Source organism: Bacteroidota bacterium, assembly GCA_016720935.1.
In the GTDB taxonomy this organism is placed as follows: domain Bacteria; phylum Bacteroidota; class Bacteroidia; order AKYH767-A; family 2013-40CM-41-45; genus JADKJP01.
In genome coordinates this window covers 346,028-440,774 of record JADKJP010000003.1, presented here as the reverse complement: position 1 = coordinate 440,774, position 94,747 = coordinate 346,028, and the positions used below count along the sequence as shown (strand labels likewise).

65 protein-coding genes, 3 pseudogenes and 2 CRISPR repeat arrays (1 of these 70 only partly in view) are annotated in these 94,747 nt (G+C 40.5%); of the genes and pseudogenes, 36 read left to right on the top strand and 32 right to left on the bottom strand.

Annotated features, from left to right (window positions below; translation table 11 throughout):
• Positions 1-576: 576 nt before the first annotated feature.
• A complete protein-coding gene (locus tag IPP86_04255; GenBank protein MBL0137727.1) occupies positions 577-747 on the bottom strand; it encodes a hypothetical protein in 171 nt (56 codons plus the stop codon).
• Positions 748-903: 156 nt separating this feature from the next.
• On the opposite strand from IPP86_04255, the gene IPP86_04250 reads away from it, so the two are divergent.
• Complete coding sequence (locus tag IPP86_04250) at positions 904-1,065, top strand: hypothetical protein (protein ID MBL0137726.1); 162 nt, start codon at positions 904-906, stop codon at positions 1,063-1,065.
• A gap of 373 nt (positions 1,066-1,438) precedes the next feature.
• Here the strand turns inward: IPP86_04250 and IPP86_04245 are convergent, their stop codons facing one another.
• Both IPP86_04245 and IPP86_04240 read right to left on the bottom strand, forming a co-directional pair.
• Positions 1,439-1,651: a hypothetical protein gene (locus tag IPP86_04245; GenBank protein ID MBL0137725.1), complete on the bottom strand. Its 213-nt coding sequence runs from the start codon at positions 1,649-1,651 to the stop codon at positions 1,439-1,441.
• 743 nt (positions 1,652-2,394) lie between these two features.
• Positions 2,395-2,862, bottom strand: a complete 468-nt coding sequence (locus IPP86_04240; GenBank protein ID MBL0137724.1) for an FAD-binding protein — start codon at positions 2,860-2,862, stop codon at positions 2,395-2,397.
• Positions 2,863-3,175: 313 nt separating this feature from the next.
• Here IPP86_04240 and IPP86_04235 point away from each other — a divergent pair, with 313 nt between their 5' ends.
• Complete coding sequence (locus IPP86_04235; GenBank protein MBL0137723.1) at positions 3,176-3,526, top strand: NifU N-terminal domain-containing protein; 351 nt, start codon at positions 3,176-3,178, stop codon at positions 3,524-3,526.
• 1,063 nt (positions 3,527-4,589) lie between these two features.
• Here the strand turns inward: IPP86_04235 and IPP86_04230 are convergent.
• The 5 genes and pseudogenes from IPP86_04230 to IPP86_04210 all read right to left on the bottom strand — a co-directional run bounded on the left by IPP86_04230 (position 4,590) and on the right by IPP86_04210 (position 11,656).
• A pseudogene (locus IPP86_04230) lies at positions 4,590-5,114 on the bottom strand (hypothetical protein).
• 316 nt (positions 5,115-5,430) lie between these two features.
• Positions 5,431-6,677, bottom strand: a pseudogene (gene odhB, locus IPP86_04225) (2-oxoglutarate dehydrogenase complex dihydrolipoyllysine-residue succinyltransferase).
• Between the two features lie 81 nt (positions 6,678-6,758).
• Positions 6,759-9,507, bottom strand: a pseudogene (locus tag IPP86_04220) (2-oxoglutarate dehydrogenase E1 component).
• Positions 9,508-9,689: 182 nt separating this feature from the next.
• The gene (locus IPP86_04215) at positions 9,690-10,385 is read right to left on the bottom strand and encodes a hypothetical protein (protein ID MBL0137722.1); all 696 of its coding nucleotides are present in this window, start codon (positions 10,383-10,385) and stop codon (positions 9,690-9,692) included.
• A gap of 401 nt (positions 10,386-10,786) precedes the next feature.
• On the bottom strand, positions 10,787-11,656 hold the full coding sequence (locus IPP86_04210; GenBank protein ID MBL0137721.1) for a LytTR family transcriptional regulator: 870 nt from the start codon (positions 11,654-11,656) through the stop codon (positions 10,787-10,789).
• Positions 11,657-11,974: 318 nt separating this feature from the next.
• On the opposite strand from IPP86_04210, the gene IPP86_04205 reads away from it, so the two are divergent.
• The 5 genes from IPP86_04205 to IPP86_04185 all read left to right on the top strand — a co-directional run bounded on the left by IPP86_04205 (position 11,975) and on the right by IPP86_04185 (position 19,953).
• The gene (locus IPP86_04205) at positions 11,975-14,380 is read left to right on the top strand and encodes a fibronectin type III domain-containing protein (protein ID MBL0137720.1); all 2,406 of its coding nucleotides are present in this window, start codon (positions 11,975-11,977) and stop codon (positions 14,378-14,380) included.
• A 221-nt stretch (positions 14,381-14,601) separates the two neighbouring features.
• Positions 14,602-15,048, top strand: coding sequence for a DinB family protein (locus IPP86_04200; protein ID MBL0137719.1), 447 nt, complete (start codon positions 14,602-14,604; stop codon positions 15,046-15,048).
• Positions 15,049-15,154: 106 nt separating this feature from the next.
• Positions 15,155-15,610 carry a hypothetical protein gene (locus IPP86_04195; GenBank protein MBL0137718.1) on the top strand — a complete coding sequence of 152 codons (456 nt, stop codon included), beginning with the start codon at positions 15,155-15,157 and terminating at the stop codon, positions 15,608-15,610.
• A gap of 128 nt (positions 15,611-15,738) precedes the next feature.
• A complete protein-coding gene (locus tag IPP86_04190) occupies positions 15,739-17,526 on the top strand; it encodes a T9SS type A sorting domain-containing protein (protein ID MBL0137717.1) in 1,788 nt (595 codons plus the stop codon).
• Between the two features lie 54 nt (positions 17,527-17,580).
• Positions 17,581-19,953: a DUF2339 domain-containing protein gene (locus IPP86_04185; GenBank protein ID MBL0137716.1), complete on the top strand. Its 2,373-nt coding sequence runs from the start codon at positions 17,581-17,583 to the stop codon at positions 19,951-19,953.
• A gap of 31 nt (positions 19,954-19,984) precedes the next feature.
• On the opposite strand, the gene IPP86_04180 is transcribed toward IPP86_04185, so the two are convergent.
• Positions 19,985-20,704 (bottom strand): DUF2807 domain-containing protein, encoded by a 720-nt coding sequence (locus IPP86_04180; protein ID MBL0137715.1) that lies wholly within the window; start codon positions 20,702-20,704, stop codon positions 19,985-19,987.
• A 274-nt stretch (positions 20,705-20,978) separates the two neighbouring features.
• On the opposite strand from IPP86_04180, the gene IPP86_04175 reads away from it, so the two are divergent.
• A complete protein-coding gene (locus IPP86_04175) occupies positions 20,979-22,187 on the top strand; it encodes a hypothetical protein (protein MBL0137714.1) in 1,209 nt (402 codons plus the stop codon).
• 122 nt (positions 22,188-22,309) lie between these two features.
• On the top strand, positions 22,310-23,773 hold the full coding sequence (locus IPP86_04170; protein MBL0137713.1) for an aminoacyl-histidine dipeptidase: 1,464 nt from the start codon (positions 22,310-22,312) through the stop codon (positions 23,771-23,773).
• Between the two features lie 18 nt (positions 23,774-23,791).
• On the opposite strand, the gene IPP86_04165 is transcribed toward IPP86_04170, so the two are convergent.
• The 4 genes from IPP86_04165 to IPP86_04150 form a co-directional block, all read right to left on the bottom strand.
• Positions 23,792-26,194, bottom strand: a complete 2,403-nt coding sequence (locus IPP86_04165) for a T9SS type A sorting domain-containing protein (protein MBL0137712.1) — start codon at positions 26,192-26,194, stop codon at positions 23,792-23,794.
• Positions 26,195-26,518: 324 nt separating this feature from the next.
• Positions 26,519-27,505, bottom strand: a complete 987-nt coding sequence (locus IPP86_04160; GenBank protein MBL0137711.1) for a hypothetical protein — start codon at positions 27,503-27,505, stop codon at positions 26,519-26,521.
• 350 nt (positions 27,506-27,855) lie between these two features.
• The gene (locus tag IPP86_04155; GenBank protein MBL0137710.1) at positions 27,856-28,920 is read right to left on the bottom strand and encodes a T9SS type A sorting domain-containing protein; all 1,065 of its coding nucleotides are present in this window, start codon (positions 28,918-28,920) and stop codon (positions 27,856-27,858) included.
• Between the two features lie 4 nt (positions 28,921-28,924).
• Positions 28,925-30,544 (bottom strand): hypothetical protein, encoded by a 1,620-nt coding sequence (locus IPP86_04150; protein MBL0137709.1) that lies wholly within the window; start codon positions 30,542-30,544, stop codon positions 28,925-28,927.
• Positions 30,545-30,744: 200 nt separating this feature from the next.
• Between IPP86_04150 and IPP86_04145 the strand changes: the two genes are divergently transcribed.
• Entirely contained in the window at positions 30,745-31,119 is a 375-nt protein-coding gene (locus IPP86_04145; GenBank protein MBL0137708.1) for a DUF1801 domain-containing protein, read from the top strand.
• Positions 31,120-31,160: 41 nt separating this feature from the next.
• On the opposite strand, the gene IPP86_04140 is transcribed toward IPP86_04145, so the two are convergent.
• Positions 31,161-31,577 (bottom strand): hypothetical protein, encoded by a 417-nt coding sequence (locus tag IPP86_04140; GenBank protein ID MBL0137707.1) that lies wholly within the window; start codon positions 31,575-31,577, stop codon positions 31,161-31,163.
• Positions 31,578-31,816: 239 nt separating this feature from the next.
• On the opposite strand from IPP86_04140, the gene IPP86_04135 reads away from it, so the two are divergent.
• Positions 31,817-32,263: a heavy-metal-associated domain-containing protein gene (locus IPP86_04135; GenBank protein MBL0137706.1), complete on the top strand. Its 447-nt coding sequence runs from the start codon at positions 31,817-31,819 to the stop codon at positions 32,261-32,263.
• Complete coding sequence (locus IPP86_04130) at positions 32,260-33,216, top strand: hypothetical protein (GenBank protein MBL0137705.1); 957 nt, start codon at positions 32,260-32,262, stop codon at positions 33,214-33,216. The genes IPP86_04135 and IPP86_04130 overlap by 4 nt, the downstream gene beginning before the upstream one ends.
• 261 nt (positions 33,217-33,477) lie before the next feature.
• Here the strand turns inward: IPP86_04130 and IPP86_04125 are convergent, their stop codons facing one another.
• From IPP86_04125 to IPP86_04105, 5 genes are all read right to left on the bottom strand, one after another.
• Positions 33,478-33,774 (bottom strand): YHS domain-containing protein, encoded by a 297-nt coding sequence (locus tag IPP86_04125; protein ID MBL0137704.1) that lies wholly within the window; start codon positions 33,772-33,774, stop codon positions 33,478-33,480.
• Between the two features lie 122 nt (positions 33,775-33,896).
• Positions 33,897-34,787 carry a T9SS type A sorting domain-containing protein gene (locus IPP86_04120; protein MBL0137703.1) on the bottom strand — a complete coding sequence of 297 codons (891 nt, stop codon included), beginning with the start codon at positions 34,785-34,787 and terminating at the stop codon, positions 33,897-33,899.
• Positions 34,788-35,243: 456 nt separating this feature from the next.
• A complete protein-coding gene (locus IPP86_04115; GenBank protein MBL0137702.1) occupies positions 35,244-35,657 on the bottom strand; it encodes a hypothetical protein in 414 nt (137 codons plus the stop codon).
• A gap of 12 nt (positions 35,658-35,669) precedes the next feature.
• The gene (locus IPP86_04110; protein MBL0137701.1) at positions 35,670-36,449 is read right to left on the bottom strand and encodes a hypothetical protein; all 780 of its coding nucleotides are present in this window, start codon (positions 36,447-36,449) and stop codon (positions 35,670-35,672) included.
• 45 nt (positions 36,450-36,494) lie between these two features.
• Positions 36,495-37,526: a transporter gene (locus tag IPP86_04105; protein ID MBL0137700.1), complete on the bottom strand. Its 1,032-nt coding sequence runs from the start codon at positions 37,524-37,526 to the stop codon at positions 36,495-36,497.
• Between the two features lie 19 nt (positions 37,527-37,545).
• Between IPP86_04105 and IPP86_04100 the strand changes: the two genes are divergently transcribed.
• On the top strand, positions 37,546-37,959 hold the full coding sequence (locus tag IPP86_04100) for a hypothetical protein (protein ID MBL0137699.1): 414 nt from the start codon (positions 37,546-37,548) through the stop codon (positions 37,957-37,959).
• Between the two features lie 369 nt (positions 37,960-38,328).
• On the top strand, positions 38,329-40,515 hold the full coding sequence (locus IPP86_04095; protein MBL0137698.1) for a T9SS type A sorting domain-containing protein: 2,187 nt from the start codon (positions 38,329-38,331) through the stop codon (positions 40,513-40,515).
• A 141-nt stretch (positions 40,516-40,656) separates the two neighbouring features.
• Here IPP86_04095 and IPP86_04090 read toward each other — a convergent pair whose 3' ends face one another.
• A complete protein-coding gene (locus tag IPP86_04090; GenBank protein ID MBL0137697.1) occupies positions 40,657-41,892 on the bottom strand; it encodes a T9SS type A sorting domain-containing protein in 1,236 nt (411 codons plus the stop codon).
• 281 nt (positions 41,893-42,173) lie between these two features.
• Here IPP86_04090 and IPP86_04085 point away from each other — a divergent pair, with 281 nt between their 5' ends.
• The 4 genes from IPP86_04085 to IPP86_04070 all read left to right on the top strand — a co-directional run bounded on the left by IPP86_04085 (position 42,174) and on the right by IPP86_04070 (position 54,564).
• The gene (locus IPP86_04085) at positions 42,174-46,526 is read left to right on the top strand and encodes a type II CRISPR RNA-guided endonuclease Cas9 (GenBank protein ID MBL0137696.1); all 4,353 of its coding nucleotides are present in this window, start codon (positions 42,174-42,176) and stop codon (positions 46,524-46,526) included.
• A 16-nt stretch (positions 46,527-46,542) separates the two neighbouring features.
• Entirely contained in the window at positions 46,543-47,439 is an 897-nt protein-coding gene (cas1, locus tag IPP86_04080; protein ID MBL0137695.1) for a type II CRISPR-associated endonuclease Cas1, read from the top strand.
• Complete coding sequence (gene cas2 / locus IPP86_04075; GenBank protein ID MBL0137694.1) at positions 47,439-47,777, top strand: CRISPR-associated endonuclease Cas2; 339 nt, start codon at positions 47,439-47,441, stop codon at positions 47,775-47,777. Before cas1 ends, cas2 begins: the two co-directional genes overlap by 1 nt.
• 342 nt (positions 47,778-48,119) lie before the next feature.
• Positions 48,120-50,169: direct repeats of the CRISPR family, unit length 47 nt; unit sequence GTTGTTTATCACTCTGTCAAAGATACAATCTGAAAGCGAATCACAAC.
• Positions 50,170-50,276: 107 nt separating this feature from the next.
• Positions 50,277-52,405: a CRISPR direct-repeat array (repeat unit 47 nt; unit sequence GTTGTTTATCACTCTGTCAAAGATACAATCTGAAAGCGAATCACAAC).
• A gap of 941 nt (positions 52,406-53,346) precedes the next feature.
• Complete coding sequence (locus IPP86_04070) at positions 53,347-54,564, top strand: PQQ-binding-like beta-propeller repeat protein (protein MBL0137693.1); 1,218 nt, start codon at positions 53,347-53,349, stop codon at positions 54,562-54,564.
• A 424-nt stretch (positions 54,565-54,988) separates the two neighbouring features.
• Here the strand turns inward: IPP86_04070 and IPP86_04065 are convergent, their stop codons facing one another.
• Positions 54,989-56,953 carry a hypothetical protein gene (locus IPP86_04065; GenBank protein ID MBL0137692.1) on the bottom strand — a complete coding sequence of 655 codons (1,965 nt, stop codon included), beginning with the start codon at positions 56,951-56,953 and terminating at the stop codon, positions 54,989-54,991.
• An 81-nt stretch (positions 56,954-57,034) separates the two neighbouring features.
• On the opposite strand from IPP86_04065, the gene IPP86_04060 reads away from it, so the two are divergent.
• Positions 57,035-57,940: an alpha/beta hydrolase gene (locus IPP86_04060; protein MBL0137691.1), complete on the top strand. Its 906-nt coding sequence runs from the start codon at positions 57,035-57,037 to the stop codon at positions 57,938-57,940.
• A gap of 83 nt (positions 57,941-58,023) precedes the next feature.
• On the opposite strand, the gene IPP86_04055 is transcribed toward IPP86_04060, so the two are convergent.
• On the bottom strand, positions 58,024-58,998 hold the full coding sequence (locus IPP86_04055) for a deoxyhypusine synthase family protein (GenBank protein MBL0137690.1): 975 nt from the start codon (positions 58,996-58,998) through the stop codon (positions 58,024-58,026).
• A gap of 828 nt (positions 58,999-59,826) precedes the next feature.
• On the opposite strand from IPP86_04055, the gene tnpA reads away from it, so the two are divergent.
• On the top strand, positions 59,827-60,288 hold the full coding sequence (gene tnpA / locus IPP86_04050) for an IS200/IS605 family transposase (protein ID MBL0137689.1): 462 nt from the start codon (positions 59,827-59,829) through the stop codon (positions 60,286-60,288).
• A 223-nt stretch (positions 60,289-60,511) separates the two neighbouring features.
• On the opposite strand, the gene IPP86_04045 is transcribed toward tnpA, so the two are convergent.
• On the bottom strand, positions 60,512-61,558 hold the full coding sequence (locus IPP86_04045) for an endonuclease/exonuclease/phosphatase family protein (GenBank protein MBL0137688.1): 1,047 nt from the start codon (positions 61,556-61,558) through the stop codon (positions 60,512-60,514).
• A gap of 308 nt (positions 61,559-61,866) precedes the next feature.
• Here IPP86_04045 and IPP86_04040 point away from each other — a divergent pair, with 308 nt between their 5' ends.
• The gene (locus IPP86_04040) at positions 61,867-64,644 is read left to right on the top strand and encodes a TonB-dependent receptor (protein ID MBL0137687.1); all 2,778 of its coding nucleotides are present in this window, start codon (positions 61,867-61,869) and stop codon (positions 64,642-64,644) included.
• 42 nt (positions 64,645-64,686) lie between these two features.
• Complete coding sequence (locus tag IPP86_04035) at positions 64,687-66,108, top strand: hypothetical protein (protein MBL0137686.1); 1,422 nt, start codon at positions 64,687-64,689, stop codon at positions 66,106-66,108.
• A 70-nt stretch (positions 66,109-66,178) separates the two neighbouring features.
• Here the strand turns inward: IPP86_04035 and IPP86_04030 are convergent, their stop codons facing one another.
• Both IPP86_04030 and IPP86_04025 read right to left on the bottom strand, forming a co-directional pair.
• Positions 66,179-66,943: an alpha/beta fold hydrolase gene (locus IPP86_04030; GenBank protein MBL0137685.1), complete on the bottom strand. Its 765-nt coding sequence runs from the start codon at positions 66,941-66,943 to the stop codon at positions 66,179-66,181.
• A gap of 22 nt (positions 66,944-66,965) precedes the next feature.
• The gene (locus IPP86_04025) at positions 66,966-67,682 is read right to left on the bottom strand and encodes a pyridoxine 5'-phosphate synthase (protein ID MBL0137684.1); all 717 of its coding nucleotides are present in this window, start codon (positions 67,680-67,682) and stop codon (positions 66,966-66,968) included.
• Between the two features lie 215 nt (positions 67,683-67,897).
• Between IPP86_04025 and IPP86_04020 the strand changes: the two genes are divergently transcribed.
• From IPP86_04020 to IPP86_03980, 9 genes are all read left to right on the top strand, one after another.
• Entirely contained in the window at positions 67,898-68,560 is a 663-nt protein-coding gene (locus IPP86_04020; GenBank protein MBL0137683.1) for a CBS domain-containing protein, read from the top strand.
• A gap of 9 nt (positions 68,561-68,569) precedes the next feature.
• A complete protein-coding gene (locus IPP86_04015) occupies positions 68,570-70,009 on the top strand; it encodes a hypothetical protein (GenBank protein MBL0137682.1) in 1,440 nt (479 codons plus the stop codon).
• 42 nt (positions 70,010-70,051) lie between these two features.
• Positions 70,052-70,930 carry an NAD kinase gene (locus IPP86_04010; protein MBL0137681.1) on the top strand — a complete coding sequence of 293 codons (879 nt, stop codon included), beginning with the start codon at positions 70,052-70,054 and terminating at the stop codon, positions 70,928-70,930.
• A gap of 118 nt (positions 70,931-71,048) precedes the next feature.
• Positions 71,049-71,945: a hypothetical protein gene (locus IPP86_04005; protein ID MBL0137680.1), complete on the top strand. Its 897-nt coding sequence runs from the start codon at positions 71,049-71,051 to the stop codon at positions 71,943-71,945.
• Positions 71,946-72,011: 66 nt separating this feature from the next.
• Positions 72,012-72,866, top strand: a complete 855-nt coding sequence (locus IPP86_04000) for an outer membrane beta-barrel protein (GenBank protein MBL0137679.1) — start codon at positions 72,012-72,014, stop codon at positions 72,864-72,866.
• A 153-nt stretch (positions 72,867-73,019) separates the two neighbouring features.
• Positions 73,020-73,766 (top strand): isoprenyl transferase, encoded by a 747-nt coding sequence (locus tag IPP86_03995; protein ID MBL0137678.1) that lies wholly within the window; start codon positions 73,020-73,022, stop codon positions 73,764-73,766.
• A gap of 2 nt (positions 73,767-73,768) precedes the next feature.
• Positions 73,769-76,261 (top strand): outer membrane protein assembly factor BamA, encoded by a 2,493-nt coding sequence (bamA, locus tag IPP86_03990; protein MBL0137677.1) that lies wholly within the window; start codon positions 73,769-73,771, stop codon positions 76,259-76,261.
• 40 nt (positions 76,262-76,301) lie between these two features.
• Entirely contained in the window at positions 76,302-76,940 is a 639-nt protein-coding gene (locus IPP86_03985; protein MBL0137676.1) for an OmpH family outer membrane protein, read from the top strand.
• 26 nt (positions 76,941-76,966) lie between these two features.
• On the top strand, positions 76,967-77,479 hold the full coding sequence (locus IPP86_03980; GenBank protein ID MBL0137675.1) for an OmpH family outer membrane protein: 513 nt from the start codon (positions 76,967-76,969) through the stop codon (positions 77,477-77,479).
• 93 nt (positions 77,480-77,572) lie between these two features.
• On the opposite strand, the gene xth is transcribed toward IPP86_03980, so the two are convergent.
• Positions 77,573-78,340 (bottom strand): exodeoxyribonuclease III, encoded by a 768-nt coding sequence (gene xth / locus IPP86_03975; GenBank protein ID MBL0137674.1) that lies wholly within the window; start codon positions 78,338-78,340, stop codon positions 77,573-77,575.
• Positions 78,341-78,491: 151 nt separating this feature from the next.
• Between xth and IPP86_03970 the strand changes: the two genes are divergently transcribed.
• Positions 78,492-81,989 carry a hypothetical protein gene (locus tag IPP86_03970; protein MBL0137673.1) on the top strand — a complete coding sequence of 1,166 codons (3,498 nt, stop codon included), beginning with the start codon at positions 78,492-78,494 and terminating at the stop codon, positions 81,987-81,989.
• A gap of 51 nt (positions 81,990-82,040) precedes the next feature.
• On the opposite strand, the gene IPP86_03965 is transcribed toward IPP86_03970, so the two are convergent.
• Together IPP86_03965 and IPP86_03960 are read right to left on the bottom strand one after the other, a co-directional pair.
• Positions 82,041-82,970, bottom strand: a complete 930-nt coding sequence (locus IPP86_03965) for a hypothetical protein (GenBank protein MBL0137672.1) — start codon at positions 82,968-82,970, stop codon at positions 82,041-82,043.
• 25 nt (positions 82,971-82,995) lie between these two features.
• The gene (locus IPP86_03960) at positions 82,996-83,265 is read right to left on the bottom strand and encodes a DUF1844 domain-containing protein (GenBank protein MBL0137671.1); all 270 of its coding nucleotides are present in this window, start codon (positions 83,263-83,265) and stop codon (positions 82,996-82,998) included.
• Between the two features lie 174 nt (positions 83,266-83,439).
• Here IPP86_03960 and IPP86_03955 point away from each other — a divergent pair, with 174 nt between their 5' ends.
• Positions 83,440-84,630 (top strand): hypothetical protein, encoded by a 1,191-nt coding sequence (locus tag IPP86_03955; GenBank protein MBL0137670.1) that lies wholly within the window; start codon positions 83,440-83,442, stop codon positions 84,628-84,630.
• A gap of 14 nt (positions 84,631-84,644) precedes the next feature.
• On the opposite strand, the gene IPP86_03950 is transcribed toward IPP86_03955, so the two are convergent.
• On the bottom strand, positions 84,645-85,463 hold the full coding sequence (locus tag IPP86_03950) for a hypothetical protein (protein MBL0137669.1): 819 nt from the start codon (positions 85,461-85,463) through the stop codon (positions 84,645-84,647).
• A 57-nt stretch (positions 85,464-85,520) separates the two neighbouring features.
• On the opposite strand from IPP86_03950, the gene IPP86_03945 reads away from it, so the two are divergent.
• On the top strand, positions 85,521-86,552 hold the full coding sequence (locus tag IPP86_03945; protein MBL0137668.1) for an OmpA family protein: 1,032 nt from the start codon (positions 85,521-85,523) through the stop codon (positions 86,550-86,552).
• Positions 86,553-86,687: 135 nt separating this feature from the next.
• On the opposite strand, the gene IPP86_03940 is transcribed toward IPP86_03945, so the two are convergent.
• Positions 86,688-87,695, bottom strand: a complete 1,008-nt coding sequence (locus tag IPP86_03940; GenBank protein ID MBL0137667.1) for a hypothetical protein — start codon at positions 87,693-87,695, stop codon at positions 86,688-86,690.
• Between the two features lie 301 nt (positions 87,696-87,996).
• On the bottom strand, positions 87,997-91,503 hold the full coding sequence (locus IPP86_03935) for a T9SS type A sorting domain-containing protein (GenBank protein MBL0137666.1): 3,507 nt from the start codon (positions 91,501-91,503) through the stop codon (positions 87,997-87,999).
• A gap of 336 nt (positions 91,504-91,839) precedes the next feature.
• Here IPP86_03935 and IPP86_03930 point away from each other — a divergent pair, with 336 nt between their 5' ends.
• Together IPP86_03930 and IPP86_03925 are read left to right on the top strand one after the other, a co-directional pair.
• Entirely contained in the window at positions 91,840-92,013 is a 174-nt protein-coding gene (locus IPP86_03930) for a hypothetical protein (GenBank protein ID MBL0137665.1), read from the top strand.
• Between the two features lie 672 nt (positions 92,014-92,685).
• Positions 92,686-93,966, top strand: coding sequence for a citrate synthase (locus tag IPP86_03925; protein MBL0137664.1), 1,281 nt, complete (start codon positions 92,686-92,688; stop codon positions 93,964-93,966).
• A 44-nt stretch (positions 93,967-94,010) separates the two neighbouring features.
• Here the strand turns inward: IPP86_03925 and moaA are convergent, their stop codons facing one another.
• Positions 94,011-94,747 carry the 3' portion of a GTP 3',8-cyclase MoaA gene (gene moaA / locus IPP86_03920; protein MBL0137663.1) on the bottom strand. 232 nt of this gene lie beyond the right edge of the window, so only the last 737 of its 969 coding nucleotides appear in the window; the start codon falls outside the window, past its right edge; the stop codon is at positions 94,011-94,013.

The following is a 94,747-nucleotide window of genomic DNA, read 5'->3' as shown; positions in this document are numbered from 1 at the left end:
AACATTTATTCCGGTCCGTTAGATTTCTTTTTGTTCATGGTTTAGAAGCATTGCGATTCCGACTACAACAGCGATCGCGAAAAAGAAATTGAATCAAGCTGGATGTAATCTTCCGTTTTAATTTCGAGACGGTTTACGATGTACAGGAAACAAGACTTCCAGTCCTACTGAAACAACAATAATAATTAGGCGGCGCCTGTCTTTCATTTGATAGATGTATTGATTCAGATGGCAAAAGTAATCATTGATTTGAATGCAGCCTGAGAATTTCAAGAGTAAAACCGGGAATTTCCTTTGTAAATTGCTTTCAGATCAGATAACCAATAGATTACAACCTCTCCAGTCACTATAGTCTAGCGACCGATCACTTCAAAGTTGCCATCGGTTGTGCATTTTCCAAATCCTGGGTCGCGATGAAAGCACAGGAACCAAACTTGCAAGATTCACGGACATTGATGCCACCCAGTACCGGGGCTCAACACCGCAGTGGTCATTGGTGTCTCTCAGGAAAATTTTCATCCAGGGTGGAGTAAAACAAAACCGTCTCCTTTGAATATGCCTGAGACAGTAATTCCGTCATTCCATATTCTGAATGTATTGCAGGTACATCAAATCCTTTGCAAACATCATGTATTTCTTCTTCTGACCATTTCCTTTTCTCCCTTCTATCCCTCCTGTTTCCATCACAATGAGTTCCTGAAAACTATGGAAATGTTTTTCCGCGAAATCAAGCAATGCAAAAGTCACTCCCAGGAGAATTGTTTTTGTCTCTTAGCTTTTTAGCGATTTCCCAGAAGATCGGATAATTCAGCAGAATGTTTCAGATAAAACCACTATGAGGATTCTTGCTTTGACGGATCAGATCATCGGTCATCAAGATTAGCGGGATGAACCTTCCTGCCCATGCACAATAATAAGCGAACAATACCTTCAGCAAGTGGACCGCAAAACAATTCGAATCCTTTCAAGAAGTACGAGATTTCTGCAGATCAGGGAACAAAATGCCTGCTTACTTCCATTCCGGGTTGTTCCGCTGCTGCTGAAAACAGTATCGGAAATTCGTAAAGCCGGTGAGATCTCAAAGTTTTTGAAACGCAACAGAGAAATTTAAATTCTGCCGGATTTCCATACGTCTTTTCCAACGGGTCTCAGGGACGGGACGTACTTTCCATACACCGGATTAAATTCCACCTGGTGATGAAATCATTTATGAGCGAATGCAATTCATCGGTCTAAGTGAAAATATTTTTCGGATCAGTTGCCCTGCTGTTCCTTTCCACCTACAGCTTAATTGCTTTTTGTTGTTTCTGTGACGTGGATTATCTGTCGAATAATGTAAGCTAACATTTTGCTTTTGCCTTAATGCGAATTTTAATGAGATAAGCAAACAGTAATGAGATTCTGAGTTCGGCATAGTTTTGGAGAAAGTACCGTGCGTTCATACAGCTTCGGTTTCTCCATAAATGATCTTCAGATGATCCAAAGCATCACCAATCGCTGATTCAATCTCACAACGTTTAACATAGTTGCTCAACACATCCCGCAACTCGTGCAGGTTATGGGTGATGAGAACCATTTCATTGGGCTGGGTGGTTCCTTCTGCATCCCAAACCGGAACTTCTTTACTACTGAACGGAATTATATGTTGCAATCGCGTTCATTGCAGCGCGGGTGAGAAAACACAAGGCTTCCAACAGTGAATTAGACGCCAGCTTATCTGGTGTTCATGCACTGGTATAGTGGCACATTCTCCCCGCCGCATATAAATTTCAATGTTGCTGCGGCCGAATTCATCGACAACTATTCCTCCACAGATAGAGAGTTGGCGGTGTCAACAGGAACTGGCAAGTCTTTGAGAACGTCAATGCCAATGCTTTGGTACTTTTACTGATGTTTGGCATGCTCTACAAATTTACCGAAGGGAATGTGGCGGGCAATCCAGAAAAACAAATTCATCTCTGCCAATTTTCATTTCGTTATCAATCTCCGCGCGTGCGACAATATCGCGAGGCGCAAGAGATTTCCGTTCCCATATCGTACTTCTGCATGAACCGACACCATCTTGTGTTTTCAAACAGCCCGAAACCCCTTACAGCTTCGGTGATCAGGAATGATGATGTTCGCCGATTGTACAAAGCCGTTGGATGGAATTGAATAAACCCGCGTCCTTCACCTGCTCTTTGCCCGATAAACCATCGCGATACCATCACCGCAGCAATAACCGGATTGCGAGGCTTTGTAAACTTGTCCTGGCCCCGCCCGTAGCTACCAATGTCACTTTGCTAAGAATCGTTTCAAGGCTTTAGTCTGCAAGTTGAGGACATATGCTCCATAACATTCTATCCCTGCGTGCTGCGCATCACTTCTTTTCCAAGATGATGCTGCGTAATTATATCAACGGCAAAATAATGTGTAAATAGAAATATTGGGATGCTGATGGATCTGTTCCAGCAATGCACGTTCAATTTCATTTCCGTGCATCTTTGAAATGCAATACGCGATGCTCACTGTGTCCGCCTTCTTTTGCAAGATCGAACTTCCGGTTTCATTTTTATCAAACCTGGTTCCCCATTCGATAATCCCACGAATGCGCGGCCCTTCGGTAACGACCATTCTTACAATTCGTTCATCGCATAATCCGGCACCACATTCCAGAGTATCCTGAACATGTTTTTCAAAAGTATCCGACCGTGCATCACACCTGCAATCCCGCCCTGAGCATATTTGTATTGAATCTTCAGAGTTTGCTTTGGTGATAATGATAACCTTGCCATGTTTCGCCACTTTCAGAGCAAACGGTGGGTCCGGCAATCCCGCTTCCGATAACCAAAAATCTACTTTGTTTTGTGTAAAGGTAGTCATGTGGGATGGACGGGGTAAGGGGAGGAAAAACGGGAGACGAGGGACGGGGGGACGGGAGACAAGGGACTGCAATCCTTCTGAGGTTCTAGGTTGGAAGTCGGGAATCAGGAGTCGGGAGATTAAAACAATTTAACAACATTAACTAAGAAATCGGAACCCAATCGTCCTCGCCCCCGTCCTCGTCCCCAAAATAAATCGTATCTTTGCATTAGCTATGGAAATCAAAAAGTAATCACTGTTTATGCCGAGGCGACGCCGAATCCGGCGAGATGAAATTTGTAGTGAACCGCTACCTCCTTGAGGAAGGCAGTGCTTGAGTACACGTGTAGGATCAGGCAAAGAACTGCCCTTTTGGCCATGCAGCCTTTTGGGTTTTTACATTTCCGGCGTTTTTATCACGACAAATTTTGTAACGCTGACCAAAAACTCAGATGTGGACTGGTATGAAACCATGGGAATCTTCAGAGAGTTCATCAAAAGGTATCTGAAACCGGACAACCTTGTGTTTATCGGTCCGGTTGAACAAATTGCTGATCCGAAATCGACAGGACAAAAACTGCCTCTGCAATTGAAACCAAGATCATTGAAAACCTCGACGAATATGTTAAACCTGTCGAACAAGACGGCGGTGCGATTCGTTTCAAATCTTTTTCAGATGGTGTAGTTACATTAGTGATGGAAGGTTCATGCAGTGGCTGCCCATCTTCTTCACAAACATTAAAAGGCGGAATTGAAAAATTATTAAAAGCCTTGTACCGGAAGTGAATGAAGTTGTTGCTGAAGAAGGCTGATTATCTTAAAATCTTTTTTTCTATTTTTTCCAAAATCAAACTTGTCCAGCGAAAGGTATTTACGCCGGAAGGTGTGAACAGTTTGCCATAATTCCACGTAATCAATTTCCGGCAATTCAATTTTCGCGAAAGACTCAGGAGAAATAGTATCAACATCTGATTCCCTTTAATCGCGCAATCGTTATATGTGGAATCGATCCTGGTGTTGAATCTTTTATTGTCATGTATTGCTGTACTTCTGAAGCAACCTTTAGCTGATAAAACAGAAAAATTTTCTGATTTTTAAAAACGCCCAGAACATTGATGGCTTCTGCTGTGTCCGCGAAATTCTAATTGCTCAAATTCGAGATGAAAGGATGAATGTTGGACTGAGGACTCCCCGTATTTTTCTCTGATGAGAGGAATCTTCTTCTTCTACTTCACCTATAAAAATATTGTGATGTGCAGATTCTCTTCCGGTGCCCAGCGAAACCCTGCAGCATTTGCTGTATCTGGAAAACATTTGCTGCAATTGTTTCCGCAAATTCAATGGAAGAGGAAACTGCCAGAAATATTCGAACCATTTGTCAAAACATTAACTAAATCTGAAGATTTGCCATAATAAAAAGCGAGCAAAAAATTTATAACCTGGCATAGTGCTTATTAAAAAGAATATTAGTCATTACCTGATTAGCTCTTTACGGAAAAATCCAAATTATGATATTACAAAACCAAAGCAGACCAAAATAATACATCAGTTCATGGTTCTGGTAAATGAAAATTAAATTGAAACTTTGGTCCTTTTCGAAAACTATCTTCTTATTTGAAGAACGAGAAAGCTTTGATTTGTTTTTTCTTTTATTGAAGTATTCGGCAATTAATCTTCTTCCTCTTTAGTCAATTTATCCTGGCCACCGATACAATCAATATCCAAGTCAATTTTTATCGTCTTCATTTTTATTGATTTTGGAAATATTTGTCAATTAATATTTGCGCTGCTTTGGATTCAATAACTAATACCCTACCACCAATATGAACTGCACCAAGTGTCTTCACATAGTGACCAATTAACTGAGTCTTTGAAACGAAAGCAATATTTCCCTGATGTCCTCTTGAAAAGATAACTTACAGGCAAATGCTACCAAATTCCCAGCAACACCGGAATACATCTTGGATTTTCCTTTATTGAAAGGTGCACTCTCAACCAAAATGCATAAAAAACATGATCCACCTTAACTTCCAAACTGATTAATCCTGAATGATTGTGGAATTATTGATAATTGTCAATTTGTAAACTTCTCTGGCAGGATCACTAATTTCAGATTTCCAATTAAATGTCCAGCCATTTCCTTTGGTGATTGATTTCAAATCTAGTTTTGTTAATAGAGACACCTCTGTTTGAAAGATATCGCCAGTAACGACATTTTCAATTGAGTTTGTTAGCTTGTCGATAATAAAATCAAGCCCTTTTATCTTTTTCACCTAGCTAATTTACAAAAACAGACGATCATTTCCAAAGCAAATATTAGACATACATCTGATTTCTAGCATTTATTTGCAGTTTTATTTGTATTCGTGAAATCTACAATTCAAGTTTATTTAGAGATGACCCCTACCAATCTTATGCAGGGTTCCGAGGATAATGGAAGAGAACCTACATTAGAATTAGTTATGCCGCCACAATAATTTAACAAATTGAAGTTTAAGCGGCATTAATTACTTGCATGAAAAGATCTGAACCCCATTTGGGCTGGTTCAAATCCATTAACCATTGAAAATTTGATACAGATTAAACACTTTAAAGCCCCAGCAAAGTCTGCACCGGATCTTTGCCATGAAACAGCATCTTTGTTGGATCCTCCAGCATTTGTTTCACTTTAACCAGGAACCCGACAGACTCGCGACCGTCGATGATGCGGTGATCATAAGAGCGCGACATACGTGATCGGACGGATTTCCACCTTTCCATCGATAGCGACAGGACGCTCAACGATATTGTGCATTCCAAGAATCGCGCTTTGAGGAGGATTGATAATCGGAGTTGATAACATGGACCCGAAAACGCCACCGTTGGTAATCGTAAATGTTCCACCGGTCATTTCATCGATGGAAATCTTTCCATCACGAGCTCTTCCGCAAGCTCCATCACGTTGGCTTCGATCTGAGCCAGACTCAAAGTTTCTGCATTGCGAATCACAGGTACCATCAATCCTTTCGAGCGCTCACCGCGATTCCAATATCACAGTAATCATGATAAACCAGGTCTGTACCATCAATGCGTGCATTCACCGCAGGGAAAGCATACAATGCTTCACACACCGCCTTTGTAAAAAACGACATGAAACCCAGATTTACACCATGAGCTTCTTTGAATTTATCTTTATACTGTTTACGAATATCCATAATCGGACGCATGTCAACCTCGTTAAACGTGGTCAGCATTGCGGTTTCCTGCTTCACCGCAACGAGTCGTTCCGCAACTTTTTTACGGAGCATACTCATCTTCTCCCTGCGCTCATTGCGTTCACCACCCGGATTGAGAGGCGCGACCGCTGAAGCATTTGCCGGAACATTACCGGCATTGAGTACATCTCCCTTAGTAATTCTTCCACCTTTACCGGATGCACTTACCTGCGCCGGAGCGATGCCTTTTTCTTTCATCAGCTTTTCGGCAGCAGGAGAAGGAATGCCGGCAGCATAAGAAGCCGGTGCTACTTCTTTCGCAGCCACAGCAGGTGTCGCGACAGGAGCTGCAGTTTCATTTTTTGCTTTTGGCTTTTCCTCCTTTTTAATCTCAGGCGCTACTCCATCTGTATCGATAGAACAAACAACCGCGCCTACAGCGACAGTTTCTCCTTCTTTCGCAAGAATTTTTATTGTCCCTGAGGCTTCAGCATTCAGTGTCAACGTTGCTTTGTCGGAATCAATCTCACAGATCTCATCATCCTTTTCAACGTATGCGCCATCTTTGCAAATCCATCTTGCTATCTGAACTTCAGTGATGGATTCACCGGGGCTGGGGACTTTCATTTCGACTTTTGACATAGGAATAATTTTTTTCATTGCGTCTTTTGGGCTTTTGCCGAAAATATTTCGCGCAAAGACGCAAAGAGACGCAGAGGGATATTATTGAGAGATGGCTACTTTTTCGAAGACTCTGTTGAGGAGTTCCTTTTGTTCGCGTTCATGAGTTTTGTGAGATCCTGTGGCAGGACTGGCGCTTTCTGATCTGGCGATGACTTTGAAAGAAATATCCTGACAAGTCCTCAACAAATATGACCAGGCACCCATGTTGATCGGCTCTTCCTGCAACCAGATCCACTCTGTCGCTTTTGAATATTTTTTCTTCAAGGCGATCAATTGTCCGGCAGGGAAAGGATACAATTGCTCCAGTCTTACCAATGCGATATCATTTGCCTGATCTTTTTCTTTTTGTTCCAATAATTCATAGTACACTTTGCCGGAGCAAACCACAACTTTTTTAACCTGTTTTGCATCCGCGCTTACATCATCAATCACTTCGCGGAATCCACCTTTTGACAAATCATCAAAAGAAGAAACACAACGTGGATGACGCAACAAACTCTTTGGAGAAAAACAACCAAAGGTTTTCTGAACGGACGTTTTAACTGACGACGCAATGCATGAAAGAAGTTCGCTGGCGTAGTGCAATTCACAATCTGCATATTGTGTTCAGCACATAGGTTGAGGAAACGTTCCAGACGCGCGCTCGAATGCTCCGCTCCCTGGCCTTCATAACCGTGAGGCAATAACATGACGATGCCATTCATCCGGTTCCATTTGTCTTCGGCGCTGCTGATGTACTGGTCAATCACAATCTGCGCACCATTCATGAAATCACCAAACTGCGCTTCCCAGATTACAAGAGCGTTTGGTGTCGACATGGCATAACCATATTCAAATCCAAGAACCGCATATTCCGAGAGCAGAGAATTGTAAATAGAAAATGACGCCTGCTTTGGATCTACATTAGCAAGAGGTGTATACTGTTCTTCAGAATCCTCCACACGAACAACTGCGTGACGGTGAGAAAAAGTTCCACGTTCTACATCTTGTCCACTGAACCGGATAGGGAAACCGTCTTTCAGCAGTGTTCCATAAGCCAGTAATTCCGCCATGGCCCAATCTGCTTTTTCATCCGTGACAAGTTTTTTTCTGTCTTCGAATAAGCGGACTGTCTTACTGAAGAATTTTTTATCGGAAGGAAGTGTCGAGATTTTATTTCCGATATCGATTAAGATTTTTTTCTCTACTCCCGTTTCAGGAGAAGTTTCGAAATCGGATTCATTTGAAATGCGTAAACCTTTCCAGCTTCCTTCGAGGTGTGGAGAAACTTTCTTTTTACTTTTTGATTGTCGGGCTGTATCCAGACTAATCTGGAGCATGGCTTTGAATTCTTTTTCGAGCTCACGCGCCAGGCTTGCCTCCACTTCTCCCTGAGAGAGAAGTTTCGCATTGTACACTTCACGAGCATTCGGATGTTCCGCGATTGCTTTGTAGAGCAAAGGTTGTGTGAACCGGGGCTCATCGCCTTCGTTGTGACCATATTTCCGGTATCCGAGAATATCAATGAATACATCACGGTGAAATTTCTGTCTGAACTCCATTGCGAGTTCGATGGTGTAGACCAATGCTTCAACATCATCTCCATTTACGTGGAAGACAGGAGAGAGCGTGACTTTGGCAACATCCGTACAGTATGTACTTGAACGACCGTCGATATAATTTGTAGTGAATCCGATTTGATTATTCGTTACCAGGTGAATGGTTCCGCCTGTCCGATATCCTCTCAGCAAAGACATTTGAATTACTTCATACACGACACCCTGACCGGCGATTGCGGCGTCACCATGAATCAGAATGGGCGCGATCTGATCTTCATTACCACCGGGAGTGTTGTCAATTTTGGAACGCACAACACCCTGTACAATCGGATCAACCGTTTCGAGGTGAGAAGGATTTGGAGCGACACTGAGGTGGATTTTCTTTCCAGAAGTTGTGACAACATCACTGGAAAAACCAAGATGATATTTCACATCACCCGCGAATTCCATGTCATCGTATTCTGTCCCTTCAAACTCGCCAAATATTTCTTCATAGGTTTTACCAAGGACATTCGCCAGAACATTCAGTCGTCCGCGATGAGCCATACCGATGACAAATTCTTTAATCCCCTGCTCTGCTCCTTTTCAATAACAGCATCGAGGGCGGGAATCAGGGTTTCGCAACCTTCGAGAGAAAATCTTTTTTGCCCCACAAATTTTGTATGAATGAAATTTTCGAAAGCGACAGCTTCGTTCAGCTTTGTCAAAATCTTTCTCTTCTTTTCAATGGGAAAAGCAACAGCATTTTTTTTGCTTTCCATTTTTTGTTCGAGCCAGTCGACAATTTCCGGAGTACGGATGTATTTGTATTCTGCACCAATGGAAGCGCAGTATGTCTCCTCGAGATGGTTGACGATGTCTTTTAATTTTGAAGGACCAATACCGATGAGTGATCCTGCCTGGAAAACTGTTTCCGCATCAGCAGCACTCAATCCAAAATTTTCCAGTTCCAGTGTGGGAGTATACTTCCTCCGTTCGCGCACCGGATTGGTTTTCGTAAACAAGTGTCCGCGGTTACGATAGCCGTTGATCAGGTTTACGACATTGAATTCCTTCTGAAAATTTTCAGGAACAGCATTTTGCTTTGATGTTGTTGAGCCGGGAACATCATAGGAAGTCCGTGCAAACTCAAAACCTTCAAAAAATTTCCTCCAGCTTTCCGGAACAGATTCCGGATTTGTCAAAAACTGCTGATATTGAGCTTCAATCTGCGAAACATCCGCATTACCGAGATAAGAAAATTTGTCCATTTTAAAATGAGGGTGAGAGCGGACAAAGGTACGGATACTTTTTTAATGGATAGTTGAAGGTTTTTCGTTGTTGGTTGTTCGTTTTTCGTTATTGGTTTTTAGATTTTCTTTGTTCAGAACAGGAAATTCTTTTCAGAAAATGTTGTATCAATTTTCTGATTATGATCCATAAAAACTCATATTCACGCTTCCGGTTGAATCCTCACCTCCACTTCCTCGCGGATCGCTTTGCCTTTGGAGAATTTCCTGCGGTACTGTTTCATCCAGATCATCATGGCAGGCACTCCGATGATGGTTGGCCAGAGCCACTGAATACTCACCGGGAGCCATTCAAAATTAAAATTCACAGCAGAAAAGGCGGAAACGGCCGCGATGTAAGCTCCAATCATTCCACCCATGTGGCTGAAAAACCATTTTCCTTTTGTTTGCGCAGGTCTGACGAATGAAACAAGATCCCTGAGACTGTTGAGGGATCCGATTGTTCCGAAAACAATTGAAATTACCCCGAAAGAATCAGGAAGTTTTCCGATTCCGATAATCAACAAAGTCAGACAAAACAACGCGTTCAGAATTACAACGAACCAATCGATAAATGCCACGTCTTTCCAGCTTTTGATATTTTTCCGGTACAAGGAACGATACCCTGAAAAAGCCAGATAAAATGAAAACACCGCGACGAGTGTCAGGAATAAATTGTTGTGCATCGGTGCCATTACCAGGGCAGCTCCGCACACTCCTGCCATTGCCCAGAAAAATACTTTTCCCCATTTACGGTGGGAATCGCCGCCTTTTTTAACAGCCATAGCAACAGGTGCAACAAAAAATGCGGTAAAGCCGCAGACGATGTGGATGGTGAGGAAGAGGTTGAAGAGGGACATGAGAATGAGTTGTTGAGTTATTTGGTTATTGGGTTATTGGGTTATTGAGTTGTTGAGTTGTTGAGCTATTGGGTTATTGAGTTATTGAGTTATTGAGTTTTGAGTTAGAGTTGGTTGGTTATTTAGTTATTGGTAGTTATTGGCTGGGTTATTGAGTTTCGAGTTCGAGGCTTGGGGTTTGAGGTTTTTTGTTTTGTGAGGGCAAATTTAGGGGGCGAAAACAGGGGTGGCGGGGAATTGGGGGGAATGGTTGGGAATTGGGACAAAAAGGGAGCTTTGGGACGAATGGCTTAAAAATTCAGGCGAAATGGGAAGGTGGAAATATTAGAAAGACAAAAATTTGCCTTCATTTTCAGTCAGACCAATAAGTTGTTTTGAGAAATTTTTCTTTCCGGATGAAATCAAACCGACTTCTCCAGGCTATGCAATCGTTCATGCAACTCTTGTCCGGTTCGTCGGGCAACAGGAATAGTCTCATCAGTACCTGAAAAATGCAAACGATAGCCCTGTGAATTTCCTGAAACCGAGTCGACTTTGGTCAGGTTCACGAGAAATGAACGATGACAGCGAAAAACAAAAGGATGATTTAGCTGACTTTCTGTTCTTTTCAGACTGGATCGCAACAAAACGGATTTAACCTGTCCGTCTTTTCTGAAAATAATTTTAGAATAATTATCCGCTGATTCGATAAACAAAAGCGAAGATGAATCTACTTTCAAGGGCTCGTCCTTCTCATTTTCTGAAAGTAAAGTCCACTCTACCTGCTCGGGACGCTTTTCAATTTTGGATACTTCTTTTTCAATCTGTTTGGCCTCTTCCACATTGAGAGTAACGAAGCGACTGTAGTTCAACATCGTGGTGGAGCCCGCGACGACCACAGCGACTGCAACAGTTACAAATTGGAAAAACAGAAAACTTCTCCAGACCAATGGCAAACCGGTCATGATATGGGTGTACAACCAGTTACCGATTCCAATGCAGAAAAAAATAAAAACGAAATAGGCGATGTTTTTCCCTACCGTCCACTTCTCCTCCCTGAAAAAATTCTTAAAAATCAAGGGCAAAGGAATAATGAGCAGCACAACCAAAGTCGTTACGGCTCCATAACCAAGAATAAAAAGGTGAGTGTTATAAACCTCCACACCGGAAATGCCAAAGGGCTCAAAAACCCAGAGAAATGCAAAAACAATCAACCCGCTCACAAACGCCGCCCGGATTCCCTTCTGAATCTTCCATTCTTTTGGGTAGGGTTGGTTGAGGAGTTTAAACATTTTTAAGGTAGGGGATAATTGTTCGAGGTTCGAGGTTTAAATTATGAAAATTGACGATTTAAAGATAGTATTTGACTCTGAGTGGGCAAAAAGGTTCCGGGTTTCGGGTTCAGGGTTCCGGGTTATGTAGAACGCATCCTTTTCCTCTTATTGAATTAAACTTACAAGACAAATTAACAAATATCAATCTCTTTAGAATAAACATAAAACCCGGAACTCTGAACCCGGAACCAAAAACCCTGTTAAAAACAAATCCTCCCCCCTAAAAAAGTCTTTGAAATTTCCATATATCTTCGTAAGAACCAAAATCATATTCCCATGAGACGTCTTTTACTCTTAATGAGTTTTTATTTCCTTGCTGCGAACCTTACTGCACAGGTTTCAACGATCAGCCCTGACTTTGCTTTCCAGGGAACAACATTAACTACAACCATTACACTTGCGAACGGAATATTATCCTCGGTATCACCACCGATGAGTTCGACAGATATTTATCTCGAACAGAACGGAGTTCAGATCTTCACTGACCTTTTTGATCCGAGCCAGATCTATTCCGATGGTTTTGGTGGGTATTCAGATTCATTGTATACAGATTTCACAATTTCCGCGATCGCACAACCGGGTTGGTATGATGTCCATGTTATTACTTATACAATGGATCCATTCCCTCCATTCAATTTGAATCCACTGGATAACGTCCTGACAAGTGGTTTCCTTGTGCGACTTCAGGGAAGTTGCGCTGTTCCAACAGGTGTGAATGCAGGCAATATCACCAATGTCTCTGCAGACATTACATGGGATGTTCAAACCGCGGATACGTTCCGGATTCGTTATGCGATCAACGGAACAACTAATTATTTGTATAAAGATGTGGATGGTGCCGGTGGCCCGGTGAGTACTACTCTCACTGGTTTATTGCCGGGAACTGATTACAGTATTGAAATGGCAACACGCTGTTCAGGTATCCCAAGTACGTATACAATTCCGATTACTTTCACGACAGACTTTACTCCGGTAAATTGTCTTGTTCCGGGGCAACTTGATGTTACAAATATCACCAATACAACTGCTGATTTCAGCTGGACTCCATTCATCTTAGCCGATACTTTCCGTACACGTTACGCGGAAGATGGTACGAGCAATTACATCTATATTGATTCAGATGGAGGAAATGGAAGTTTGGTTTCACTTGCCAACCTGAATCCGGGAATGACTTACCAGATCCAGGTAAGTTCTATCTGTAGCGGTGTGAGCAGCGGTTATAGTCAGCCTTATATTTTCACTACGGATGTAACTCCTGTTCCTTGTATCAGACCATATGGAATTACCGCTCCTGTAGTAACAAATACAACAGCTCAAATCGACTGGACACCTTATGTAACAGCTGATACTTTCCGTTTACGATATGCTGTATTTGGAACAAGCAATTATCGTTATGTTGATGTTGATGGAGGACTCGGAAATTCACACACATTAACCGGTCTGGATCCTGCAACCACTTACAGCATCCAGGTTGGAGCGATTTGTACCGGAACAAGAATCGGGTATAGTCGTGCCACAACATTCACCACTGCAAGCACTCCTGTTAACTGTGTGAAACCATTCGGACTTTCACAATCAAATACCACGAATACAACGGTTACTGTGAGCTGGTCGCCGTATGTTGTCGCTGACACTTTCCGAATTCGTTATCACGAATTCCTTTCTGCTGTTTACCAATACAAGGATGTTGATGGTGCCGGTGGTACAGTAAGCGCGAATCTTTCGAACCTGAATCCGAATACGCTTTATGCTTACCAGGTTGCATCGGTTTGTAATGGAGTAAGTTCAGGTTATAGCAGCAATTCAACATTTACCACACTTGGAAATATTGCCGCTTGTATTCGTCCGTACGGATTGTCCACTACCAACATCACAAATTCAACCGCATTGGTGAGTTGGGATAACTTTGTTTCCGCTGATACTTTCCGTATTCGTTATGCAGTCAATGGAACCACGAATTATCTTTATGTTGATCAACCGGGTTCTTCAGGCAATTCGGTAATTCTTTCCAATCTCTTACCAAACACTACTTATCAATACAGAGTCAGCGCGATCTGTACAGGTTCCAGCAGTGGATATAGTCAACCGTCAACCTTTACTACATCAAGCGGTGCCGTTGCCTGCGCGATTCCTTATGGTTTGTCGAATACTCCGTTGAACAATACCAGTGCTACTGTCAGCTGGACACCATTGGTTACCGCGGATAGTTTCCTTGTTCGTTACTCGATATTTGGAACCACTAACTACATCTGGAAAAAGATCCTGGGTACAGGAGGTGTAACAAGCACTACTCTCACCGGACTTATTCCTAATTCACAATACCAGTGGCAGGTACGTCCGATTTGTAACGGGGTTCCTGCAGGACCATATTCCGTATCGGACGTCATTAATGTTCCTCCTTCTCCTGCACGTTTGAGCACACCGCTTGCTGACGACCGTTTTGTTGTTTACCCTAATCCTGCTACAGAACTCGTGAACATTCAATTTGAATCAGCGACAAATGAAAAAGCGATAGTTCAGTTGATCGATCTGACAGGCCGGATTTTGAAAAATAATGAATTCAGCGCTGTTAGTGGCAACAACATGATTACATTGCCACTGCATGGTATTTCAAGAGGTGTTTATACATTGATTATTCAAACCGGTGACGTGAGAAGACAATCCCGGATCAGTGTAGAATAAAAACCATTCAATTTTAATTAAAAAAGGGGTGGCCAAAAGGTTACCCCTTTTTTTGTAAACGAATTGAAAATTTAATTTCTCAGATTCACAGGATATTGGCTGTTAAATAATTTTAACATTGCATATGATGTCGGCATTTTCTCTAATCTTGTATTGAGAATTTCAACATCAGAATTTAACTCAGATAACAATTAATTATTTTCAAATAAATATTTCAAGCTATGCTAAAAGATACCCTCCTCGAATTCTACGAACGTGATCTGCAAAAATTATCTGAAGAAATTAATGCTTACGAAAACGAACAGGTTATTTGGATGACGAAAGACGGGATTAATAATTCTGCAGGAAATCTTTGTTTACATCTCATCGGTAATCTGAAACATTTTATTGGCGCTACACTTGGTAATACCGGCTATATCCGTGAAAGAGACAAGGAATTCTCCTTGAAAAATATCCCTAAGTCTGATTTGATTAGTTCAGTTCACGAGACAAAATCAATCGTATTAAAAACCTTGCAGAAGCTGAGTGCGGAAGATCTGGAAAAAGACTTCCCTCTGGAAAAGCACAACAAGATCGTGACCACTGAAAATATGCTGATCCACTTACTGATCCATCTCGGATACCACCTTGGACAAATTAATTATCACAGAAGAATTTTAGCCCAATAAATTTAATTCCTGAAGTCATCATTGGCCTGATCAGGAAGAGACAAAATTGATTTCTTGTAAGTTCGCCTAATAACATGCCTGCCGCTTTGATAATTTCATTTGGCAAATGAAAAAGAAAAAAACATTTCCACTGTATTTGCTTTGCTTGTTGCATCTGCTACTATCAGTCAGCGCGCTTGCAGCAGGATATTCGTTCATTACTGATCCGGACGGAAGCGGCTTAGGCATCAACCTTTCTTATCTAAACCGAACACCCTTTAACAGCTTCTTTCTTCCCGGACTGATCCTGCTTATCTTCAATGGGCTGTTTCCTCTTTTCATTTTTATTGGATTATTTTTTCAACCGAAATGGAAATTTGCAGTTATACTGAACATCTATCCTGAAAAACACTGGTCGTGGACCTACTCGCTGTATTCAGGAATCATTCTTATCTCCTGGATCGCTGTCCAAATTACCATGGTGGAGTATTTTATTTTACAACCTGTTTGTATAGGAATAGGATTAATGATTTTGATACTGACGCTGCTTCCTTCGATACAAAAGTATTTTTCGCTGAAATAATTTTAATTATCCCTGACACAGGCAATTCATGCCGGAATCCAAGGAATCTATTCCGGATTTTTTCCTATTTTAGTGAACTTGAGTCTGTCTGAATATTTTCGAAACCATTACCAACTGTAAATAATCTTATGAAAAAGAATTCTCCCCTGTTCTTTCTGATTTTTGTTCTCGCAATTTGCTTTCAACAAAAAGAATCCAATGCACAGGCGACGCCTGAATGGACAAGAACAATCAATGCATTCCCGGATTCCTTCCCGGTTTATCCTGTTCGCATTCTGCATGACATGAACAGCAATTATTATGTGCTCAGCACCTATCAGCACAGTATTACCGTCACGAATTCAATTGTGAAAATTGTTTTGACACAATACGATTATACCGGAAATGAAAATTGGCGATTGGTCTATGATCACAATGGAAGCGGTGAGCCACGTGGATTTGACATGACGCTTGACAATGCCGGTAATTGTTATATCGCCGGAGCATTTATGGGAACAATCAACATGGAACCCATTTTACTAAAGGTAACATCGACTGGTACTGTAGCCTGGCAGCATACCGGAACCACCGCTTTCAATACAGGACATTTCACCAAAATCATTTTCAAAAACAACAAACTGTTTCTGAATTGCAGTAGCGGGGTAGCGGTTTTCGATACTGGCGGCAATGAGGTCTGGTCAGTTGCGCTTAGCACATTTGATATGGCAGTAGACGATTCGAGCAGAGTCATTGTTTCCGCGTTCTCTTCTGGATCACAGACATTATTCAGGTATAATGCCAATGGAACTTTAGACTTTTCAGATTCTACTATTTATGGCTCAAGGGTAATCTGTGATGCTCCCGGAAATATCTACATTCTTGGTCAAGAGAATGGTTACTCCTTTGTAAAATATGATAACAACGGACAATTCGTATGGTCAAGAGATCATCTTGCTACTCCTCAGCCATTCCTGGACGCAGGTCTTGAAATGATTATGGATTATGCCGGAGATATTTACCTCATTGGATTGCAGGATAGCATTTTCAAATTCTCTTCTTCCGGAAATATCATCTGGGCAAAATCAATGAACGGGCTTGACGGAAGTAAATTAAGCGCTCAAATCCTCTCTTCCAATTCGCTGGTAGTTACAGGCAGCTTAAACGGTTTCGCAGGTTATGATCTGGTTGTATCCGCTTTTGATTTGAACGGACAGGTTAACTGGTTGGGATATTACAGTGGAAATACAGGCGGTCGTGAATTTTCTCAGGATATTTCAGTTGATGGAACCGGAATTTATGTAATTGAAGACAATGACAACTACACGACGCTGGTAAAATTTAAAAATCCAACGATGGATACGGTTGTTGATTACAACCTTATTTGTGTGGATAGTGTCTGGTATGATCCAATTTATCCGAATTTAATTCATGTGAATGTTTTTAACGGCGGACAAACACAGATCAATTATCCTTCGATACAAATCGTTTCACCTTTGGGTGACACGATTGGCAATCCGAATAATTATGTAAACTTTTTCGCACAGCTCGGGAATACTTACCAGGAATATGTGGATACCATTGTTGAAGCAGGCATCACCGATTTCAGCAACTACACTTTTCTGTTAAGCGAACTATTTGGAGCAACTACCAACCAAATCTCCTGGTGCATTTCAACCTCAGTTCCGGAACTGAACAGTAGTGATTTTGCATTGTATCCAAATCCTGTCGGATCAATGTTGCATATTCATTTTAAAACTAATGCTGATTCAGAGATGCGTATTTCAATTTATTCGATGACCGGAGCACTTGTTTTTCGCGAGAAATACAATTCGAAAAACGAATTAACATTGGATCTTAATTTACTCTCAAGCGGAATTTACAACATCGTTTGCGAAAACTCTACCGGAATCTCCGCAAAGAAATTCATGAAACAATAAAAACACAAGAGAACTAACAACTAACCACTAACCACTAACCACTAACCACTATCAATGCTTGGACTTCTTGGATTACTTCTCTTTGCATGGTTTGGTGGCTCCATCTATGCTTTTCTTGCAGCAATAAATTTACGTGACAAAGTCAAAAGACAGGATGCAACCATCCAGCAAATCCAGGAAGAGCTCAGAAGAGTTAGGGAAGGCGACCAGAAAAAAGAAACAAGTGAAAAATCCAGTCCAAATGAACCGGTAATCGTCCCGCAATCTGAACCACCAACCTATATTCCAACACCCTCGGTTGAACAGGAGCGAATTCCGGTTGTACCTGTCGTGCTTCATGAAACCATTCTCGAACCGGAAATACGAAAACCTCAGCCACCGCCTCCACCGCGTAAACCCAGCAGGACACAGGAAGAATGGGAAGCATTGATTGGTGGAAAAATCCTAAACAGAATTGGCGCTCTTGCGTTGATCATTGGGGTTGGATTCTTTTTAAAATACGCTTTTGACAACAACTGGATCACTGAAACCATGCGTGTTGTTATTGGCGTGGTGACGGGTTTTGCATTGCTCTTTGGCGGGGATCATTTTCAGAAAAAGAATTACAAAATCTTTTCCCAGGGACTTTCAGGTTCCGGAATAGCGATCCTTTACCTGTCGGTTTATTCAGCGTTCAACTTTTATCATCTCGTACCACAAATTGTTGCGATGTTGATGATGTCAGCAGTTACAGTGATTACATTCTGGCAGGCATTCAAATACGATTCTCAGGTGATTGCACTTTTCGGCTGGTTGGGTGGTTTTCTTACTCCGTTTTTATTGAGTACCGGGCAAGCCAATGAAATTGGTTTATTCTCCTATATCGCATTGCTTGATTTGGGTTTGCTATTGGTTGCTTCAAAAAAAGAAAAATGGTTTTTACTGGAGCCCTTGAGTTTACTTTCTACTATTCTAGTCTTTTCACTTTGGTTCGGCGAATTCTATTCAGATGATGATTTGTTTATCACCATTGGTTTCAGCATTGTATTCTGGCTGCTCTTTGCCGGTGTCGAATTCATCAGAATAAATTCTACCTCCATTGCGATCAAATTGCATCATCAGTTTATATCTCTTGCCAATGGTGCATTTTTGTATCTGTCTCTCTTCAGCGCCATCAATCCGCATCATCATCAGTGGATGGGTCTGGTGACAACTGTGCTTAGTGTTATTTATTTTCTTATTTTTTTATGGATCCGCAAGAAAAGATCCGGAGAAGAAATTATCCAGGTGCGTTATCTGCTCTCCGCGCTTCTTTTATCGGTCATTGCATCAGGAACCCAGTTTGACGAACTCGAAATAACCATTGCCTGGGCAATAGAATCCTTCCTGGTTATCCTATTAGCGATGCGTTACAAACACGCCATTGCTTTATTCAGCGGAGTAGGAATTTTAGTTTTTGCTTCAATCTCTTTTGTTGTTGCGAAAGATGGTTTCGAAATCCCATTTACACGTTATCATTTTCTCGCTAATATCCGTGCATTGGCATTACTGACTATGGCTTGCTCCGCGTTTTTATCTTATAAAATCACCACAAATTTTCAACATAAATTTTCATCGAAAATACGAGATGTATTGTGTTACGCCTGGATACTGTTTCTTACCGCTTTAATGACCATTGAAACCGGAAATTACAGCGGTCAATTGATGTACATTTCTGAGCCTACATTTGCAACATGGATTCAAAGGATGTCGGTTTATATTTTATCCATGGAATGGAACTTGTTTTCACTCTTACTTTGGTATTTCTCCAGAAGATATGGAAATGAAGCGATGTTCAAAGGAGCACTCGTGCTTTTGTCACTTGCCTTATTCAGCGCGATTCCCGCTTCACTTGATCAATTCCGTCCCATAGAGTTTTATCACAGCATTTTCAACTATCGTTCCGGAGCACTAGCGTTCCTGGCCCTTGGATTATTTCTTCAATCAAGATGGACCGACATTTACACTCTGAAATTTTCATTTCACCGTCTGAGTGATTTGCTCAGGTTAGGTATTGTTGTAACATTATTTATCTTTCTTACTGTAGAGGTACGTGATTATTTTTTCCTAAAAATCGCGAAAAACGCAAGTGGATATGATACTGTAAGCACGATGTACAGAAACACCTGGAAGAACCAGCAACAATTGTCAATTTCAATTGCCTGGCTTGCATATTCTATGCTCTTGATGGTGATCGGAATCTACAGGAAAAGATTAAACATTCGCATAGTTTCCATCCTGTTGTTCGGATTGACTATCGCAAAAGTATTTTTCTATGATCTTTCTTATCTGGATTCCCTGAACAGGATCATCTCCTTCATTGGACTTGGAGTAATACTCATTCTGGTATCCTTTCTTTATCAGAAATACAAACACATCATTGGCCTTACTGGAAAGAAATCAGAATAAAATTAAAAGGAAGAAAAATATTGTTCCGGTTTTAGTGGTTGTCGTCTACGACCTTTCCGGAACCGATGACTTTCGATGTAAGGTCCGGTTTCCCACGGTATCTTACAGTTCCGCTACCGGTAACTTTTACTTCAAGCTCTTTTATAGCATATACTGTTGCGTTACCGCTACCGGCCATTTTTACGGTTGCTTCATTACAGGGCATTTTATCAGCAAGAATATCACCCGATCCGGCAATTACAATTTTCTGAACATTGGCCGATCCGGCAAGCATTATACTTCCAGATCCAACAACATCCGATTCGATACTGGCCGCAATAAATTTACCATCGATTTTTCCGGAACCGGAAATCCTCAATTTGATTTCGTCCACAACAAATGTATCCGGAATATAGATCCTTCCACTTCCCGCGAGATCCAGACGATTCAAATCAGGAAGAGTGACGACAACTTTTATGGGTTCATGAATTCCAAAACATCCTTTGCTTGTAATCTTTAAAAGACCACCATCCACCTCCGTCTTAATTTTTTCAAGAATATTTTGCTGAGCAACAATATTAATCACTTTGCTCTTGCCGTTGATGACCGAAACATCAGCGTCGATGTCGACGGAGATACCGTTTGCTCCATCTACAGGGCGTTTATCCGAAACAAGTTCTCCCTCTCCATCAATGCAATTAAGACTGCAGGAACTGATCCCCAATAATACCGAGAGACACAATAATGAAATCAAATATATTTTCCTGTTCATTTGGATTGATTTAGAAGCATCAAACGTAACTTATTCTCCTTTGAATAACAAGAAAATACTCCCGGGTCCGGATTGCATAAGCGGAGTTTCCGGTTCATAATCGAATTTCCAAAAAGCTAATTGGACACGAGATTCATTTCTTTTAGATAAATTCTCCGGAATTTGACAGAATCGTGTTGAAAATCTATCTTCGTAATGAATCCAAATCCTAAAGTACATCCAACACTTTCTTCTATCCTGAACACTTTTAATAATTCAACCAACTATTCATTCAATGAAATATCGCTATTTAAGTCTGCTAGTCTTTCTTTCCTTTTTTTTAATTTCTGCAGATAAGAAACAGGACTTATCCAAAGAGTCTTTGATAAAAGACATTGATGATTATGCAAACAAAATAATCCGTAATCATGCGCATCCGTTTAATTATATAAAAAAGGAACAGTTTCTGGATTCAATAAAGGCTTTTAAGGAAAAAGCACCCGGAATGAATGTTGACGAATTGCAGGTCGGATATACCCGTATCAATGCACTACTATTAGACCCACACACTTCCCTGGATTTCCCTAGAGAGAAAAGCATTCCAATTATTGTTAGTTTGTTTGATGATGGAACATTTGTAACTGCAGCTTCCATAAAACATGTTCGCCATCTGGGATCAAGAGTTCTCGCGATGAACGATATTCCGATGGATACAGTCTTGAAAAAAATGAAAAGCCTCATTGGTGCATTGAACCCAAGCTGGATTAAACACAGCTTACCAATCTTGCTTTCCAATGCATCATTACTGTACGGAATGCATTTGATCGACAACAAAGATTCCGTACCGATTACATTTGTCAATGAAACAGATACCACCAGGCAAATGGTGTCAACAGAAAATGAATACAGTTTCGAACTGCAAGGCTATAAGCCAGCCGCGCATATGTTACGCATGGGGAATACGCAAAATTACTGGTATCAGTACCTGGAAGACAAAAAGTCATTGTACATTCAATACAGAAGTTGTTTTGAAATTACGGACAAACCTTTCGCAAAATTCCAGGAAAATGTAATGGCTGAAATTCAGAAGCAAAAGCCTGAAAGAATCATTATTGATGTTCGGGCTAATTCCGGAGGAAGAGTAAACGTATTCAATCCACTCATCAAAGTGCTTGCACGAGACAGCATTAGCAAGCTTGCAAAATCAAGCGTATTGATTAGTCGAAAAACCTTTTCAGCTGCTATCTGGAACACCTTTGAATTAAAAAATCAGCTCCAGGCAACATTGATAGGAGAAGAAACCGGTGGCGATCTTAACCACCCCGGAGCAGTGGTCAATTTCACGTTGAAACATTCAAAACTGAAAGTCTACTATTCCAAATACGATTTTTATATGGATGCCAGAGTAAAAGGCGGAATCCTGCCCGACATTACCGTGCCTCACACATTCGCTGATTACAAAAATGGAATTGACCCGGATCTGGAAAAAGCCCTGACCTACTGATTATTATTGAATCATCAGATAATGAATTCCTTAGCAGGTTTGTCTCTTGATGTGGCAAACCTGATTTTTTTTGGAAGGATTATCACTACCTTTATTCTCCTAAATTTAATCTCCTTCATCCTATGTCATCGAACGTTCGTGCCCTGTCTCCGGCTCCACTCTGGAATAATTTTGCCGACCTCAACGCAATTCCACGTGCTTCTAAAAAAGAACAACGTGTCATCGAATTCGCGAAAAACTTTGGAGAAAAATTAGGTCTGCCTACTCATGTTGACGGGATCGGCAATGTGATTATTAAAAAACCGGCCAGTCCTGGAATGGAAAAAAAGATGACCATCGCTTTGCAAGGCCATCTCGACATGGTTCATCAAAAAAACTCTACAACACAATTCGATTTTGATACACAGGGAATCGACATGATAGTAGACGGAGATTGGGTTAAAGCCAATGGCACAACTCTTGGCGCCGACAATGGAATCGGAGTAGCATCCATCATGACCTTACTCGCTTCAAAAGATATTCCGCATCCACCACTCGAAGCCCTGTTCACGATCGATGAAGAAACCGGAATGACCGGAGCACTCGGACTTAAAGGAGGATTGCTCAATGCTAAAATCATGCTCAACCTTGATACAGAGGATGACCGTGAACTCACGATTGGTTGCGCCGGAGGTGTTGATGTGACTGCAAATGGTACTTATAAAGAAATCGCAGTAAATGCCGGTAGCAAAGGACTTCGTATCCAGGTAAAAGGACTTACCGGAGGCCATTCGGGGATGGACATTCACAAAGGAAGAGGAAATGCAAACAAAATCATGAATCGCATCCTCGCATCTGCACTTCAGAAATTCTCATTTCAGTTGAACTCGGTTGACGGCGGTAGTTTAAGAAACGCGATTCCACGCGAATCGGTTGCTGAACTTGCAATCTCTTCTGATCAGTTGGCAGGATTCACTTCCTTGATTGGAGAATTGGCTCAGATATTGAAAAAAGAAAATCACACCACTGATCCAAACCTGATCATTGACATTCAGCTCATCGATGCACCTGTGAAAGCAATGGATGCTGATTTCCAGAATAAATTTTTAAGAGCAGTGTATGCTTGTCCAAACGGAATTTACAGAATGAGTCCGGATATTAAAGATCTGGTTCAAACTTCCAATAACCTGGCGCGGATCTTAATCAAAGACGGAACATATACGATTCAATGTCTTACAAGGAGTGCTGTTGATACCGAGAAAATGGATCTTGCGCAATCCATTCAATCAGGCTTTGAGCTGATGGGTGCTAAGGTAAGCTTCGCCGGCTCTTATCCGGGCTGGGCTCCGGCTCCTGATGCAGGCATTGTGAAATTAATGAGTAACCTTTATACAGAGCGCTACAAAGAATCGGCACTCGTGAACGCCTGTCATGCCGGACTGGAATGCGGGATCATCGGAGCTAATTATCCGGAAACAGAAATGATTTCCTTCGGGCCGAACATTCACGGCGCTCATTCTCCCGATGAAAAAGTGCAAATCAGTTCCGTACAGAAATTCTGGAGTTTCCTTTTGGAAACCTTGAAAAGGATTCCTGATGCCAATTGATCCCGTACCTGATCAATTTTATTTTTCAATACTGAGTCGCTTGTCGAATGAATCTCCTTCATCGGAGATGAAACGCATGTAATAGATTCCCGCGCTGAAATCAGACAAATCCAGACGTGTGTCAACTCCGTGCCTGAGTTCTGTTTGCAAAACTTCTTTTCCATACTGATCCCTCACGAGTACCTGTGCTGACGTATATTGTTTGTTCCGTATAAAAAGTTCATTGCTTGCAGGATTTGGAAACATGCTGATTTCATTTTCATGATTCGAATATGGTTCCGTCCAACATAAATCGGAGCAGACCGATTTTCCATCGTAATCGGTTTGTCGGAGTCGATAATAAGTTGTTCCTGCAATCGGATGAATATCGGTGAAAGCATACCTTCTCACCTGCTGACTATTCCCTGAACCCGGAACCACAGCAACAACCTTAAAATGTATTCCATCTTCTGATCGCTCAATAGAGAAATAATCATTATTGATCTCTGTCGCGGTTGCCCAACCAAGCTGGACCTGGTTCGACTCCAAAATTTTGCAGTTAAAACTAAGCAAGTGGACAGGCAATGTAGTTGAATTCACATTCGCGAGTGTTATCGGCCCGAATGACGAAAGTGCCGCTGCGGATACGATTGTCCCGGCTGAAATTGTTCCGGTAACTCCTCCGTTACCGTGGTCCTTCCACTTCGATTCCGTAACATCCCACCTTGCAATTCGCATATCGGTTGGTGATGTGATATTACAACTGTTCGCGGTCCATCCGGGAGTCACAGTAACAGAAGATGAACCGGCTGTCCTGCTCATGCTCCAATATTCACACCTGCTAATGTTTGTGATTGTTGCGTCCTTTTGAGTCACATCAAATGCAATGTTCGGATCCTGGTAATAGTATCCAACAGAAAATTTATCTGTTACGACAGATGGAGCAGAAATGACAAGAGGTGAATACACTCCTGATCCACCAACAGGAAAGCTGAAAGCAGTATTTCCTGTTTTCGTAACCATTCCGTCTACATAGGATGCGTCACTCGCTCCACTCACACTAGCACCAGCAAGAATTTCGAGGGTAGCCATTTGATTGACTATACCATTCGTCAAGGTGAGAACAGAAGAAACCTGCTGAGTCCCGCCTGAAATAGAAACTCCACCGGGATTATTAATCACAAGATTATAAAAAGTCTCAGTGCCAGAACTATTAATATCCGAATAGCCTAAACCCGAAAAAGTCACGGTACCTGAACGTGCAGTGAAAGGAGGAGTTTTGGAAGAAGTAACTGTCCAATCCTGGTTCGCCGTGATTGAGTAGTTTGATGCACTTACATCCAGACCTGCAGAACCGGCGATGGTGAGATCCCCATTCACGACTATACTTCCCGCAAGAGTTTTTGTACCACCTCCCTGGATAGTCAGATGTCCATAGCTTGTGGGCGTTGAAGAAACTGTTTGAGCTCCGGTAGATTGATAAATCACAGTGCTGCTGCTATTCAAGGATATATTGGCGCTGGTATACGAAGTAGGAAATGAAACATTCGTGGCACTACCGGCATTTCCCAGTGACAATGTTGTTCCTGAAGAAAGACTCAAAATACCGCTGCCGTTTCCGGTAATTTGGTAAGTACTGCATGCCAGCGTTGCCGAACCGGATACAGTTAAATTTGAATTCACGGTTACATTACCCGACAAGGTTTTAGTTCCGCTACCTGATACACTAAGGTGATGATAGGTTGTAGAAAATATATTTTGTGTTCCGGATGCACAGAAATTTACCGTGTTTGCAGACGCTGAAGCATTGAATGTATTTCCACTTCCTGAATAAGAAATGTTTCCTGAAATATTCAAGGTGGAACCGTTGTTATTGTTCCAGGTACTTCCTCCAAGTAAATTCGTAAGCACAAGATTACCGGTGTTGTTGACTGTACCTGTATTGGTGAAGGATGATAAAATTAGTGTCATGGAAGTCACACTCATGGTTCCTGAATTGGTCATTGTGCAATTGAATGTAGAGTAAGTCCCTACCGCTAATGTTCCGGTATTTGCAAAAGTACCCCCGAATAAAGGATTCAGGTTAAATGTTCCGGTACCGCTTATCGTTCCGGCATTGCTTGAAGTGGATGACCCAAGCAATCCAATAACACGGAAAGAGCTGTTGACAGTCATAATTCCGCCAGATTGCACAACAATTGAATTTACACTGAATAAGCCTGATGTGGTTATGGTGTAACCATTCCCGATCACCACATCATCCAGACCATTTGGCGCGGATGCTGCGGCAGCTCCCCCTAAACCTGCTGTACTCCAGGAAGAACTTGCATTTGACAATCCATTCTGTCTTGAATAATACGTCGCTGCCTGCAAAGACATATTCGCAAGAATCAAAATGAGTCCTGTGAATAAAATGCACGTAAGATTTAAGCGAAATTTCATATCAATTCAAGTTCTGCAGCTGTAGTTGGTCCCGATCTTTGTGGAATTGGAAGATTATTTTTGCTTACTCCCCCAAATTGATTCGGAATTCACCACATTCTAAAAGATAATCTATTTTAAAGATGAAATGATAAAAAATAGGCAAAGCCTTGCAGAAAAATATATAACCGACTGTAAGATTTTGGTGAAGATCGTTCTGTAAAATAAAAAAGGGCGCACCAGGATAGATCCCAATGCGCCCTCGCAGAAAACAGGCTATGCACCTGTAATTTTATTTTGACTATTTAATTGAAGCTTTTAATGAACAACGGATTCTCGAAGAAATCAATAACTAAGAATTACACTATTGGAATTTCCATTAATGGTCCATGCTACTTTGTAACCATATGCACAGGCATAAGGAGTCGGATTACCATTCTGATCCAGACCTAAAGTCAGTGTGAAGGAAGCGTTGTTTAATCTGTGTACCAATTCCCCTGAATTAAATCTCCACAAGCCACAGTACGTATTTGATATAACCGGACTGGTATAATTAGTAGTGAAATTTTCACCAAATCTGTTTACACCCCAGCTGTCGATGTTGGCGAGTCCATTCAGACTGGTATCACCCTGCGCAGTGAAGACGATGTGTGCATAAGGAATATCCGGATTGGTTGTGGCCTGTACATAATTCCATTCTGTAGTCCGTGCTACGTTCCAGGTCGCGCTTAGGTTGTTATCAAAAGTCACTGCGATATTGAGTGCTCTTTCCTGATATTTAAGTGTCGTGGTACTCAGGAGAAATCCTATCCAGTCATTTCCATTAATGTTCGTGAGTGTTTTTACTCCATTAAACATGATGGACTTATTATCACTTAATCTGGTAACTTTAAAATTAATATAGGTGAGTGTCAATACAGATCCCGGATCGCTCCAATGTGCACCTGAAGTTAACTGCACTTTAATCTGACCGGAACGAGTTCGTGAAGGGGAAAAACAAGGCGTTTGTCCATCGAAATTGTAGAACAAAATCTTGTTCGCGATCTGTGATGAGTCAATCACAACTCCACACAATGGGCTTGAAAGTACCGCGGCACCTTGTGCAACACGTCCAAACGCAGGAATGCTGCTTAAGGAATTGTTGATGTCGTTGTCGACCTGATCCGATTCAGATTTGTAATTGTTCGCGTCTGAATTGAACTGAGAAACTTTCGAATCCAATTGCACATTGTTATTTGAATTGGATTGAGCATTCTCATCTTTTTTGCATGCAGCAACAAGAATTACTACAGCCACAAACATGGTAAGGATTGCAATTAAGCGGGTTTTCATTGGTTTTCTGTTTTTGTGTTTAAAAACTGATAAGAGAATAAAAGTAAAGATTGTATCAGTATAAAGTTGATCTTGAGTCGTTAATTATTCACATTTGAGGAAGAATCAAAGGTTGATGCAAACCCTGTTAAATCAACCTATATGAGAATAACGGTAAGCTTGAAAAAAGATTGTATGATTTATCCGGAACCGGGATTCTTCACCGGGAATTCAGAAAAAAAAGGAAATTGAACTATGCTCTATTAAGAATTAATCCAAATAAGGCATATTCTCCGGAAGAACATTTCCGCAAATAAATCAGATCGTTCACACTACACGTTTGATTTATTCACAGGATCAATCCGAAATTTTCATTCGACAATAAAGTTTTTGACAAGAACACCTTGTTCACAAGTAAGCCGGGCAAAATATTTTCCGGGTTTCACATCAAGCTTTTGGATTGAATCATTATTTCCGGAAAGAGTAGAACATGAAACCAATCTTCCCGTGATATCAATAACTTCCAAACGTATCTTTCCATTTGAATTATGAGGTGATGAAAAATGGATAGTGAAAGTTCCATTGTTTACAGAAGGATACAAGTCAGCTTTAAACTTTGCTTCGTTGCCAGCAGAGACATGCAGCAAGGTACCAAGATCCGTTTCCCAAATTCCTCTGCCAAAAGTGCTGACATAAATTTTATTCAATACCTCATTAAATTCAATATCTGTCACAATCACATTTGGCAAACCTGTTCCATACAAACTCCAATTAGAGGATGCACTGTCAAGCAGATAAACCCCAATATCTGTACCGGCAAGAAGCATATTTGTACCGGGAATATTTTTTATGCAATTGACAGGAAGATTGGGAAGGTTAAATGAAATATTTTGCCAGCTCATTCCTCCGTCTGTGGTCCTGAACACTTTATTTCCGACACTAAATCCGGCCATGCTGATATAGGCAATCATCGGATCTGATGAGTGTACATCCATACTCGTATAATACAATGAGTCCGGCACACCGGCAGTAATATCATTCCAGTTCTGCCCTCCGTCGCTGGTCATATACACGGATCCCGGAATTGAATATTCATATCGAACTCTCTTTGCAACATACAATACATTCGGATCGGAATTACTTAATGCAATTGCAGTAATTTCATTATCTGAAATTCCCGGAACCGGAAAAGAAGAAATCATGGACCAACTCATACCATTGTCTGTACTTTTACTCACATTGGAATATCCTATGTAAAATGTACCATGATTATTATAGTCAGCAACAATGGGCGTTGTCCATTCGCCGTTTTCATTATTAATGTTTGCAAAAATTCCATTCCCGGAAAATCCTCCATCAAAACTCTGATTAAAATTTCCATACTGACTTGAACCAATAATGGAATTATCATCGATTGGATCCAGATAATTATCCATTCCATCACCCCCCGAAAATTGTACTCCAGGTAGCACCATCAAAATAAAATGAACCATTATCCTGAGCTCCTGCCATTAATCGGCCGGTCAGATTTCTGGAACTCGACAAGCGGTAAAATGAAGTCACCTGCATACCACTGCTGAGATTGGTCCATACTGTTGGCCACGGAATTCCATTGTTCGCGTCATTCCAGTTATGGATGTACATATATGGCGTCCTGTACAACCCGCCATCATTGCAAACAAACATGTTCCCTGTCATGGGTTGTTGCTGCATGAAATGAATATCACCATGCAAAGTTGGCCCATAGCTGAGTGTCCAGTGACTAACGGGATTAAAAGTCAGTGCTCCGTCAGAAGACCCCCAAATATTGACTCCCCCAACGTACACCAGATCTTTATCAGAAGCATCCACAACCAATCCAAGATCATAATTCCCCTGCCCGCCGGTTCCCATACCATCTCCTCCTTCAAGAATATTCACACCCGGATTATTGTATTGCCATGAATTTCCTGCGTCATTTGAAATATAAATTCCATCCAAACCAAAATCGAGATTTACGGTTACCGCATAAATCCTGTTCGGATCAGACGGCGCGACAGCAAGTTTCACTCTTTGCACCACTCCGGTGGGAGGAATATTTGTATTCAACAAAGTCCAAGTGTTACCAAAATCTGTTGATTTATAGATTCCGGCTGATCCGTCGTCAGCATTGTAAACCCATCCTGTTGCGGCATACAAAATATCAGGGTTTGCTGGATCCTGCACAAGATCCCAAAACAATGAATCCATTCTTTGTGTCCAGCTCGCTCCTGCATCAGTACTGGTGTACATTCCACTTGCTCCACATGCAACAAGATTATTACTGTTTCCCGGACTTACCAGTACTTTTCGAATTAATGATGCATCACCATTGGTGAGTTGGAAACTCAATCCCGTCGGTTGCCAATTCAGACCACCGTCACTTGTTTTGTAAACGCCAAGACCATAATGCGTATTTCGTTTTCTTCCATTCAGATTTAATCCAAATCCGATGTATTCAAAATCACAAACAGAAATATACATCACATCCGGATTATTCGGATCAATAGAAATATCACTGATGCGAAGGATCGGTAAGTTTTCTGTAATCGGTGTCCAGGATTGTCCGTTATTAGTCGTTTTCCAGACTCCACCCTGAGCAACACCAATGAAATAGGTAGCAGGATCATTCGGATGAAAAGCGATACAATTGATTCTTCCAATTCCATTCTCCATATAACCCGTGAGGTTATTCGGTACTGCATTCGGGCCGGAAGGCGTCCAGCCGGACGACATCAGCCGTGAACTTCCGTCTCTGTCCTTCTCAGCAGCGGCTTTTGTAATCGCATCGATATACACAGCCGGATCGCCGGGCTTACCACTGGCATCTGTATGCATTTGCATATCCATTTCCCAGCGTTTGTAATATTTCCAGTTCTTTTCAGATTTCAGATCCACACGATTTTTCCATGCTTCGAATTGTCTTTGCATTTCCAAATATGACAAAGGGCGAGGTGCTTCTTTCGAAAAGAATTTCTGCGCGAATCCTTGTCCGAAAGACAATAGAAATGCGACTACAAGAATTAACCTGGTTAATTTCATTTGATATAAATCAAGGAATGTATATGATTTCCCGCAGTGGAAAGAGTGTTCTCCGGTAAGGAACCGACAGAACAAAGGTAATGAATAAGGTTCAAATCAGAAACCAGCCAGAAACGCACCAAAACCAAATTTACAAGAAATGCCGGCTTGTATTTGACCAATTTCAAAATTCAACAGGCATTTTTTAACTTTGTTCATAAATGAAAACACTCGAAGAATTTTACGAATGCATTACTTCTGAAGAAAGAGAAATGGTCGACCTGCTTCGTGAGATTATTCTCAGCACATCACCTCAATTCAGGGAAAAAATCTCTTACCAGGTTCCCTACTTTTTTATTCATTCAAGAGTTTGTTATATCTGGCCGGCTTCAGTCAAACCGGGTCCAAAAGCAGGTGTTGTACTTGGATTTTGCAAAGGACAGATGATTGTTGATGAAGAATCCATACTTGAAAAAGAAGGCAGAAAAGAAATCGCGACCATTACCTTTTATTCGATAAATGATATAAAATCGAGAAAAATTAAGGAGTTACTTTATCAGGCAATTTTGATTGATGAGGAAATATCCGCCAAATGAAGATTTGAGATCAATTCTCCAATTTTTCTATTTTTTTTCGATTATTCTGTTACCGGCACTGTCACCAATTTTTCCCCGGAGGATTCTGAAAAATTCAAAGGTATTCCGCCAACCACCCGAATATTCCATTGAGCACTTGTATCAAAACCAGATACCATTATATAATACTGACCACATTTTAATCCCGATACCTTTACAAAATTTTCATTGGCATTACCCCACATGATCAAATCAAAATTTGATCGGTCGGGCCCCGGAAAATCTGTCGCATTGAATTTAACATACACTGTGTCACGATAATTTTGACTATTGTAAATAGGTACACCATGATGTTCCGGCATAATCTTCAGCGTAACTTCACCTCCGGTTCCTGCCTCACAACCCTCCTTTCTGCAACTGAAAATGCTTAAAAAAGAAATAACAAGGGTAGCACTCAGGGTTATTTTCAATAATTCCATTGACGAATGTTTACATTCAAAGTTATACAATAGGATTCAAGAATCGTTCGTTTCAGTAAGAAAATTATGTTTTTTATTAACTTTATCGTGTAATCTTCCGTATAATTCAACGGGCTGATTTTGCTCTTCAGTCCATTATAAAAATCAGGCTATCAATAATGAAGAATCGAATACATATTCTATCAACAGCAATCGTTTTTTTTATTTTCTGTTTCGCTTGGAAACAATCTGAGGCACAGGTGAAAACTGCAATGCTCGGAGTGAATGGACTTACCTGCTCAGCATGTAGCCGAACGGTTGAAATGAGTTTGCGTAAATTATCCTTCATCAAAGATGTAGACATGAACCTGGAACACACAGAGGGCAAATTGACATTTACTCCGGGCTCGGATATTGATTTTTCAAAAATCACCAAAGCGGTTACAGATGCCGGATTTTCGGTACGCTATCTTTCTGCATTTTATGAATTCAATAAAATCACTATCAACACCGGATTCTGTCTTCAAAACAATAAATACAATCTGCAATTTGTCAACAGCACGAATCAAACGCTGAACGGAGAAAAGGAAATCATATTTCTGGGTCAGGAATTCTTACCGAAAAGTGAATTCAATAAAATCAGGCCGTCCCTGATCAACACCTGTTCCAATAAAAATCAAAAGGTGTATTACGTTACACTCAAATGAGAGCTATTTGCTTCCTGATAATTCTCTGTTCCTTTGGAGCCACTGCTCAGGAATTATTCCCCCACAATGAACCTGCGAGCAGCATTCCTAAAAAGGTTTTGGGAGTCAGAATATTTGGAGATTCATACAATGAATATGGTGAGCAAAGAAATTTAGGTGCCTTACGTTTAATGTATGGGCTGACGCCACGACTTTCGCTCATGGCTACAGGTACTCTTTCCAATCACCACTCAAAATATCTTCCCGCCAGTCTTATCACACACACGCATACAGCTTCCGGAAATACCAACTATCAAACAGGCACCTTTCCGCGTGGCTTAAAATATCCATACCGTTTCAATGGAGTTTATCTATATGGGAAGTTTCGTTTCCTCACAAATGACGGACAAAACACCCATTTCCGAATGGCAGGATTTGCCGAATGTTCCTTCATCTCCGCTGCGCACGATGAAACTGAACCGAATCTTCTCGACGACACAAAAGGATGCGGCATGGGACTCATTGCCACTTATCTGAAAAAACACTTAGCAGTCTCATTAACTTCCGGACTCATACTACCGGGGAAATATTCTGAAACAACTCCCGATTTTTTCGGTGGTGAATTACATACCATTTTAAATTATGGCAGGGCAATTAAATATAATTTGTCATTTGGCTACCTTGTTTATCCTTCCAAATACAGCAGATATTCGGAAACAAATATCAATGTATATCTGGAATTTTTGGGCAAGTCATATCAGGCAGCAAAGGTTACACAAAATGATGTTGATATTCAGCCACGGACAGAACTGTTGCAGGCGGGACATTACGTGGAATTTCACCCCTCTATTCAGGCTATTCTAAATTCGAACATGCGAATCGATTTTTCCGTGGGTGTTCCTATGATTAAGAAATCTTATGCCCGTTTTTACCCTGTCTATATGATCGGCATACAGCGCTATTTCTTTTTGTAAGTCTCTGCCAAAAAAGGCGGGAGAACCTTTCCCCCGCCTTAACCCCGAACCGCAAAATATAAAGGGCACCTCTAAAAACCTCTTTCTGCTGCTGTTAATATATTCCAGGTTTCAATCAAGAACTTTCAATGCTTGATCTTTTTTTGCAATACTTCGTTGTTCGTCAGTCTGATACTTAGTTTCAGTATCATCCTTCCTCACGCCTCATATTGCAAAAAAATCTCAGCGCACATCACCCAAAATAGGTTTTTAGAGGTGCCCTTAATTCAATTTTCTCGTGTATTTTATCGGATGCAGTTCAAATTCATGCTTGCAGCCATGACAACAAAATCCATATATCCCATCTCGATAAACTGCTGTATCACAACAATAATCGTCAACAGGATATCCACAAACGACATCAGTATCCGAAATCAGACGAAAATTTCTTTTACTGTTTTTACGATCCTGTCCTCCTTCATTATTTGTTGCATTTTGCGAATGATGTTCGCAGGATGCACAACAAACAATTGTGAACAATAAGAGGAATAATCGTTTTATTCGCCTCAAGTTTTTCATGTGTTCATAAGATCCAGATGAACCGAAAGCCATCCGTAAATAATACAGCATATTTCATCTTGTTGTGAAACAATTGCTATAATTTTCGGTCACTGCCGGATTCTTTTCAGAATATAACTGATCTATTGAACAAGAAACCTTGCACCATAAGATTTTCCATCCGCAACAAGGTTCAGAAAGTAAAGTCCCTCCGCTAAGGATGAAACATCTATCCCGGAATTCAAATCATCACCGGATCCTTCCGCCTCTTTCACAATTTCTCCCAGGGCGTCGTAAACACAGATATGTGTATTCCTCACATTTATTTCAGAAATCTCAATTTTCACTATTGATTTGACTGGATTTGGATATAGGCGTATAAAACCCCCTGCTGAAATTTCCCTTATTCCACTTACAGATCCAACGAAACTCAGATCATCCACATACAAGAAATCATTGTTCATCGGATTGTTCCCGCTGGCTGAAAGTGTAATAATGCAGCTATCCGGGAAATTAAAATCTACATAATTAAGAGGAATTGAAAACGTCTCCCAGCTCATTGCCATCCCTGTGAGTACTTCATGCGCTGAAGCGACCGGCATACGCATTTGCATCATATTGTCCCACCTTGTCAGAACTATATCGACATAACCCTGGCTGCTGCCCATACCCATCACCATGTGTTGCCAGCTTCCGTCCAGACTGGCAGGACGCTGATTAAACGGAAAGCCGCCGGTTGCCTGCATTGTCATTTCATCAATGGTTCCACACACAGCAATTCCGGGTACAACTCCCATTCCTGAAACGGTCTTGCTATCTAACTTAAGGTAAGATGCACCGGGATGCCCTGGTGTACCGCGTGAACAGGTGTAAACAGACAATGGCGATGTCATTGTATTCAAACAGGACCAGGAATCCGGGATATTGTAACTTCCCATTGATGTCCAGTTTTCAAAGCCTGCATTAGGAATTTGTGCAAGCGACATTGAACTTGTAATAAATAATGCAATAATAGCAATGTAGGTGTTTTTCATTTTTGATTTTATTTTCAGATTAATGTATCACTTAAGTCAAATCACAACTTAAATATTTTCGATATGTTAAATGAAACAATTCACCCAAATGAAGGTGGATGAAAAACTGAAAAAATATAACCGGAGTTTATCTTATTCAAATAAAATGGTTCTCTAATAAATCTTTCAGAAGGCAATAAAAAAAAGTCTGCCGGAAATTTATTGGGTAGTCCAATGCAGTCCTGCCACTCCTTTCCCTGTGAACCCGGATCTTGTTGCTTTTTTTCCTGTTCCTTAAATATCTTTTTTAGATGACACATCCCCATGCAATGCATGGAGGGCTTATTTTTATTGATACAATATTTTTCGGTGATGTATGCTCTTCGGGAAATAAATTCTCCGAAAATAACCAGCTGAATGCAGGAGTTCAGCACTAAACAAAAAATCAGAAATATAGAAATGAGCTGCTTCAACATGCTAATTATTCAACGCTCCCTGTTGAATCCATCGTAAAATCATTTCAATCGTACAATCATCCAGTTTTCCATTCGGCGGCATTGGTTGTGATACAGAAATCAACTGGCTATAGAATAAACTATGAGTTGGATTACCTGTATTGATGTAACCGCTCCCGGCATGACTAAGTTCTCCATATGCAAGAGAATCTTCCAGATTCAGGTGGCCAGTTGGATTTCCTCCTGAATGGCAACCAGCAGTGCTGCAATTTCCCCGAAGCACCGGAAGAATATCCGTATGGAATGAAACCTTCTCCGGAATTTTTAATTGACAAGGTTCATTTTCCAACGTATCATATTTACAGGCATGAAAAGTAATCCCGACGATGATGATGATAATCGCCGTTATTACTTTTCGATACCTGTATTTTTTCATTCAGAAGGAAGCTTATTCGTATTCAAATAAATCTGAAATGTTTGCTTTGATTTGAGTTGCAAGAGCACTTGAATTCTGAGCAGGAGTAGTGATGCTTAAATTCCCAGCACCACTCAACTGAATTCCGGTGAACAATTTAGCGTAATCAACAGACATGTGTATTGCAGATTGTTGATCCGGTGAAATAGAATAATTTTCATCCGGCATGGTGATGGTTACACGGTTTGAAACGGTCCCGATTTTATAGGAGAAAGGAATCAGATCAGTGCCTGTCGCCGCGGCAGTTGTATCAATTGTCCCTTCGAAATTTATAAATACAAAACCATCCGGCTGAGCAGAGGCACCAAACCACATGGATGGCTGGTATAATACCGCATCTGAAGATGCCGGCGTAGATGCATTGCTTGCATCACTCAGGCCAACATCAAAACGAACTGCCTTGTAATTTCCAACCGGAGCACTGCCCAGATCATACTCTTCTACACCTTGTTTCATGATAATTGTCGCGGAAGGTCCGTCAACCACCGTACCATCGGTTTTAATCAATTTGATGTTTGAAATGTACAACTGCGAAGTACCTACAGTAATTTGTCTTCCGTCTGACATGATCAATGTATCTCCATAAGCTTCCACTTCATTGGTATCAGCCATGGTGTGCAAATGAAACATGAGAGAACCTGTTGTTGAAACCGGAGTCGGATCTTCGTCCTTGTCTTTTTTGCAGGAACTGAATACAACAAGTAACAGGAATGAACATCCTGCGAGAAATTTGATTGCGTTTGTTTTTTTCATTTGAATTTAGAGTTAATAGTTCTATTTTATTTTAGTTTGATTTTTTCAGAATGATTTGGTAACTCCTGCACTCCATAAATACGAAGTTGCCAATTGTATTCCATTTACATTCTGGAATAATGGCGCACCGAATTCGACTCCAATTTTCGTTTCTTTAAAGACACCTTTGTCCAGATAAAAATTCAGCCCCGCATGCACATTCAACTTTGTCCCGCCATAATTCCGGGGATCTGCATCCGGTTCCATCGCGTAATAAATTTTTTTATCACTACCGCTTACAGATCCGCAACCAAAACCTTCTGCGCGTAAAGACGCACTTAGGACAGGACGAATCTGGTATGACGCCCATGCATTTAAATTCAGTTCATTACCATAATGATATCCATACTGATTATCCATCGTGCGCAGGATTGACAATGCCTGAACACTCCAGGTTATTTTTTTACTCTTCTTCAGATAAGTTAATCCCGGCATAAAATCGACTGTCCCACTTCCCAATTGCATCATGTAGGGAAGCCGCTGCCCGGCAAACATCGGATCATTTCCTCCATCCACGGAAATTGAACCGGTGGGAATGCTTACTCCCAAACTGGCCACCAGCGAAGAGGATTCACCATTGAACAATTTGTAAATCGACCATAGTTTCGTATCACTGAAACCGGAAGAAGACATGCTCATATTTGTTGAATTGGCAGACATTTCCATTGACCCGCCATGCATGTGCATCACACCCGACAACATGTTCATGTCCATAGTAGAATTTGTGTAAGTTCCCATAGCCATCAGGCTAAGTCGCCCTGTCAATCCATACATCAACATAATCATGTGCATATCCATTCGCATGGATTGAGGAGCCATGAGGTAATCCACAAAAATTTTCTCATCCGGAATTTTTGTGGATGCACTCAGATTACCCTTCATCTTCATTTGCATAAATGAATAGGAAAGCATCCATCCACCTTTGGGATGGCTATGACTAATCATTACACCAGCAGGACTATTGTCCTGTCCCTGACATTTAAAAATCAGTGGTTCAATGAAAGTCAGTAGCATTATTAAATAACACTTCGACTTCATGTGAAGTTTTTTTAAATAAATGAAAGCTTCAGAATTCGTCTCTGCTGAAAATAAAGCAATACACTTTGCTTTTAAAATTCTCGGAGCTGAATCATTAATGAATTGCCCGATTGTTCAGAACAGCGGTAACGAAATTCCGGAAATTTTGAGGAGGGTGAAAAACCTCAGGAAATCGGAGGGTGAAAAACAGAAAAAGATATTTCCGGAAGGGATAAAAGAATATATTCAGAGAACTGATGATCTGAAGCGGATTGATTTACAAAAGCAAAAATTTCAGACACTTGAAAAAATTGAACAGATTCCTGCCTCTCCTTCGAAGAAGAATTTTGGGATTGCTCCTTCTTTTCCTGGGCTTTTAGTTCTTTCTGAAGATGACACATACCGTTACAATGCAACATCGGCTTTGTTTTATTTACACAGTATGTTTTCGTGATATACTCTTTGTTCAGTTCGTATCCTGCAATAACAAAAAGACTGCTGAACGATTGCAGCAGGATACCTGAAATAAGTAAAAATTGTAAAACCCGTTTCACGAATAAATTTATTCTGGTTCAAATATAGAAATAAAACTCAAATCTTCTTTTTCCTTAAAAATCACACCGGAAACCCGTAAATTATAAAGAAAAGTGCTTTTCTGCTGTGTTTGAAAACAATAAACTCCCAAAATGAATGTTCCTTCCAAAGCAGGGTACACTCGGGCTTATTAATTTTATCAAATTCACCCAATTCCATTTTTCTAAGAAGAAAAAATCGGTATTTTCGTTCATTATCAAATAATTCAACGATGATTTGCAATCCGGGAATGAAATCAATCTTCTTCATTTTACTATTTTTTTTAGTAAATGGTCTGAACACCTTGGCACAGAACAATATTGTAACCTATGCAGGAAACAGTGGCAAAGACAACTTCTATGACGTCATGCAAATTTCCGACGGGACATTTCTCGTTTGCGGCTATTCGGATGATCTGTCCTGGATCAATCCTTCTGTTCCGCAGACAACTCTCGGAGTGCACGGCATTCACAACGGACTTGGATCTAATCGCTATGGTTACATTTTACAGATCTCTTCCGATTTGCAATCAATTTTGCATGTCGTAAAATTTCCACAAGGTGCCGTGGAAGATGTCCGCTTTATCAAGACCAATACTCCTCCCGGTGTGCCTACCGGAGATCTTTACATTAGCGGGAATACCAGCGACACCTACGCGAATGACGGAGGATATTACCTGGCAAAACTCAACAACAATTTTGTAAATGGAATTCCAACAGATTTGGTCTGGGCAAGAAATGTCTGGGCTGAAACCGGACCAAAAGATTACCAGCCCTGGGATGTCACCAATGACGGACATGTCTTTTATATATCCGGACAAGCTCATGCATACGACTGGGCAGCGATATACAGTCTCGACAACAATGGTAACAGGAGAATTGTAAACAACTGGAGAACTCATTGGCTCATTCATGGCGGAGAATGGAAAGGCACACCCGCTTCTTCTTATCCAAATGGTGGTCTCGATTCTGTTTCTTACAGTGGTATTGTTTTGAAAATCTGGGGACGATGCGACTTACGTTCCTGGACACAAAATGAATATGATCAAATGTTCCCCGACGGAAATGGCGGGTTAAAAAAAGGAAAGTGGCCCGTCGATATTCTTTTTGATGGCCCCTGTGATCCTGCCAATCCTACTGCGAACAGTCCCGGTTACACAGGATACTCCGCGGCTGCCTGTTGTCCGGTTTATGGTGGATCAAACATCGCGATTGATAAAAGAACCAATGATGTTTACATTGGTATGAATATGAAAAGCGTTGCACCGGGTGGCAGTCCTGATTTTGAACCTGCTGTCATCGCTATGGATTCTTCAGGAACACTAAAATGGTGGAGCAGGTTGTATCACGAAATCACTCCGACAGGAGATACGATGGTTTCTATTCCCGATCAGTATGTTGACGCGCTCGCTATCGATTATTCTCAACCTGCTGATGCCGGAACTTTGGTAGTTGGAGGAAGAACACATGGAAACAACGTAGAAAATTTCTGGGAAGGAAATACTGTCAGCGCGAATCCTTCCGCTTATGGCTTCAGGAATCAGTTCACCGGAACCAACGGAAACATTCACGAAAGCTGGTTAGGAAAACTAAAGCTTCTTGATGGAACACTTTTGCATTGCACCTATGTAGCAGAATATGCGGAAGGAACAGGTGGTCTTGGAACTCCTCATCCGGATCCAAATCTCGACGGTTGGCCTGATCCGAATACCGGTTGGCCGGATGTAAACACAACCCGGCTCGCGAAGAACAACATGAAAGTAACAGCCGCAGGTTGGGTTTGTATCGGTGCAGTTGGCAGAAGAACAATCACAACAGCAAATGCTTACCAGAAAATGGTGAAACCGGATTTTGGCGGACAAAGTTGCTGGAATAGTTTCGTGCGTGTCTACAATGCCGATCTGACTCTCCCTTACTACAGTTCTCTTGTAGTCGGTCAATGGGACACACTTACACAACAAGGAGGATCGAACACAGATATTTTTGGTTTGTTTAAAACAGCGAATGGTATTGTCGCTGTTGGACGTCAGACTGCCGACACTCTTGGAAACGCGATCGGCAACGATCTTCCGGTAATTAATGTTCCGGGCTGGGGAAACTCTGCTCCTTCAAATGAAACCGCGGTGCTTGTGTATTATACTGCAGCAAACATCGTGAACCCAGATGATTCTCCAGTAATTAGCGGCATCACCAATTCAGAACTTCGCGAAAAAGATTTTTTCATCTCTCCTAACCCGACAAAAAATTATCTGACGATTTGGTTTAAAGGAAATAGTTCAAAAAATAATATTGAAGTGAGAGACGTTCTTGGAAGATTGGTTATTGAAAAAGAAATTGCAAATAACTATTCTTCATTTTCTCTTGATGTTTCAAAACTTGAACCGGATTTGTATTTTATCTGGGTGAATGGGCAATCATTGACATTTGTAAAACAATGAACACTTATAAAAATCAGGTTTAACAAGAAATTAATGGATGAAAGAAGTGGTTCAAGTCTGTTGTAATAATGGTTGTGTTAACAATTTCATACCTTATTCGAACATTCTTTCAAATATATTTTTTTCCATTTAATTTCAAACTTAGTTTGAGCTAAAAACAAACTTCCTCTTGTAATGCTCCTTTCCATCAAAGATAGAAAGTAAATAAATTCCGGATGCGATCGAACCAGGTTGCACTTCAATCAAATTTGAATTTTGAATTTTAGATTGACATATAAGCGACCCGTTTAAATTATAAATCATAACACTTCCGGTTTTAATCAAATTATTCAGAGTAACACTGATTTTATTTTTCTCAGGAAATGAAATCGAAGAAATGAAATTCCCATTGTTAATTTCAAAAGAACCTGACAAAGTCGGATCATATTCCCAGAAATCATTTAAGTAACCGAAATCTCCAAATCCAGTTCCGATATAACCTTTGGATCCGATTGAAAAACAAATTGAATTTTCCCTTTCTAAACCCGGGAAATCAGGAAGCACAGTCCATATATTATTCGAAGGATCATATTTTAAAAATTCTCGATGTGGATTAGAGCCCCAATCCCTCCCTGTACCTACATACCCATAATTGCCAACTGCAAATCCGATGCAATTTGAAAGAGCCAAAAAAGGTGATGACTTTTGAATCCAGCTGTTAGTTGCAGGATTATATTCCCAAAAATCACTGCATAAATTAATTGGCCCGGAAGTATCGGCTCCGAGTCCAATATATCCTAAATTGCCAATAGAAAATCCGACTGCTGCAACTCGAACTGTTCCGCCAAAATCAGATTTCCGGGTCCACAGATCAAACGCAGGATCGTATTCCCAAAAATCATTATAAATTGAATCAACACTGCTATTCCATCCTGTTCCTAAAAAACCTTTTGAACCAATTGAAAAGCCAACTGAGTAAATTCTCCCTCCACCAGCAAAATCCGCTTTCTGTATCCAAATATTTGTCGTGGGATCAAACTCAAAAAAATCACTATAAAAGGCCGATAACCCCGACCCATTCCATCCGGTTCCCACATAACCTTTTTGCGCAATTGAAAATCCAACCGCTTCTTTCCTGCCTGCTCCGGCAAAATCTGCCTTTTGTGTCCACGTATTCGTTGATGGATCGTATTCCCAGAAATCATTCAAAACTGCTCCTGTATTATCGGAGCCCGTACCGAAATATCCTTTAGTACCAATTGAAAATCCGACAGCTCCCGCTCTTCCGCTTGAAATAATATCTGCTTTTTGAGTCCAACCCCCTTGAGCATTAACTTTTGATGAGAAAGAAACTGTAAGCCAAAAAAATGCCAGGAATAAACTGTATTTTATTTTCATAAAACGAATATTTGAGTTATTAATCGAAGAAGAAAATAAGGCCTGAATAATGGATGTAAATTTTAACATTTCAGGACAATTACATTATACAAATCAAGAAATATTTAATTAATCTTGCTATATTTGAAATTATACTTGATATTCGATCCTAATATTTCATCTTTTACAAATTTCAAAAATAAAAAAAGCGACTTGCGCCGCTTTAAATGTTTTCACAACGGAATAATCCTTATTGTGATTCGCTTTTAGATTGTAGATCAAAACTATTAATAAATATTGATATGACAAAAAATATTTTAGGTCTTGATTTAGGAACAAATTCAATTGGTTGGGCATTAGTACAAAGTGATTTTACTAAAAAAGAAGGGAAAATTCTCGGATTAGGGTCAAGAATAATACCAATGGATCAAGGAATTATCGGTGATTTCGAGACCGGGAATTCAGTTTCACAAACAGCTGAAAGAACCAAACAGCGTAGTGCAAGAAGATTACGAGAAAGACATTTATTACGAAGACAACGGCTATTTAGAGTATTAAATATCTTAGATTTTCTGCCCAAGCACTTTTCAACTCAAATCGACTTTGAATCAAATTTTGGGCAATTTTTTGATAATTCTGAGCCGAAAATTGCATATGAAGGTAAAGAATTCATTTTCAAAGCTTCCTTTGAAGAAATGCTTACCGACTTTAAAAAATACCAACCGGTTTTAACAGACAAGGGAAAGAAAGTCCCACATGATTGGACATTGTATTATTTACGTAAAAAAGCTCTGACTCATAAAATTCAAAAAGAAGAATTAGCCTGGATCATTCTAAATTTCAATCAAAAAAGGGGGTATTATCAATTACGTGATGAAATTGAAGAAAACAAACCAAATGAACTGGTAGAGTATTATTCACTGAAAGTGGTAGATGCAAACACCGAGGAAGTAAAAAAAGGGAAAGATGAAATTTGGTATTCATTTACGTTGGAAAATGGATGGGTTTATAGAAGATCAAGCAAAACACCTCTGACTGATTGGATCGGGAAAACAAAAGATTTTATAGTGACCACATCTTTGAATGAAGATGGTACAATTAAAAAGGATAAGGAAGGAAATGAAAAAAGAAGTTTCAGGGCACCCAATGAAAATGACTGGACCCTTATAAAAAAGAGAACAGAAGTAGATATCCAAAAAAGTCACAAATCTATTGGATGTTATATATATGATACGCTTCTTCAAAACCCTAATCAAAAAATCAAAGGCGGTTTGATTCGTACAATTGAGCGCGATTATTATAAAAACGAATTTAAAACTATTCTTAGCAAGCAAATTGAATTTCATCCTGAACTTCAAAATACTGACTTATTAAACGATTGCATCAGAGAATTATATAAAAATAATGAGAATCATCAAAACTCATTGTTTGGCAAGAATTTTCTTCACCTTTTCATGGATGATATCATTTTCTATCAACGACCATTAAGGAGTAAAAAATCCTTAATCTCAAATTGCACTCTTGAATCAAGGAAATACAAAGATAAAAAAGGCACTCCCCAAACGGCTAACTTGAAAGCTTGTCAAAAATCACATCCATTGTTTCAGGAATTCAGGATTTGGAAATGGATTTTTGATCTCAAGATTTTTGATCGAGAAAATGAGAGAAATGTCACACAACAATTTATTAGCTCTGTCAAATCATTCGAAGATCTCTTTGATTTCTTAAATACCAAAAAAGAAATCAAACAAGATGTGCTCTTAAAATATTTTTTGGAAAATCACGGTTTCAAAGGAAAAGCAGCATCAGCAGAAGTTAAAAAATATAGGTGGAATTATGTTGAAGACAAAACCTACCCATGTAATGAAACAGGTGTATTGATCAGTTCAAGGATGGAGAAAGTAAGCAATATCCCTATCGCTTTCCTTAACGAAAGTAAAGTGACTGAACTTTGGCATATTATTTATTCAGTAACCGATAAAAAAGATTTCGAAAAAACCTTGAAATCATATGCTGTTAAAAATCACTTGGATGAAGAATCTTTCATAGCTGCCTTTTCAAAAACACCACCGTTCAAACCCGAATATTGCTCATATTCGTTAAAAGCATTGAAAAAATTATTGCCGTTAATGCGATGCGGTAAGCATTGGAATTGGGATGCAATTGACAAAAACACACAAACGAGAATTGAAAATTTGGTAAATGGAGAAGTTGATCTAACTCTAAGTGAGAGGGTACGAGAAAAAACAAAAGAATTGACCGAGTTAAATCACTTTCAAGCGTTGCAAGATTGGATTGCCAAATATATTGTGTATGGACGGCATTCTGAAGCGACAGATTTAAAGAAATGGAAAAGTCCTGACCAAATTGATATTTTTTTAGATGACTTCAGACAACACAGCTTAAGAAATCCAATTGTTGAACAAATTGTTTTGGAAACGCTTAGAGTTGTTCGTGACATTTGGGTGCATTTCGGAAAAGGTCAAGAGAATTTTTTCAACGAAATTCATATTGAACTAGGTCGAGAAATGAAAAAAACTAAGGAAGAAAGAGTTAGCCTCTCAAATCAAATGACAGAAAATGAAAACACAAATGTTCGACTCAAATCTTTATTATCCGAATTGCTCAATCAAGGTGGAATTGAAAATGTAAGACCATACTCTCCTTCACATTTAGAAATTTTGAAAATTTACGAAGAGGGTGCTTTAAGTAGTACAAAAGACATTCCTGAAGATATTATAAAAATAAGTAAGGCTGGTCAACCTGGAAGCAATGAATTACTGAAATATAAATTATGGCTGGAACAAAAATATCGTTCACCATACACCGGAAATCCGATTCCCTTGGCAAAATTATTTACATCTGATTACGAAATTGAACACGTCATACCACAGAGTAGATATTTTGATGACAGTCTTAGCAATAAAGTTATTTGCGAAGCAGCAGTAAATCGTCTAAAAGACAATGATTTGGGATTCCAGTTTATTAAAAATCATCATGGGGAAAAAGTTGATACAGGCTTCGGCAAAGATGTGAGAATCATGGATATTGAAGAATACCAACATTTCATTCAGGAACATTACTCAAAAAACCGAAGTAAAAAAACAAAACTTCTGCTTGAGGAAATCCCTGAAAAAATGATCGAACGTCAACTTAATGATACCCGGTATATAAGTAAATTTATTAGTACCGTGTTGTCAAATATTGTACGAGAGGAAAAGGATGACGATGGCGTTAACTCTAAAAATCTATTGCCAGGTAATGGAAAAATCACAACCAAACTCAGGCAAGACTGGGGTTTGAATGATGTATGGAATGAGCTTATTATACAAAGATTTGAAAGGATGAATGAAATTACAAACAGTTCAGCTTTTACATCCTATTCTAAACAACACCAAAAGCTAATTCCTACCGTACCAATTGAATTCTCAAAAGGTTTCCAAAAGAAACGCATTGATCATCGGCATCATGCTATGGACGCACTTATTATCGCATGTGCAACAAGAGACCACATTAATTTGCTAAACAATCAGGAATCCAAATCCGAAGTAAAGCGATATGATCTTCAACGTAAGTTAAGGCGATTTGAACAGGTCAATTATGTGGATTCACACACAAAGCGTAATATTACCAGAGATGTTCCGCGAGAATTTCTCAAACCATGGAATACCTTCACAAGCGATTCAAAAGCAAGTTTTGAAAAAATTGTAATCAGTTTTAAACAAAACCTAAGAATAATCAATAAGGCAACCAATCATTATTTTAAAATAATTGAAAAGGATGGTTTAAAATACAAAGAATTAGTTACGCAAAAAGGAATAAATTGGGCAATACGGAAATCAATGCACAAAGATACTGTATCAGGTAAAGTTCAACTGAAAGGTTTAAAGGTTCAAAAAGATAAGATCCTAACTGCATCAAGGAAGCCAATTGATATTTCATTTGACCTCAATACTATTAATGCAATTACTGATACCGGTATTCAGAAAATATTAAAAAATTATCTTAAAAGTAAAAATGAAAATCCCTTGATCGCATTTTCTCCGGAAGGCTTGGAAGAAATGAATCTTAATATTGAAAAATATAATGATGGAATTTCTCACAAACCAATATTCAAAGTTCGAATTTTTGAAGCCGGAAGTAAATTCCAGGTTGGCCAAACTGGCAATAAAATGTCAAAATATGTTGAGGCTGATAAAGGAACAAACTTATTCTTTGCAATCTATTGGGATGAAAAAAAATCAAAGCGAGTATTCGAAACAATTCCGTTGAATGAAGTAATTGAACATCAAAAATGGAGAGCTACACTGCCAAAAGAAAAACAGTTGCTCACTCCAAACATCCCAATTTCAGTTGAGAAAGGGAAATTTCTATTCAGCCTATCACCAAATGACTTAGTGTATGTTCCTCAAGAAAATGAATTGTTTGATATAAATAATTATTCCATTTCAAATATCTATAAATGTGTAAGTTTCACAGGTAATGATTGCTTCTTTATAAAACATGAAGTCGCAAGTACAATCGTCAATAAAAAAGAATTCAGTCCATTAAATAAAATGGAAAAAAGTGTTGACGGCACTATGATTAAATCAAATTGTATCAAACTTCTAACGAATAGACTAGGAGATATCGTAGGGACATTAGGTGTAAATTAATCACTTCGAATTAACCATGATAAAACGAACACTTTATTTTGGGAATCCCGCTTCACTCAATAAAAAAGAGTCACAATTAATTATCCGTATTGCTGATGATACTCTACCGGAAACAAGCGTCCCAATTGAAGACATTGGAATGATTATTCTTGATTCACACAGCATCAATCTAACCAGTGGATTGATTCAGGCCTTACAGGAAAATAATGTGGCGATCATTTCATGTGATCAAAGACATATGCCCCAAAGCCTTACATTACCTTTGGAAGGAAATACAATTCAACAGGAGCGATACGATGAACAAATCAATGCAAGTTCTCCGCTTAAAAAGCAATTATGGATGCAGACCATTGTCCGTAAAATAAAAAATCAGGCAGGTGTACTTAGATCATTGGAAATTTCATCTGATTACCTTACTCCATTACACCAAAATGTTAAAAGTGGAGACAGTACCAATTGCGAAGCAACAGCTGCTACTTATTACTGGAAAAAATTATTTGCGCATATCGAAGAATTTAACAGATATAGAGAAGGCCCTCCACCCAATAATTTTTTAAACTATGGATATGCCATTCTCCGTGCCACTATGGCTAGAAGTATTGTGGCAGCAGGTTTGTTACCAACTCTTGGCATATTTCACCGGAACAGATACAATGCATTTTGCCTTGCAGACGATCTGATGGAACCCTATCGCCCAATCGTTGATCGAACTGTACATCAAATGGTAGTGGATCATGGAATTTCAGACGTACTTGAAAAAAAACACAAATCTGTATTGCTCAGTATTCCCGCAATGGATGTCAATATTGAAGGGGAATCAAGTCCGCTGATGTTAGCTACCCATCGTACTGCCATTAGCTTGGTAAAATGTTATAACGGTGAACTTAAGAAACTAATATTTCCGGAAATATGATTTCTCAAGACCGGCTCAACTCATACCGTGTAATGTGGACACTAGTGATGTATGATTTACCAACTGAAACAAAAAAGGAAAGAAGAATTGCCGCTCTGTTCCGGAAAGAACTTATAAAAGATGGTTTCAATATGTTTCAATTCAGTATGTATGTCCGACATTCTTCAAGCAGTGAAAATGCAGAAGTACATAAGAAACGTGTAAAAAGGATTTTGCCTGAAAAAGGATTGATCGGTATTTTACAGATAACAGACAGGCAATTTGGACAAATGGAATTATTTTATGGAAAAAAAATGAAAGAACTTCCTCAAATTCCTATGCAATTAGAACTTTTTTAGAGATTTAGTTCAAATAAGTACGCTACTTTCATAAAAGCGGAATTTTCCATTAATATTGGAAACTAAAAAAGCCGGTGTTACACCAGCTTTTTAATAATAATTGACATTTTTCTCTTCACAGAAATTAACATAACAACCTGATTATCACATACAAAAGTGCCATATGTTGTTTATCACTCTGTCAAAGATACAATCTGAAAGCGAATCACAACAGATTCAGATTATCTATAAGGTTGTTACACTCTGTCAAAGCAATCTAAAGCACCTTGTTTATCACTCTGTCAAAGATACAATCTGAAAGCGAATCACAACCGAGTTGTAGGTGAACTGAACACCCTGTTTGTTGTTTATCACTCTGTCAAAGATACAATCTGAAAGCGAATCACAACGCTGTTACACTGGTACAAAATAATAACCCCGTTGTTTATCACTCTGTCAAAGATACAATCTGAAAGCGAATCACAACAGGTTTTAATTGATTAACTAATACCTAATAGTTGTTTATCACTCTGTCAAAGATACAATCTGAAAGCGAATCACAACCCGTTTCCTTTCCTTCTTCAATGAATAACAGTTGTTTATCACTCTGTCAAAGATACAATCTGAAAGCGAATCACAACTAACAATGACTGGCTATTAAAGAAAGCAGGGTTGTTTATCACTCTGTCAAAGATACAATCTGAAAGCGAATCACAACTATGTTTACCTATTTTATAAATCCAGTCTTGTTGTTTATCACTCTGTCAAAGATACAATCTGAAAGCGAATCACAACGATTTCCCTGTAAAGGCTACAGATTTACCGGTTGTTTATCACTCTGTCAAAGATACAATCTGAAAGCGAATCACAACTTGCTTCGCAGGGATGCAATCAATCACGGCGTTGTTTATCACTCTGTCAAAGATACAATCTGAAAGCGAATCACAACTATGGGTGTCTTCAATACTTTTTAAAGTCTGTTGTTTATCACTCTGTCAAAGATACAATCTGAAAGCGAATCACAACCTCTCTCTGTTTCATTCTTCGATGAGTTTGGTTGTTTATCACTCTGTCAAAGATACAATCTGAAAGCGAATCACAACTGTGGATCCCTTCATCCAATGCGGAGAAGAGTTGTTTATCACTCTGTCAAAGATACAATCTGAAAGCGAATCACAACTGCTCCGTAGTAATATCCGAGAATGAATGTGTTGTTTATCACTCTGTCAAAGATACAATCTGAAAGCGAATCACAACGAAGAGGCCAAAGAGTTGGCCAAATCTCACGTTGTTTATCACTCTGTCAAAGATACAATCTGAAAGCGAATCACAACTGATAGCCAATATTCGTTCTCGTTCGGTTCGTTGTTTATCACTCTGTCAAAGATACAATCTGAAAGCGAATCACAACGAACCTGACTTGTTCGTCACCTTTGCAGCGGTTGTTTATCACTCTGTCAAAGATACAATCTGAAAGCGAATCACAACGATATACCCCTCCACCAATATTAGAAAAAGTTGTTTATCACTCTGTCAAAGATACAATCTGAAAGCGAATCACAACGATATCGCAGAAACACAAAATGAACTGATAGTTGTTTATCACTCTGTCAAAGATACAATCTGAAAGCGAATCACAACCAGCTCGAGCGCATAACCTGAAAATTAAAAAGTTGTTTATCACTCTGTCAAAGATACAATCTGAAAGCGAATCACAACCCGCTGCACTATATGTTGAAATAACAGCTTGTTGTTTATCACTCTGTCAAAGATACAATCTGAAAGCGAATCACAACGAGGCTTTAATTGTGAATTAATATGCACGTGTTGTTTATCACTCTGTCAAAGATACAATCTGAAAGCGAATCACAACTATGGTTCACGTTCAAAGAATAATGTTGATGTTGTTTATCACTCTGTCAAAGATACAATCTGAAAGCGAATCACAACAGGTCTAATGTACCCTTGAAATAAGAAGGAGTTGTTTATCACTCTGTCAAAGATACAATCTGAAAGCGAATCACAACATGGTGGATTAAATACTGATATTAGAACAGGTTGTTTATCACTCTGTCAAAGATACAATCTGAAAGCGAATCACAACCTACTTTTATAAATTCCCTTGCTGCTGTTGTGTTGTTTATCACTCTGTCAAAGATACAATCTGAAAGCGAATCACAACCGTTTATCTGTTCATATCTGTCTGTTGAATGTTGTTTATCACTCTGTCAAAGATACAATCTGAAAGCGAATCACAACGGGTTGCTCAATCGGATTAATCGAAGCAGGGTTGTTTATCACTCTGTCAAAGATACAATCTGAAAGCGAATCACAACAAAATCCAATTTCACTATCACCACTAACAGGTTGTTTATCACTCTGTCAAAGATACAATCTGAAAGCGAATCACAACCGGTACCACGACCGGCAACTTCCACATAGAGTTGTTTATCACTCTGTCAAAGATACAATCTGAAAGCGAATCACAACTTGCAATTGTTTCCATATCGCTAAGACGATGTTGTTTATCACTCTGTCAAAGATACAATCTGAAAGCGAATCACAACAAAAGGAAATGCGAATTGAAGATTTAAATTGTTGTTTATCACTCTGTCAAAGATACAATCTGAAAGCGAATCACAACTATTTCTTTTGTTTCCCTGATTTTAATAAAGTTGTTTATCACTCTGTCAAAGATACAATCTGAAAGCGAATCACAACCCTTAACGATAACACTATACCGTTGTTCTGGTTGTTTATCACTCTGTCAAAGATACAATCTGAAAGCGAATCACAACTTCGTCGAATTTCTTATCCAAAAATGTTTTGTTGTTTATCACTCTGTCAAAGATACAATCTGAAAGCGAATCACAACTGACTTCGATTGTGCTACCGGTAGCGTGGCATCGTTGTTTATCACTCTGTCAAAGATACAATCTGAAAGCGAATCACAACTGTCTTTGTCAAACATTAAAATATTGAAGCGTTGTTTATCACTCTGTCAAAGATACAATCTGAAAGCGAATCACAACTGTCCTTGTTTTTTGTTTCAGCACCGTCAAGTTGTTTATCACTCTGTCAAAGATACAATCTGAAAGCGAATCACAACTGTAAATTCATTGGTGACATAATTTTTATAGTTGTTTATCACTCTGTCAAAGATACAATCTGAAAGCGAATCACAACGATACCTCTCTCGGTTAACTCTCCGTTGAGTTGTTTATCACTCTGTCAAAGATACAATCTGAAAGCGAATCACAACTCATGCAACAATGATAATTCCATCGGCAAGGTTGTTTATCACTCTGTCAAAGATACAATCTGAAAGCGAATCACAACAGGCCTCGGCTCGGAGTCTTTGGATCTCCTGTTGTTTATCACTCTGTCAAAGATACAATCTGAAAGCGAATCACAACCGCTGGCCGTTAGTTCATTGAATATCGCAGGTTGTTTATCACTCTGTCAAAGATACAATCTGAAAGCGAATCACAACTAATACCTCAACGTCTTTGGTATCAAATACGTTGTTTATCACTCTGTCAAAGATACAATCTGAAAGCGAATCACAACGCCGGGATGAAACGCAATCAAAATGGGATGGTTGTTTATCACTCTGTCAAAGATACAATCTGAAAGCGAATCACAACCATGTTCGGTAGCAGCGTAAAATTTTCTTTGTTGTTTATCACTCTGTCAAAGATACAATCTGAAAGCGAATCACAACAGATACATATTTATCCAGCCTTTTGTTGTGGTTGTTTATCACTCTGTCAAAGATACAATCTGAAAGCGAATCACAACACTTTCCGGGTATATTTTCGCCTCCGTGAAGTTGTTTATCACTCTGTCAAAGATACAATCTGAAAGCGAATCACAACAGGATGAGAGAATTTATAAAATCCACCAGCGTTGTTTATCACTCTGTCAAAGATACAATCTGAAAGCGAATCACAACTACTATTCCAGTCCTCGGATTTGAGTTTAAGTTGTTTATCACTCTGTCAAAGATACAATCTGAAAGCGAATCACAACTAAAACAGCTACAATCTGAATACAGAATAGGTTGTTTATCACTCTGTCAAAGATACAATCTGAAAGCGAATCACAACTTATAATTACCTCCAGAGTTATTTCTTATCGGTTGTTTATCACTCTGTCAAAGATACAATCTGAAAGCGAATCACAACGTTTTGGGTAAAGATTGCCCACTCGAAAGAGTTGTTTATCACTCTGTCAAAGATACAATCTGAAAGCGAATCACAACAGAGGCTCGATCACATTCTTTACAAACGGAGTTGTTTATCACTCTGTCAAAGATACAATCTGAAAGCGAATCACAACCTCTGGTAACACAACGTTTAATCAACCTATGTTGTTTATCACTCTGTCAAAGATACAATCTGAAAGCGAATCACAACGTCCTTCCAGTGGCATCAGCTTTGGCTGAAGTTGTTTATCACTCTGTCAAAGATACAATCTGAAAGCGAATCACAACCATCGCACCTTTGCTTTGCCACAGACGTTTGTTGTTTATCACTCTGTCAAAGATACAATCTGAAAGCGAATCACAACGCTTTCTTACTCCATCAACGTATACCCATTGTTGTTTATCACTCTGTCAAAGATACAATCTGAAAGCGAATCACAACCAGTCCGTAGAACATACCACGCTGAAAAGAGTTGTTTATCACTCTGTCAAAGATACAATCTGAAAGCGAATCACAACAATTGAACTATGATACATTTCCAGTAACCGGTTGTTTATCACTCTGTCAAAGATACAATCTGAAAGCGAATCACAACAAGAACACTCGCTTCACCCTGCAGTGTTGGGTTGTTTATCACTCTGTCAAAGATACAATCTGAAAGCGAATCACAACACTTCGAACAATGCATATACAAGTGAAACGGTTGTTTATCACTCTGTCAAAGATACAATCTGAAAGCGAATCACAACCTGAATTACTGAATAATAATTTATGTTGCCGTTGTTTATCACTCTGTCAAAGATACAATCTGAAAGCGAATCACAACTTATGATCGAAACGGAAATCAAAAGCTGGCGTTGTTTATCACTCTGTCAAAGATACATTTTGAAAGCAAGTCACAACTCGTATCTCCCACGTCTCAGGGATCATTTTTTAATTCGATGTTGATTCAAAGATACATTTTTAAAATAAGTCACCCCTTTTTTGGATTACCTCTGAATATTGGCTTATGAACCAAATTTCCTACTTGATTTTTCATAGGTTTGGAAGGGTATGCAGGTCCGGCAATTATTTCTTGCGGAATTCCGGGTTCATCCTGGAATGCTTTACATAGATTAACGCCTCTAAAATGTATACAATTGTTGCACATTGCATTTGTCATGGATTTTTGCAATGAAATATCCTTACGAATATAACTACTTTGGAAAAATATACAATATAGGAATTTGGTTATGCCCAAAGTGATTTGCCCAAGAGAGACTACAATTTAAATCAAAATAAATACTACGCTTCCGTTTCATTGCCATAGTCGATGCGTTAAGAAAAACTTAAATTAATTCTAAAAATAGAAAATGAACTTCCTTTAAAATAAATTCGTTGTCATGAAGAAACATCTGCCCATCCTACGTATTCTATTTTACACCTTGCTGTTGAATGTGCAATTGATTCATGCACAAAAACCCAATACTCAAAAACCAATCTGGAAGTTCAACACTCAGGCGCCCTTCTTCTCCAGTCCGGTTGTAGAAAGCAATTCCATTTACATTGGCGGATTGGATAGTGTTTTTTATTGCTTCAACAAAAGTGATGGAAGTATAAACTGGAAATTGAAAACGATGGGAGCCATTCGATCAACTGCAAAAATTTCCGGTGAAACACTCTATTTCTTTAGCGGAGACGGAACATTTTATGCTCTCAATAAAAATAATGGCAGTTCTATCTGGACATTTCAGACAAGAAATAAAAACTATGATCCTTTTGATTATTACCAAAGCAGTCCATTGCTCGCTGCTGAATCAATAATTTTTGGCTCCGGTGACGGATTTGTTTATTCGTTAAACAAAGTAACAGGAAAAGAAATCTGGAGTTATAAAACAGGTGATGTTGTTCATTCCACTCCTGCAGTTTACAACAATAAAATCTATATCAACTCCTTTGATGGTTATACTTATGCTTTAAACGAAAAAGACGGGACTCTGGCATGGAAATTTAAAAGTGTCGGACATCGCTATTTCCCGAAAGGTGAAATGCAGTTTTCTCCGGTAATTTCTAATGGATTGGTGTTCGTAAGCGGAAGAGATTACAACCTCTATGCATTGGACGCGGAAAAAGGTTTTTCACACTGGAACAAAGTCTTTACAAGAGGATGGGCGCCGGTCATTACTCCTTCACCCGAAAATGACTCCCTGATTTACGTAGGAACATCAGATGATTATCTTCTTCTCTGTTTGAACAGCCTCACAGGTCGTGAAATCTGGAAAACGAATGTAAAATTTAATGTCTTCGGAGCTTGTACCTTTCGTCACGATACAGGCTATGTTTCTACACTTATGGGAACATGTTTTTCTTTCAATAGAAAATCCGGGGAGCTTTACACACGATACACATCAACTTCTTACGATTCACACCATCTGGATTATTTTAAAGCTGACGACACATTCCGAGATGATATTTATTCCATCCTTCACTCCAATGAAGATCTGATCGAAGCGGAATATAAAGTTGGTGGTTTCTATTCCACACCAGCGATCTCAGATAACTTAATTTTTCTTAGTAGTACCGATGGTAATTTGTATTGCTACAAAATAAATGTGGATTAGAATTTCAAAAGCACGAATGCATTTATGAAGAAAATTAAACCGAAAAATTAAAAATTACATTCCGCAGACAATACATTACTGAAGTGGCAACTTTTCATTATCCCATTTTTACTCTCTGACAAAGACATGACAAGGAATATATTCCCGAAAGTACTTTTACCAAATAAATCAATCCGCTGTCACCAGGTTGTGTTAGGTTTATTTGTTGATCAGAGGCCCTGAGCGAAAAGCTCGGGGTCTTTTGTTTTTAAAAAAGGGACGGGGGACGGGAGACGGGGGACGAAAACGAAGGCCAAAGTTCTGAATTAAGAATTAAGAATTATGAGTTAAAACTCCAAACTCATAATTCTTAATTCAAAATTCATAACTCAAAATTCAAAACTCATAACTCATAATTCAAAACTCATAACTCATAATTCAAAACTCAGGTTTGCTGCTTTTCCTCTTTCACCGGCCAGAAAAATGAAAAAGGTTTCTTTCGAAAATAAGTCCAGACAACTTTTCGGAGAGAAAAATATTTACTCATATCAATTCTCCTTGATCGAATGGCAATGGTCAGTGCCAATGAAAAACTGATGATGAAATTGAAAAAGCCAATACCTATCACGCCAACCAGACATTGAATCAAATAGCCGGAAGAGACTTCAAAATTCTGATTAAAGAATCCGACAGCGACATTTCCCGCGGAAAAAGTAATGTGACGAATATCGTAAGGCAATGCAGTGATCTTTCCGATAAATCCCGCTGTCCCTAATAAAAATCCAAGAACAATATTTCCGGCAAGAGTGCCGCCATTGTGTTCTATGTATTGCACAAATTTTTGCAGACGTTTCGAGCCCGCTCTCTTCTTTAACAAAGGATGATTCAGAATCCGCAATGGAATTCCGCTGAACACCATTTTATTGTCGACCCATCCGCTGAAAACTCCAGAGATAAAAAGAAAAAATCCGGTAATACAAGCGTACCAAAGACACAGGGATTCAACCGGATTAACACCGGACAATAATTCTCTTGAACCTTCAAGATCTGTAACCGGAACACCAAAGATGAATTGATAAGCCGCTGCAAAAAGCATGGCCATAGGAAATGAAGCAAGTAAATTGCCGACGAAAGAAATAAACTGACTCCTCCACACTCTGCTGATCATTTCAGCTAGTGAAGTATGCGTGCTGTCTTCCTGATCCATAGAAGCGGCAATTGAGGACGCGGTCATTGCAGGCTGCTTAGTGGCAAGTGTGGCGCCGGTTACCTGTATCACCACAAATCCTGCTGCGTACAGGATGCTGTAGGAAAACGCCTCCCAGAATAATGGCAAATGCAAATTGTGCAGGAGTATTTTAAACAAAACCATCGCGCCAACAATAGATCCTCCTTTCAATGAGCTGTAAAAAAAATCAAAATATTCTGATCGTGTGGATGTAATGTAATGTTCACCTGTTCTACTCTTGTGGTCAACGATTTGAAAAGACAAAAGTGAGATGTTGTCATACACAAATCTTCGTATGCTGTTCCTGGTATTTCTCATTCGCACACTGTTCCTGAGAAATCGAAGCAAACGAGGCAATTCAATTTTATGATCGTTATCAATAAAATCAAGCAATACCAAAAGTCTTTGTACTTGTGATTCCAACTGACGAATAACAAAATTTTGCCGGAGACTGGTTCCTTTCGTCTGACTTTCCGTTGTTAATACTTTAATCGCATCGGCACACTGATTGAGCAACACTTTCACATGCCTGAAATCAATTTCCAGATGCTGATTCTCACGGAACCGTGCTACATAATCAACCAATTCTCTGTTTTGCTCAAGGAAAGGAGTCAATAAAGCTTCTTCTCCGGAAACCATTCGGTGGATAGCACGATCTGTACCGAGATATCCGATTCTGTAACTCAAATACAAAATAGCATTGAGTACCTGTGGCTGCAGTTTACTATAAACGGGATTTCGTTGCACGTGCAACAAAGAAAAAAGTTTAATCCATAATTCATCCTGAACCGAATCCACCCAACGGAAATCATCCTTTTTCCGAAACACAGCTCCAAGAATATGCTGCATGGAATTTTCATCTTCAACCGGTGGAAGAATTTTATGTTTGATTTTTCTGGATAGTTCTCCAAAAAAAGTATCATCAGCAGAAATCCCTTCAGTTACAAACAAACCTGTAAAATCACTTTGTTCAATCAGATCGCTTAACCATAAACTGATCTTGTTTCTGAAGTGCTCGTCCTCCTGGAGCGATTGGATCAACTGGCTTATCTTCAATTCAGACTGCTGGTATGCCGCTAATGAAGAGGGACGAATTTCATCTATGAGAATTGAAAAACACTTTACAATAGATGCCAGTGTTTCGGGTTGCTCTGTTTTCAGTTTTGTAATCCAATGTGACATGTTAAATTTTGAAACCTCTTAATATGAAATCAAATTTCTAATCAAATTGCAAGCTGAAAATCCCGGTAATCGAGTAAAGCTATGAAAATACATTCGACCAGCTATTTTAAGAACGAAATGAAACGAGATGAATTCTTCAAATCCTGGATTTCTCGTCTTGAAAAACTGAATGAAACTGTATATCAGTCAGTTGAAATTCATACTGCTTTGGGAAAAACAAAGATATGGCATTTCAATGCGGAACGGACAGATCTGAAAACACTCGTCATATTTCCGGGTTTCAGAACATCAAGTTTATTCTGGGATACCGATAAAGCTTTGAATCAACTAAAAGCAAATTTCAGAATCTTCCTTGTTGAAACGAACGGACAACCTGTATTAAGCGAAGGAAAAACTCCGGATATCCGCTCAAATGATTATGGTGTATGGGGAAAAGAAGTTCTGGATAAATTAAAAATAGAGAAATGCTCCATTGCAGGTGCTTCATTCGGTGGATTGGTGTGTGTCAAAATGGGTTTGGTTGCACCGGAAAGAATTGAAAAAATGTTTCTGCTGAATCCGGGCTGTTTGCAGACTTTTTCTTTCTCCTGGAAAAACATGTATTACAATTTTCTTCCGCTTATTTCTCCGACAAAGAAAAACATCCGAACCTTCCTGGAAAACGGAGTGTTTTTTCCCGGTCATCACATGCCTTCCCCTGCAGCACTGGAAGCGTTGATTGACTTCGAACATTTTGCCATAACCGAATACGTTGATAAAGCACAAAAACCGTATGCGATTCCTGCGAAAGAATTATCCGCACTGGAATCAAAGGTTTATCTTATCCTTGGTGAAAAAGATCTTTTGTTCCCATATAAAAAGTCAGAAACAGTCGCCCGAAAATGTTTCAGAAATCTTTGTGATGTCAGGGTTTTAAAAAATACCGGACATGGTATTGAAACTAGTAAAGAAGCCATGAGCATTTTAAAAGATGCAATGCTGACTTAAGTGCACCTCCAAAAAGAAAGGCCGGATGTTTAATAAACATCCGGCCAATATCTGATTCAAAAATTATTTAATCGAATGGAAATTTATTGTCCGAGGATCCACGCGAACATCAGTGGAGCGACGATGGAAGCATCGCTTTCGACGATAAATTTCGGAGTATCTATGCCCAGTTTTCCCCAGGTAATTTTTTCGTTCGGTACAGCGCCAGAATAAGAACCATAGCTTGTCGTAGAATCACTGATCTGACAGAAGTAAGACCAGAACGGAACATCATGCCATTCCAAATCCTGGTACATCATCGGCACCACACAGATCGGGAAATCACCGGCGATACCTCCACCAATTTGAAAAAATCCGACTCCTTTTCCACCACTGTTTTTTCTGTACCAGTCAGCCAGCCATACCATGTATTCGATACCACTTTTCATCGTGGTCGCTTTCATCTCATTCTTGATCACATAAGAAGCGAAAATATTTCCCATCGTTGAATCTTCCCAACCCGGAACAACAATCGGGAGATTTTTCTCCGCAGCGGCAAGCATCCAGGAATTCTTCGGATCAATTTCATAGTATTGTTTCAGGTCGCCTGATAACAACATTTTGTACATGTATTCATGCGGGAAATACCGTTCGCCTTTTTTATCCGCGTCATTCCACACTTTAAAAATATGTTTTTGCAAACGACGAAACGCTTCTTCCTCAGGAATACAAGTATCTGTTACACGATTGTAATGATTCTCCAGCAAATCCCATTCTTCCTGCGGACTCAGATCACGATAATTCGGAACACGTTTGTAGTGATTGTGTGCTACAAGATTCATGATGTCCTCTTCGAGGTTAGCGCCTGTACAGGAAATAATCGCCACTTTATCCTGGCGAATCATTTCAGCAAGAGATATTCCCAGCTCAGCAGTACTCATCGCGCCTGCCAGTGTGATCATCATTTTCCCACCTTCATCCAGATGCTGAACATATGCCTTCGATGCATCCATCATCGCAGCTGAATTGAAATGGAGATAATTTTTCTCCATGAATGATGAAATGGGTCCTTTAGTCATTTTTCTGATTTTTAAATATTTAGTTGGCGAAGTTAGAAAAAGCACTTACATTCTTCAAATTTTGTAAAATCTTGCAAATTAGATTGCTTCTACATTTGATACGGTTCAAATTTCTTAAAATCCACTTTGACATGATAATGCCAATAATAAATAATTACCTCACCTATGGCTTATGTCAGCCCTTCGGGCTTTATTAGGTAGGACTCCGTAGAGCTATAATCATATCAGCCCTTCGGGCTTTGGTCAAGGATTAAAGAATCGATAAAAATCGCGGAATTATATATCGCTTTTTTTATAGGTTTCAACTTTTCATTACGGCCTTTTCAACTCGTTAAAATATCTCCTGCTTTTCATCAAAACATGATTGTGAAAATCAATCAATTTCAACTTTTCAATTTTTTTTGAATCCAACGGGTTTTCAATCTTGTCTACACTTCATCTTTTGGAATTTAGAACTGATTCAAAATAAAACACAACATTTATAGAGTTAATACTGAAGATTATTCAAACTAAATTGCAACCATGAACTTTTAGAACTAAATCAGCTTGCCCTGGAATTTAACTATTCTAATTAATATCATTTCTCTGGCAGAAAATTCGGAAACCAAAATGCAAATAGTCGCCAACATTTTTTTTCATCAAAACAATTTCTTTAAAACTCATTGAACCTCACTCAATGATTGAAAATTCCAATTTAAAATGAAAATTGATCAAATAATAAGTTTTAAGTCTAAGCCCGAAGGGCTGTTATTATTATAGTATAAACCAAGGTGGTTTAGTGAGAAGCCCGAAGGGCTGACATGGACACCAAAATCCTTCCAGAAAATAATGTCAGGAACATATTCAAAAATTTATTTACATCTTGTTTTCTCTGTTAAAGGAAGAGAAAATCTCATAAATCCGGAATGGCAGGACGAAATTTACAAATACATCGCTGGAATTATTCATAACAAAGGTCAGAAATCAATTATCGTAAATGGATTTTCCGATCATATCCATTGTTTAATAGGAATAAAACCCTCTATTTTAATATCAGATTTGGTTAGAGATATTAAAAACAATTCATCCAAGTTTATAAACACCAAAGGTTTTGTAAAGGGTAAGTTTCAATGGCAAGAGGGGTATGGTATTTTTTCACATTCCGAATCTCAAATTGACAAGGTGTACAACTACATATTAAATCAAAATGAACATCACAGGACAAAAACATTCAAAGAAGAATACATTGAATTGCTAAGTAAATTTCAAATTGATTTTAAAACAGAATTTTTATTTGAATGGATCGAATAATCTCCATTGAACTAAAGAGATATGGAGAGAATTCTATCCCTCATTACATCGCAAGACTTGCCACTCTGGAAAGCGTAGTAACAAAAAAGCAAAGAGTTCAGAATTATGAGTTATGAGTTGAGAATAGGCTTAGTTTACTATCAACCTGAATACCAGCCACTAAGCACTAACCACTAACCACTAACAACTAACCACTAACAACTAACCACTAACAACTAACCACCTACTTCACCTTCTGCAGAAAAATCAAATACGTCGGGAAGTGGTCACTATATCCGCTCGCGTAATTGTCGAAATCATAGGTACGTTTTGGATAGCCTTTGTATTTGCCATCCGTTTGAACCATCCAGGGTTTATTGAAAATTTTTGCATCCTGGAAAAAGAATCCATCCTGATCTTTATTTAAAAATCCGGATGAAATAATGATCTGATCAAAGAGGTTCCAGCTATCGTTGTAAGCCAAAGTTCCAATCCCCTGTTTATACATTGACATCCATGGATTGTACATTCCACCTTTCATTACTTTATCTTTTTCTCCCTTAGCTCCGAGAACTACAGCAACACTTGGACTAACAGGATCGTCGTTCAGATCGCCCATCACCACAATTTTCGCATCCGGATTGAGAGCGGTAATCGAATCAATCTTGTGCTTGCACACACTCGCTGCGCTTGCTCGTCCCGGAGCACTTGCCTCTTCGCCACCACGACGGGAAGGCCAGTGATTCACAAATACATGCAAGGGCTCTGCGTCAAACATACCATATACATATAATACATCACGTGTTTTACGAATGGTGCTGTCCGTATTGTACAACAACACATTCAAGGGTTCGCTGAATTTGGGTGTAAAATATTTAGGATTGTACATCAATGCTACATCAACACCACGCTCATCCGGAGAATCGTAATGTACGATCTGATAGTTTCTGCGAATGAGAGAAGGCTGGTGCGCGAGATCCTGAAGTACCGATTCGTTTTCAATTTCCGCGCAACCAAACATAGCTAGTCCGTCTGGCGTTTTATCCGTTCCAATTTGTGACAATACTTCTGACAAGTGATTTACTTTATCTGTATACACTTCTCCAGTATAATGCTTCGACCCTTCCGGAAGAAACTCTTCGTCATTCACTTTCGGATCATTGATTGTATCATAAAAATTCTCCAGGTTATAAAATCCAATCAGGGAGACTTTGTATGTTGTTTTTTGTGCAGATACAACAACATTCAACAAAGTGAATATGCTCAACAGCAGGAGGTTTCTTTTCATCATAATTTACAACCGGTTTCAAATGATTCGGGCGGCAAACATACAAAAAGGCTGGTCTTGTTGATGATGCTTCGCTGAATTCATTGATTCATCGCAATTTATTCAAATAAAAATGATGAACAGTACAGAAATACATTGTATTTCATTGAAAAAACAAGGAATTTCTGATCAGATTACAGGAAATCACTACTTATTCTGATTTCTCAGTGAATTAACATGGAAATAACCATACACTATAAGCAACTTTTGCTAATTTGATTAGCTTTGTCCCCCCCATTTATTGAAAGCAACTAAGAACTAGACAATTCACTATGCGATCACAAAAAAAACTACTCTTCATCCTGTGCCTGTTTTTCCCAATTCTGACGTTTGCACAAACGGCAACGATTAAAGGAACAGTAACCGATGAAAGCAACCGACCTGTTAACGGCGCGAAAATTTCAATCAAATCAAGTGGACATTCCACAACTACCGATTCTACCGGTGCCTTCATTTTGCAAAATGTTCCTTATGGAAAAATGCAAATGGATATTTCAAAAGACGGAATTTCTTCCACAAACAAAGAAATCGAAGTAAAAGAAGCGGAAGTGAACGTGGCGATCAATCTCGGCGATCAAACAACCGAAGGTGTTCATGCTAGTTCTGAAAGCATCCCGACTGTTTCCCTCAATGAGGAAGAACTGAAAGAATCTTCTACGCCTTCAGTAGCCAGCGTCCTCACTGCTTCGCGTGACGCATTTGTTTCCGCAACAACTTTTGTATTCAGTGTTGCACGTTTCAGAGTACGTGGTTATGATGATGAGAATTTCTACACACTCATGAACTCCGCTCCCATGAACGACATGGTAACCGGAAGAAACCTCTATTCCTCCTGGACCGGCCTGAACGATGTAATGCGTAGCAGAGAATCCACTTACGGACTTCACCCCGCGACTTACTCATTCGGTGCACTTGGCGGTGTTACAAGTATCGATAGCAGAGCTTCACACCAGCGTAAACAATTCCAGATTTCTTATTCCGCTTCCAATCGTTCCTATGACAATCGTGTCATGGCTACCTGGGGTTCCGGAGTGATGAAAGGTGGATGGGCTGTATCACTTTCTTACTCCCGTCGTTGGGCTGATGAAGGATATGTAAAAGGCACTTTCTATGATGGTCACTCTTACTTCCTTTCAGTTGAAAAAATCATCAATAGCAAACACTCTCTTTCATTGACAGGTTTCGGCGCAATGACAAAAAATGGCCGCTCCGCTCCTGCTTCAAAAGAAATGATGACTCTTGCTGACGATCATTACTACAATCCGAACTGGGGTTACCAGAATGGTAAAGTCCGTAATGCTGTTGTAGGCGATGCGCACCAACCGGTGATCATCCTCAATCACGACTGGAAGATCAACGAAAAATCTTCTCTTGAATCCGCTCTCTCTTATCAGTTTGGTCTGAACAAAGTTTCCGGTCTCGACTGGTACAACGCGGAAGATCCTCGTCCGGATTACTACCGTTACCTCCCAAGCTTCGACCCGAACTACGGCGAAGACAGCGCGAGCTACAATGCCTATTCCGCTCAACTTGCCGATCTGCTGCGTAACAACGAATCACTTCGTCAGATCCAGTGGGACGAATTGTACGAAGCAAACCAATTGCACGACACTACTATCAATGGAACAAGCGGCTTGTGGGCGAAATACGTTATTCAAAATCGTGTTACAGATACCAAACGTGCGAACTTCAACACCATCTACAACCGTGTGATCAATGATCACCTGGTCTTCAACGGTGGCGCTACTTTCCAGTCACAATCTTCTGAATATTACAAAGAAGTCAAAGACCTGATGGGTGCCGACTTCTTCACCGATCTCAATCAGTTCGCTCAACAGGCGAATCCGCTGGATCCGAATGCGAATCAAAATGACCTGGATAATCCAAACAGAATTCTTCACGAAGGTGACAAATACGGTTATGATTACACAGCCCACATCGCCAAAGGTTCTCTCTGGGGACAAGGAGTTTTTACCTACAACCGTGTTGATTTCTTCCTTGCTCTGAATCTTGCCAATACAAGCTTCTACCGTACAGGACATGTGAGAAATGGAGTTTTCGCGACATCTTCTTTCGGAGATTCTGAAAAGAAAAACTTTTTCACATACGCTGTAAAAGGCGGAGTGACTTACAAAGCAAACGGACGTAATTACTTCTTCGTGAACCTTGAAAATTTATCCCGTGCTCCTTTGTTTGACAACGCGTTCATTTCTCCACGTACACGCAATACGCTCGCGAATGATTTGAAAAATGAATCCATCTTTTCTGTAGAAGGTGGTTACCTTTTGAAATCACCACGTCTGAAAGGAAAAGCTGTTGCTTACATGACTCAATACACCGATGGTACAGACACACGCAGCTTCTACGATGACGATTACCGTACTTTCGTAAACTATACACTTACAGGTATCGATAAACGACATGTAGGAATAGAAGTTGCCGTTGATGCTGCCTTAGGAAAAGGATTCAGCGCAAGCGCGGTTGCTTCTGTAGGTGAATTCTTCTATTCATCACGTCCGCTCGCGACAACAACTCAGGATAACAAAGACACATTGCTCGGCTCCAACGAAACGCTTTACCTCGAGGACCTTCACCTCGGCGGCGGCGCGCAAAGCGCATACACAGTTGGTCTGAACTATCGTTCAAAACGTTTCTGGTTCGTGAATGTGAACTTTAATTATTTTGATGACATTTATATCGACGCGAATCCACGTCGTCGCTCTATCTCTTCTCTCGACCTGGTCGATGCCGGATCAACGACCTGGAAAGCAATCCTGCAACAGGAAAAAGCGGATCCGCAATTCACCATGGATGCTTCCTTCGGATGGTCATGGAGAATGAACAACAAAATCAAATCTCTGAAACGTCCGGCTTATATTGTTTTGAATCTCGGTCTGACCAACATCCTGAACAACCAGGATCTGATCAACGGTGGTTATGAATACAGCCGTTTCGACACACAAAACAAGGACGTCAACAAGTTCCCGAATAAATATACGTACAGTTATGGCACAACATTCTTTGCCAACCTCACTTTACGTTTCAATTAATCCATCCAGAAAATCAAACAGCTATCCTATATCATGACAACAATGAAAAGATACACCAGCATTCTCCGATTGTTCATTCTTCTCGGCCTAACAACAAGTCTTTTGTCGTCTTGCGTGAAGAAAGAATACGACGAACCCACAACCGCAAACATTGACCCGAACCTGACGGTGACCCACTCCCTCAGCCAGTTCACAGCTTTGGCTACAGGACCGGTTCCGAAAGAAATCACCACCGACATCATCATTTCCGGTGTTGTTATCGCGGATGATGAATCCGGAAACTTCTACAAAGAAATCATCATCCAGGATTCTACAGCAGGACTCAGCATCAGTGTTGACATTTCCAATTTCTATACTGAATATCCTATCGGTCGCCGTTTGTTCATCAAAGCAAAAGGTCTTTACCTTGCTGATGATGGTGATGGTAACTTCCAAATTGGTGTGAAAGACAATAATACGATCGGTCGTATTCCTTCAACACTGGTTGGACAATACATCGAGAAAGGCAAATGGGGCATCCCTGTTACTCCTGCCAGCTACACACTGAGCAGTCTTGGTAATGCAGGTTCTAACACACTGGTAAAAATCAGCGGTGTTGAGTTTGTTACTGCTGACGCGGGTATCAGCTATGCTGACGCCATCAACCTGATTTCAAAAAACCGTGTGGTAGAAGATTGCTCTTCACCTGCAAACACTGTTAAAATGTACAACAGCGGTTATTCCAAATTCGCTTCTGAAATCACTCCAACCGGAAACGGTACAATCGTTTGTGTAAATAAATTTTACAACGGTGCTCCTGAATTGGTGATCCGTGATCCACGTGATGTAAACATGCCGGACGTTCGTTGCGACGGTACAACAGGCGCTTTAACACAAATGCCGATTGATAGTTTGCGCATGGTGTTCACAGGAACAACCACAACCGGTCCTGTTGGTCGTAAAATCAAAGGTATCGTGATTTCCGATAACGCGAATCAGAACACCGATCCGAAAAACATGGTGATCCAGGACGGCACAGCAGGTATTGTTGTCCGTTTCTCTTCCGCGCATGCATTTGCTGTAGGTGCTGAAGTAGAAGTTCGTGTATCAGGACAGGAATTATCCGAATACAACGGATTGCTGGAAGTAAACTACGTTGATCCGGGTAACGCGATCCAAACCGGCACAGGCACCATCACTCCGCGTGTTGCTACGATTTCACAGATCATCGCCAATTTACAAACATGGGAATCTACCTTAGTGACAGTTCAGGCGGGTACTGCTTCCGGTTCTACAACTTATAGTGGATCAAATACTCTGACGGACGCTTCCGGTTCTCTTACTTTGTACACTCGTACACAAGCATCCTTTGCTTCTACTGCATTGCCAACAGGTCCGAAAAGCTTCACAGGAGTTCTTTCAGAATACTCTTTCGCGACAGTGCCTGCGCAGCTTTCTATCAGAAGTACTGCTGACGTACAATAATTCAAAAACCTTTTTATGAAAAAATCCCCGGAGTGAAAACTTCGGGGATTTTTTTTGATCAGATTTTCAGTCAGGTTAAAAACTCTTTCACCACCTCCCCAAACCCCGCCGGATTCTCCGCATGCACCCAATGCCCTGCATTCGCTACGGTAACAATGTTCACTTGAGTAAACATTTGCCGGATTTCCGTCTCATCTGTTTGTGAAATATATCCGGAACGCTGGCCGCGAATAAAAAGTGTGGGGACATCAATTGGCGCGGTTGGCAGGAAAGCTTTTCCGATATTCTCTATGTTTTTTTCTATCGCCGAAAGATGAAATCTCCAGTCAAGCTTTTGCGCGTCGTTCCAGTATAAATTTTTAAGCAAAAATTGAACTGTGGCTTCGTCGTGAATGGAAACACGCAACTGCTCCTCTACTTCTTTGCGGCTGCTGACATTCTCCGGTTGTACGGAATTGAGCGCTGACAAAACCGATTGGTGATGTGGCGCGTAATAACGCGGCGCGATGTCGGCGATAATTAATTTCTCCAGACGTTCAGGATATTTATCCGCGAAAAACATCGCGACTTTGCCACCCATGGAATGTCCGAGCAAAACCACTTTCGACAAACCTTCATCGTCCATCAGCTCACGAACATCTTCAACCATGTCTTCATAGGAGAATGCATCGCTGTGCGGACTTCTCCCGTGATTTCTCAGATCAATCGCGTAGCAGGAGAATCCTAAACCTGAAAAATATTTTGAAAAAGTATTCCAGTTATCTCCCAGCCCGAACAATCCGTGAAGAATGAAAAGCGGTTTGCCTTCTCCTGTTTTTTTGAAAAATAATTTCATCGCTTGATGATAGAAAGATCTGTTAGCTTCTTAAACAACGCAGATACATTTGCACTGTATTTTCCAATCCATAATACAAAGCATCCGAGATCAGGGCATGACCGATGGAGACCTCAAGCAAACCAGTGACTTCAGTGCGGAAGTAACGCAGGTTGTCGAGGTTGAGATCATGACCGGCATTGAGTCCAAGACCAACTCTTGCCGCGGCTTTGGACGCGTGCACGTATTCAGCCACCGCCTTGTGCGGATGATGCGGATATTCACTCGCGTAATTTTCAGTATAAAGTTCAATCCTGTCGGTTCCAGTTTCAGCCGCCAGTTCAACCAATTTATCTACCGGTGCAAGGAACAAGGATGTTCTCACACCATAACTTTTCAACTCAGCGACGATATCTGTAAGAAATGACTGGTTTGTTTCAGTATCCCAGCCTGCATTTGATGTGAGCACATCCGGAGGATCGGGAACAAGTGTTGCCTGATCAGGACGAATTTCACGGATCAGTTCCAGAAATTCCCTCGATGGATAACCTTCGATGTTGAATTCTGTTTTCACAATTTCTTTGAGCGCATACACATCTTTGATCCGGATATGGCGCTCATCCGGCCGGGGATGAACGGTAATTCCCTCCGCTCCGAAACGCTCTATGTCGGCAGCTACCTTCAGCAAATCGGGAACATTTCCTCCTCTGGCATTCCTGAGGGTGGCGATTTTGTTAATATTGACGCTGAGTCGTGTCATGGAAATCATGAAATTGTAAGATTTGCCAAAATTACAACAAAACATGAAGGCCTGCGTTTTTCTACAAGATGTAATCTAAAAGTCTTTATACCTTTCCCGAACTGATAATCTGCTTTGATTTCCCATCTTGGCAAGGCTTTTGAAGCCTGATAAATGAAAATATGTATGTTTGCACCCCGTTAAACCTTCCGGTTTAATATTCCGTAAAAAAACCAATGATTGCAAAGGACCTGATCAACGATTCATTCCCGCCCCTCAAACTGAGCGACAGCGGATTGAAAGCCATTAACTGGATGGAAGAATTCCGCCTGGAACATCTTCCCCTGGTCGACGGGATCAATTACATCGGACTTGCTTCAGAAGAAGATATCCTGAAACTGAGCGCCCTCGATCAGCCACTTGCCAATCACAACCTGCCGCTCATTCGTCCTTTTGTTCGGTACAATCAGCCTGTCTTTGAAGTGGTGAAACTGATTTCAAAAGACAAACTCACGATTGTTCCCGTCCTCGATGCGGCGGATCATTACATCGGACTTGTGACGCTTCAGGATATTCTGAAACATTATTCCGACAGCGGAATTTTTGAAGACGCGAATGGAGTGATCGTTCTGGAAGTCGGCGCGAAAAGTTACAGCCTCAGCGAAATCTCACACATCATCGAATCCGAAGACGGGAAAATTATCAGTTCTTACATCACCCCGAATCCGGAAAACGAAACCATTGACATCACCATCAAAATAAATCAACGCGAACTTTCCCGTATCCTCGCTTCCTTTAACCGTCACGGTTACTTTGTAAAGGAACATTATCATCAGAATGAATTTATTGATGATGTGAAATCACGCTACGATTCATTGATGAATTATCTTGGTATTTAAACCGGAGCGATGCGTGCAACCATGAAATTCAAATGGTTCCTGTTTGGATTCTTCCTGGCATGCATTTCAGCCTCCGCGCAAATCAGCCCTGCTCCTGCTTTTACAGATTCATTATCGGAAAGTGATTCTTCCTCTGTCGAAATCATGGACATTGTCCTGATTGGAAATAAAATCACCCGTGAACACATTGTGCTTCGCGAATTAACTTTCCGTAAACACGACACCATTCCGGTGTATGAAGTGGAGAAAAATTTCCGGAGAAGCGAGGAAAATCTGCTCAACACTTCCCTTTTCAATTCTGCACGCATCACCTGGCTGAGACAAGGCAAAGAACTTCGCGTGTACATCATCATGACTGAACGCTGGTACATCTTCCCACTTCCTGTTTTCGAACTCGCGGAACGGAATTTCAATGTCTGGTGGGAAACCAAGGATCTGTCAAGAATAGTTTATGGTGGAATCCTCAACTGGAATAATTTCAGAGGAAGAAATGAAGTACTTGCGGCTTCTGTTCGCCTCGGCTATACACAACGGATCAGTTTTTATTACAACATTCCCTACATCAACAAAAAGCAAAATGCCGGTTTAACGGTTTCTTTTTCTTATGCCCGAAACCACCAGGTTGCCTTTCAAACTCTGAACAACAAATCAAAATATTACAAAGACGAAAATCAATTTGCACGGGAAGAATATGGTGGTTCGGTACAATATATCTATCGTCACGGTTTGTATGAAACGCATGCCGCGGAAATCGGATACCGTGAAGCAGGAATAGAAGATACAGTTGCCCGTTTAAATACAGATTATTTCGGGAATGGAATCAATCAAATTCGTTATACAACATTCCGTTATTTCTTCAAATCAGACCATCGCGATCTTGTCGCTTATCCTCTCAAAGGAAGATATTTCGATCTGGAATTTCTGCAAAGAGGTTTTGGATTTCTAAAAGACGACATCAATATCACATCTGTGATGGCACGTTACAAACATCACTGGAAACTAAGTGATCGTTTTTATTATGCCGGAGGTATCACGGCGATGTATTCAGGGAATAAATACATCCCCTATTTTCTCTATCGCGGTTTGGGATACGGGAAAGAATTTCTTCGCGGTTACGAGTATTATGTCATTGACGGACAACAGTATGGTTTATTGAAAACCAATCTGAAGTTTCAACTTCTGAAGACACATTCTGTTCATGCCGGTTTTATTCCGCTCTCAAAATTCAATACGATTCCCTATGCTTTTTATCTGAATCTTTATGCGGATGCCGGGTATGTGAAGGATCCGCTTTATGCTGCAGAAAATCCCCTGGCAAATACATGGTTGATCAGTTATGGAACCGGATTGGACTTTGTTACGTATTACGATATTGTATTTCGGTTTGAATATTCCATCAACAAATTAGGAGAATCAGGATTTTTTCTTCATTTTACTGCTCCGATCTGACCTGGACGACCGGAAATTGAGTTTTGACTTAATAAAAAATAAATGAACATTGCCATTTATGGCCGCCCGGTAAATCTGAACCAGATTGAATTGGCGGAAACTCTGATCAAATTGCTCCGTCAATCGGACCATAAAATTGTTCTTCATTCGGAATACTATAATTTCCTCAAACAACACCTGCCACTGGAACCAAAGATTCCGGAATTCAGCAGGCATGAAGAAATCTCCGGTGATATCGATTTTCTTTTCAGTATCGGTGGCGACGGAACCTTACTGGATACGGTTTCTCTTGTCAAAGATTCAAAGATCCCGGTAGTCGGCGTGAATGCAGGCAGACTCGGTTTTCTTTCCAGCGTATCGAGAGATAATCTTGAATTCGCGATTGATAGTCTGGCCAAAGGTCATTATTCTACAGACGCCCGAACACTATTGAGGGTAGAGTCCAACTTTCCGATTTTCGAGGGACAAAATATTGCCCTGAACGAATTCACCATTCACAAAAAAGAAACCTCATCCATGATCACCATTCATACTTATCTGAATGGTGAATACCTCAACTCCTATTGGGCCGATGGAATTATGATCTCAACTCCTACCGGATCAACAGGATACTCATTGAGCTGCGGCGGACCGATCATCGTTCCCCAATCAGAAAGTTTCGTCATTACCCCAATCGCTCCTCACAATCTGAATGTACGGCCAATTGTTGTTTCCGATAAAAACGTGATTTCTCTTGAAGTGGAAGGCCGGAGCCAGCATTTTATGGCAACACTTGATTCCCGGTCGGTTACGATTGATTCGGGTTATCAATTGGCTGTCAGGAAAGAAGCGTATTGTATCAACCTGGTCCGCCTCAGTAATGAAAATTTCCTGAATACCCTGAGAAAGAAACTAAATTGGGGATTGGACACCAGAAATTAATAAAATCGAGGTAAAAAATGGCTTATATTTAATGCGAATGGGAACTTTTAAACGGATCTCGTCCGTATAATGTATCATATTTTTTAATTACTATATTTGCCGAGTACTGTCTGACCGCATGAAGAAAATTGTACTTCTACTTTTAACGGCTTTATTGCTGGTACCAGCAATTTCTGAAGCCCAACGCTGGAAACGTCAGCGTTACGAGTTCAGTTTCGGCCTTGGAATTAGTAATTTCCTCGGGGAACTGGGCGGCGCCAACCAAATCGGCACAAATTATTTCCGCGATCTGGAGTGGTCACTCACCCGTATGGCGGCTTCTGTAGGATTACGATACAAGCTCAGCAATTATTTCGCGCTGAAATCTCACCTCACGTATGGACGTATTTCCGGCGATGATAAACTAACCACGGAGTATTTCCGGAATTATCGCAACCTGAATTTCTTCTCTGATATTTACGAATTCAACGTCAACTTCGAAGGTGCATTCCAGCAGGAACAGGTGGGTCACCGTTACAGATTGAGAAAAGTCCGGGGGATGAAAGGTTATGAATTGTACACCTATGCATTTGTGGGTGTAGGTGTGTTTTATTTTGATCCGAAAACAACTTACAAAGGAACGACCATCCGCTTGCAACCTCTGGGAACAGAAGGACAAGGTTTAATTCCATCCAGAAATAGATATTCACTCGTTCAACTTTGTATTCCTGTCGGTATCGGATTTAAATACACGATCGACCGCACCTGGGGACTTGGGCTTGAGCTCGGAATTCGTAAAACGTTTACGGACTACATTGATGACGTAAGTACAACTTATTTTGACTTCAACAATTATCCAAACGCGAATCCTGATGCGGCTGCATTATCGGACCGTTCCGCTAAAGAGCCTGGCAGACATAATACCGATGCCGGCGAGCAACGTGGAGATCCAAGGGATAAGGATTCTTACATGTTTGGTATTTTCAGCATAAACTATAAGCTTAAGAACGGACGTAATAATTTACCTCGTTTTTGATATTTGCCTGAGAATTTATCGGGCATTTATCCGTTGAAGCTAATCACCCAATACGGGTTTCCCTTCATGAATTTTACGAGAACTCCAATCCTCCTCCTGTTTCTGACTTGCCTCTTTTGCAGCCCTGCAAATGGCCAGTACAACGAAATTGGTATCCAGGCCGGTGTCGCCAATTACAAAGGAGAACTCTCCCCGCATACCTTCAATACCGATTTTATTCATCCTGCTTTCGGAGCCTTCTTTCGACACAACTGGAACCGCCATTGGAGCTGGAAACTAGAGCTGAATTACGGTCGTATTTCAGGCGATGATGCCAAAGCGACGACCGGTTTTGAACTCGACAGAAATTTATCTTTCTATTCAAATATTCTTGAACTCTCCCCTCAGATAGAATTCAACTTTTTCCCCTATGAAACAGGGAATTCAGACTTTCCGTTTACTCCTTATCTATTCACCGGAATTTCCGTCTTCCATTTCAATCCAAAAGCTGAATTGAATGGCGAAGTTTATGAATTACAACCACTCGGAACCGAAGGCCAGGGCTACAATGGCACGAAAGAATACAAACGAATCCAGCTCGCCATTCCTATCGGAGGTGGAATAAAAATTACCGGAAGTGGTCGTGTTGGTGTGGGAATAGAAGTCGGTGCCCGCAGAACTTACACCGATTACCTCGATGATGTTAGTACCACCTATCCTGACATGGCCAGACTTTTATCCACCCGAGGCCCTGCTGCTGTTGCACTTTCAGACAGATCATTTTCCCGATCAGATACAACCGTTTTCACTCCTGTTTTCAGAAAACAAAGAGGTAATTCAAGGGATAAAGATTGGTACATTTTTGCCGGAATCACCATCTATATCCGGCTGACCAGTCTGCAAAGAGACATCTGCAGGCCATTCAGAATGCGTCGATATTGATTTATTTACTCATTTGAGTAAAATGCCGCAGAATTGATTATAAAAACCCCGTTTTTATTAATTTTTAACACACTTTATCTTTTCTCTTCCTCAGGAATTCACCCCTCTTTTTACCTATTTTAATTAACTTGCGCCGCTTTTCATTATTGGCGAATGAGTCTTAAAGACAAAATAATTCCGGGTAAGCTACCGTTGCACCTTGCCGTCATCATGGACGGGAATGGACGATGGGCGCAAAAACAAGGACAGATGCGGGTGTTTGGTCATCAAAATGGCGTAAAGGCCGTGCGTGATACCACAGAAGCCGCAGCTGAAATAGGGATCAAATACCTGACCTTGTACGCCTTTTCTACTGAAAACTGGAATCGCCCAAGAGAAGAAGTTGACGCGTTGATGGAACTCCTGATACACACCATCAACCAGGAAAAGGAAACGCTTCATAAAAATAATATTCGCCTGCTTGCCATTGGTGATTTGAAATCACTTCCTGCAGGTTGTTACCAGGAATTGCAGGAAGCGATCCGTGAAACTGCAGGCAACACACGCATGTCACTCGTGCTCGCGTTGAGTTATAGTTCCAAATGGGAACTCACCAATGCAATGCGTGAGATCGCAAGGGAAGTTGAAGAAGGAAAAATTAAAGCGGATGATATCAATGAGCAATCGATCGCGTCCCATTTGAATACCGCGTCCATTCCTGATCCTGAATTACTGATCAGAACAAGCGGAGAACACCGGATCAGCAATTTCCTCTTGTGGCAAATAGCTTACTCCGAATTATACTTTACAGATAAGCTCTGGCCGGAATTCGGAAAAGAAGATTTGTACGAAGCCCTGATCGATTACCAAAACCGCGAAAGACGTTTTGGCCTTGTGAGCGAACAATTACCTAAACCCTGATGATGAAAAGATTTCTTTTTACTGTTCTCCTTTTTATTTCCATTCAAACCCTCTATGCACAAGTGCAACTGGGCGGAGACAGCCTCATCGTTGATTACGGAAATCCGAAGCAATTCGTGATCGGTGGAGTTATCGTTACCGGAACACAATACCTGGATGAAGGTGTATTGATTAACTTATCCGGATTGATCGTTGGCGATACCATTGAAGTGCCCGGAGACAAAACCACTAAAGCCATCACCAATCTTTGGAAACAGGGATTGTTTTCTGATGTGAAAGTGCTTGCAACCCGTACACAGGGACAAACCATTTTCCTTGAACTACGTCTCCAGGAAAGACCACGCTTATCTAAATTCTCTTTCAAAGGTGTCAGCAAATCTGAAGCCGATAAAATTCGCGAAAAAGTAAAACTGGAACGCGACAAAGTTGTAACCGAAAATGTAATCGCTTCCACGAAAAATATCGTGAAGAATTTTTACGTCGATAAAGGTTACCTCAATGCAGTAGTGACGATCAATGAAATCAGAGATACTACTTTCGCCAACAGGGAAATTCTGGAGATTGTCGTTGACAAGAAAAGCAAAGTTAAAATCCACCGGATTTATATCGATGGAAATACCGCCTTTACCGATGGCAAACTGAAACGGGCGATGAAAGATACCAAGGAGAAACGTTGGTATAAGATTTTCACCTCATCAAAATTCTTGGATGAAAAATATCAGGATGACAAGACCAAATTAATCGCGAAGTATGCTGATCGTGGTTATCGCGACGCTGCAATTGTAAAAGATACTGTTTTCGCTCATGATGAGAAATCAATGGATATCCGTATCCAGGTTCAGGAAGGGCATCAGTATTTCTTCCGGAACATCACCTGGGTGGGAAACACCAAACATTCATCTCAGGAACTCAGCAGTATTCTTGGAATTAAAAAAGGTGACATCTACGATCAGAGTGTACTCGATCAACGTCTGTTCATGAGTCAGAACAGCCGTGACGTCAGTTCCCTGTACATGGACGATGGATATCTTTTCTTCTCTGTAACACCGGTAGAAATCAATGTGGAGTCCGACAGTATCGATCTTGAAATGCGGATTTACGAAGGGAAGCAGGCACGTATCAACAAAGTAACTGTTGTTGGTAATACAAAAACAAACGATCGTGTCATCATGCGTGAGATCCGTACCAAGCCCGGACAACTGTTCAGCCGTACCGACATCATCCGCACACAGCGAGAATTGGCACAGCTGGGTTATTTCGATCAGGAGAAACTCGGGGTGAATCCAAAACCAAATCCTGCCGATGGTACCGTGGATATTGAATACACTGTCGAAGAAAAACCTTCGGATCAGTTGGAATTATCGGGTGGTTATGGTGCCAATCAATTGGTCGGAACCCTTGGTCTTTCTTTCAATAATTTCTCCGCACGTAACACCTTCAAAAAAGGTGCATGGCGTCCTTTGCCTTCCGGTGATGGGCAGCGTTTGAGTTTGCGTGGACAAACCAATGGAAAATACTACCAGAGCTATAACATATCTTTTACAGAACCATGGTTGGGAGGCAAAAAGCCAAATTCATTCAGCGTCTCTTTATTTCATTCTGTTCAGTCTAACGGATATGCGAAAGAAAGTCCGCTTCGTCAATCCATCACCATTTCAGGAGCATCTGTTGGTCTTGGAAAGCGATTGAAAAAACCGGATGATTTCTTTTCCATTTATCATGAAATCAATTACCAATACTATGTCCTGAGTAATTACGGTAGCACTTTCCTGTTCAGTGATGGTGTTGCCAATAACCTCAGCTTTCAGGAAACTATTTCAAGGAATTCAATAGATGCTCCGATTTATCCTCGCAGTGGTTCACAGCTTTCTTTGACTGCTCAGTTCACTCCGCCTTATTCCTTATTCAGTAATAAAGATTACAAAACAGCGAGTGATAACGAGAAATACAAATTCATTGAATACCACAAATGGAAATTCTCTTCACTGTGGTTTACACGTATTGCCGGAAACCTTGTACTCCATACAAAAATCCAATACGGATTCCTCGGACTCTACAACAGGGAAATCGGCGCATCACCCTTTGAACGCTTCTACCTCGGTGGTGACGGGCTCTCCGGTTACGCCCTGGATGGTCGTGAAATCATTGCCCTTCGTGGTTATGAAAACAATTCCCTCAGCCCGCGTAACATCTATAACAATACCATCGGTGGCACAATCTTTGACAAATACACTTTAGAACTCCGTTATCCATTGTCATTAAATCCATCCGCCACTATCTACATTCTTGGTTTTGCCGAAGGAGGAAATTCCTGGCTGAAATTCAACCAGTTCAATCCTTTCAGCGCGAAACGTTCACTCGGTGGCGGTATCCGGATCTTCCTTCCTGTCTTCGGATTGCTGGGACTTGACTGGGGTTACGGTTTTGATAAGATTCCGAACGATCCAAACGCGAATGGGGCTCAATTCCATTTCTCAATTGGTCAACAATTTTAAATTCATACATTTGCAACCCTTAAAGAAAAAGGAAATCGCCATGAAAAAGGCCTTCTCAACCCGATCCATTTTTGTCGCATTCGCACTTTTATTGTGCCTTGCTTCGTCTTCTACACAAGCACAGAAATATGCTTATGTAAATACCCAGTACATCCTCGAAAATATTCCGGATTACAAAAACGCCCAACAACAACTCGATAACCTGTCGATTCAGTGGCAAAAAGAAATCGAAGATAAATATGCTATCATCGATAAACTTTACAAAGCTTACCAGGCTGAGCAGGTTTTACTTACTGAAGAAATGAAAAAACGTCGCCAGGACGAAATTTCTCAGAAGGAAAAAGACGTAAAAGATTTACAGAAACAACGCTTCGGTTATGAAGGAGATCTTTTCAAAAAGAAACAGGAAATGGTAAAACCCATTCAGGACAAGATCTACAATGCTGTAAAAAAGCTTGCTACTGACCAGAGTTATGCGGTGATTTTTGACAAATCAAGTGATCTGATTATGTTGTATGCTAATCCGAAGTACGATAAAAGCGACGACATCCTGCTTGCACTCGGGTTCAAGCCTGCGAAAAAAGAATCCGGAGCAGGCGCTGCTAAAGGAGGAGAATCCACATCTCCGGCAGGAACTCCTGATCGCGCACCTTCAAAGACTGACGAACCGAAAAAATAATTTCCACACTTATATTTACTAAAAACATGATGAAAAAATCACTGGTGCTTGCATGTGTTGCCGTACTTCTGACCGGGATAACTGCCTTTGCACAAACTCTTAAATTCGGCCATATTGATTCCGGGCAACTGATCCAGATGATGCCGCAAACAAAACAAGCTGACAGTACACTGAAAAAATTCGGCGAGTCACTGGATTCCCAGCTGAAAGGTATGACTGTAGAATACCAAACAAAATTACAGGCATATCAGTCAAAAGCAGATTCAATGCCCGACGCGATCCGGACTACCAAAGAAAAGGAATTGACTGACCTTGGCAATCGTATCCAGGATTTCCAACAGACTGCTCAGGAATCTATCCAGAAAAAGAAAGAAGAACTGTACGGTCCGATCCTGAAAAAAGCTGAAGACGCGATTAAAGATATCGCGAAAGAAAAAGCATACTCATACATCTTCGATACAAGCCTCGGCAGTGTGATCTTTGCACAGGAAAGCGATAACATAATGCCTCTTGTGAAAGCCCGCCTCGGTATCAAGTAATCAAGAAATTTTTTTTTTAACCACACCAGATTAACGGTGTGGTTTTTTTTTGCCCTTCGTTGGGCAAATTAAAGGTGATGAAAATACCTTTCTTCAAAAATCCACTTCCAGCAAAACCGGACAATGATCACTGTGTTTTGCTTCAGGTAACAGAACTGATCGGACAAGACTGCTTTCCAAAGGTTTTGTAGCCAATTGATAATCGATCCGCCATCCCAGGTTCTTGTTTCTTGCATTAGCACGAAAACTCCACCAGGTATATTGATGCGGATCTTTATTGAAATGCCGGAATGTATCCACGATATCTTCACTCAGGAACTGATCCATCCATGCTCTTTCTTCAGGCAAAAATCCTGAACTGTTCGCGTTGCTCACCGGATTATGAATGTCTATTGCCTTATGGCAAATATTGAAATCACCGGCCATGATCAAATTGGGACGCTTCTTTCTGAGCTTTTGAATATAGGGAGCAAATGATGCCAGCCATTTCATTTTAAAATCCTGCCGCTCATCACCACTGGAGCCGGATGGAGCATAGACACTCATTACAGAGACATCGCCAAAATCAGCGCGGATCACCCGGCCTTCGTAATCAGACTCCGGAATGCCGCAGCCATATTCAACATGAGTGGGTTTCACACGTGTGTAAATGGCAACACCGCTGTATCCTTTTTTCTGGGCAGGGAACCAGTAATGATGATATCCTTCCTCTTCAAAAAAGGATACATCCACCTGGTCTGCCATCGCTTTTAATTCCTGCACACAAAGTATATCCGGTTGTACGGAACGGATCCAATCGGGTAAGCCTTTGTTCAAGGCTGAACGGATACCGTTAACATTATAAGAAACGATTCTTTTCATAGTCGGGATAAACTTAATGAAAATTGGAATTCAGACACAAAAACAGAATACAAACCCAATTTTTACGTTAATATCTTGATTTTAGCACGCGCAGTAAAGCAATCGAATCCCTTACATTTACAAAATCAACCATTCCATTTCTTTCCCTGTGATGCGGAAATTTTTACTGCTTTCCGTCTTATTTTTTTCAATCCTGCAGTCAGGTGGACAAACACTCAGTAATCTGCGGAGTCGCTACATTTCCCTGCGGCAGGACAGCGTTCAAATGGATACTTTGAGTCTTGTACCACATTCAGCATACTTACTAAATTCCGAAAACAAACCGCTTGATACCTCCGCATATATCCTCGATGAAATTTCCGGATTATTAACCTGGAATAAAAACAGTGAGGAATACAAAACAATAAAAGCTGACAGTATCAAGGTTGTTTACAGGGTGCTTTCTTTTCGTCTGGATGAGACGCTACAGCATAAAAGTTTAAAAGAAATCGTAAAAGCATCCGGGCAAAATCCCTTTTATTATAATCCATCTGATCAGCAGCCTGACTTTTTCAGAATATCCGGACTGACCCGATCAGGAAGTATTTCAAGAGGAATCACTTTTGGAAACAATCAGGATGTGTTTGTGAATAGTAGTCTGAACCTGCAACTCTCCGGAAAACTCAGCGATAATGTTGAAATACTCGCTGCCATCACAGATGAAAATATCCCTATCCAGCCCGAAGGGAATACACAACAATTGCAGGACTTCGACAAAGTATTTATTCAGCTCTCCAACCAAAAGAGTAAACTGATCGCAGGAGATTTTGAACTGCGAAGACCCGATAGTTACTTCATGAATTTTTTCAAGAAAGGACAGGGAGGGTATTTTACAACTGCCCTTGACCTGAATCAGAAACCGGATTCAACACGCAAAAGAATTATGCGGGTAGGCGCCTCCGCCGCGGTCTCCAAAGGAAAGTTCGCGAAGAATACCATCAATCCGATTGAAGGAAATCAAGGCCCGTATAAATTGACGGGTAGCAGCGGAGAAACTTACATCATCGTTCTTTCCGGTACAGAAAAAGTGTATCTCGACGGGAGACTGCTTTCACGTGGAAGTTCCGATGATTATATTATCGATTACAACATTGCTGAAATCACATTCACTGCGAAGAGAATGATTACTAAAGATTCCCGCATCGTCGTAGAATTTGAATATTCAGATAAAAATTACGCACGCTCACTAGTTTATCTCAACAATGAATTTGAAAGCAACCGTCTGAAACTGAAACTGAATGTATATTCCGAACAGGATAGCAAAAACCAACCCTTGCTGCTCGAACTTGATAGTGCAAGAAAAGCATTGATGGCATCCGTCGGAGATAACACCCAGCTGGCCTTCTTCCCTACCGCTGATAGCGTGGCTTTCAACGGGGATATGGTATTGTATCAGAAAAAAGATACGACTACTATTTCCGGGACATATTCTATCTATTTGTATTCAACCAATGTCGACAGCGCATACTGGCAGGTCACTTTTTCAGAAGTAGGATTCGGAAAAGGTGATTACATCCTTGATATCAATTCCGCGAATGGCCGTGTGTTTAAATGGATCCAGCCGGTAAACAACATTTCACAGGGAAATTACGCCCCGGTTTCTCTGCTGATCACACCCAAAAAACAGCAATTGTTCACTCTGGGCGCGGAATATATTCTGGATAAACAAAATAAAATCAGTGTTGAAAGTGCTCTAAGCAACAACGATGTAAATCTCTTTTCAAAGAAAGACAAAGCCAACGATGCAGGTTATGCACTGCAATTAAAATATCAGAATCAGACAAAGCTCTCATCCGACACAGTAAATGGCTGGCTGCTCCAGAATCAACTCAACTACGAGTACACCGGTAAAAACTTTAGACCGGTCGAACGTTACAGGAATGTAGAATTTGAACGTGACTGGAATCTTGGTACCACTAGTCTTTTAAGTGACGAACACATTGCAGGTTTTCAAACATCCCTCATCAGACAGAAACTTGGAAATCTCACTTACCAGCTGAAATCCTACAATAAAGGAAGTGCATACAATGGATTGATGAACGCCCTATCCACCCGTTTGCAATTGAATAAATACAGCATCAGTGCCGCGGGAAGTTATTTATCAACCAAAGGAGTGACGACTGAAACAAAATACATACGTCACAATGCTGAAATCTCAAGACCCATCTGGAGATTTATCATCGGCGCAAGAGAGAACGCGGAACAAAACAAGTTTTTGCCGATTCAATCTGATTCATTGCGCAGTAACAGCTTCGCTTACCAGGAAGCAGAGGGATTTCTGTCCACCCAGGATTCATCAAAATCCAAAGCAATGCTGAGCTACAAACAGCGTTATGATTTTGCACCACAACTGAATAGTTTCCGGGAAGTAACCAAAGCGGAAGATGTAAATCTGACCACAGAGTTTTCAAAAAATCCCAACAACACTCTCCGGACTACGACTACTTACCGGGTATTGAGTATTCTCGACACTTCTCTCACCGCTGCTGAACCGACGAAAACACTTCTGAACCGTATCGATCATTCACTTAATCTTTGGAAAGGTGTCGTATCGGCAAGCACCTATTACGAAGTGGGCACAGGTCAGGAACGCAGACAGGAATATTATTATCTCGAAGTACCCGCTGGTCAGGGTGTTTATGCTTACCTCGGTGATTTGAATTCAAACAGCGTAAAAGATCTGGATGAATTCGCGGTGGCTTCTTTTTCAGATCAGGCAAAATATATCCGTGTATTTGTGCCTACAAATAATTATATCACAACTCGTAGTAATCAGTTTGCGGAAGTGCTGACTTTACAACCTTCCGCTGCCGGAGGCGCATCCACAAGCGGGAAAACTCCGTTTCTGTATCGTTGGTCGAATCAGCTGTCGGTTCGCCTGGATAAAAAAACGAAGGATGAATCTCTGCTCTCGTCCCTGAATCCATTCAGCAGAAATATCGGTGACAGTTCGCTGGTATCAACCAATTCGAGTATCCGGAATACACTTTATTTCAACCGGAGCAATTCTGTTTTTGGCGCTGATGCTACCTGGCAGGAAAACAGAAATAAGAATTTTCTCACTTCCGGATTTGAATCCAGATCCATTACCTCCACCGGGATAAATCTCAGGTGGAACATCACAACAGATTTTCTTTTAAATCTTGGTTTGGAAAAAGGAACGAAGAGAAACAGTTCTGATTTCTTTTCTACGCGCAATTACCGGATACAATCCGATCAGGTGGAACCCCGCCTGAGCTATCAACCCGGAAACGCGTTTCGCATTACCGCTTCATACAAATACATGAATAAAATCAACAAAGAAGGCAGTATCGGGGAAAACGCGAAGAGTCATCGCTTTGGCCTTGACATGAAATTCAACACCGTAAATTCAGGAAGTCTGACTGCAAAAGTCAGCATGGTGGACATCAAATACAATGCGCCTGATGACAGCTATCTTTCCTATGAATTACTGGAAGGATTAAAGAATGGAAAAAATTACACGTGGAATGTTTCGCTACAGAGAAACGTCAGCAATTCGATCCAGCTGAGTCTGAATTATGACGGGCGCAAACTTCAATCGGCAAAAACCATTCATACCGGTGGTGTACAAGTGAGAGCTTTCTTCTGATAATGACAAAAAAAAACTCCCTTTCGGGAGTTTTTAAAATTGAAGAGCTTTTTATTTTAGATCAATTGAAGATTTTCCAATCAGTTGACCTGAATGATAAATCTCCACATTGTATTTTCCTTTTACCCAACTCGTCCCTTTTGCAAGAATTACCTGTACAGGCATATCAGAATTAGTATACTCCACTTCTTGTTTTACAGTATACTGTAAGGCTTGACCATTACTTTGAAACGTCTCCTGAGAGCTTGACATCACAGAGCCATCAGTGCCAAGCACACGCATATAAACATCAATATTGCCTTTGTCGATCACTTTGTTTTCTGCAAGCACAAAACTTGTTCTGAGTTTCTGAACCTGTTTAGCTTTGTTGGTCTCCACTTCTGTACCATTTGATTTGTAACGCAAACCTTTGGTCGTGATATTATATGCACGCAAGACAGAACCAGCAGCTATTTTAGTTGAAAGACGGCTATTCTCATCAGACAAGTTCTGATTCTTCGATTTCTCCTGGTTAAGATTGGATGCCAGATCCTGATTTTCAGCTTGCAATTTTGCATTGATCTGATTCAGGGAATCTATCTGGCTGACATAAACAGTATTCATTTCTTTCAGCTTTGCAAGTTCCGCCTTTGCTCTTGCAATTTGAGCCGGACCACCGAGAGAAATAAGCTTCTGGATCTCCGCGACTTTTGCTTTGATTTCATCGTCCTTTTCTGACAATTGATTTTGAAGACCCGTATTATCAGCTTTGGCTTTTTCGTATTCCGCTTTTACCTGATTGAGTTGTGCCTGCAATGACTCTTTTTCAGCCATTGTAGTTACTAACGTTTGGTTGGTTGTGTCAAGTGAATTTTTCTTGTCAAAAAACTGCCACAACAGAAGCCCGTTCGTCCCCAGCAAAATGGTGATGACAATGATAACAATGCCTTTACGGGGGCCTTGTTCCTGGTATTCTGTTTTGTTGCTTTCTTGTGAATCCATGGTGGTAGATTGAAATTGGAAACGTTTAAGATCCGATGAGATCTTTATTTTTTTCATCGACAAAATTGAGACGCAATTCCGTTAGAAATCCATCCAAAGTTCTTTGTAATTCCGGAGATAAATTACCCTTCGTTTTCTCACGAATCATTTCAAGTATGTCGATTGATTGTTGTGCCTGTTCCATGTTGCGCTCAATTTTATCGGTTGCAGGGTTTTTAAGCTTACCCATCGCGACCATCGCGGAGGAATGAAAAATATACATTAACTGAATAAACAACTGGTCGTTCTTATTCATTTCAGGGTTAAAATTTGAGCAGCAAACAAAGATACTATTTTTTCGATTTTACCAAAAAATAGTATTACTGAACATAATTCACAGGATATTGTGTGGAATCAAAGGTGAATACAACAGATCTGAGGATTGTCCTTAGATTATCCGCTACTTAAGCTATTTTTGGGGAAGATTACTATGTCAAAAAGCAAAAACAGGAAAGAAAGGTATACCCTGAACAATTCAGTCACTTTGTTGCAAAGTGGGGAAGAGTTCTTTGCTGCCCTGGAAGAAATGATCAATAAAGCCAGACAAGAAATTCATCTCCAAACCTATATTCTGGCAAATGATGAAACCGGACGACGCATTACAAATGCACTTATCCATGCTGCCAGAGTTCGACATGTAAAAATTTACCTCCTTGTGGATGCCTATGGTTCCCAGAACTTACCCCTTGCTTTCATACGCGAACTCGAAAAAGCAGGAATAGAATTCCGGAAGTATGGTCGTTTTTATTCAAATGGAAAATTGCACATCGGAAGGCGATTGCACCGTAAAATTGTGGTTGCTGATGGTGAGGTTGCGATTATTGGCGGAATCAATATCAGCAACAACTATAATGATCTACCATCTTCCCGTGCCTGGCTGGATTTCGCTGTGCTTGTACGTGGTGTGATTTGCAGTCGGCTCAACCTGCTTTGCCGACAACGATGGCTGAAAACCCGTTTTAAAAAACTACCACTAAAAATCCGGAAGCCTAAGCTGCATGAAGCGGCAGGTGTTGAGGCCCAGACTTTGGTGCGGGTAAGTCAGAACGATTTTCTGAGAAGGAAAAATGAAGTAGCGATCACCTATCGTCAGACTATACGACAGTCAATGTCATCAATAATCATTGTGGGAGGCTACTTTCTTCCGGGCGGGCAAGTGAGAAGGTTACTCAAAAATGCTATACAGCGGGGTGTCCGGATCAGTATTCTTGTTTCCGCTAAATCAGATGTAAAGCCGGTTATCTATGCCCGACAGTATTTGTACGATTGGCTCCTGCGTAACCATATCAATATTTACGAATATTCGCCTTCCAATGTTCATGGAAAGGTATTGGTTGCGGATTCGAAATTTGTGAGTATTGGTTCTTATGATCTCAATAATTTGAGCACCTATAGCAACATCGAATTAAACCTCGATATCTATAATGAAGAATTCGCATCCTTATGCAGGAACAAATTGGAATCAATTATGCAAAAGGACTGCCGGTTGATTACAAAAGCTGATTATGAACAAAACATAACGCTTTTTCAAAGACTGATCAATTGGTTTTCCTACCGTTTCGTAAAAACCTTTTTTGTACTCTCTGTCTGGCTTGCCAATAAAAGAGAAAAGGATTATTGATACTGAATTATTGATTAAGCGGAACCCGCAATTCTTTTCACAAGGGTCCTTTTAGCCATTGGTAAAAATGTCTCATCAAAAGGAAGAATCATTTCTGTTTCGATGACATATGCGGCAGGATTCGGAAGATTTTTATTGAATCGCAAAAGTTCGGATTTGATGGACTCAAAAGTGTTGAGCAGCGATTTTTCATAGGTAGCTACATATGCGATATGCAGACCTCTGTATTTTTCAGAAGGGTTTTCAAAAATAGATACATGGTATTCATACACCTCCGTAGCCGGCGAGATTCCTGATTTTAAAAAGAGATAACCGTTTTCATTGTTTAAAGGGATTACACCAACCGGATAAATCTTAAGTCTCTCTTCAATGAAATCATATATCTTTTTCCCTTCCTTGAGATAGCGTTCCATCTGAGGAATTGAAAAATCCAGAATGTTTTCTATTTCCTGCATGATGGTATCGTCTTCCACCATCTTGTTATAAATAATTCTGAATTGCTCCAGATCTATAGTTTTCAGTCGTTCCGGAAATAAGTTGTAGAGATGTTTTTTATTGTCCTTTAACTGCTTGAGATTTCGGTAGTGATCCACCAAATCAGAAAGGTATGGATAGAGACGTTGTTCCGTGAAATGTTCGCTTACATGCTGTAAATAGGCCAGCAACACGTATTTTTTATACTCAAAATCTATATGATTTTCAGTTATCCAGTTTTTATCGAGGAATTTCATAGACATCTGTTCCTGAGCTCTTTTACAATAACGGTCAAATCGTTGAAATGTTCCATACCGGTTGTTGAAAACCGAGACAAGGTGTCGGGTTCTCACAACCATCTTTACACTAATTTTGGAAAGATTCCGGTTTCCGGTAATTAAAAATACTATTCAAACATGATAAAATCAAAAAAAATTGGTCATTTTCTTGCAATTTCAGTGATTTCCCTCAGTATTTTCTCCTGCGTGCCCGCCAGGCAATTTGAGGATCTGCAGAAAAAGGAAAAGACTTGTCAGGATGAAAATGTTAAGTTAAAGTCCGACAACCAGGATCTCAATACCAAAAACACTGAGCTCAACGCACAAGTGCTTGAACTTAGAAAGAATGTTGATGAGCTTGGAAAGGATACCACGGAACAAGGAAGATCACACCGCCGTCTCGCGGATTTGTACAATGAACTCACTAAATCATATGACAAATTGCTTTCCAACAATGAAAAGCTACTCGCCGGCAATACGGAAGAAACCAAAAAACTGATAGTTCAGCTGAATCAAATCAAAGAAGACCTTCAGCGCAAAGAAGACAAAATGAAAAAAGATTCCCTGGATCTTTCTGAAAGAGAACGTAACCTCATTGAACTCAAAGGAACTTTAAAGGAAAAAGAAGATCGGGTTAACGAGCTGCAATCTGTACTAAATAAAAGAGATTCAACAGTAAACGCCCTGCGTGCCGCTGTGAATGATGCTTTGCTTGGATTTCAGAATAATGGATTAACTGTAAATGAAAAAAATGGACGTGTCTACGTTTCCATGGAAGAACGGTTGCTTTTCGGTTCCGGTAGTACCATCGTGGAGAAAAAAGGAGAAGAAGCTTTAAAAGAACTTGGCGCAGTGCTTGACAAAAACAAAGACATCAACATTCTTGTGGAAGGTCATACTGATAATGTTCCCATTTCAGGAACACTTCCAAGCGGAGCCCGTGACAACTGGGAGCTTAGTGTATTGAGAGCTACTTCCGTGGTAAAGATTATTTTGAAAAATGTGAACATTGACCCTTCCCGTTTATCCGCTGCAGGCAAAGGTCCATATCAACCTATTGATCCCGCAAACACCACTGAAGCGAGGAAAAAGAACAGAAGAACAGAGATTATCCTGACACCAAAACTCGATGAGTTAATGAAAGTACTGGATCAGGTCAATACAAAATAAGAAAATCTGGTTTAAGTTTTATCAGGCAGGATTGATGAATTGAATTCAGTAACACTTTATAAAAGAAAAGGCGACCAACCCGGGCGCCTTTTTTTCTATAAACAGAAATGTGGAGTTTCATGTTAAGCCTGACACTTACTGTCCATAGATGCCTTTTTTCTTCCAGGTGAATTTATAGGAAGCTTCAAAACTTACATAGGTAAAAGAATCATTCTGTCCGGGGTTACCGCGAGGGCTTGTTGCCGGGCCGGGATAACCGCTGGTTCCTCTACCGGTAGGATCTGAAATATATCTTGCCAATTCGTACTGCGTAGCATCCGGAAACGAAGATCTTAATTCATCAAAAGTAGCATACCGTCCACTTACGTCATCAAGATAATCTGTGAGAAAATAGAAATAATTGAACTCCGCTGAAATGGTGAGTTGCTTATTGTACAAGTACCGGATTCCGGCACCAAATGGAAAACCAACATTGCAAAAGTCATAAGGAGTCTTGCTATGGATTTCCTTATTGTAGCCCTGGCCTTCAGTCAGCCAATCATGCAAAGATGTTTCATATTCTCCATCCTTCTTGATCACATTACCAACACCTGCTTTGTTTTCAGGTACATCACGAGTGGTTCCATCCTGCCAGAAAAAATACCTGTTTTCAGGAGCGATGCTTCCATGAAACAAATCTGATTTTGGTTTTCCAAAATATGCTCCAACACCCACCATCACAAAGAAGCTGATTTTAGGCTTCCACAGAGGGGTGAGTTTATTTGGATAAATATTGTAGGTGATACCTGCTTCCGTGCCGAATAAGTCATTACGAAAACTGATTCCCCTAAGATAGTTGCGCAATTGAATTCCTTCTTTACCTCCAAGTGGTTTTGTTTCATCGTACTGCAAACGATGCCAGCTTAGACGAATCTGAAAATCAAATGGCCTATACAATGATTTGGAGTTCTTTGGATTGTTTAAAAAGTTACGGAGAGTCACTGCAGCTCCTGTACTTGCAGAGCTGTACGGAAAGTATTTTTCATTTCCGAGATCACCCATATAGTTTACAACCCCAAAGGACAATCCAACATCGGCGGTTCTTTGTCCATACCCAAGAAATGGGATCCAAACGAGAAGAAAAATCAGGTAGCTTTTTTTCATGGTATACCTCGCTATATTAATGAGATATGAAGGTAAAAGATTAAAATGGTACAACAAGCAGGAATTTGACGAACGGAAGATATATTGGGTGAATGAATCCTGGAGACCTGTCGAAGTTAGAAATATATTGGTGAGCCTGTTAAAAAATGCTCCTTTCCCATACCTGAAAACAGTTCAATTGTATACACGCCTGATTAGCTTTCGGAAAATGTATAAGATTTTCTTAAAAAAAAGCGGGCCACAATATTTCTTGTGGCCCGCCGAATTTAAAAAATGCTTGTGATTACCTGATCATAGCTGATCATTTTGTAATCACCAGGCGCTGAGTTTTCATACCAAGACCCGGGATTTCAATATTCATAATATAAATTCCAGGAGCAATGCCATTCATGTTGAAAGCAACTGTATTGGCACCTGTCTCGAGAGTGATCATTTTGTCTGTTACGTTTTTACCAAACATATCAACAATCATTAAATGGGCTGTTGTGTTTGCATCTGCATTCAGATCAATCTGGAAATCACCGTTGGATGGATTCGGATATACTTCGTATGCAATGGACGTTGCCGCAATGCGGTCTCCATGGTCATCATCATCACCATCACCATCATCATCATCATCGTCACCATCGTCGTGGCAATGATGTCCAACATGAATCCACATTGAACGATAACGCACATTTCCACATGCATCTGTCACAGCAACTCTCAACAACATCCATGGCATAGTCGCAGTTCTGAAATCTACAGTCGCGGATGTTCCATTATCTATAAGTGAAGCACCACCGCCAATTGTCCATGCGTAAGATACTGCTCCTGCAACAGGGGAAATTGAATAGACTGCAGCGGAATCATTGATACAAACATCGTGCGGACCATGGATATAAGAAATGATGATTCTTCCTTCACGTACATATCTGCATTCCGGATCGCTGCTTCCGCATGCGTTCACTGCAGAAACACAAACCAATCCACCGTGGAAAGAACTGTCTTCATCAACAGTGATTGAAGTGCCGGTATTGCTGGTAATTGTCATTCCGGTTGGAACTGTCCAGTTGTATGAAGTAGCATCAGTTACAGGGTTGATTGAATACACAATACCTGTTTGATTGCAATACACACGGGAAGGTCCCATGATGTAATGTGGAGCATCCGGAGCAGAAGTACAACCACCGCCACCACTGCAATTGTCAACTGTCAATGGAGCAGCTGCTTCATTGGTACAACCGTCAGAATTAGTATAAGAGTAAATAATCTGGAAAGTTCCTACACCGGCTACGGAAGGATCAAAGTCGCTTCCACTTACACCGGTACCGGTATAAGTTCCGCCTGCAGGGCTTCCACCTGTGAGAGCAAATGCGCCAATAGTATCACACACAGAAGCGAATGTTCCAAGTGTAACTACCGGCAGTGCATTCACCACAACTGTGGTTCCGGCATCAGATCCGCTGCAACCATTTCCGTCATTCACAGTAACTGAATAAACACCGGCGGCATCAACTGTGATACTTTGTGTTGTTTCACCGCCCGGACTCCATACATAACCCGCAGCAGCAGAAGCCGTAAGTTCAACGCTTCCACCCTGACAGAAAGTAAGCGGTCCGCTAGCAGAAACTGTAGGCACAAGACTATTGTTAACAGTCATTGTAATTACCTGTGAAGTTGCTGTGGAAGTTGTTGCACAAGAAGAATTAGAAGTCATGGTACATTGTACCTGATCTCCTGTAGCGAGAGTATTGTTGCTGTATGTGTCGCTATTGGTTCCTACATTGGCACCATTGAGAGTCCACTGATAAGAAGGAGAAGAACCTCCGTTGCCCGGAGTAGCAGTAAAGGTCACATTCGTACCGATACAAACTGTTTCACCCGGAGCTGCGGCAATTGAAACCGTTGGAGCCACTGAACCCGAAACAGACATTGTTATGTCATTCGAAGTTGCAGTAGAACTGCTGGCACAACTGGAATTCGAAGTAAGTATGCAAGTAACCACATCGCCATCAGCAAGAGCTGAACTTGTATAAGTGTCGCTGTTTGTTCCCGCATTCACTCCATTCACCTGCCATTGATAAGCAGGAGTACTTCCGCCATTTACCGCAACTGCAGTGAAGGTAACAGAGGTACCTGAACAAACTGTATTCCCTGGATTAGCTGTAATGCTGACAGAAGGAGTAACAGATGCTGATACTGTCATCGTCACTGTATTCGAAGTAGCGGTTGGAGTACTAAGACATCCTGCATTTGATGTCATCACACAACTTACCTGATCGTTGTTTGCCAGCGCTGCATTGGTGTATGTCGCGCTATTGGTTCCAACGTTACCACCGTTTAATTTCCACTGGTAAGAAGGAGTGGTTCCTCCATTGGTTGGAGTTGCTGTGAAGCTTACACTGGTACCACTACAAATCGTGCTTCCCGGAGCAGCAGCGATGCTGACAGTAGGAGTTACGGCAGTAGTAATAGTGATGGTTACTGTATTAGAAGTCGCAGTTGTAGGAGATGCGCAACCGGAACTGGAAGTCATTACACAAGAAACTGCGTCAGCATTTGCAAGAGCAGCATTAGTATATGTTGCACTATTTGTACCAACGTTAGCTCCATTGAGTTTCCATTGATAAGAAGGAGTAGCTCCACCATTCGTAGGTGTAGCCGTAAATGTTACACTTGTTCCTGTACAAATAGTACTTCCCGGATTGGCGGCAATGCTAACAGCAGGTGCAACAGAACCGGAAACTGTCATAGTCACAGTATTGGAAGTCGCAGAAGCAGGTGAAGCACAATTTGCATTGGAAGTCATCACGCAACTAACCGTATTTCCATTCGCAAGCGCTGCATTGGTATAAGTCGCGCTGTTTGTTCCGACATTTGACCCATTCAGCTTCCACTGATACGAAGGTGTTGAACCTCCATTGGTAGGTGCTGCGGTGAACGTAACACTGGTTCCTGAACAGATGGTATTCCCGGGGTTAGCTGATATACTTACAGACGGAGTAACACTGGCGTTCACCGTAACGGTAAGAGGACGTGTCATACTTGTACCACATGCATTGTGTGCGGCAACAGTAATGGTTCCACCAGCAGCTCCGGCTGTAACAGTAATGGAAGTAGTCGTTGAAGAACCAGACCAACCTGAAGGGAGTGTCCAGATATAATCTGTTGCACCGGAAACGGCAGCAATAGAATAAGTTTGTGAAGAACCTGCGCATACCGCGGCAGTACCGGTAATTGCACCCGGTTGTGCCGGAGTTGTACAACCGCCACCCTCTGTCAATGCAAGTGAACCATTATAAGGATAATCACCCGCTTCACTACCGTCATGGTCACCGGCAATACCGGCATAATACAAAGTCACATTTCCTGTTCCTGCAGCAGGTGCAGTCCAGTTAAAATTGAATGTGTGTGTATTGCTGGTAGCACCGCCATCAAGCTGATGGACCAGGTTAGGCCTTACAACACTACTTACAGTTGCGTTTTTGATTTGCGTTTCAGCTGAGTTAGTCACTACAAAAGTTCCTGCAGGAGTATTCGCTGAATTCAATGCTTCCACACCCAAACCAAAAACTGTCATCCCTGAACGGGCTACAGTTACACTCAGGTTATAAGTTGTTCCGGGAGTGTATGTCCCCCCTGTAATTCCTGCAATGGCGATCGAACCGCCAGCCATATTCGAAGAAAAATCGCTGTGGCAATCGATACAGGTACCTTCGCCGGGAGATCCTGTTTTCCCTGCACGACCGTTATCCGACATCATCGTGCTGGTTAACAGTACTACCACAATTAGTGATAGAGAGCTTAGTGTAAGTTTTTTTAACATAGTTTTCGTTGATTAACTTGGTAATTTAAATTGAAGATTTATTGAGTAAGTATTTTAGCAGGATTAGATTACATTTGAAACATTTCATTGGATGAAATTAAATTCTTCGAATTGAACATTTCCGGTTTCTTGCAGTAAGACTGCTTTTAGAATGAACACATATCATTTATTCTTATTTAGAAAATCAGGACACAAAGATGAATGAGCCTTCTCCATTAACTATTACACAATTCGTTCGGTTTGTTACAACATTCACTTATTTCAAGAAAGAAGCTCATCAGACACCTTCACCAAATTTACTTAGTAGAATATTTTCTCAATTCCCGAAGAGCGATTATGCTCCCTTCAAAAGAAAGAGTCAAACGTCGTGCATCTGTTCTGGCATCCTCTTTTCATCCATTACTCGCAGCGGATGTGACTTCAATAGTACGGGAAGATTCTGGAGGAATTTCGCAGAAATTTTCTTCCGCTAAATTTTCCCTGTTTACTTTTTCAGTAAACGGGGGTTAAAAATCAGTATTATTATTTTCCATTGATTATAAAAATATCAACAAACACGAAACTTCATTTTACCACCCAAAAGATTGGATTAAAATAAACCTACTGAAGTAGAATGGGTTTTAAATTATCAATTCGAAAAATGATTACCGGGCAAAATTATAAGTTGACGAATTTAGGAGGTTATATGATTTTTATCATGTCTTTCGGAGAAGGTAAATTGAATATGCTAAATGTTTCGAAGAAATGCTGACATTTGGTTGGAATCAGGAAAGCACTTCGATCCGGCTTTCAATCGTACAATTAGACGAACGCTTTAAATTCAATCAAATAGGACTCCTTATTCTGAAATTTCAAGACAATTCTCCGCTTTAAAACACAAACAGCTTTCGATAGCCGTTCACGGCATATTCTACCTTTGTTATAAATTTACCTTACGAACTGACTTTTTTCAGTTACAAAAATTACAAATGAACTTATTATTGTTGTCCGTTTTCTAAATAGATTGGTCTGGGAATCCTTCCAACTGGTTCAATAAGAAAAGTTCAAGAATCATATTCAGCATTGAAAAAGATAACGTAAATTTTCACCCGAATTGGATCCTTGCATGACTGGTCCATCTTTAAATTAATGCCAATCGACCTATCTTATTTATAAAAATATTAATCCAATAACAATACTTCTATGGGAAATATTGCAGAAATTAAACTTGAAAACAAAACATATGAGCTGCCTGTTATAGTCGGTTCTGAAGGTGAAAAGGCAATCGACATTTCAACACTTCGTGATCAAACCGGGTACATAACTCTTGATACCGGATTTAAAAACACAGGCTCCACTCAAAGTTCCATTACTTTTCTTGACGGAGAAAACGGAATCCTCCGTTACCGTGGATATCCTATTGAACAATTGGCAGAAAGCTCCACCTTTATTGAAGTATCCTACCTTCTGATCTATGGAGAATTGCCCTCCAAAGAACAGCTTGCTTCTTTCATATCCGGGGTAACTACTCATACACTCATCCATGAGGATATGAAGAAATTCTACGAAGGTTTTCCTTCTAAAGCTCATCCGATGGGTGTACTGGCCAGCATGATAGCTGCAATGTCAACCTTCTACCCGGATGTTTATAAAACAGAAGGTGATGTGGATCTTACCATTCAGCGGCTCATGGCCAAATGCGCTACAGTTGCAGCCTGGTCGTATAAAAAGTCAATTGGACACCCTGTCATGTATCCTCAGAACAGGCTTTCCTATTGCGCGAACTTCCTTCACATGATGTTTGCACAACCAACAGACGACTACCATGTAAATCCTAAAGTTGCAGATGCATTGGATAAGTTGCTAATTCTCCATGCAGATCACGAACAAAATTGTTCAACCTCCACTGTTCGTGTTGCCGGATCATCACAGGCTAACTTGTATGCTTCCATTTCTTCAGGTGTATCGGCACTCTGGGGACCCCTGCACGGTGGAGCAAATCAGGCTGTGATAGAAATGTTACAAACGATTCGTAAAGAAGGCGGTAATATCGGTGAATGGGTGGCGAAAGCGAAAGACAAAACCAGCGGCTTCCGTCTGATGGGATTTGGTCATCGTGTCTACAAAAACTTCGATCCACGTGCAAAAATTATTAAAAAAGCATGTGACGATGTATTGGCTGAACTCGGCATAAAAGATCCCCTTTTGGATATCGCCAAACAACTGGAAGAAATCGCTCTCACTGATAATTATTTTATCGAAAAGAAATTATATCCGAATGTCGATTTCTACTCCGGTATTCTTTATCGTGCAATTGGCATTCCTACAGATATGTTTACCGTCATGTTCGCCATCGGCCGAATGCCGGGATGGATCGCTCAGTGGAAAGAAATGCGCGAAGGCAAAGAACCTATCGCTCGTCCAAGACAAATTTACACAGGACCTGTAGCACGAAATTATGTGCAGGTTGCAAACAGAAAATAAAGTTTCGCAAATATTTAAAACTCCCGGCCATCCGGGAGTTTTTTTTATCCCCCTATAGAAACCATTGTTCGGTTTTCTGTCTGGCCGAATAACTCCTGCCCTCCCCATTGCTTCTCTTTCGCAGAGAGAGAAGAATGAATCAGATCCAAAATGGAATCGCCTTTTCTCAAGGCTGTCAAAAGATCCATTTCCCCTTTTGAAAACAGACAGTTCTTCATTTTCCCATCGGCTGTCAAGCGCAAACGATTGCAATCCCCACAAAACGGCTCACTCATGGTACTGATGAACGCGAAAGTTCCTTCGTAACCAAGTACTTTAAATTTCTTTGATGTATCGTGCTTCTTATTTTCCAGTGGAACAACTTCAAAATTACTTTCCGCCCGACTTAATAGTTCTTTCGAAGTAAGTAACTTTTGATTTTGCCAGTGATTGTCCCGAAATGGCATAAACTCAATGAACCTCACGTGAACAGGATAATCTCTGGTCCAGTTGATAAAATCAAATACTTCATCATCATTCACACCATTCATCACCACCATGTTCACTTTCACATGAAAATTACTGTCCATTAACAAATGGATATTGGACATAACCCGGTGAAAGTGTTCGCGCTTTGTAATCTTTGCAAAACGATCAGGCATCATCGTGTCCAGACTCACATTCAAAGATCTGATGCCGGCCGCCTTAAACTCATCAATATATTCATGAACGAAAATACCATTTGTTGTCATGGTAATATCTTCTAAACCATGCTGACGCAATCCGGCAAGCTCAAGAATGA

What these genes read in the sequence shown, in the direction of transcription:
- IPP86_03955 (MBL0137670.1), top strand. Translation starts at nt 83,440, where the DNA reads ATGTCAAAAAGCAAAAACAGGAAAGAAAGGTATACCCTGAACAATTCA.
- IPP86_04120 (MBL0137703.1), bottom strand. Translation starts at nt 34,787, where the DNA reads ATGAAAAACACCTACATTGCTATTATTGCATTATTTATTACAAGTTCA.
- IPP86_04140 (MBL0137707.1), bottom strand. Translation starts at nt 31,577, where the DNA reads ATGGAATTATTGAAAATAACCCTGAGTGCTACCCTTGTTATTTCTTTT.
- IPP86_04170 (MBL0137713.1), top strand. Translation starts at nt 22,310, where the DNA reads ATGTCATCGAACGTTCGTGCCCTGTCTCCGGCTCCACTCTGGAATAAT.
- IPP86_04150 (MBL0137709.1), bottom strand. Translation starts at nt 30,544, where the DNA reads ATGAAATTAACCAGGTTAATTCTTGTAGTCGCATTTCTATTGTCTTTC.
- IPP86_04110 (MBL0137701.1), bottom strand. Translation starts at nt 36,449, where the DNA reads ATGAAAAAAACAAACGCAATCAAATTTCTCGCAGGATGTTCATTCCTG.
- IPP86_04025 (MBL0137684.1), bottom strand. Translation starts at nt 67,682, where the DNA reads ATGACACGACTCAGCGTCAATATTAACAAAATCGCCACCCTCAGGAAT.
- IPP86_04020 (MBL0137683.1), top strand. Translation starts at nt 67,898, where the DNA reads ATGATTGCAAAGGACCTGATCAACGATTCATTCCCGCCCCTCAAACTG.
- IPP86_04175 (MBL0137714.1), top strand. Translation starts at nt 20,979, where the DNA reads ATGAAATATCGCTATTTAAGTCTGCTAGTCTTTCTTTCCTTTTTTTTA.
- IPP86_04055 (MBL0137690.1), bottom strand. Translation starts at nt 58,998, where the DNA reads ATGACTAAAGGACCCATTTCATCATTCATGGAGAAAAATTATCTCCAT.
- IPP86_04250 (MBL0137726.1), top strand. Translation starts at nt 904, where the DNA reads ATGCACAATAATAAGCGAACAATACCTTCAGCAAGTGGACCGCAAAAC.
- tnpA (MBL0137689.1), top strand. Translation starts at nt 59,827, where the DNA reads ATGTCAGGAACATATTCAAAAATTTATTTACATCTTGTTTTCTCTGTT.
- IPP86_04105 (MBL0137700.1), bottom strand. Translation starts at nt 37,526, where the DNA reads ATGAAGTCGAAGTGTTATTTAATAATGCTACTGACTTTCATTGAACCA.
- IPP86_03950 (MBL0137669.1), bottom strand. Translation starts at nt 85,463, where the DNA reads ATGGTTGTGAGAACCCGACACCTTGTCTCGGTTTTCAACAACCGGTAT.
- IPP86_04030 (MBL0137685.1), bottom strand. Translation starts at nt 66,943, where the DNA reads ATGAAATTATTTTTCAAAAAAACAGGAGAAGGCAAACCGCTTTTCATT.
- IPP86_03925 (MBL0137664.1), top strand. Translation starts at nt 92,686, where the DNA reads ATGGGAAATATTGCAGAAATTAAACTTGAAAACAAAACATATGAGCTG.
- IPP86_04015 (MBL0137682.1), top strand. Translation starts at nt 68,570, where the DNA reads ATGCGTGCAACCATGAAATTCAAATGGTTCCTGTTTGGATTCTTCCTG.
- IPP86_03930 (MBL0137665.1), top strand. Translation starts at nt 91,840, where the DNA reads ATGCTCCCTTCAAAAGAAAGAGTCAAACGTCGTGCATCTGTTCTGGCA.
- IPP86_04215 (MBL0137722.1), bottom strand. Translation starts at nt 10,385, where the DNA reads ATGTCCCTCTTCAACCTCTTCCTCACCATCCACATCGTCTGCGGCTTT.
- IPP86_04155 (MBL0137710.1), bottom strand. Translation starts at nt 28,920, where the DNA reads ATGGATAATTATCTGGATCCAATCGATGATAATTCCATTATTGGTTCA.
- IPP86_03960 (MBL0137671.1), bottom strand. Translation starts at nt 83,265, where the DNA reads ATGAATAAGAACGACCAGTTGTTTATTCAGTTAATGTATATTTTTCAT.
- IPP86_04200 (MBL0137719.1), top strand. Translation starts at nt 14,602, where the DNA reads ATGCTAAAAGATACCCTCCTCGAATTCTACGAACGTGATCTGCAAAAA.
- IPP86_04040 (MBL0137687.1), top strand. Translation starts at nt 61,867, where the DNA reads ATGCGATCACAAAAAAAACTACTCTTCATCCTGTGCCTGTTTTTCCCA.
- IPP86_03985 (MBL0137676.1), top strand. Translation starts at nt 76,302, where the DNA reads ATGAAAAAGGCCTTCTCAACCCGATCCATTTTTGTCGCATTCGCACTT.
- IPP86_04090 (MBL0137697.1), bottom strand. Translation starts at nt 41,892, where the DNA reads ATGAAAATAAAATACAGTTTATTCCTGGCATTTTTTTGGCTTACAGTT.
- IPP86_04205 (MBL0137720.1), top strand. Translation starts at nt 11,975, where the DNA reads ATGAGACGTCTTTTACTCTTAATGAGTTTTTATTTCCTTGCTGCGAAC.
- IPP86_04070 (MBL0137693.1), top strand. Translation starts at nt 53,347, where the DNA reads ATGAAGAAACATCTGCCCATCCTACGTATTCTATTTTACACCTTGCTG.
- IPP86_04005 (MBL0137680.1), top strand. Translation starts at nt 71,049, where the DNA reads ATGAAGAAAATTGTACTTCTACTTTTAACGGCTTTATTGCTGGTACCA.
- IPP86_04000 (MBL0137679.1), top strand. Translation starts at nt 72,012, where the DNA reads ATGAATTTTACGAGAACTCCAATCCTCCTCCTGTTTCTGACTTGCCTC.
- IPP86_04130 (MBL0137705.1), top strand. Translation starts at nt 32,260, where the DNA reads ATGAGAGCTATTTGCTTCCTGATAATTCTCTGTTCCTTTGGAGCCACT.
- IPP86_04160 (MBL0137711.1), bottom strand. Translation starts at nt 27,505, where the DNA reads ATGAAAACCCGCTTAATTGCAATCCTTACCATGTTTGTGGCTGTAGTA.
- IPP86_03980 (MBL0137675.1), top strand. Translation starts at nt 76,967, where the DNA reads ATGATGAAAAAATCACTGGTGCTTGCATGTGTTGCCGTACTTCTGACC.
- IPP86_04145 (MBL0137708.1), top strand. Translation starts at nt 30,745, where the DNA reads ATGAAAACACTCGAAGAATTTTACGAATGCATTACTTCTGAAGAAAGA.
- IPP86_04095 (MBL0137698.1), top strand. Translation starts at nt 38,329, where the DNA reads ATGAAATCAATCTTCTTCATTTTACTATTTTTTTTAGTAAATGGTCTG.
- xth (MBL0137674.1), bottom strand. Translation starts at nt 78,340, where the DNA reads ATGAAAAGAATCGTTTCTTATAATGTTAACGGTATCCGTTCAGCCTTG.
- IPP86_04125 (MBL0137704.1), bottom strand. Translation starts at nt 33,774, where the DNA reads ATGAAAAACTTGAGGCGAATAAAACGATTATTCCTCTTATTGTTCACA.
- IPP86_03945 (MBL0137668.1), top strand. Translation starts at nt 85,521, where the DNA reads ATGATAAAATCAAAAAAAATTGGTCATTTTCTTGCAATTTCAGTGATT.
- IPP86_04060 (MBL0137691.1), top strand. Translation starts at nt 57,035, where the DNA reads ATGAAAATACATTCGACCAGCTATTTTAAGAACGAAATGAAACGAGAT.
- IPP86_03995 (MBL0137678.1), top strand. Translation starts at nt 73,020, where the DNA reads ATGAGTCTTAAAGACAAAATAATTCCGGGTAAGCTACCGTTGCACCTT.
- IPP86_04045 (MBL0137688.1), bottom strand. Translation starts at nt 61,558, where the DNA reads ATGATGAAAAGAAACCTCCTGCTGTTGAGCATATTCACTTTGTTGAAT.
- IPP86_04100 (MBL0137699.1), top strand. Translation starts at nt 37,546, where the DNA reads ATGAAAGCTTCAGAATTCGTCTCTGCTGAAAATAAAGCAATACACTTT.
- IPP86_03940 (MBL0137667.1), bottom strand. Translation starts at nt 87,695, where the DNA reads ATGAAAAAAAGCTACCTGATTTTTCTTCTCGTTTGGATCCCATTTCTT.
- IPP86_04165 (MBL0137712.1), bottom strand. Translation starts at nt 26,194, where the DNA reads ATGAAATTTCGCTTAAATCTTACGTGCATTTTATTCACAGGACTCATT.
- IPP86_04115 (MBL0137702.1), bottom strand. Translation starts at nt 35,657, where the DNA reads ATGAAAAAATACAGGTATCGAAAAGTAATAACGGCGATTATCATCATC.
- bamA (MBL0137677.1), top strand. Translation starts at nt 73,769, where the DNA reads ATGAAAAGATTTCTTTTTACTGTTCTCCTTTTTATTTCCATTCAAACC.
- IPP86_03965 (MBL0137672.1), bottom strand. Translation starts at nt 82,970, where the DNA reads ATGGATTCACAAGAAAGCAACAAAACAGAATACCAGGAACAAGGCCCC.
- IPP86_03935 (MBL0137666.1), bottom strand. Translation starts at nt 91,503, where the DNA reads ATGTTAAAAAAACTTACACTAAGCTCTCTATCACTAATTGTGGTAGTA.
- IPP86_04180 (MBL0137715.1), bottom strand. Translation starts at nt 20,704, where the DNA reads ATGAACAGGAAAATATATTTGATTTCATTATTGTGTCTCTCGGTATTA.
- IPP86_04065 (MBL0137692.1), bottom strand. Translation starts at nt 56,953, where the DNA reads ATGTCACATTGGATTACAAAACTGAAAACAGAGCAACCCGAAACACTG.
- IPP86_04195 (MBL0137718.1), top strand. Translation starts at nt 15,155, where the DNA reads ATGAAAAAGAAAAAAACATTTCCACTGTATTTGCTTTGCTTGTTGCAT.
- IPP86_04085 (MBL0137696.1), top strand. Translation starts at nt 42,174, where the DNA reads ATGACAAAAAATATTTTAGGTCTTGATTTAGGAACAAATTCAATTGGT.
- IPP86_04185 (MBL0137716.1), top strand. Translation starts at nt 17,581, where the DNA reads ATGCTTGGACTTCTTGGATTACTTCTCTTTGCATGGTTTGGTGGCTCC.
- IPP86_04035 (MBL0137686.1), top strand. Translation starts at nt 64,687, where the DNA reads ATGAAAAGATACACCAGCATTCTCCGATTGTTCATTCTTCTCGGCCTA.
- cas1 (MBL0137695.1), top strand. Translation starts at nt 46,543, where the DNA reads ATGATAAAACGAACACTTTATTTTGGGAATCCCGCTTCACTCAATAAA.
- IPP86_03970 (MBL0137673.1), top strand. Translation starts at nt 78,492, where the DNA reads ATGCGGAAATTTTTACTGCTTTCCGTCTTATTTTTTTCAATCCTGCAG.
- IPP86_04190 (MBL0137717.1), top strand. Translation starts at nt 15,739, where the DNA reads ATGAAAAAGAATTCTCCCCTGTTCTTTCTGATTTTTGTTCTCGCAATT.
- IPP86_04240 (MBL0137724.1), bottom strand. Translation starts at nt 2,862, where the DNA reads ATGACTACCTTTACACAAAACAAAGTAGATTTTTGGTTATCGGAAGCG.
- IPP86_04210 (MBL0137721.1), bottom strand. Translation starts at nt 11,656, where the DNA reads ATGTTTAAACTCCTCAACCAACCCTACCCAAAAGAATGGAAGATTCAG.
- IPP86_04010 (MBL0137681.1), top strand. Translation starts at nt 70,052, where the DNA reads ATGAACATTGCCATTTATGGCCGCCCGGTAAATCTGAACCAGATTGAA.